We start from the raw sequence: 99,731 nt of genomic DNA, 5'->3' as shown, positions 1-99,731 counted from the left end.
TGGCGCACCCGTTTGTGGCGTCGGTGGTGTGGGTGCAGCCGTTGGGGGATTGGAGGCGTTTGGTAAAGTTCCCAGCGGTTCTAGCACCAGACGGGCTGCTGGCTGCTCTGAAACGGCCTTGGCCGCAGGCACCACCACAGGTGCAGCGCCCTGCCCCACCCATACTTTGGAGCGTGGCCGTACAGGCTCGGGGGCATTGGCAGAAGCCGCTTGCTTAATCTCTTTGGCCCGGCGCTGTGGGTCGGGGCGGGCACGTTCTGGCGCGCGTGTGGCCTCTGGCGATACCGCCACCACGTTCAGTGGTTGGACACCCACAGAAGCATCCCGCACCACCCCTGCAAATGATTCGGGCAGATCGGCCAACAGGGTATAGCTGCGCCGCACTACCCCCGTACATCCCACCGACAGTTGCACCGTTACCACCGGCTCACTGATAGGGGCGTTGGTTTGCACACGGGCCAGCAACGGCTTGCCACGCTGTGCAGGTTGCAATGTCACGGTACTGAGACTGGCTCCCATCCCGGCTTCACCTTGCAACACCTCGGCAGACAAACACAAACGGCCCTCTGCTGCTGCCGCGTCGGCATGAATTTGGAAGCGTATGTCTAGTGGGCGCCCTAAGACCACATTTCCTAAGGCTCCCCCCAAGGACAAGGCACCGGCTCCTGAAGTAAACAGGGCCGCACTAAGGGCTAAAAGGGGGGGGCGCAGTTTCACGGAACTCTCTTGGAATGTGATGGCGATTCTTGCACATCACCGGCCCTCAAAACAATTCGGAGACTGAGCATAGTCAAGGAATGCATATCTCCGTCTCTATCGGAGGCGCCGGTGCTACAGGCTGGGGCATTGTCTAACTTGTACGGACTGCTGCTGGCTATATGCTGCTGGCTTCCCAAGCAAGCATTGCCGAAACAATCCGCCCAGCCATTTTGATGCAATGGTAACGTGGGGTTGACCCCGGCTTGCGGTTCAGGTGGTGGGTGTGCGCTGGGCAGCTATCCATCGGGCGGCCCCCTGTCCCGCATGTACCCCAGTGGACATACTGGCAGTCAGCAGATAGCCCCCGGTGGGGGCCTCCCAGTCCAGCATTTCTCCAGCACAAAATACGCCCGGACATTGGCGCAGCATCAGGTGTTCATCCAGATCCTCTAGGGCTACGCCCCCCGCAGTGCTGATGGCCTCATCGATGGGGCGGGTGGCTACAACGGTGATGGGCAGTGCCTTGATGGCAGTCGCCAGCACCAGCGGCTCATGGACTTGTTCTTTGCCCAACTGCTCGTACAAAATACCCATCTTGATACCTTCCAGCCCCAGTCGACTCTTGAGGTGGCTCGACAGGCTACGTGTGCCGCGCGGGTGGCGCACTTCGGCCAGCACCCGTTCGGGCGTATGGTCGGGCAATAAATCCAGATGGAAGGTAGCACTGCCGTGGGTTTCGATTTCATCGCGCAACAGGGCTGACACAGCATAGACCAGACTGCCCTCCACCCCGGTGGCGGTGGCTACAAACTCGCCCCGGCGCTGAAAATGCCGTCCAGCACTGTCACGAAAATCAAGCGCCACCGATTTGAACGGCTGTCCGGCAAAACGGCTGGAGAAATGCGCTGTCCAGCCGACGGCTGAAGACTGGCCCAGCAACTCACGCAAACACTCACGGCGGGTCTCCTGTCCTAGGGCGGCTTGGTGCAGCACATCAAAACCGCAATTGGCAGGCCGCAGCGGTGCTACGTTGACCCCCTGTGCTTGCAGCCACGGTGCCCAGGCACCATCGGAGCCTAAGCGTGACCAACTGGCACCGCCCAGGGCCAGCACCACCGCGCGGGCTTGTATCTCTAGGTTCCCGGTAGGGGTGTTGAAGCACAAAGCACCGTTGGGGCTCCAACCCATCCAGCGGTGACGCATCTGAAACTGTACCCCCAGGTGGCGCAGCCGTTGCAACCAAGCGCGCAGCAAAGGTGCAGCCTTCATGCTGGACGGGAACACCCGCCCCGAAGATCCGACAAAGGTCTCGACCCCTAGACCCTGCGCCCAAGCGCGCACCTGATCAGCACCGAACTGCTGCAACCACGGTTGCAATTGTGTCTGACGTGGGCCAAAACGGGTCACAAAGTCTGTCGCAGGCTCGGAATGGGTCAGGTTGAGCCCCCCCTTGCCAGCCAACAAGAATTTGCGACCTACCGTGGGCATGGCATCAAACACCTGCACGGCCACACCTTGACGGGCCAAGGTTTCAGCGGCCATGAGGCCCGCAGGGCCAGCGCCCACAATGGCTACGCCATCAAAAAAACAAGGGGATGCGGAGTGGGATAAGTTCATCGAATGGGGTCTGCCGTATGACCTGCTGTATCCTAGGTGGGGCTATCGCAGCCATAGCCAAAAGCAGCCCGGATGGCAGCAGGGAAAAGGGGGGTTTCTGTCACAATGCGCACACTTTATCTTGAGCGCCTCCGATTGAAGGAAAACCCATGGCAAGCGAATTGATCAAACATGTCTCTGACGCCAGCTTTGACGCTGACGTGCTACAGGCCACGACCCCCGTCTTGGTGGACTACTGGGCCGAATGGTGTGGGCCTTGCAAGATGATTGCCCCTGTGCTGGATGAAGTGGCCAGTGCTTACCAAGGCAAGCTCACCGTGGCGAAGATGAATGTCGATGAAAACCGCGAAGTGCCCGCCAAGTTCGGTATCCGTGGCATTCCTACACTGATGCTGTTCAAAGATGGGCAACTGGCTGCCACCAAGGTTGGGGCGATGAGCAAAGCCCAACTCACGGCGTTCATCGACCAGCAATTGGCCTAAGCATTGCTTTGGTGGGGCGGTGCCCCTCCTGCCCCGCTGTGCTGCCATGCTTGCATGCAGCACAGTATGGATATTCCGAGCCTGCCTAGCGTTTTGTAGGACGCCTGCTCTGTTGCTGAACATTTTTTCCTGTCATAATGCCCCACTGATCCCCGGTCTGCACGCATAGGCAGCACCCGGCCCGATCGCCCGGCCCGCACCAACTGCCCGTTGCAGCCTCCCGGCGCCTCGCATTCCCCCAGAGTCAGATTCATACCACTCCGCCACGGAGTCATTCCCATGCACCTTAACGAACTCAAGGCACTGCACGTGTCTGAAGTCCTCAAGCAGGCCGAAGCACTTGAAATCGAAAACGGCGGTCGGATGCGCAAACAGGAATTGATGTTTGCCATCATCAAAAAGCGCGCCAAAGCCGGGGAGCAGGTCTTTGCCGATGGGGTGCTGGAAATATTGCCCGATGGCTTTGGCTTTTTGCGCAGCCCCGACACCAGCTACACCGCCAGCACTGACGATATCTACATTTCACCCAGCCAGGTGCGCCGCTTTAATTTGCACACCGGTGACATGATTGAAGGCGAAGTGCGCACGCCCAAGGATGGCGAACGCTACTTTGCGCTGACCAAGCTCGACAAGGTCAATGGTGGCCCGCCTGAGCAAAACAAGCACAAGGTGATGTTTGAGAACCTCACGCCGCTGTTTCCTAAAGAGCAGATGCGGCTAGAGCGTGACATCAAGAGCGAAGAAAACATCACTGGCCGTATCATCGACATCATCGCACCCATTGGCCGAGGCCAGCGCGCCTTGATTGTGGCGCCACCCAAGAGCGGCAAGACCGTGATGATGCAGCACATTGCCCATGCCATCACAGCCAACAACCCCGATGTGCACTTGATGGTGTTGCTGGTGGATGAGCGCCCCGAAGAAGTGACTGAGATGCAGCGTACAGTCAAGGGCGAGATCATTGCTTCTACTTTTGACGAGCCAGCTGCCCGCCATGTACACGTGGCCGAAATGGTGATTGAACGCGCCAAGCGTTTGGTGGAGTTGAAAAAAGACGTAGTCATCTTGCTCGACTCTATTACCCGTCTGGCCCGTGCTTACAACAACGTGGTGCCCTCGTCGGGCAAGGTGCTGTCGGGCGGTGTCGATGCAGCGGCATTGCAACGGCCTAAGCGTTTCTTTGGTGCAGCGCGCAAGGTAGAAGAGGGCGGCTCGCTCACTATTATTGCCACGGCCTTGGTCGATACGGGCAGCCGCATGGACGAAGTGATTTTTGAAGAATTCAAAGGCACAGGCAACTGCGAAATCCACCTCAACCGCCGCCTGTACGAAAAGCGTGTCTTCCCAGCGATTGAACTCAACAAGAGCGGCACCCGCCGCGAAGAGTTGCTGCTGGCCCCCGAGATTTTGCAAAAGACCCGCATCTTGCGCCAGTTCATGTACAACATGGACGAAATCGAATCGATGGAGCTGATGATCAAGAACATGAAAGCCACCAAGAGCAATGTCGAGTTCTTTGACATGATGCGCCGGGGTGGCTGATTTTTGCATCGGTATGCGATAATCGAGAGCTTTTTCTGCGGAAAGTATGCCAAGTGGTTTGGCACGGCTCCCGCACCAGACACAAAAGGTAAAGATCATGAAAGCAGGCATTCACCCCAACTACCGCGAAGTGCTGTTCTCGGACTTGTCCAACGGCTTCAAGTTCGTGACCCGTTCTTGCGTGAACACCAAGGAAACCGAAACCTTTGAAGGCAAGGAATATCCTTTGTTCAAGCTGGATACTTCCTCTGAATCGCACCCCTTCTACACCGGCACACAAAAGTCGGTGGACAATATGGGCGGTCGCGTGGAGAAGTTCCGCAACCGTTTCGGCAAGACCAGCCTGTCCAAGTAAGACCTGCTTCTTCGCTACCAAGGCAGCCCGGGCAACCGCGCTGCCTTTTTGTTTGTCTTCACCTGTTCTTGAGCGATTGTTTGACCCGTGCGCCGCGTGATCCCACAGACCCCTGCCATCGTTGCCCAAAGCGCCGTGCGCCGATTGCCGCGTCTGGCGCTGTGGTTGTTGTGCTTAGCTTATATCCTGCCTGGTTTTTTGGCGCGCGACCCTTGGCGTGGCAACGACATGGCCGCCTTTGGTTTCATGCGTGCTCTGGCACTGGGCCAAACCGACTGGTGGGCTCCCCAATTGTTGGGAATGGCACCAGAGACCCAAGGTCTGCTGCCTTATTGGCTGGGCGCATGGGCCATGCAAGGGGCGGCGGCAGTGGGGCTGTGGTTGCCTCCCGAACTGGCCGCACGTCTGCCTTTTGTCGCCATGTTGGTGGTGAGCTTAGCGGCAACATGGCATGGTGTTTATTGGTTGGCTACCAGCCGAGGGGCACAGCCAGTGGCCTTTGCCTTTGGTGGTGAAGCACAGCCTACAGACTATGCCCATGCCATTGCAGACGGTGCCTTGTTGGCCCTGTTGGCCTGTTTGGGGTTGGCCCAGCCTGCGCATGAGGTGAGTTCCTATCTAACCCAACTGTGTTGTACGGCCCTGGTGTTTTATGCCCTGGCTGCATCCCCTGCGCCGTTTTGGCGCTCGTCATTGGCACTGGCTGTGGGTTTGATCGGGCTGGTATTGAGTGGGGCACCTGTGCTGGCACTGCTCTACAGTGTGGGTGGCACGGTGCTGTATTGGTGGGAACACCAACACGCTTTGGCCGATACCCGCCCTGCTGGGCACAAGAGCATGGTAGTCATGCTGATGGGGCTGGGGGCGGGCATGCTGGCCCTGCAATTGGACTTGTTGCATTGGCAGGCCATGCTGCCTCCTTTATCTGATGCAGGCAGTTTGGGGCGGTTGCTGTTGTGGTTTACCTGGCCTGCCTGGCCTTTGGCCTTATGGACGGTGTGGCGCTGGCGCAAACAGATTGCCGACCGCCAGCCACACCGCCATTTGCTGCTGCCTTTGTGGTTTGTGTTGGTGGGATTGGGGGCCACATTGACAACACAGCCCTCAGATCGTGCCTTGCTGTTGGCTTTGCCTGCCTTGGCGGCCTTGGCAGCCTTTGCTTTGCCCACTCTTGGGCGCAGCGTGGCTGCGTTGGTAGATTGGTTCACGCTGCTGTTTTTTAGTGTGTCGGCAATTGCGATTTGGGTGATTTGGCTATCAACACAGACGGGCATTCCAGCCAAGCCTGCTGCCAATGTAGCCCGGCTTGCACCGGGTTTTATCCCAGAGTTTTCGCCGCTGGCACTGTTGGTCGCCCTCACAGCCAGTGCCGCTTGGTGTGCCTTGGTGGCTTGGCGGGCTGGACGCCATCGGGCTGCCATTTGGAAAAGTTTGGTATTGCCAGCCGCCGGGGCTACCCTGAGTTGGCTGCTGTTACTGACGCTGTGGTTGCCCATGCTTGACTATGCCCGTAGCGACGCACCACAGACCCGTGCTGTGATGGCTGTATTGGAAGGGCCGCCTGCCTGTGTGTATGCCTATGGCCTCAGTCGCACACAGGTCGCTGCGTTGCAATACCACGGCCAATTGAGCCTGCACTCTTTACCAAGGCAGCGGCCCCAACATACCGATTGTGATTGGCTGGTTGCCAGCCACCACACCCGGTTGCCTGTGAGTTGGGGGGATGTGTGGCAAGAAAAAGCCCGCATAGCCCGACCCACAGAAAAAACCGATTTGCTGGTGGTGTACCAGCGCCGTTGGGCGCAACGCTGATCAGGCCGCCTTGGTGGGTGGGCGCACCCGATTGGCCGGAAAGTGTACGCTGAAGGTGGAGCCCTGACCCAGCGTACTCTGGATATCCAGCCTGGCATCGTGGCGTTGCAGCACATGCTTGACGATAGCCAGCCCCAACCCCGTACCGCCGGTTTCGCGGGAGCGGCTCCGATCCACGCGGTAAAAACGCTCTGTCAGACGCGGGATATGCACGGCATCGATGCCTGGGCCAGTATCACGCACAGCAAACACGGCGCTTCCATCCGCCTGCCAATGCCAACTAACCTCAATGCTGCCGCTGGCAGGGGTATAGCGCACTGCATTGCTGATCAGGTTGGACAATGCACTTTGCAGCTCTGCCTGTACGCCTGCAATCTCCCCCATTCCTTCTGGTGGTGCGGGGAGAGGAAAAATCATGGTGTGTTGGCGTGCTTGGTTGCGGGTGAGCAATTGCGACAAGGCGCACCCTTCGTCTGCACACTGCTCCAACAGATGTTGTACCGAAACCCATTCAGCCATGCCTGGGCGTGGGCTTTCTTCTAGGCGCGACAAGGTCAGCAGACCCTGCACCACACTTTGCATACGGGCTGCTTGTTGCGCCATCAGGCCCAAATAGCGGGTCTGCTCTTCGGTGCTCAGTTGCAAGGTCTGTAAGGTCTCTACAAATCCTGCTAATACCGTCAGCGGGGTGCGGATTTCATGCGACACGTTGGCGACAAAATCGCGGCGCATGGCTTCGGCTTGCTCTAGCGCCGTAATATCGCGCGAGATCATCAGCTTGCGGCCCTTGCCATGTGGATATATCTGTACCGAAAGACGCACAGGCCGGGCAGGTGTGTTGGAGCGGCCCTGCAACACCACATCGTTGCTATAGTCCTTGCGGTTGTAATAGGCAGTGAAGTCGGGGTCTCGCACCAGGTTGCCCAAAGACTGCATCTGATCGCGCTCTACATCAAAGCCGAAATGCGCGCAGGCCGTTTTGTTACACCATTCAATATGGCCCTGCGAATCCAGTAGCACCAGCCCATTGGGCGAGGCTTGCAAGGCGGCAAACACATCTTCTAGGCGTCGTTCGCTTTCTTGCACCTGTTGCTGTTGCACTCGCAGTAGGCGACGCACACGGTCTACAGCCAGTCCCCAGAGCCCGTGCATGCCTTGGGGGGCATGGCCCAGCTCTCCATGGCGAAACCAACGCAGCACCTTGGCACCTCGCCACAAGTCTGTGGCAAACCAGCACCAGCCTGCAAAGGCTCCTCCCACAGCAGCACCCCAGGCACCGGCATACCACCAGCCCAGTAACAAGCCCATGATCTGGCTGAATGAGAAAATGAAGATGCGCCAGGTCATTGCAGTGTGGGGTGTTGGTGGGCGGGAGGGTGGGGGCTGTCCAGGTCAGGCTTGCAACAGCGCCTTGGGCTGAGCGGTCAGGCGGTAGCCCGCACCACGCACGGTCTCGACCATGCTGCCTGCCACCCCCAAAGCCTCGCGCAGGCGCTTGACGTGCACATCGACTGTGCGCTCTTCAATGAACACATGGTCGCCCCACACTTTGTCTAGCAGTTGCGAGCGGCTGTGTACGCGCTCGGGGTGCTTCATCAGGTAGTGCAGCAGCTTGAACTCGGTAGGGCCCACTTTGACAGGCTGGTCTTGGCACGACACCCGGTGCGTCGCGGCGTCCAGTGTCAGAATGCCAATGGTTACGCTGTCGCTGAGTTGCTCGGGTGCGCGCCGGCGCAGCACCGCCCGGATGCGCGCCAGCAGCTCCTGGGTAGAGAAGGGTTTGGTGATGTAGTCATCTGCCCCAGCATCTAGCCCAGCCACTTTATCTGGCTCGTCGCCTCGGGCGGTGAGCATCAGAATGGGGATGGGCTTGGTGCGGCTGTCTGCGCGCCATTTGCGCGCCAGCGTCAGGCCGCTTTGGCCCGGCAGCATCCAGTCCAGCAAAATCACGTCGGGCAGTACGGCATCCAGCTCGCGCTGGGCCGACTCACCATCTTCCGACCAAATTGGCGAAAAGCCGTTGTGGCGCAGGTTGACGGCAATCAGCTCCGCAATGGCTGGCTCGTCCTCCACAATCAGAACACGGGGAAGTTGTTTCATCGCTCATGCCCGGCCTGAAGGTCTATCGGAGTACGCTGGATTCGATTTGCTCCAGCGAGGTGTGGCGCACATCCAGCCCCTTGACCAAATAAATCACCAATTCGGCCATGTTCTTGGAGTGGTCACCAATGCGTTCAATGGCCTTGGCTAAGAACAGTAAGTCGAGGCTGGTAGAGATGGTGCGGGGGTCTTCCATCATGTAGGTGATGAGCTTGCGCACAAAGCCATCAAACTCCTGATCGATCAGGTTGTCTTCTTTCAGAATGTCTACCGCTGCCTTGGTGTCTAGGCGGGCAAAAGCATCCAATGCTTTGCGCAACTGGCCGGAGGCCAGATCGGCTGCTACGCGCAAATCCATCGTGGGCAAGGCACGCGGCACACCACCACGTTGGGTGATGGACTTGACCATGCGCGCCATGCGGCTGGCCTCATCGCCCATACGCTCCAGATTGGCGGTGGCCTTGGACACCGCCATCAGTAAACGCAGATCGCGGGCTGTGGGCTGGCGTCGGGCAATGATGGAGGCGAGTTCGTGGTCAATCTCTACCTCCATGGCGTTGACACGCGCCTCTAGTGCCTCCACCTGATCGACGGCTTCCAAATTGAAATTGGACAAAGCATGAATGGCCTGACGAATCTGGGACTCCACCAAGCCGCCCAGTTCCATGACGCGGGTAGAAACATTGTTCAGTTCGCTGTCGAACTGCGATGAAAGGTGTTTTTCACTCATTGCGTGTCTCCCGGATCAGCCAAAACGGCCGGTGATGTAGTCTTCTGTTTCTTTGCGTTGGGGCTTGAAGAACATGCGCTCGGTCTCACCAAACTCGATCAGGTCGCCCAAGTACATATAGGCGGTGTAGTCGCTGCAGCGGGCGGCTTGCTGCATGTTGTGCGTCACGATCACCACGGTGTAGTCGCTCTTGAGTTCGGCAATCAGCTCTTCGACCTTGGCCGTAGAGATGGGGTCTAGTGCCGAGCAGGGCTCATCGAGCAGCAGCACTTCGGGTTTGATGGCAATGCCTCTGGCAATGCACAAACGCTGTTGTTGACCACCCGACAGGCTAGAGCCGTTTTGGTGCAGTTTGTCTTTCACTTCATTCCACAGCGCCGCCTTGTTCAAGGCCCATTCCACGCGGTCTTCCATTTCGCTGGCGTTGAGGCTTTCAAACAGCTTCACGCCAAAGGCAATGTTGTCAAAAATCGACATCGGAAAGGGGGGTGGCTTCTGGAACACCATACCGACCTTGGCCCGGATCAGTGCCACGTCTTTTTTGCTGGTGAGCAGATTTTCACCATCCAGAATGATCTGGCCTTCGGCACGCTGCTCGGGATACAACTCGAACATGCGGTTAAAGGTGCGCAGCAGTGTGGATTTGCCACAGCCGGAGGGGCCAATAAAAGCGGTGACTTTATTGGCTGGGATGTCCAAGTTGATACCCTTGAGGGCATGGAACTTGCCGTAATAGAAGTTGAGGTCACGCACCGTGATCTTGGCATCGGTCGGTGCAATGGGCGTGACGTGGGCAGAAGAAGTCATGCAACAGTCCTTGTCTTATTTTTGGCGCGTCAGCACGCGCGCCAGGATATTGAGTCCGAGCACCGCCAGCGTAATCAGGAACACACCGGCCCAAGCCAGTTGCTGCCAGTTCTCGTAGGGGCTCATGGCAAACTTGAAGATCGTCACGGGCAGGCTGGCCATCGGTTTGGAAAGATCCGAATTCCAGAACTGGTTGTTCAGCGCCGTAAACAGCAGTGGGGCTGTTTCGCCTGCAATACGCGCTACCCCCAGCAAAACCCCAGTGATCACACCGGCACGGGCGGCCCGCAGCGTCACCATCGTGATGACTTTCCACTTGGGCGTGCCCAAGGCATAGGCTGCCTCACGCAAACCAGCAGGCACCAACAGCAGCATGTTTTCGGTCGTGCGAATCACAACCGGAATGACAATCAATGCCAATGCCAAAATACCAGCATAGGCCGAAAAGCTCTTAAAGCGGGCTACGACCACGGCATACACAAACAGACCGATCACGATACTGGGGGCCGAGAGCAAAATGTCATTCACAAAGCGGGTAGACGTGGCTAACCAGCCCTTGGGGTTGTATTCGGCCAGATAAATCCCCGCCATGATGCCAATGGGGGTGCCCACCAGCGTCGACAGCGCCACCATGACAAACGAGCCATAAATCGCATTGGAAATACCGCCCGCCTCGTTGGGGGGAGGGGTCATCTCCGTGAACAGCGCAACGCTCAGTCCACCCACGCCAAGGCGAATGGTTTCCCACAAAATCCAAATCAGCCAGAACACACCAAACGCCATCGCGCCCAGTGACAGGGTCAAGGCAATTTGGTTGACCCGTTTGCGGCGGTTGTAGCGCGCTTGGCGCATTTGGGTTTGCTGGTCGGCATGGAGCGAAGTGGGTACGGCACTCATGAGCGTGCTCCTTCGTTCTTTTGTAGGCTAGCCAGCAACACCTTAGACAGGGCCAGCACCACAAAAGTGATGAAAAACAGCACCAGACCCAGATAGATCAAGGAAGCTTGGTGCAAACCTTCGCCTGCTTCAGCAAACTCATTGGCCAGCGCCGAAGTAATGCTGTTGGCTGCTTCAAACAGCGACAAAGAATCGAGCTGGTTCATATTGCCAATGACGAAAGTGACCGCCATCGTTTCGCCCAGAGCTCGTCCCAAGCCCAGCATGATGCCGCCCAGCACGCCCGTTTTGGTAAAGGGCAGCACTACTTTCCAGACCACCTCCCAGGTGGTTGAGCCCAGCCCATAGGCTGACTCTTTGAGCAGCGGTGGTGTCACTTCAAACACATCGCGCATCACTGCGGCGATGAATGGAATGACCATGATGGCCAGAATGATGCCTGCCGACAAAATACCAATACCCACTGGTGGGCCAGACACCAAGGCACCCAGATAGGGCACACCACTGAACCACGATTGCAGCGGCTGTTGCACATAGGCAGACAAGATCGGGCCAAAGACCATCAGACCCCACATGCCATAGACGATGGAGGGCACTGCTGCCAGCAATTCAATGGCCGTACCCAGCGGGCGCTTGAGCCAAGCGGGTGAGAGTTCGGTCAGAAACAGGGCAATGCCAAAACTGACGGGCACAGCAATCAGCAAAGCGATGATGGAGGTGGCTACCGTGCCATAAATCATGACCAAACCACCGTACTCGTCTTGCACGGGGTCCCAAACAGTGCTGGTCAGAAAGCCCAGACCATATTTAGAAATCGAAGGCCAGGCACCTGCCACCAGCGAGGCCATGATGCCCAGCAACAGCAGCAGCGTCAGGATGGCGGCACTACGGGCCAGCCAGCCAAACAAGCGATCGGCCAACATACCTGAGATCAAGGGCGTGTGGGGAGGAGTAGGCTTGGGTTGCACGCGTGGCTCGGTATGAACCGACGTGCTCCCGCTGACGGGCATCGTTGTGGACACGTTGAGTAGCCTTGAGGAGAAGTAAAAATGCAATCATGGGGGCGGTGCTGGCGTGGGTAGCGTCAGCACCACCCCAGCGACCATCACTTGTAAGCGATGGCCTTGCCAGAAGCGTCTTTGATGTTGTCGGCCCAAGACTTGGTGACCAGGTCTTTCACTGCGGCTGGCAGAGGGACATAGTCCAGATCGGCTGCTGTTTTGTCGCCGCTCTTGTAGGCCCAGTCAAAGAACTTGAGCGAGGTGGCCGCATCGACTGCCTTGTCGGGGGTCTTGTGCATCAAGATGAAGGTGGGGTTGGTGATGGGCCAAGTGGCCGCGCCGGGCTGGTTGGTCAAAATCAGGTAGAAGCTCTTGGGCCAGACAGCACCTGCCGCTGCGGCTTTGAAGGCATCATCGTCAGGGGTGACAAAATTGCCCGCTGCGTTTTGCATCAGCGTGTAGTTCATTTTGTTTTGCTTGACGTAGGCGTATTCAACATAGCCAATCGAGTTGGGCAGGCGGCCCACAAAAGCAGCAACGCCTTCATTGCCTTTGCCGCCAGCCCCCGTGGGCCAGTTGACAGCGGTACCCTCGCCCACTTTGGCTTTCCACTCGGCGTTTACCTTGGACAGGTAATTGGTGAAAATAAAGGTGGTGCCCGAGCCGTCTGCGCGGCGCACTGGCGAGATCGTGGCATCGGGCAGGGCCAAGCCAGCATTGAGAGCTTGGATGGCGGGGTCATTCCACTTGGTAATTTTGCCCAGGTAGATGTCGCCCAGCACTTGGCCTGACAGTTTGAGTTGTCCGGGGGCAATCCCTTTGACGTTGATAACGGGCACTACGCCGCCAATCACCATCGGAAATTGCGTCAGGCCTTTCTTTTCCAGGTCTTCTTCTTTCAGGGGCATGTCTGAGGCACCAAAGGCCACGGTTTTGGCCTCAATCTGGCGCAAACCCGCCCCCGAGCCTACCGATTGGTAGTTGATTTTGATCCCTGTGGCCTTGTTGTAATCGGCTGCCCATTTGGCATACAGCGGTGCTGGGAACGTAGCGCCCGCGCCAGTGACTTCTTGTTGCGCCATTGCAGCAGAGAATGCACCAGCACCGACAACACCAGCGACCAGCACGCGAATCATGGACAGTTTCATGGGAGAGACCTCTCAGGTTGGAAAGTACAGTTGTTGCCGACTCTAAAAGCCGTTTGTGACAGTGTCGTGACATGATTCACGCTGCCCCACACCCCTGAAATGCCAGAGAAGCCATACAAAAAATACCAAACGCCATTGCCTGTATGACAAGATCGTCACGGTAATGTCATGATTGCTGCATAGTCTTCAGGCATTCGCTCTGTCATCCTTGCCTTGCCACTGTGGTGCAGCATCTGCACATTGCAGCAGACATTGCCTGCAGGGTGTCTGTGTGCAGGTACGATGCTGAGTCACCAGACACCGGCCCACCTGCACAACCCCATGCAAAACGCAACATTGCTCGCTGCTGTAGATCTTGGATCGAACAGCTTTCGCCTGGAAATTGGCCGCTTCGAGCACGGCCACATCCAGCGCGTTGAATACCTGAAAGAGACCGTGCGCCAAGGCAACGGACTGGATGAGGATCGCAACCTGACCCCCGAGGCTATGCAGCGGGGCTGGGATTGTCTGGCCCGCTTTGCCGAGCGGTTGGCCGATTTTCCTCGGGCGCAGGTGCGGGCCGTGGCTACGCAAACTCTGCGCGATGCCCGTAACCGCGAGATCTTTCTGCAACGGGCCATCCAAATCTTGGGCCATCCGATTGATGTGATTTCGGGGCCAGAAGAGGCGCGGCTGATTTATCAAGGCGTCTCGCGCATGTTGCCGCAGTCGGACGAGCGTCGGCTCGTGGTCGATATTGGTGGCCGCTCTACCGAACTGATCTTGGGGCAAGGCTTTACGGCCCACACGGTGGCCTCGTTTCGTGTGGGCAGCGTGGCTTGGTCTAGCCGCTATTTTGACCACGGTAACTTTACACCCCAAGCTTTTCATACCGCTGAGATTGCGGCCAAGGCGGTGCTGGACGAAGCACTGGTTTCTTACCACCCCAGCACTTGGGACGTTGCCTATGGTTCGTCGGGTACGGTGGGGGCGGTGGGCGATATTTTGGCCGCGGCAGGCTATCTGCCTGCGGGTGTGATCAGCCGAGAGGGGCTGGATTGGCTGCAAGAGCGCCTGTTGCGCGCACAAAATGCCGACCGGATACGGCTCGATGGTCTCAAGGATGAGCGCCGAGCGGTGATTGGTGGTGGCCTGAGTGTGCTGCGGGCCTTGTTCGATCTGCTCGATATTCGGCAAATGCAGGTGGCCCAAGGAGCTTTGCGCCAAGGCGCGTTGTACGACCTGATTGACCGTGAGCAACCAGAAACCGATTTGCGCAGTTCTACCGTACGGGCGCTGATGGAGCGTTTTGCTGTGGATATGCCGCAAGCCGAGCGGGTGGAGCGGGTAGCCTGTGGTTTGTTCTGCCAAGCGGCGCCCGATGCCAATGCCCATGCACAGCGCAAGTTAGGTTGGGCCGCTCGCCTGCATGAAATTGGTTGTCGTATCTCCCACAGCTATTCGCATCGGCATGGTGCCTACATTTTGGACAACACCGATGTGGCAGGATTTTCTCAACCCGAGTTGCATCGCTTGGGCTTGTTGGTGCTGGGCCACCGAGGCAAGGTACACAAATTAGAAACTGATTTGGACGATGCGGTTTTTGCCTTGCAGCTGCTTTGTCTGCGTTTGGCGGTGGCCTTGTGCCATGCACGCCGTGAGCCGCAGGTGCAGGGGCTACAACTAGAGGTGCTGGGCAATGGCTTTTTGCTGCAAATACCGCCAGGGTGGGTGGAGCGTTATCCGCAATCGGCACACCTGTTGCACGAGGAAGTCCAAGCCTGGCAAAAGACGCCTTGGACATTAACGCTGGACATGCCGTAAAACCGTGTCAGGGCGCCACTGAGCGCCCACAGCGTTGTGCTGGCTGCTTGTTGTCAGAGCAGTTCGGGTGACTGCACTGTGAGCAGCACCGTTTCGGTTTGCTCCAATTTTTGGCGCTGGCGCAACCACCAGACGGCACCTTTGCGAATGGAGCATTCCCCAGCCTGTATGCCCAACAATTGGGCTGCTACTTGCCCCAACATGGGTTGGTGCCCTACGACCAGTACGGCCCCTTTGGCATCGGGCCAACGGGCTAACTCCAGCAGTTCTTGGGGCGAGCCATCGGGCAGTAGTTCGGCACGTAGCTTGTATTTGCGATCCAACGCACGCACGGTCTGTTCTGTGCGTACCGCAGGGCTGGCCAGCACGCGCAAACCATCGGGCAAGTGCTTGTGCAGCCAAGCGGCCATGCGCATGGCCTGTTTCTCGCCGCGTGGTGTGAGAACGCGCTGCAAGTCGTCTTGCCCATCGACCAAGTCAAAGGCTTCGGCATGGCGCCACAGAATCAAATCCATCATTTCAGGCCTTTGTGTTGGAGGGGTGGGCCAAGGCATAACGGTGCATCAGGGCATCTTGCGCCCCTGTGCTCGTACCCGTGCTGTGCTCAGATTGGTTGGTATTGGCATAGACGCCATCGGGTTGCAGTATCCAGGCATCGCGGTCATCGCACAGATAGGCGACCAGACATTCATCCAGAATGCGCTGGCGCAGCTTGGCATCGGTGACGGGCCAAGCCACCTCCACCCGGCGCATCATGTTGCGGTTCATCCAGTCGGCGCTAGACAGGTACAGGTCTTCTTGCTCACCGGCACGGAAGTAGAACACCCGACTGTGCTCTAAGAAGCGCCCAATGATGGAGCGCACCCTGACGTTGTCGCTCACGCCTGGCACTTGGGCGGGCAAAATGCAGGCACCGCGCACGATCAAGTCGATTTTGGCACCATGCTGACCCGCCCGCAGCAGGGCGCGTACCAGTGCCTCGTCGGTGAGGGAGTTCATTTTGGCCACAATCCGGGCATCTTTGCCCTCGGCTGCAGCGCGCCCCACCTGCTCAATCTTTTCCATCATGCCCCGGTGCAGATGGAACGGTGCCACCATCAGGCGGCTCATTTTGGGCAGACGGTTTTGGCTGGCCAAGTGGTTAAAGACGTTGTCCATGTCCGCCGTGGTGTCTTCATCGGCGGTGAGGTAGCTCAAATCGGTGTAGAGGCGTGCTGTGCGTGGGTTGTAGTTGCCTGTAGACAGGTGACCATAGCGGCGCAATTGGCGCCCTTCGCGGCGGGTAATGAGCAGCAGCTTGGCATGGGTTTTCAGGCCCACCACGCCATAGACCACCTGCGCCCCCACCGACTCTAGTGCCTCGGCCCAATTGATGTTGGCCTCTTCGTCAAAACGGGCCTTCAACTCCACCACTGCCAACACTTCTTTGCCTCGACGCACGGCCTCGCGCAGCAGATCGAGCATTTGGGGGTCGGAGCCTGTGCGGTAAATGGTCTGCTTGATCGCCAGCACCTGTGGGTCATTGACAGCCTCGCGCAGGAAGGCCAGCACGCCATCAAAACTCTCAAACGGTTGGTGGATCAGCACATCGCCTTTGGTGCGCAGCTGGGTCAGGATAGAGCCACCTTGTGGCATCTGGTGTGGCCAGCAGGGTACCGAGCGCGGAAACACCAACTCGGGCATATCTGCCAGATCGACCAGTTGGGCCAAGCGCACCAGATTGACTGGCCCATGCACCCGGTACAGGGCTTCGGTGGGCAGATTGAACTGGGCCAGCAAAAAATCGGCCAAAAATTCTGAACAGCCTGCCGATACCTCTAGCCGCACGGCTTCACCATAATGGCGTTGCTGTAAGCCTTGGCGCAGGGCCGTGCGCAGATTGCGCGCATCCTCTTCATCCACAGCCAAATCGGAGTGGCGTGTGACGCGGAACTGCGAAAACGCCGTGACTTCGCGCTCAGGAAACAAATCGACCAGGTGCGCCCGCACAACGCTGGACAAGCTGACGCATTGCACACCCTTGGCTACGCTGGCGGGCATGCGAATTAGGCGCGGCAGCACGCGTGGGATTTTGACAATCGCAATCTCGTTCTCGCGGCCAAAAGCGTCGCCACCTTTGAGGCGGACAATGAAATTGAGCGATTTGTTGGCTACTTGTGGGAAGGGGTGCGCTGGGTCTAGGCCTATGGGGATCAACAGGGGCCGCACTTCACGCTGGAAATACTCTTGTACCCAACGGCGCTGGGCCGGGTTGCGCTCGCCATGCGGAATGATACGGATGCCGTGGGCGGCCAGTGCAGGCACCAGTTCGTCGTTGTAGAGCGCATATTGGCGCTCTACCAAATCGTGCGCTTTGGCTGCCAGTGCCTTGAAAGAGGCTTGTGTATAAACACCCTTAGTCTCGCCGCTGCGCGCTGCGGCCAAATGGGGGGCTGCACGCACCTCAAAAAATTCGTCTAGATTGGAGGAGACGATGGTCAGGTAACGCACCCGCTCCAGCAGTGGCACATCGGAGCGCACGGCCCAGTCAAATACCCGTTCATTAAAGGCCATGATGCTGTGATCGCGATCCAGCAAGGTGGCAGGTGGCAATGGAGAGGAGTCAACAGCAGAGCTGACAGGATGCGACGCCATCACGACGTGATCCGCAGAAAGAGGGGGCATGGCGCGAATGGGATTCAAAGCTAATTGTGACAGTATTGGCGCAGGATGTGTCAATTTCATGACGTACATCATGACAAGACAGCCTTGGGACGGCAAGCACTTGCCTTGGTTTTCCAATGTTGTATCTGCGCAAAATGCAATCAACCTTGCATAATCCGATGAGGATATTGCATCGTGCTACAACACCTCTCTTTCTCTTGCCTCTCGCCGCTTCATGCGGGGGTGCTGGCTTTTGTGGGCACGGCATGGTGCTGCGGTGCCTTGATTTGGCATTTGGAGCAGCAAGACTTGGCCCAGCAGCGCCACCAGGTGTCAGGGTTGGCCAGTGACCATGCGCGTTCATTGCAGCGTGGTATTGAGTCGGCACTTTCGGCCAACAATGTGCTGGTGGCTTTGGTGCGCCAAGGCCAAGGGGAGGTGCAGGGGTTTGAGGCCATTGGCGGGCAGCTGTTGCCTTTTTACCCAGGCATCGTGGCGATGGGGTTGGCCCCCAACGGTGTGGTGCAAAAAGTGGTGCCCGCCCAAGGCAATGAAGCCCTGTTAGGCTTTGATCAGTTGAATGACCCTGCGCAAGGCGCCGAGGCTGCTTTGGCACGCGACAGTGGTCAGCTCACCTTGGCTGGGCCATTGCCCTTGGTGCAAGGTGGTGTGGGGGTGGTGGGGCGTCACCCGGTTTATTTGAGCGACGAACGGGGACAACGGCATTTTTGGGGCTTTACCCATGTCACGATTCGCATTGCCGATGTATTGGCGGCAGCCAACTTTCCACAGTTGGTAGAGCGGGGCTATCAGTATCGGCTGTCGCGTGTTTTGCCGCATACGGGGCAGACGCAGGAGATCAGCGTTTCCAGCCCTCCGCCGGGTAGTCGGCCTGTAGTGCATGGGCTCTCATTACCCAATGGGCAATGGTCGTTGGCTGTGACACCCACCCAAGGTTGGGGCAGTCCGGTGCGGCTGGTAGGCCGTGGTTTGCTCGGGCTGTTGATGAGTTTGTTGATTGGGCATTTGGTGCGCTTGCTATTGCAACTCAAGGCCCATGAAAGAGACTTAGAGTCGTTGGTGCATGCCCGCACCGCTGAAATCTTTAGCACCCAACAGCAACTCCAAGCCACGGTAGACGCTATTCCAGACATGCTGCTGGAGTTGGATGATCATGGCCGGTTTTTGCAAATCGACCATGCCCATGCCAACGCGCTGGCGCTGCCGGCTGCCAAGTTGTTGGGTCGCTATCTTTGGGAGGTACTACCCGAAGAGAGCAGCAAAACTTTGGTAGCGGCCCTCGAAGAGGCGCGGCAGCAGGGATGCTCTACAGGGCAACAGATTTGTCTGCCCATGCCAGAGCAGGGGCAAAGTTGGTTTGAGTTGTCGGTAGCGCGCAAAGCAGCCACCAGTGACAGTGCCCCTGGCTATGTATTGCTGGCCCGTGATATTACCCAGCAGCGGGCTGCCCTAGAAAAAATTGAGCATCTGGCCCATTTTGACCATCTTACGGGCCTGCCCAATCGGGCACTGTTGGCCCAGCGGGCCGCCCAGATGATTGACCGCCAACGCAGCCACAACGGCAATTTGGCCGTGCTGTTTCTCGATTTAGACCACTTCAAAAATGTCAACGATTCATTAGGGCACCGCATGGGTGATGCTCTGTTGGTCACGCTCGCCCAGCGCCTGCAAACCTTGGCCCGCGAGCAAGACACGGTGTCGCGCCTAGGGGGGGATGAGTTTTTGCTGCTGTTGCCAGATACGGAGGCCGAGGCGGCGGCCCGTATGGCGACCCACTTGCTGCGGGGGTTGTCTGAGCCATGCCAGTTAGAGGGGCATGAGTTGAGCACCACTTTGTCGATTGGGATTTCCATTTTTCCCAAAGACGGAGAGCATTTTGACACCTTGTACCAGCGTGCTGATGCTGCCATGTACCGTGCCAAGCGCAGTGGCCGCAACCGCTACAGTTTTTTCACTGCCGACTTAGAAGCCTCTTCCGCACGGGCTTTGATGCTAGAAAATGCGCTCCACCGGGCATTGGAGCGCCAGCAGTTTGCCTTGCATTACCAAGCCCAAGTGGCGCTACAAACCGGCCAGATCGTTGGTGCCGAGGCGCTGCTGCGTTGGCAGCACCCCGAGTGGGGGCCGATTTCGCCTGCCGAATTTATTCCAATTGCCGAAAACAGCGGCATGATCATAGCCATTGGAGAATGGGTGCTCGCCACGGCGGCCCGAGACGCCAAACGGTGGTTGGATCAGGGCATTGGGCTGCGCACGGTCTCGGTCAACCTGTCGGCGGTGCAGTTTCGCCACCCGCAGTTATTAGAGATGGTGTCGCGCTGCTTAGACGAAGCCCAACTACCAGGCCATCGGCTTGAGCTGGAATTGACAGAAGGTGCTGCCGTAGACGATCCGGCCTCCGCCTTGGACGTGATGACGCAACTGCATGAGCGGGGTGCCCATCTATCGATGGATGACTTTGGTACGGGGTACTCATCGCTCAATCAGCTCAAGCGTTTTCCTTTGGGCAAGCTCAAGATTGACCAGTCTTTTGTCCGAGATGTCCATGAAGACGCCAATGATCGGGCAATCATCAGCGCCATCATCCACATGGCCCAAGCTTTGGGTATGCGCACTACTGCCGAAGGGGTAGAAACCGAGGCACAACGGGCCTTTTTGCTGGAGCAAGGCTGTGATGAGGGGCAGGGTTACCTGTTCAGCCGTCCCTTGCCTGTGGCCGCCTTTGAGGCACTGTTGCACCAACAGCAAAGTTAACAGTCGCTGGTGGTTCGCCCATTGGACAAGTGGGTGACTGCTACACTTTAGCGTGTCACAACCCCACCCCCTGAAAGTCCCACTTTGGAAGCGGTTGCCCGTCTTCGTGAGTGTTGCCTACTGCAAGGGAGAGGTTTCCAACCGAGGTTAGCTTTAGATGAATGAACTACGGTAGCCATCCGATCGGCTGCTACTACCGGCCACATGCCCGCTCTACACGATATCTCCGCCTCTACCCTGCTGCCGCCAGCCACGGATCAGGCATGGCTGCGCACCCTGCGTGAACACCAAGTCTTACTCGACAACGCTGGGATGGGCATTGTGTTTATCCGTGATCGGGTGGTGGTGCGTGCCAATGCCCGTTATGCCGAGATTTTTGGTTACGACTCTCACCAAGAACTGATCGGTCAGGGCAGTGTGGGTTTCTATCCAGACCAGGCGGCTTTTCGCGCCTTAGGGCGTGCAGCCTACCCGGTGATGTCCAGAGGCCGTACCTACCATACAGAGCGACAAATGCGCCGTTGCGATGGCCGTTTGTTTTGGGCGCGCCTGACGGGTACCCTGATCAATCCACAGGACACGACAGAAGGTTCCATCTGGATCATTGACAACATCGACGAGCAGAAAAACATCCAGCTTCGGCTCGATACAGCCCTGCGAGAAAAGCAGGCACTGCTTGACAACGCTTTGATGGGCATGGTGTTTTTGACCCAGCAGCGCCTGACCCATTGCAACCGGCATTTTGAACAGATGCTGGGTTACCACCCCGGTGAACTGGTAGGCACTGGCATTGAGCACTGGTTTTCCCATCCCCAAGATTGGCAGCGGTGGAGTGCCTTGCTGGCGCAAGGGCAGGCCTCGGGGGGGGAGGTGTTGCTGCGCAAAAAAGATGGCACCACCATAGCCTGTGAGGTGCGTGGTCAGCCTGTGAATCCTGCGCAGCCCGATGGTGGCACCGTTTGGATCGTGCTAGACATCACAGAACGCCAGCGCACACAAGCCGAGCTAGCACAGGCCCACGAGGCGCTGGAACAAACAGTGCAGGAGCGCACCCAGCAGTTGCGCGAGACCGTCAACAGCTTGCACCACGAAATCAACGATAGGCGTAAAGACCAAGAACGAATTTACTGGTTGGCCCATTACGACCCGCTGACCAGCTTGCCCAACCGCACCCTGCTGGCCGAGCGTAGCAGCCAAGCCATTGAATTGGCCCGCAAAGAGCAGACGCCTCTGGCCGTTATCTTTCTGGATCTGGATCACTTCAAGCATGTCAACGACTCGCTAGGGCACCGGGTGGGCGATGCGCTGCTGGTTGCCATTGCCCAGCGTTTGCGGGCTGTAGTGCGTGAGCGCGATACAGTGTGCCGTGTGGGTGGAGATGAGTTTATCTTGTTGCTGCCTGGTGCCAATGCGCAGGGTGCCGAGCGTGTGGCCAACAAATTGCTGGAAGCAGCGCGCCAGCCTTACCAAATAGAGCACCATGAGCTGACGATGGCGCCCTCTATGGGCATCGCGCTCTACCCAGATGATGGCACTGACTTTGCCACCCTGAACCAAGCCGCTGATGTGGCCATGTACCGTGCCAAGTTGGACGGTCGCAATACCTACAGTTTTTTCACCCCTGAAATGCGGGCCCAGTCGGTGCGGGCGTTGCAACTGGAAAACGCCCTGCGCCGTGCGCTGGAGCGAGAGCAGTTTACGCTGCACTACCAACCACAAATTTGCATTGCCACTGGCCAGATCACGGGTGTGGAGGCATTGCTGCGCTGGCAGCACCCCGAATTGGGCGCTATTTCTCCCGCCGAATTCATTCCGATTGCCGAAGATTGCGGCCAAATTTTGCCCATCGGAGAATGGGTGTTGCGCGAAGCACTGCGCCAATTGCAGGCATGGCGCAAGATGGGGCTGATGCTCGAGACGATGGCCGTCAACCTGTCGGCGGTGCAGTTTCGCCAGCCCCAGTTTCCCCAACTGGTCACGCGCATTTTGCAAGAAAGTGGCCTGCCTGCCCATGCGCTGGAGCTGGAACTGACCGAAGGCGTAGCGATGGACGATCCGCGCGCCGCTATTGCAACGATGGACGAGCTGCATAGCCACGGGGTACTGCTGTCGATTGATGATTTTGGCACGGGGTATTCGTCCCTGAGCCAACTCAAGCGTTTTCCTGTCTATAAGCTCAAGATTGACCAATCTTTTGTGCGTGACTTGGACGATGATGCCAACGACCGGGCCATTGTCAGTGCCATCATTCGCATGGCCCAGGCATTGGGTATGCAGACCATTGCCGAAGGGGTAGAAACCAGTGGCCAATTGGCATTTTTGCGCGAGCAAGGTTGCACGGAGGCCCAAGGTTATTACTATGGCCGCCCCATGCCGGCTACACAGCTACAGGCATTGTTGGCTGGCGCTACGGGCAGCAGAGCTTGAAGGGGCAGGTGTCTTTACTTTCACACCCGATTGGGAGACGATCAGGCATCTGTCCCACCAACCCATGCAACGCTATGCAGCAGGAGGTTGTTACAAAATCATACACAATCGATGGTGTAATCAGCCTACTGCGGATATGCCCACTCTCTGGTGCTAGAGAGATGGGTCAGACGAGACACTTTCAGGAGAGAGAATAATGGCCACTATACCCATCACTACAGCAGCAACTTCCCCCCAAACCCAGGCCCAAATGGCACGGCGGGAAGCCCAGCAGGCCGAGCAAGATGCCAAAACGCTGCAAACCAAGGCCCAAGAAGCCCAGCGTACGGCCAACATGGAGCAGGCCCGTGCTGACAAAATCAACCAACAGGCCGAACAGGCAGGTCAGCGGTCTGACGTTGCCAACGACAATGCCGCCGCCACTGAAGCCAATGCCCGCCGCAGCAATGCGGCTGCCTCACGCATCAATGTCAATGGCTCTGGACAAATCACAGGCGTTTGGGTAGACACCAAGGCTTAACAGGCATTCACTGCCAGTGAGCCTGTGCAGGCCGCTTTGCTCAGACGCTCGGCACAGCGTCTGGCTACCGCCGCATCAGCGGCCTCCACCATAATGCGCAGCACCGGCTCGGTGCCACTGGGGCGAATCAGGATGCGCCCAGACAGGCCCAGCTCTGCCTCGACGCTCTGCGCTTCCTGTACCAGATGTGTGTTGCAGCGCCAGTCCTGCCCCAACGGCACACGCACATTCAATAGCACTTGCGGAAACAGCGTCAAACCCGTCAGCAATTGCGCCATGCTTTGCTCGCTGCGCACACAGTATTGAAGCACCTGTAAGGCACTGACCAGCCCATCGCCGGTGGTCTGCCGGTCTAGCACCAGCAGATGCCCCGAGCTTTCTCCGCCCAGCACCCAGTGGTGGCGTGCCAGTGTTTCCAGCACATACCGATCCCCCACCTTGGCCCGCTCAAACTGAACGCCCCGCGCACGAAAAGCCAGTTCTACCGCCATATTGGTCATCAGGGTGCCTACCACGCCGGGCACGTCTTCATCACGGCCCATGCGGTCAATTGCCATCAGGTAAAGCAGTTCATCGCCGTTGTAGAGTCTGCCTTGGGCATCGACCATTTGCAGCCGATCGGCATCGCCATCCAGGGCAATACCATAGTCGGCCCGGTTGGCATGTACAGCACGCACTAGGGCATCTGGATGGGTGGCCCCCACCTCATGGTTGATGTTGAGGCCATCAGGGGAACAGCCAATCGCAATGACCTCGGCGCCCAGCTCATGAAAGACCTTGGGAGCGATATGGTAGGCTGCACCGTGGGCCGCATCCACCACGATTTTCAGCCCCTTGAGGGTCAGGTCTTGGGCAAAGGTGCTCTTGCAAAATTCGATGTAGCGCCCGGCCGCATCATCGAGGCGGCGGGTTTTGCCCAAAGAGGCTGAATCCGCCCATACAGGGGATTCTTGTAATGCGGCCTCTACCTCCAACTCCCAAGCGTCCGGCAATTTGCTGCCTTGCGCACTGAAGAATTTGATGCCGTTGTCGGGATAGGGGTTGTGGCTGGCGCTGATCACGACACCCAAACTGGCCCGCTGCGCGCGGGTGAGGTAGGCCACCCCCGGCGTGGGCAGCGGCCCAAGCAGTACCACATCCACTCCAGCCGAATTAAAGCCTGACTCCAGCGCGCTCTCGAGCATATAGCCTGAAATACGGGTGTCTTTGCCAATGAGCACCGTGGGGCGTTCTTCGGTGCGCTTGAGCACTCGGCCCACGGCATGGGCCAATCGGAGAACAAAATCAGGGGTGATGGGATGCTGGCCTACCGTGCCACGAATGCCATCGGTGCCGAAATATTGACGTGTCATGCGATGCTGCCTGGTAAAAAATGCCAACGCAGCCGGACAGGAGGTTCCAAGCAAAAAGCCCTGTTATCGTGGGATAACAGGGCTTTTCTGTAAGTGGTGGGTCCTGAGTGACTCGAACACTCGACCTACGGATTAAGAGTCCGCTGCTCTACCAACTGAGCTAAGAACCCACTTAAAAATTGTGTCGCTTGCTGCGAAGAACTCAATTATGCACTAATTTTTACGATGCCTCATCCAAAGATGGCGAAATTTTTATTTCGCTAGACCATTGCGCCGTGCCAGCTCCAAAAATAGGGCGCTTTGGTCTAAATCAGCCCAGCCATGTTCGGCGGTTTGGGTGTAGAGCTGCTTTAACAGGGCAGTGATCGGAGCCTCAAAGCCCAACTCATCGGCGGTAGCCAAGGCGTTTCGCATATCCTTGAGTTGCACATTGACCCGCCCCCGTGGCGCAAAGTCTTGTTCTACCATGCGCTGACCATGCAATTGGAGGATGCGGCTATCGGCAAAGCCACCGCTGATGGCCTCGCGCACCTTAGCCATGTCGGCGCCCCCTTTGGCAGCCAGCAGCAGCGCCTCGGCCACGGCCCCAATGGTGATGCCGACAATCATCTGGTTGGCGAGCTTGGTCAGTTGCCCCGTGCCATGCGGCCCCACATGGGTGGCCCGCCCCAGTGCAGCAAACACCGGCTGGGCACGGACAAAATCTGCCGCAACTCCACCCACCATGATCGCCAAGGTGCCTGCTTCGGCACCCACAGTGCCGCCAGAGACGGGAGCATCCAAACAAGCGATGCCCTGTGCTTGCAAGCGCAGGGCATGGTCACGCGCCTCACGCGGTTGAATGGATGCCATGTCAATGAACAAGCTGCCTGGGTGCATGGCCGCTGCTGCCCCTTGCTGGAACAACACATCTGCCACCACTGGGCCATTTTCGAGCAGACTGAGCACGATGTCGGCATTGCGCACGGCATCGGCAGCCTTCTCATGCACTATGGCTCCAGCAGTGCTTAGCGGTTCTGCCTTGGCGCGGGTGCGGTTCCAAACCTGCACGCGGTGCCCTGCAGCACATAAACGTTGGGCGATGGGCAAGCCCATCATGCCGATACCCAGCACCGCCAATGAGAGAGAAGATGGCTTGTTCATGACAAAAAATTGCGAAAAACCGGGGGCAGAGGCCAAAAAACAGAGCCAGATTTTACGTACCAGAATGCCAAGGCCGCTATACACGGTCTGGGTTTCTACAATGCCCACATGGCCCCACATTCTTCGCTTCTAGACTCCTCTGCCCCTGACACGGCGGCATTGCTGCGTTGCCTCAACCCCGAGCAACGGGCCGCTGTGACCCTGCCCAACGGCCATGCTTTGGTGCTGGCTGGTGCTGGCTCGGGCAAAACCCGCGTACTCACCACCCGCATTGCTTGGCTATTGCACACGGGGCAAGCCAGCCCCGGTAGCATTTTGGCCGTCACCTTTACCAATAAAGCGGCCAAAGAGATGCTCACCCGCCTTGGAGCCATGCTACCGGTGGCGGTGCGCGGTATGTGGATAGGCACTTTCCACGGCTTGTGCAACCGGTTGTTGCGCATCCATCACCACGCAGCGGGTTTGCCGCAGACTTTTCACATTCTGGACACCCAAGACCAGCTTGCTGCCATCAAGCGGCTGTGTAAGCAGTTTGGTGTGGATGAGGAGCGTTTTCCACCCAAGCAGGTGCAATACTTTATTGCCGGTTGCAAAGAAGAGGGCCGCCGCCCGCGCGATGTGGCTGGCATTGACCCCGACACGCGCAAAAAGGTGGAGCTATACCAGCTTTACGAAGAGCAATGCCAGCGCGAAGGCGTTGTGGATTTTGGCGAACTGATGTTGCGCAGCTATGAATTGCTGCGCGACAACGACCCACTGCGCGCCCACTACCAACGGCGTTTTGCCCATATCTTGGTGGATGAGTTTCAAGACACCAACCGTCTGCAATACCTGTGGCTCAAGCAACTGGCGGGCGACGAGGTAGATGGGCAATTGCACACCCATGCCAGCGTGATTGCCGTGGGCGACGATGACCAAAGCATCTACGCCTTTCGGGGGGCGCGGGTGGGCAATATGCAAGACTTTTTGCGCGAGTTTGATGTGCAGCAGCAGATCAAGTTGGAGCAAAACTACCGCAGCTATAGCAATATTCTGGACGCAGCCAACCAGCTCATCAGCCACAACAGCCGCCGTTTGGGTAAAAACCTGCGCACCGAACAAGGCCCCGGCGAGCCGGTGCGCGTGTATGAAGCGGTGAGTGATTTGGCCGAGGCGCAATGGATGGCCGATGAAATCCGCCAGTTGCTCCAATCTGACCAGCTCCGGCACCAAGAAATTGCCGTGCTTTACCGCAGCAACGCCCAAAGCCGGGTGATTGAGTCGGCGCTGTTCAATGCCCGTATTCCGTACCGTGTTTATGGTGGTTTGCGCTTTTTTGAACGTGCCGAAATCAAACACGCCTTGGCCTATCTGCGCTTGTTAGAAAACCCGCACGACGACACCAGTTTTATGCGTGTCGTCAACTTTCCGCCACGTGGCATTGGTGCGCGCAGTGTCGAGGTTTTGCAAGACAGCGCCCGCAGCAGTGGCTGCTCGTTGCATGACGCGGTATCGTTGGTGCCGGGCAGTGCCGGGGCCAAACTGAATCAGTTTGTTGCGCTGGTGGAGGTACTGAGCGAACAGATGCAAGGTGAGAACCTGCGCACCATCATCGACCAGATGCTGCACGCCAGTGGACTTTTGGCCCACTACCGCGCGGACAAAGACGGTGCTGACCGTGTTGAAAATCTGGAAGAACTGGTCAATGCAGGTGAGAGTTTTGTCACCCTCGAAGGCTTTGGCCGCGATGCGGTGGCGCTGCCGGTGGATGAGCATGGCGTTGCTACCACCACCCTACCCGACTTTGTGGATGGGGATACGGGCGAGACACTCTCGCCCTTGGCGGCCTTTTTAACCCATGCGGCGCTGGAAGCGGGCGACAACCAAGCCCAAGCGGGCCAAGAAGCTGTGCAACTCATGACGGTGCATGCGAGCAAGGGGTTGGAGTTTGACTGCGTCTTTATTGGTGGGTTGGAGGAAGGACTGTTTCCGCACGACCAATCGGTGGGTGAGCGCGATGGCCTCGAAGAAGAGCGCCGCTTGATGTATGTAGCCATTACCCGTGCGCGCCAGCGCCTGTACCTGAGCCACGCGCAAACGCGGATGCTCCACGGCCAGACACGCTACAACGAGAAAAGCCGCTTTTTTCAGGAGTTGCCCGACAGCGCCCTGAAATGGCTGACACCGCAGCGCAGTGGCTTTGGCAGTTTTGCTCCCCGTGCCAGTCAAGGCAGCAGCTATGGTGGTTACAGCGCCTACAGCAAGGGCAGCGCAGGCAGCAAAACCGAGACCTTTGCCAGCCCGCCGGTGCCAGTGCAAAAAGCCACGCCATCGCATGGCTTGCGCGCCGGTACAGCGGTGTTTCACACCAAGTTTGGTGAAGGCAAGGTGTTGGCAATTGAGGGCACGGGGGACGATGCCCGCGCCCATGTTCATTTTGGCCGCCACGGTAGCAAATGGTTGGCGCTGGCGGTGGCCAAGCTCACCATCGTCTCATAAGGCTACATGCTACTTTGCGCCTTCGGTGGCTTGTCGTTGGCGCTGGTATTGGTCATACGAGGTACTGGTGCCCGCCATACAGCGGTTGCGCTGCTGGGCATCGGGCATCTTGTTGCACTCTTGGCGCTGCCACAGCTGGCCTGCGCCATACCATTGTTCTGAGGCGCAGCCGCCCAAGCCGCCCAACACAGTGACCGCCACCAAGGCGAGAGAGCGCCAACGCATCACCGCGCTCCCAGCGTTTGCACCAACTCGGCCATCTGCAACGATGGTGCCGTGCCTTGCTGTACCAGCCCCTCTACCACGCTGTGCTGGTTGGGTGTGGATTGGTTTTGGCTGACTTTCCATTTGCCCTGCATCCGTTGGATGGAAAACTCCACGCCCACGATGCCCGCCAGCAGCTTTTGGGTGAAATCAGCCGGGGCATCGGACACCTGCCACGGCTGCGCTTGTGCTGCCTCGTGCTGCTGGGTGAGTTGCGTGACAATTTCCAGGAGGTCATCGGGGGCGTGTAGGGCTTTGAGCGTGGCATAGACATGCACCACCGCGTAATTCCAAGTAGGAACCACTTTGCCATCTATGGGTTTGCTGGCGTACCACTGGGGCGAAATATAGGTGGACGGGCCTTGAAAAATCAAGAGCAGCTCTTGTGTTGGGGGGCATTGCCATAGTGGGTTGTTTTTCGCCACATGGCCCAGCAGTTGGCCCCATCCATCGGGCGCAGGGCGATGGAACACAGGCAGATGGTCTGCCACCAAACCTGATGGGCTGTTGGCCACCACAGTGGCCAACGGAAACGCCTCTATCAGCTCTAAAAGTAACTCAGGCTGGTCTTGCTGAAAATGAGCTGGGCAGTACATAGTTGCTTCAGGTGGCCAATGCTTGTAAATCTGGGGCAATGCTGCCATAGCTGACCAAATGCACCTCTAGCGCCACGCCTTGAAAACGTTGCAGACTACGGACGATAGCCTGCACGATCCAATCTCGGTGATTACCAAAGGCACCGCCCCCCAGCATGGTGAGGTACACCCTAGGATTTTTGTGTTTGGCCGCATTAAGCACGCCAGCCCATAGCGTAGCCTCATAAGCGGCTTCGAGCACCAAACGGGCAAAAGGCTCCCAGAGGTGAAGATCAGCCCGGCTATAGGCTACCGGCAAGGCAGAACAAAAGGCTTGCGAAACCTGCTGATCTTGCGCCGCACCTTGGGCCGTTACTTCCACATCCCAATGTAGACCAATGCGCAATTGCGCTCGCAAAGCATCGCGCTGTGCTTCATCGGCGTGCAGGAGCAGGGCATGGATCTGTTCCAGTGTAGCTACCGATGGCAGGGCATAGCCGTTGTGCATAGGCATGGTCTGCTCCACCCCTAAGGCTCTGCTCAGGTCTTGCAATGTGTTGATTTGGCAGGTTTTGGTTTGCCCTACCTGATCTTCTAGCGGCACAAAGTAGTTGCGATAGATAGTAGCGGCCCCCGCTGCCATCGCACAGGCTGGGCCTTGGGTGTGATCCGATTGGTAGCGGGTGACCCCCTGTTCTGGCGTGACCCTGTAATCGGTCATTTCCAGCAGATTAAATTGCGATGCCACTTGGATCAGTGCGTGGTTTGTCTCTGGCTGGGTATGCAGTGCGTAGGCATTGGCGATGGTATTGCGTACCACCAACTCCCCTGATACAGCGCCTTGCAGTGGCAGTGCCCGCTCGCGCAGTATTGCCAGTGTCGGGGTTTCCAAATAACCAATGCCAAAGCTGCGTTGGTTGACCAAAGAAATCAGCCGTTGGCCCTGCACCTGTAGCTTACGCTGGACATCGTGGTAGTCAACCTCGGCAAAGCCCGTCAGGGTTTCAAACCAGTTGGAGAGGGGTGGCATGGCATAGCCTTATGGCAGTTCAGTTGGATGGCAACAGCTCCAGCGCCTGTTGGTAGGCTGGCTGGAACATCAGTTCATCCCACGGCAGCGGTGGCGTCAGGGGCAGCAGGGCCATGCGGCGCGCTTCGCTCTCGGCGCTGGGTTGCCAATGGCCTTGGGTTTGCGCTGCACTCAAGCCCTCAAGCAATTCATCAATGGCGGCGCCATCGCCCAAACTTTGGTTGCACAGCAATACCAAGTCACAACCGGCTTGCAAGGCGGCTACGGCGGCATCGGTGTAGCTGACGGTTTGGCCGTCTAGGTGGCGAGCGCCTTCCATGCTCAAGTCGTCGCTAAAAATGGCGCCATCAAAGCCCATTTGCTGGCGCAGAATATCTTGCAGCCAGCGGCTAGAAAACCCAGCGGGGCGGCTGTCCACCTTGGGGTAGATCACATGGGCGGGCATGAGGCTGGTCAAGCTGCTGCGCAACCAAGGGTAGGGGGCCGCATCATCGGCCAAAATTTTCTTCAGGCTGCGTTTATCCACTGGCACTTCGGTATGCGAGTCGGCCTTCACATAACCATGCCCCGGAAAATGCTTGCCACAGTTGGCCATGCCGCCCTGCAATAGGCCGTGCATCAGGCTTTTGGCCAACAGGGTGACGGTGCGTGGGTCGCGGCCAAAGGCGCGGTCGCCAATCACGCCGCTGCTGCCCCAGTCCAAATCCAGCACGGGCGTAAAGCTGAAATCCACGCCACAGGCGCGCAGTTCGCTGGCTAGCACATAGCCTGCTGCGGTGGCGGCGTTGGTGGCTTGCAAGGCACTGCCTGTTAAAAAGCCACTGCGCTTCTTGTTTTTCTTGCTGGCCTTGCGTCCTTTTTTGCCTTTGCTTTTGGCACTGTCACGTTGCCATAACGTGCCCAGTGCCTGCATAGGAGGCAGATGGGTGAACCCATCGCTGCGAAAACGCTGCACGCGGCCACCTTCGTGGTCTACACAGATGAGCAGATCACCACGCACCGCTTTGATAGAAGCGGTCAGTTCCAGCAGTTGTTGGCGGTCGTACCAGTTGCGGGCAAACAAAATGACACCACCAGTGAGTGGATGTGCCAAACGGCGGCGATCGGTGTCGGTCAGTGCAGTGCCAGCCACATCCAAAATCAGGGGGGAATGGGTGTTGGTCATGGGGGAAATGGGGATGAAGAGGGAGGGGAGAGAACTTTTTCTGCCACGCAAAAGCCCACGGCATAGTCTTGCTCGTCGCTGATGCTCAGGTGGATACTAAGCTGGCGCTGTTGCAGCCAAGTGTGTAAGGCACCGTGGGCCAAGATGGCGGGTTGGCCGCTCTCTAGCGTAGTGATTTCGCACGCCTGCCACGACATGGGTAGCACCATGCCCAGCCCGATAGCCTTGCTGAAGGCTTCTTTGGCACAAAAGCGACTGGCCACAAAGCGCACACCGCGCTCAGGCCAGCGGCTGTGGCGCTCTTGCCATAGAGCGCATTCTGTAGGGGTCAGAACTTTGGCAGCAAAGCGAGCCCCATGCTGCGCCAAGCTGGCCTGAATGCGGCGAATGTCGCAAATATCGGTGCCGATGCCGTAAATCATGTGGTGGGGGTGGCGGTGGCCCCGGCCTGAATGCAGTCTAAATAAGCCTGCACCGTGGTGGCATAGCCCAACTCCAATGCATCCGCAATCAGGGCGTGACCAATCGATACTTCTAACAGGCCGGGCACCGTGTGGACAAAGGCGGCAAGGTTGTCTCGGTTCAGATCATGGCCTGCATTGATACCCAAGCCCACATCCAATGCGGCTTGTGCTGCAGCACGGTAGCACTCCAACTGCTGAGCTTGCTGGGCTGTGCCCCAGGCTGCGGCATAGGGTTCAGTGTACAACTCTACCCGGTCGGCCCCCACCGCTTTGGCGGCTGCCATTTGTGCTGGTACAGCATCCATAAACAAACTCACGCGCACGCCCAACGCATGGCATTCGGCAATCAAAGGGCGCAGGCGTTCGGCATCTTGCGCCAAGTTCCAACCGTGGTCGCTGGTGAACTGGCCCTCGCTGTCGGGCACGAAGGTGGCTTGGTGCGGGCGCACCGTGCGGACAAAATCCATCAGGTTGTGAAAGGGGTTGCCCTCGATGTTGTATTCGCGCTCGGGCCAATCTTGCAACAAGGCGGCCAGTTCGGTCACATCGTGGGCGCGGATATGGCGCTCATCTGGGCGTGGATGTACTGTAATGCCCTGTGCCCCAGCTTGTAGGCACAGCAGTGCCGCGCGCGTGACGCTGGGAATGCCCAAATGGCGTGTATTACGCACCAAGGCAACTTTGTTCACATTCACCGAGAGGGCGGTGCGGTGGGTAAAGGCAGAAGCAGTCATAGAGTTTGAAGTTCCATCATTAGCTGGCGTGTGCGCAGCACAGGGGGGCCGCAGTGGTGTTGCAGCAAAATGCGCAACTGCGGTTTTAGTTCTGCCGCCACTGGGGCACAGGCTTGCAGCAGGGCCGACAGCCGCACGCCGGTTCCCTCTAATGCTTGGTTCAGTGGCAGCCATTGAGCGCCGCTCAGGCTGGCACGTTCTGTGGCTGGGGCGGGGCACAGGCCGCTGTCTGGCAGCAGGGCATAGCGGGCTTGGGCTTGCAAGGGGGCTAAAGTCGGGGTGTGGGCATTGAGGGCGGGTAGCAGGCCCAATTCGCGCAGTAGCAACAATTCAAAGGCGCGCAGCACCGGCTCTAAGGCATCGCCATGCTCGCTGGCCAGCACACGCACCACGGCTGCATAGGCATCAAACAAGGCCGGGTGCGGGTCGTGGCGTGCCAGCAGGCGCAACAGCAATTCATTGAGGTAAGTGCCCGCCAACAAGGCATCGCCCATCGGCATGGTGTGCCCGCCTACCCATTCTGCCCCCTTGAGCGGGTGGATGCCACTGCCATCGGTGGTGGGTTTGGCACTTTCCGTCCAGTGCAGGCTCAAGGGCTGCAAGGGCAGCAGCACGGGGCGAAAGTTGGAGCTGGGCTTTTTTGCGCCCCTGGCCACCAAGGCGGTACGCCCGTGGTGGCGGGTAAACACTTCCAGAATCAGGCTGGACTCGCTCCAGTCGTAGCGGTGCAGCACAAAGGCTGGTTCATGGCTCAAGCGGCGCGCAGCGGCCACAGCAAAACAGGCTTATTCGTAGCCAAACGAGCGCACGCGGGCTTCATCGTCGGCCCAGCCCGAGCGCACCTTGACCCACAACTCAACAAACACCTTGGCATCCATGAGCTTTTCTAGCTCTTGGCGTGTTTCGGTGCCAATGCGTTTGAGGCGCTCGCCCTTGTCGCCAATCACCATCGCTTTGTGGCTGTCGCGCTCCACCACAATGGTGGCTGCAATGCGAATCATGCGCTTGTGGACTTTGCTTTTTTCTTCCTCAAACTTGTCAATCACCACAGTGGAGGTATAGGGCAACTCGTCCCCAGTGAAGCGAAACAGCTTTTCGCGCACGGTTTCGGAGGCCAAAAACTTTTCACTGCGGTCGGTTAGCTCATCGGCGGCATACCACCACGGGGCTTCGGGCAGGTATTTTTCGCAGATGCCATACAGGCGCTCAATGTCGCCTTTGTTCTTGGCCGACATGGGCACAAACTCGGCAAACGGGTGGCGCTCTTGCATATCGCGCAGCCACGGGGCAATCTCTGCCCGGCGGTGTACGTTGTCTAGCTTGTTGGCAATGAGCAGTGTGGGAATGCCCGGTTTGAACAAGCTCAGCACCTTGGCATCGGCCAAAGTAAAACTGCCAGCTTCCACCACAAACAAAATTAAATCTACATCACCAATCGCACCCATCACAGTTTTGTTTAGTGATTTGTTCAGGGCTGTGGCGTGGCGGGTTTGGAAGCCGGGGGTATCGACAAAAATAAACTGCGTTGCCCCCTGTGTGCGGATGCCCGTAATGCGGTGGCGCGTGGTTTGTGCCTTGCGCGAGGTGATGCTGATTTTTTGCCCCACCAGCGCATTGAGCAGAGTGGATTTGCCGACGTTGGGTTTGCCCACAATGGCAATCACGCCGCAGCGTTTCCCCTCAATGGCAGGGGCTGTGCCCGGTGCTTGGGCTGCGGCCAGCATGGCCTCTAAATCGGGTTGGGCTGGTGCAGCAGCAGTGGGGGTGGAGTCGTGGGCAGGTTCAGCGTTCATTGTTTCTGGGTTTTCAAGAGGGTCAGCATGGCAGCGGCAGCAGCCTGTTCGGCGGCACGGCGTGAAGCACCACTGCCCCGTTCGGTGAGCTTGAGTTCGGCAACGCAGCATTCAACCTCGAAGGTCTGCCGGTGGGCCGCTCCAGCCGTAGCCACCACAGTGTATTGGGGCAGCTTCATTCTGCGCCCTTGCAGCCATTCTTGCAGCGCCGTTTTGGCATCTTTGGCCGCAGCCTGCATCTGTGGGTTGATTTCTACATTGGCAAACAGGCGGTGTACCAGTGCTTCGGCCACGGCATAACCTGCATCCAGATAGACAGCACCAATCAGCGCCTCTAGGGCATCGGCCAAGATGGAAGGGCGTTGGTGTCCACCTGAGCGGGACTCGCCTTCGCCCAAGCGCAGTATGCTGGGCAGTTGCAGTTGCAGTGCCAACTGGTGCAAAGTGCCTTCGCGCACCAAGTTGGCCCGCACCCGCGACAAATCCCCTTCTGGTTGGTGACGCAGGCGCTGGTAGAGCAAACTAGAGACGGCCAGATTGAGCACCGAATCGCCCAGAAATTCTAGGCGCTCGTTGTGATCGGCACTAAAACTGCGGTGCGTGACAGCTTGTTGCAGCAGAGCTGCATTTGCAAACCGGTGTTGCAGCCGCGATTGCAAGGCCTGCAACCCCTGTGCTGCACTGCTATTACTTGCTTTGGAGGTCAAATCGGTACACCAAATAGGCTGGGCCGGCCAGAGCCACTTCGCGGGCATATTTGACCCGTACCACTACTTTGTCGCCGTTTTTGGTCACATCCAAGTCTGACCCTCGCACAGAGCTGATGTCGTCAATCTGCGCTGCACGGTCAAAGATAGTGCGCACCTCAGGCACGCTACCGCCACTCTTGGCCTTGTCCAAGGCTTTTTGAATCGATTGTGATTCGATAAAAATCGGAATTGACTGACCGCCAATGGCAAAGGCTGCTACAGCCAGCAGGCCCACAATAATGACGCCGATAAAGGACAGACCCCGTTGGCGCGAACGGCTGCTACTGCGATAAAGGTTCATGGCTCCACTCCTTGTGTGTGCATATGGCAGAGGCGTTAATGGAACGACCCAATGCGCTTGAGGTCACCAAAGTTCATCCAGACAAAAAAGGCCCGGCCTACGATGTTGGCGTCAGGCACAAAGCCCCAATAGCGCGAGTCGAGCGAATTATCGCGGTTGTCGCCCATCATGAAGTAGTGCCCTTCTGGCACTTTGCAGACTACGCCCTCAATGCTGTAGCGGCATTGGTCACGGTAGGCAAAATCGCTGGCACCTTGGATAAAGGCAGGCGCTTCAGGGTTGTTCAGCAACCGGTGAGGCTGATCCCCCAGCTTCTCTTCAAATTGCTTGAAGTAGCGCATGGCGCTTGCATCGAAAAAGTCGGGCACGGCGGTGGTGGGCACTTCTTGACCATTCACGGTCAGACGCTTGTTTAAATAGGCCACCTCGTCGCCCGGCACACCCACCACACGTTTGATGTAATCCATGTGGGGTTGGGGTGGGTAACGAAACACCATGACATCGCCACGCTGGGGTGGATTGCCAGCAGTGATTTTTTTGTTGATGACTGGTAAGCGAATGCCGTAGGTAAACTTGTTGACCAGAATCAGATCCCCTACCAAAAGGGTAGGGATCATGGAGCCAGAGGGAATTTTGAACGGCTCGAACAAAAATGAGCGCAGCAGAAACACGGCTGCAATCACCGGAAACAGCCCTGCAGTCCAGTCCAGCCACCAGGGCTGAACCAACGCCTGCTGTTGGGCCTCGTTCACATCCAAGTCTACTTTGGCAATGCCCATGCGATCGAGTTCGGCGCGGCGCTGGGCTGCGGCCTCAACAATGGCCTGGGCTACTCGCTGGCGTCGTGGCAGAAAATAAAAACGCTCGGCCAACCAGTAGCACCCGGTGACCACCGTTGCCAGAAACAGCAACAGGGCGAAATTGCCTTCGATGGCCCCGGTGTACCACGCACCGATGTAGCCGATAAAGGCGGCCAGCACCAGCGAGGTGAAAATTTGCACGGCCTGCATGTCAGTCTTCCACCTGCAAAATAGCCAAGAAGGCTTCTTGTGGCACTTCGACCGAGCCAATTTGCTTCATGCGCTTTTTACCGGCTTTTTGCTTCTCCAGCAGTTTGCGTTTACGGGTGATGTCGCCGCCGTAGCACTTGGCCAACACGTTTTTGCGCAGTGCTTTGATCGTCTCGCGGGCAATGATGTTGGCACCAATAGCAGCCTGGATAGCCACATCAAACATCTGGCGGCTGATGATTTCGCGCATTTTGGCTACCACCGCACGGCCTCGGTATGGGGCTTGCGAGCGGTGGACGATGATGGAGAGGGCATCGACCTTTTCGCCATTGAGCAAAATGTCCACCTTGACCACATCCGAGGCGCGGTACTCTTTGAACTCATAGTCCATCGAGGCATAACCGCGCGAGACCGACTTGAGCTTGTCAAAAAAGTCGAGCACGATCTCGCCCAGCGGCATTTCGTAGGTGAGCATCACTTGGCGGCCGTGGTAGGCCATGTTGATTTGCACGCCGCGTTTTTGGTTGGCCAGCGTCATCACTGGGCCCACGTAGTCTTGCGGCATGTACAAATGCACAGTAACGATAGGCTCACGAATTTCTTGCAGCTTGCCTTGGTCGGGCATCTTGGCTGGGTTTTCCACCATGATGACTTCGCCATCGGGTTTCACCACCTGATAGACCACGCTGGGCGCTGTGGTGATGAGGTCTTGGTCAAATTCGCGTTCTAGGCGCTCTTGCACAATTTCCATGTGCAGCAACCCCAAGAAGCCGCAGCGGAAACCAAAACCCAATGCCTGACTGACTTCAGGCTCGTAGTGCAGCGAGGCATCGTTGAGCTTGAGCTTTTCTAACGCATCGCGCAACTGGTCGTACTCGCTGGCTTCGGTGGGGTACAGGCCCGCAAACACCTGAGGTTGGATCTCTTTAAATCCGGGCAGCGGCTCAGAGGCTGGGCCAGCGTTGTTGGGCAGCTTTTTTTCGAGCGTGATGGTGTCGCCCACCTTGGCAGCCTGCAACTCTTTAATGCCTGCAATGATGTAGCCCACTTCGCCTGCACGCAAGGCGTTGCGCGGTTCGTTGGCTGGGGTGAACACACCCAGGTTGTCGGCGTTATAGACGGCCTCAGAAGCCATCATCTTGATGCGTTCCCCCTTGAGCAGGCGGCCATCGACCACGCGCACCAGCATCACCACGCCCACATAAGGGTCAAACCAGCTGTCGATGATCATGGCGCGCAGCGGTGCATCGGGGTTGCCTTTGGGGGCGGGCACCTTGGCGACGATGGCTTCGAGGATTTCTTCAATGCCCATGCCTGTTTTGGCCGAGCACGGAATGGCATCGGTGGCATCAATGCCAATCACGTCCTCAATTTCGGCCTTGGCGTTGTCGGGGTCTGACTGGGGCAAGTCCATCTTGTTGAGCACTGGCATCACCTCGACGCCCAAATCCAGTGCGGTGTAGCAATTTGCCACGGTTTGTGCCTCTACGCCTTGGCTGGCATCCACCACCAACAAGGCGCCTTCGCACGCTGACAACGAGCGGCTGACTTCGTAGGAGAAGTCGACATGGCCGGGGGTGTCAATCAGGTTCAGGTTGTAGGTGTTGCCATCTTTGGCCTTGTATTGCAGTGCGGCGGTTTGCGCTTTGATGGTGATGCCGCGCTCTTTCTCGATGTCCATCGAGTCAAGCACCTGGGCCTCCATTTGCCGCTCCTCTAGCCCGCCGCAACGCTGGATCAGCCGGTCTGCCAGTGTGGATTTGCCGTGATCGATGTGGGCAATGATGGAAAAATTTCGGATGTGGTTCATGTCAGAGGGTGAGAGAAAAAGGCGCGCGCAAGAAAAAGGGCGCATCGGGTGGTGACGCGCCCTGAACCAACCCTCCTTGACCACTGCGGTGGTGGGTGTTGCATGGGGGCAGTACAGCGCAAGTCCTGGCGGCAAGGCCAGCATGCAGGACAAGCGGCTATTCTACCCAACGGGGGGGCTTGCCCTGCGCTGTGCCCTGCGGCTCTTTGCAGTTCAGCGGCTGGGTCGGATCAAGGCATATTGCGCCCACTCGCCCCTGCGGAACAGCACGTTAATGGGCTTGCTCTTGTCCGCCTTGGTCAGTACGGCTTCCAGTTCTTTGGCGCTGCTGACTTCAGTGTTGGCAATAGCCAAAATCACATCGCCTTCGCGCAGGCCGGCCCGTGCTGCGGCATCGCTGGCCGCATCGACCAAAACGCCACCCTTGAGTTTGAGGTCACGTTTTTGCGCCTCGCTCAGGTCAGACACATGCAAACCCAGCTGTTGCGCACTGGCCAGCCGGGCTTTGTGTCCAGGCTCGGCGTCGGTGGCTTTGCTGCGCACTACTTTGTCTGGTTCTACTTCGGCAATGGTGATGCTCAGGTCGCGGCTGCCACCCCGGCGGAATACGGTAATGGTGCTCTTGCTGCCTGGTTTGGTGCCGCCCACCAAACGGGGTAGATCCGAGACTTTCTCAATCGGCTTACCATTGAACTTGGTGATGATGTCTCCGGCCTCAACCCCCGCTTTTTCGGCGGGCGAGTTGGCCTCTACCCCCGTGACCAAGGCTCCCGGCTGCTTGCCCAGCCCCAGAGACTCTGCCACGTCTTTGGCAACGGGCCCAATTTGGACACCAATGCGCCCGCGTGTGACCTTGCCTGTGGCGCGCAGTTGTTCGCTCACCCGTATGGCCTCGTCAATCGGAATGGCAAAGGCAATGCCCATATAGCCGCCCGAGCGCGAATAGATTTGGCTGTTGATGCCAACCACTTCACCACGCATGTTGATGAGCGGGCCCCCAGAATTGCCGGGGTTGATGGCCACATCGGTTTGGATAAAGGGCAAATAGTCGCCGGTGTCGCGTTGCTTGGCACTGACAATACCCGCAGTGACGGAGTTTTCCAGCCCAAAGGGCGAGCCAATCGCCATCACCCATTCGCCCACTTTGAGGCGGCCACTGTCGCCCACTTTGACGGTGGGCAGGCCGCTGGCCTCAATTTTGAGCACGGCGACATCGGTGCGTTTGTCGGTGCCGATAATTCTGGCCTTGAACTCGCGCTTGTCGGTCAACGTCACCAGCACTTGGTCTGCCCCTTCGACCACATGGGCATTGGTCAGGACGTAGCCATCATTGCTGACAATGAAGCCCGAACCCACGCCCCGCGAGGATTGGCTATCTTCATCTTGCGGACGCTGGGGCCGTTGTGGACGTGGGGCATGGGGCATGGGCAGGCCAAAGCGTTTGAAAAACTCCAGCATGTCCTCATCCATGCCGTTGACGGGCGTGCGCGAGGCTGATTTTTCGGTAGTGCGGATATTGACAACCGCTGGCCCTACCTGATCGACCAAATCGGTAAAGTCAGGCAAGCCACGGGCCACGGCGGCTGGTTGGGCAATAGCCGTGCTGGGCATGACTGTGATGCTGGCTGCTGCCATCACGCAAGCGGCCAGCACAGAGTGTGAAACTGTCCAGTGTGTGTTTTTCATCAAATGCTCCGAGAAACTCCGGCATTCATGCCGACGACGAAAGGAGCGCAGCTGATAGGCTGCACTGGGTTGAAAAAATGGAAAGGGGCTAGCATGCTCCGATGAGTACCAAGGTGTACCGTTACCGCATCAAGTCTTCGAACGGCTTGCTGAACCAGCAGGCGCGGGCAGTGAACTTTGTCTGGAACTTTTGCAACGACACGCAAAAGCACGCCTTGAAGTGGCGCAAGCCTTGGCCCACTGGCTTTGACTTGAACAAGCTCACTACTGGCAGCAGTAAAGAGCTGGGCATCCACTCGGGGACGGTGAATGCGGTGTGTGAGCAATACGCCAAGTCGCGCCAGCAGTTCAAACGCCCCTATCTGCGCTACCGAGGTAAACGTACGCCGGGCTGGGTACCACTCAAGGGTCGGGAGTTGAAGCGCGAGGGCAATGCTTTTCGCTTTGCTGGTAACACCTTCCGCGTCTTTGATTCGCGCCCATTGCCTGAAGGCAAGATAAGAGATGGCACCTGCTTTGCTCAAGACCGGCGCGGCCACTGGTTCCTCAACATCGTGGTGGAACTGCCAGACGCACCCACCCGGCAGCCTGTGCGCGGTGTCGGAATTGACTTGGGCTTGAAAGACTTGGCTACCCTGTCCACGGGCGAGAAAATTGCGCACCCGCGCTACTTGCGCCAATGGGAAGTCAAGCTGGCCTAAGCGCAGCGGGCGCACAAAAAACGGCTTGTTACCAACATCCATGCCAAAATTGCCAATTGCCGCATGGACTTTCTGCACCAAGCCGGCACGGATATCGTGTGCCGCTTTGATTACATCGCTGTGGGCAACGTCAGCAGCGGCAAACTGGCCAAGACCAAGATGGCCAAAAGCGTGTATGACGCATCTTGGCATTCCTTCAAAACGATGCTGGCGTACAAGTCGGTGGCGAATGGCACGTGGTATGAAGAAGTGAATGAAGCGTTTTCTTCCCAAGTCTGTTCGCATTGCGGCGCACTGCCCGATTCGAGGCCGAAAGGTATCGCAGACCTTGGAATAAGGCACTGGGTTTGTTCGGACTGTGGTGGTGAGCATGACCGTGATGTGAATACCGCCAAAAATATCCTGAATAAATCAAGCGCCCGCTCGGGGCATCGAGCGCCTGTAGAGGGAATCGCCGTCCTTTAGGGCGGCGAGAATGTCAACAAGAGCCTTTCGGTTGAAGCAGAAAGGGCCCGGCACGCTGGCGGGGCTGTCTATGCTTCAGAAGGCATTGGCGGTGATTGGTTCCGCAGCTTTAACGCTTGGGCGACTCAAAGTTGGCGTTGCGCAAAAAGCCCGCAGGCAGTTGCAAGGCCGATGCACCATGAAACTGTTGGTGGGCTGCCAGCAACTCATCCAAGCGTGGGTCTCGCAGCATGACGGGCGCAGCCGATGGCTGGTTGGGCCGCTCAGTTTGGGCGACGGTCACAGGGTTTTCTGTGGTGACTGGGGTTGCCACTGGTTTGGCCTGCACCACCTCTTGGGTGGTAGGTGCGGTGCCCACTGCTGCCCATTGCCCTGTGGCTGCACCGGGGTTGCCGCTGCTGCCCCAAGTGCTCCAAGCTAGACTGGCCACAGTCGCTAGCGAGGCCACGCCTGCTACCAACTTCCAACGGAACACGGAGTCGTTGGCTGCGGCTTTGGGTGCCACAGCAGTGGGCAGGGCGATCGTGTTGTGCGCCAAAACTGGCGTGACAGGGGTGCTGTGGGGGGGAGGCTGATGGTCGTTGTGTGTTGGCTCTTGTGCCAAATTTTGGCGCAACCGGGCCATGAAGGCACCACCATCATCGTGGGTTTGGCGGGCCAGCTCGGGCGAGCGCAGCACATCGCCCACCAGTTGGTACAACTGCCAAGTCTCACGCCCTTCGTCGGAGGCGGCAAAGTCCAGAGCTTGCGCCCATTCTTCGTCTGGCAGCTCACCATCGGCCAGTGCCGAGAGCTGTTCTCGCTGAGTTTGCTGTTCCATCATGGTTTTCTCACCTGTCTTGGCCCCAAGTGGGCCACCATTAGCATTGCAATCTGCAACCACTCACCAACGTTTGCCGGTCTGGTTTTGCAGCAAGGGCCGCACGCGCGAAGAGATGGCCTCGCGCGCCCGGAAAATGCGTGAACGCACCGTGCCGATGGGGCAATTCATGGCCAGGGCAATTTCTTCATAGCTCAATCCTTCAATTTCCCGCAACGTAACGGCTTGGCGCAAATCCTCAGGTAAAGCCTCCATTGCGGCATTGACCGCAGAGGCGATCTCTTGGGCTGCCAGCACGGTTTCTGGGGTTTCCTCACTGCTTGGTTCGTGTCCGGGCCGTGAAGTTTCATCACTTTCATCGTTAACGGCCATGGCACTTTCGTAGATCAATGGATCTCGCTTGAGATCCATCAGTGTCTTTTTGGCCGTATTGACAGCAATGCGGTACAGCCAGGTGTAGAACTGCGCCTCGCCACGAAACTGCGGCAAGGCACGGTAAGCCCGGATAAAGGTTTCTTGGGCAATGTCTTCGATCAGGTCGGCATCACGCACCATGCGACCGATCAGGCGCTCAATGCGGCGTTGGTATTTGATGACCAGTAATTCGTAGGCACGCTGGTCGCCCGCCACCGTTCGCTGTACCAGTGCCAAGTCACTGTCGCCCGCAGGCACATCGGCAGAAGAAGAGGCTGTCATGGTGTGGAGGTAGGGTGTAGAGGGGCGGGTGGAGCTGGAGGGGCATGGAGTGCGCGGCGCAGATCAGCCCATTGGGCAGGGGCGTGGCGCTGCTCTAGCCAAAACCAGCAGACTTGGTGTGATGTCTGGGCCTGCCAACGTACCCCAAGGCTGTGTTGCCAATCTAGACAGACATAGGCGCTACCAGGGCCGTGGCGTTGGGTGCAAGAGGCCCAACTCCAATGTTGGCCGTCCCAGTCCAAACGGCCTTGGGGCAACTGCCACCAAAACCGGGCGACCCACAAGACAGACAACAGCCACAGGCCCGCAGCCATAATGGCGATGGCGGTGTTGTGAGCAGGGGCACCCAGACGCCACCAAGCCAGTAAAACGCCCAGTTCCAGCACGCTCACCAGTAGCAAGCCTCCAGCCAACCGGAGGCTGCGGGTGATGGGGTAAGCAACGGCGGGGGCCGATTGGCTCATGCTGAACCTCAGGCCTTGGTGGTGGACAACAGTGCAGGGCTAGCCATTCAGCAGCAGCCCCTAGGGTAGAACTCAGACGCGCCGGAACACCAGCGAGCCGTTGGTGCCACCAAAGCCGAAATTGTTTTTCACGGCAATGTCGAGCTTGGCATCCCGCGCCGTATTGGCACAGTAGTCCAGATCACACTCTGGGTCGGGGGTGTGGAGGTTGATGGTGGGCGGAATCTTTTGTTCGTGCAGAGCCAGCACGGTGAAGATGCTCTCAATGCCACCAGCACCACCCAATAGGTGCCCCGTCATCGACTTGGTGGAGCTGACCACCATCTTGTGGGCATGGTCGCCAAAAGCCGCTTTGATGGCGTTGGTTTCGTTGATGTCACCCAGTGGGGTGGAGGTGCCATGCGCGTTGAGATAGTCAATCTGATCGGCATTGATACCGGCATTGCGCAGTGCTGCCAGCATAGCGCGGCGGGGGCCATCCATGCTGGGGGCCGTCATGTGGCCCGCATCGGCACTCATGCCAAAACCAGACAGCTCGGCATAAATTTTGGCTCCACGGGCTTTAGCGTGTTCGTATTCTTCGAGCACCATGACGCCTGCACCTTCACCCAGCACAAAACCATCACGGTCTTTGTCCCAGGGGCGCGAGGCGCTTTGCGGGTCATCGTTGCGCGTAGACAGGGCGCGCATGGCCGCAAAACCACCCACACCCAGTGGCGAGATGGTCGCTTCAGTGCCGCCGGCCACGACGATGTCGGCATCACCATACTCAATCAGGCGACCAGCCTCGCCAATGCAGTGCAGGCCCGTGGTGCAGGCGGTGACTACGGCCAGATTGGGGCCTTTGAAACCAAACCGCATCGACACATGTCCGGCCACCATGTTGATGATGGAGGCAGGAACGAAGAAGGGGGTGATGCGCCGGGGGCCACGACTGGCCAATTCGGCATGGGTGTTTTCGATCAGCGGCAGGCCGCCTATGCCCGAGCCAATCACGCAAGCAATGCGCGTGGCCAGCTCATCATCCAGCGCATCGCCCGTGGGCAATCCGGCGTCTTGTACCGCCTGGGCTGCGGCAGCAATGCCAAAGTGGATGAAGCTGTCCATAGCGCGCGCATCCTTGGCGCTGATATAGGACTCCAGGTCAAATCCCTTGACCTCACCGGCAATTTTGCAGGCGAAGTTCGATGTGTCGAACTTGGTAATGAGATCAATGCCGGATTTTCCGGCGAGGATGTTGGCCCAGGCATCCTGCACCGTGTTACCCACGGGGCTGATGCAACCCAGGCCGGTCACGACAACGCGACGACGGCTCATGCGTTAAAACCTTGTGCTGATCGAAAGGCGCAAAGCGCCGATTAAGCCTTTTGGTGGCCAGTGGCGTAGTCGATGGCGTTTTGCACCGTCGTGATCTTCTCGGCGTCTTCGTCGGGAATCTCAATGCCGAATTCGTCTTCGAGGGCCATTACCAGCTCGACGGTGTCCAGAGAGTCGGCACCCAGATCGGCCACGAAGGCTTTTTCGTTGGTGACTTGGGACTCTTCAACGCCCAGTTGCTCGGCAATGATTTTTTTGACGCGTGCTTCAATATCGCTCATGGTTTCCCTCGGGGAGGTTGTGAATGAATTCTCGATTCTAGCCGTATCAGGAAGTAAGCCAAAACAGCCTACTGCCATGATGCAACTAGCGTGATCTTCGGGCAATTACATGTACATGCCGCCATTGACATGCAATTCTTGCCCAGTGACGTAGCCCGCCTCATTGGAAGCCAGGTAAGCCACGGCATGGGCGATGTCAGATGGCTTGCCCAAACAACCCAATGGAATTTGCGCCGTTAGGGCTTTTTGCTGTGCTTCGGGCAGGTTGGCCGTCATATCGGTGTCGATAAAGCCGGGGGCCACACAGTTGACGGTGATATTGCGGCTGCCCAGTTCACGTGCCAGAGCACGGGTCATGCCCGCCACGCCTGCTTTGGCGGCAGCGTAGTTGGCTTGGCCGGGGTTACCAGAAGCACCCACTACGCTGGTGATGCTGATGATGCGGCCAAAACGCTGCTTCATCATGGGTTTGATGGCAGCGCGGCTGACGCGGAACACGGCTTTCAGATTGGTGTCGAGCACGGCATCCCAGTCGTCGTCTTTCATGCGCATGGCCAGTTGGTCGCGGGTAATACCGGCGTTGTTGACCAGCACTTGCAAACCACCTTGCTGTTTGACGATGCTATCGATCAGGGCTTCTACCGCCGGGGCATCATTCACATCCAAGGCAGCGCCTCGGCAGCCAGGGTAGGCGGCTAAGGCAGTGCCGATGCGCTCGGCACCATCGGCCGTGGTGGCGGTGCCAATGACTTGGTAGCCGCGTGCGGCCAGTTCTTGGGCGATAGCCGCACCAATGCCGCGCGAAGCGCCAGTGACCAGTGCAACGGGGGCTTTTGTGGTGGATTCGCTCATGCCAGCAGTTCCTTGGTTTGGGTGAGGGTGGTGGGGTCGTAGAGGGCTGCGCCGACCAGTTCGGCATCGATGCGCTTGACCAAACCGGCCAGCACCTTGCCGGGGCCGCATTCAACAATGTGGCTGATGCCACGCGCTTTCAGGGCTTGCACGCATTCGACCCAGCGCACCGGGCCAAAGGCTTGGCGGTACAAAGCGTCACGGATGGCATCGGCGTCTTGTTGCACCGCCACGTCAATGTTGTTGAGGACGGGAATTTGCGGGGCGGCCAACACCGTTTCTGCCAAGGCAACGCGCAGTTTTTCAGCCGCAGGCTTCATCAGGCTGGAGTGGAAGGGGGCCGATACCGGCAGCGGCAGGGCGCGTTTGGCCCCGGCGGCTTTGAGCACTTCGCAGGCTTTTTCTACGGCGGCTTTGCTACCGGCAATCACGGTTTGTGCCGGGTCGTTAAAGTTGACGGCCTCGACCACTTCGGCGCTGTTGCCCAGCGCAGCAGTGGCCTCTGCACAACCGGCTATCACCTTGCTGGCTTCCAGCCCCAAAATGGCCGCCATTGCGCCTGTGCCTACGGGCACGGCCTCTTGCATGGCCGCAGCACGCAAGCGCACCAAGGGAGCCGCTTGCGCCAGTGTAAGCACGCCCGAGGCCACCAAGGCCGAGTATTCGCCCAAAGAGTGCCCTGCCACAGCCGCAGGCAGAGCGCCACCTTCGGCTTGCCAAACGCGCCATGCTGCCACACCAGCCACCAGCATCACTGGCTGGGTGTTGGTGGTCAGGGCCAAGGCTTCTTTGGGGCCTTCGTGGATCAGCTTGGCGACATCTTCACCCAAGGCATCGGAGGCTTCTTGCAGGGTTTGGGCCACCACAGGGTGATCGCTCCACGCATCCAACATGCCCACAGATTGCGAGCCTTGCCCCGGAAAGACAAATGCAAAAGACTTCATGGTTTTTTGTTTTTCTCAAGAAAATCAGAATTTCAGCAGCACTGCGCCCCAAGTAAAGCCACCGCCTACGCCTTCGAGCAGCAGGGTTTGGCCTTTTTGTACCTGACCCGCGCGCACGGCATGGTCTAGCGCCAGCGGAATCGAGGCGGCTGAGGTGTTGCCGTGCTCTTGCACCGTGACCACCACCTTGTCCATGCCCATCTTGAGTTTGCGCGCTGTGCTTTGCATGATGCGGATATTGGCTTGGTGTGGAATCAGCCAATCGATATCGGCTTCGGTCAGGCCCGCTTTGTTCAGGGTGGCACGGGCAGCACCTTCGAGCAAACCCACCGCCAGTTTGAACACTGCTTGGCCGTCCATTGTCAGCAGAGGCAGGCCGGTGACTTGGCCGCCAGAGACATGGCCGGGCACGCACAAAATATCCACATGCTTGCCATCGGCATGGATGTCGGTAGACAAAATGCCCGGCTCATCGGAGGCTTCTAGCACCACTGCTCCGGCGCCATCGCCAAACAGCACGCAGGTGGTGCGGTCTTGGAAGTTGAGCAAGCGGCTGAAAATTTCAGACCCGACCACCAGCGCCCGCGTGGCGGTGCCCGCACGGATCATGGCATCGGCCACCGTCAGGGCATAAATAAAGCCGCTGCACACAGCCTGCACATCAAAGGCAGGGCAGCCGTGCGCGCCCAGTTTGTGTTGCAGGATGCTGGCGGTGGACGGAAACACCATATCGGGCGTGGAGGTGGCCACGATGATCAGGTCGATGTCTTGGGCTTGCAGTCCGGCCGCCTGCAAGGCTTGGCGCGCCGCTTCGAGCCCCAGATCGCTGCTGACGACATCGGCCTCGGCAAAGTGGCGCGCCCGAATGCCGGTGCGCTCAACAATCCATTCATCCGAGGTCTCTACGCCACGGGCAGCCAAATCGGCCACCAAGTCGGCGTTGGTCACGCGGCGCGGGGGCAGATAGCTGCCCGTGCCGATAATGCGGGAGTAGGGTTTCATGGCTGAGACGCTGGCGTGGGTGTGCGTTCGACAGAAGGAGCTACCGGCAGCAAAAAGGGCGCTGCGCTGGCAATACGGTGGCGCACCCGATCCAGCAAGTTGTTGCGGGCCGCATCATACGCCCGGTTCAAGGCCTGCCCAAAGGCCACCTCGTCGGCCGAGCCGTGGCTTTTGAACACCAAGCCGCGCAGGCCCAGCAGGGCTGCACCGTTGTAGCGGCGGTGGTCTAGGCGCTTTTTGAAGGCCGACAACACCGGGTAAGCCATTAAAGCGGCCAACTTGTTCCAAGGGTTGCGGGAGAATTCTTGCTTGAGAAAGCCACTGACCATACTGGCCAGCCCTTCACTCGTTTTGAGGGCCACATTACCAACAAAGCCATCGCACACCACGATATCGGTAGTGCCTTTGAAAATGTCATTGCCCTCGACATTGCCCACAAAATGGATGCTGCCTGCATCACCGGCATGGCGCAGCAATTCACCGGCTTTTTTAATCACTTCGCTGCCTTTGATGGCCTCGGAACCAATGTTGAGCAGCCCAACGCTGGGTTGCTCTTGGCCTTTGAGTACCGTGTCGAGCGCCGAACCCATGATGGCAAATTGCAGCAGGTGCAACTCGGTGCAATCCACATTCGCGCCCAAGTCCAGCACGGTGGTAGAGCCACCCAAAGCATTGGGGATTTGGCCCGCAATGGCAGGGCGGTCAATGCCATCGAGGGTTTTGAGGATGTAGCGGGCAATCGCCATCAGTGCGCCGGTATTGCCTGCCGACACTGCCGCAGCCGCTGTACCTTCTTTGACCTGCTGAATGGCGACGCGCATGGAGGAGTCTTTTTTGCGCCGCAGCGCGATCTCTACCGGGTCTTCCATCGTCACCACTTCACTGACATGGATGGCTTGGGCACGCTCGTGAGTAAAGCTTTGCAAAGCTTCGGGCAAGCCTACCAATAACAGGCGGGCGTCAGGGTGCTCGTCCAAAAACCGGCGGCACGCCGCCAAAGTGACGCGGGGGCCGTGGTCGCCCCCCATGCAATCGACAGCCAGAGTAATCATCGGAACAAGTGTGCAGCTGTATATGCAGCCGGTTCAAGAGAGAAAGCAGCGGGAAAAGCAAAGGCCCGTGCTACAAAAAAAGTAGCCACGGGCCTTTGGAAGTGCGAACGTCTGGATGCGATCAGGCAGCAGATTTGTTCTTCAGCACTTGGCGGCCACGGTAAAAACCGTTGGGGCTGATGTGGTGGCGCAGATGGATTTCGCCGGTGGTGGTTTCGACAGCAATGCCGGGCACATTCAGGGCATTGTGCGAACGGTGCATACCGCGCTTGGAGGGGGATTTTTTGTTCTGTTGGACAGCCATGATGGGCTCCTGGTCTTAAAAAGGGGGTTGGTAAAAACGCGATCAGCCCATTCAAAAGACACGAGGTGGGATTCGCGCGAAGCCTGAGATTATAGCAAACGCTCAATCTTTGGATTTTCCTACCCGCAGGCTGGCCAGCGCGGCAAAGGGATTGGGCTTTTCTGCATTGGCGGCCTCAAAGTCTTCGCTGCTGGAGGCCAGCGTGACCGATTCAGGGCATTCGTCGTGGCGTGGCACTACAGGCAAGGCCATCAGCAACTCATCTTCGATCAGGGTATGCAGGTCAAAGTCGGGGCTGAGGGCCAACAAGTCTTCTTCAAAATCTTCGTCCAGTGCTTCGGCTGTGGCTTCGTCGGGCACAAAGCGAAAGGATCGCTCCACCCACAGTGGCATATCCACTGGCCCTAAGCACCGCTGGCATTGCATTGGAAAGGTGGCTTCTACGCGCAAATGCAGCCAAGGCTGGTGTCCGTTACCACCGTCGGAGCGCATTTCGGCATCGGCTTGCCAATCCACACGCAGGTCGGGGTGCAGTAACCCATGGGCTTCTTCAGCCAAGCGGGGGTATTTGAGCAGGGCTTCGTGTTGGGCCAAGTGCCCGCCTGCCTGTGCAAAAGCCTTGATGTCCAGTTTCTCGGGGTGGAAGGTCTTGGTCATGGAGCGCAGTGTAAGAGAATCGCCGCCATGCAAGCATCTTTTTCCCCACAACGCCCACTGGTGCTGGGTTCCACCTCGCGTTATCGGCGCGAACTGTTGCAACGTTTGCGTTTGCCCTTTGAGGTGGCGGCACCGGATGTAGACGAAACCCCACAACCGGGCGAAGCCCCGCAGGCGCTGGCGTTGCGCTTGGCTTTAGCCAAAGCCCATGCTGTGGCCGCGCAATACCCCGAAGCCGTGGTGATTGGCTCCGATCAAGTGGCCGATTTGGCAGGTCATGCGCTGGGCAAACCGGGCAACCACGAACGCGCCGTCACCCAACTGGGCATGATGAGCGGCCACACCGTGATTTTCCAGACAGCCGTGGCGGTGGTTTGCCATGCCACAGGCTTTGAACAGTTGGAGCTGGCCCCGGTGGAGGTGCGTTTTCGTACCTTGGCCGATGACGAGATTGAACGCTATTTGCGCGCTGAACAGCCTTACGATTGCGCTGGCAGTGCCAAAAGCGAGGGTTTGGGCATCAGCCTGCTAGAGGCCATTGTGAGCGATGATCCCACCGCCCTGATTGGCCTGCCCTTGATTCGCACCTGTCGCCTGTTGCGTGCTGCTGGGCTGGTGTTGCCATGAGTGTGCCTTCTGACGCATCCACCGGGCGCGGCACTTTGTATTTGGTGCCTGCACCGCTGGATTTTGGCTGTGCCAGCCAAACGCCACTGCAAGACAGCTTGCCTGCGGCCACACTGACTGTGGCTGCCCGATTGACGCACTGGGTGTGTGAAAACGCCAAGAGCACCCGTGCCTACCTGAAGCGTGTGGAGGCGCTGTACCCGCTGGCCCAACCGCTGCAAGCACAACAGATCACTGAGCTACCGCGCGAAGCGCACAAAAAAGGCGATCATGGTGGCAAGGGAGGGGCTGTGTTTGATGCCCGGCCCTTGCTGGCCCCGGCGTTGGCCGGGCACGACATAGGGTTGGTGAGTGAAGCCGGTATGCCCGCCGTGGCCGACCCCGGCAGCTCGGTGGTGCGCGCTGCGCACGATATGGGGCTGAATGTGGTGCCGCTGGTGGGGCCAGTATCGCTGTTGCTGGCGCTGGCCGCCAGCGGTTTGAATGGACAGAACTTTGCCTTTGTGGGCTACCTGCCGCAAGAGGCCGCCGAACGCGCACAGCGCATCCGGGCGTTGGAGTCTTTGGCCTTGCAAAGTGGCCAGACGCAACTGTTTATTGAAACCCCCTACCGCAATGCGGCGCTGTTACAAGCCCTGCTCCAAACCTTGCAGCCGCACACCCGATTGGCACTGGCCAGTGGCCTGACCTTGGCACAAGCCCGTATCCAAAGCATGGCGGTGCGCCAATGGCGCCAACAGCCCCACCCTCCTGACAAGCACACCCCAGTGGTGTTTGCATTGGGGCGCTGACGCCGCTCAATCTGGCCTTCAGTGGCTGTGGGCCATGCTGCTGAGCAACACTACCACGCCCATACCCAGCAGCAGCCACACAATCTGCGCTGCGGTCTCGCGGGCGCTCAGGCGTTTTTGCAGCTGTGGAATCAAGTCGGCCAGTGCCACATAAATAAAACTGCTGGAGGCCAACGCCAGAAAATAGGGCAGCCATTCTTGCAACTGTGCCACCAAAAAGTAGCCTACCAACCCGCCAATGGCGGTCACGGCCCCGGCCAGTGATACCTTGACCAGTGCCATGCGGCGGTTGGCACTGCTTTGGCGCAACACCACCAAATCGCCAATATGGTGTGGCACCTCATGGGCCAGCACCGATACGGCGGCAATCAGCCCTAAGCGCAAATCGGCCATAAAGGCCGAAGCAATCAGAACGCCATCGCCAAAGCAATGCACGCTGTCGCCCGTGATCAGCGTCCAGCCGCCCGTGCGCAACCCACCTGTGTGGGTATGGTGGTGGCCGTGGTGGTGATGATGATGGTGGTCGTGCGGGCCTGCGGCGTGTTCGTGTCGGGCGGCACTGTGTGCATGCACGGACTCGTGTGTGGCGGGCACCTCGTGGTTGTGTTCGTGGCCGTGGTGCCACAGTTCGGCCTTGTCTAGCAAAAAGAAGAACACCACCCCGACCAGCAAGACGGTAAACAGATCATGGGCACCGGCTTGGCTCTCAAAGGCCTCTGGCAGCAGGTGCATGAACGAAGTAGCCAACAATGCCCCTGCGGCCAGACTCAGCAGATACTGCGGCCCTAGGCTATCGCTGCGGCCACCAAAATGGGTGCGCAATAACAGTGCTGCAATCCAGACGCTGCCAATGCCTGTGACTAAAGTGGCAATGATGATGGTGAGCAAAACCATAGCGGAAACACTTTCTTTGCAGGGATAAGAACACCCCTGTCAATATCAAAAATAGATGGCTAAGCCAGCAAAAAAGCCGCCCGGCAAATGCTTGGCGGCTTGGGTGCAGAGCGGCTGCCGTAGTAGGGCTACGAACGACAATACCCCCACGGGTTTGGTGCCTGAAACCAGAGATTTTTGATCTTAGCAACCCCGTCAACCCCCTTGGTGGGGCCGGGCATCCAATGCCACCACCCGATTGCGGCCATTCGCCTTGGCTTGATAGAGCTGCGCATCGGCCAGCTTGACGGCCTCGGCGGCCACTGACAGGGCTGTAGGCACTACGGTGATTACTCCAAGGCTAACAGTCACATAGTGGGACACACAGGAGGCCTTGTGGGGGATGGCTTGTTGTTCGATACCAGAGCGTATGCGCTCGGCCAGCACGGTGGCTGCCTGCAATTCTGTTTCGGGCAAGATGATGGCGAGCTCTTCGCCGCCATAGCGAGCGGCCAGATTGGGGGTGCAATGGACAAGGCTGGTGAGCACAGCGGCAATTCGCCGCAGACAATCATCACCGCTGACATGTCCATAGGTGTCGTTGAACAACTTGAAGTAGTCCACATCCAAGATGATCAGCGATAACGGCAGGCCAGAATAGCGTAGACGGGCATACTCGCTCTCGAGCACTTCATCAAAGTGGCGCCGATTGGCCAGCCCCGTCAGGCCGTCAGTGATGCTGAGCAGCGCCATTTTGGTATTGGCCTGTTGGAGTTCTTTGGTGCGTTCTGCTACGCGATGCTCCAGTTGGGCGCGTTCTTGGGCCAGTGCCGTCAAGGCCCGACGCCGATCGCGTGCAATCTGTAGCAACAAGCCGATCAACACGGTCTCGGCGATGAGCAAGGTCACAATGCCAATGATCTGCCAGCGATAACTGTCCCACAACGAGAAGGGCTGGTGAATGATGTGTGCCCCAGCGGGCAAATCTGCGGGGCGTACACCAAATCGCTCCATGACCCGGTAATCAAAAATATCGCGGGTGGGCGTGGTCATGATGACTGGAATGTCATTGACCGATGTGCCGTCCAGCACACGCAATGCCAGGTCGGCGGCGGTTCGGCCCTGCTCTGGGCCGGTGATGATGTGGCCGCCAATCACGCCCTCTTTCAGGTGGAAATCCCAGAAGGTGTAGGCCGGAAAAGGACTGATGGCTGTGATCAGGCGGCCATTTTCTGCGGGCGTCAAGGCCCGGCCAGCGCCTTGGTCGGTTGCTTGACCACTCAAAAACAGCACGGTCTCTTTGGGTAGCCCCGCCAAGCGTTGGCGAATTTGTGCCACCGAGGCGTCTTTCATCACCACCACATCGAAGCGTTCACGCAATTTTGGAAACACCGACTCTTCTGCCACTTCGCCAATGCGTTTGCTGCTGGCCTCGCCCGTAGAGACGATAAAAGCCAGTGTGCGGGTTTGGGGATGGACTTTGAGCGCCATTGCCACTGTATCTTCGATGGCAATTTCTTCGTTGATGCCGGTGATATCGCTGATGTGTTGGATCACATCGGGCCGAAAATTGTTGTAGCCACAAAATACGATGGGCAATTCTGCAAACAGCCGGGTGCGGTGCTGGATTACAAAGTCAAAGGCGGCATTGTCTGAGACGACAATCAGGCTGGGGCGGTAGTTGGTGTATTTGGCCTCCATCGCCTGTGCCAACGGCTCAGTTTGGGCACCATAAGGAAAACGGCGGCTGTCGAGGTATTCGATTGATAACTCGATCTTTTTGCCAGAGACGTTCAAGCGTTCTCTAAAGCCCTCTTCTATGCCATCGCTCCATGAATAGCCCGGATGGTAAGAATTGATAAAAAGAATGTGGGCATCGGCGGCCTCTGCGCTTTGCGCCTGTTGAGCACACAGAATGCACAGCATTGCCAAAACGGCCAGCCAACGCGCCAACCCCAACGCCACAATGCCGCAAAATCGACGCTGGCGCAACGGTGTATCAGTGAACAAATCTTGCATGGGGCACGCTAGCTGGCAGCCGGAATGACCGCAGTCACCCAAGCGCCTAGGTTTGGCAGACATCAGGGAACACGTCAGACCTATATGGCTTGGCCGAAAAGGGGACATCGGTTTAGATTGTGTCCGATTGTCCTGCAAAGACCATTCCACTCCATAGAAAGCTTCACTATGCGCATCCTTCTGACCGGATCGACAGGCTTTATCGGCCAGACCCTGCACGCTGCCCTGACCCAAGCTGGACACACCGTGTATGGCGGCATCTCACCGCGCCAATCCCCCCGCAATGCCTTGCAAGTACCGATGGATTTTGCCCACGACACGGTGCCCACCTTCTGGCTGCCGCGGCTCGAAGGCATAGATGCGGTGGTCAATGCGGTGGGGGTGCTGCGCGACAGCCGTACACGCCCGATTGCAGCGGTACACCGCGACACCCCCGTTGCGCTGTTTGAAGCTTGCGCCCAAGCCGGCGTGCAGCGGGTGGTGCAGATTTCGGCATTGGGCATTGATGGCAGTGCTACGCAATACGCCAGCACCAAGCGCGCGGCAGAAGATCGGTTGTGGGCGTTGGCAGCACAGCACAAGTTGCAACCCACCATTTTGCGCCCCAGCGTGGTGTTTGGCCGGGGTGGCGATAGCAGCGCCCTCTTCATGAATTTGGCTCGGTTGCCAGCAGTGTTGTTGCCGGGGCCGGTGCTGGATGCGCGCGTGCAGCCCGTATCGGTACACGATCTGGCTGCTGCCGTTGTGGCTTTGCTGGGTGCGGCGCCACAAACAGCGGGCATGGTTGAATGTGTTGGCCCCGAATCCTTGACGATGGGACAGTTTATTGCCAGTTTGCGCCAGCAACTGGGCTATGGCCCAGCTTGGGTGTTGCGTATGCCCCCTTGGCTTACCCGTGTGAGCGCCCGTTTGGGGGATGCGGTGCCCGCCTCTCCTTGGTGCAGCGAAACCTTGGCGATGCTGGGCACTGACAATGTGGGCAATCCGGCAGATTTGGCCGATCTGTTGGGCCGCACGGCCACCCATTACCGCCAATTGGTGGCCGCTGCTTGGCGTTGAGGTGGCTGCCCTCAGTGGGCTTGCTCCCAGTTGGGCCCTACACCGATTTCGGCCAGCAAGGGCACGCGCAGGCTGGCGACACCCGCCATCAGGCGGGGTACCTGCTGGCGCAGCCAGTCCACTTCGGTTTCAGGCAGCTCGAACACCAATTCATCGTGTACCTGCATGATCATTTGGATGGCGGGCTTTTGCGCTTCTAGTGCTTTTTGTACTGCCACCATGGCCATTTTGATCAAATCTGCCGCTGTGCCTTGCATGGGCGCATTGATGGCGGCGCGCTCGGCGGCGGCGCGGCGTGGGCCGTTGGGGGAGTTGATTTCGGGCAGCATCAGGCGTCGGCCAAACACGGTTTCTACATAGCCCATTGCCTTGGCTTGGGCTTTGGTGTCGTCCATGTACTGCTTGACGCCGGGGTAACGCTCAAAATACCGCTGAATGTAGTTTTTGGCAGCTGTTTGGTCTATGCCCAAATTGCGGGCCAGCCCAAAGCTGCTCATGCCATAAATCAGGCCGAAGTTAATCACTTTGGCGTAGCGGCGTTGCTCCTGCGTGACTTCATGCACGCTGACGCCAAATACCTCTGCAGCGGTGGCCCGGTGTACATCCAAACCGTGCTGAAAGGCGTGCAGCAGTGCGTGGTCGCCACTCAGGTGCGCCATGATGCGCAGTTCAATCTGGCTGTAGTCGGCACTGGCAATGACGCAGCCGGGGGCCGCAATAAAGGCCTCGCGCACACGCCGCCCTTCGGGGGTGCGGATTGGGATGTTTTGTAGATTGGGCTCATTGCTCGATAAGCGCCCGGTCACGGCCACGGCTTGGGCGTAATGGGTATGCACGCGCCCCGTGCGCGGGTGTGCCATGCCTGCCAGCTTGTCGGTGTAGGTGCCTTTGAGCTTGCTCAAGGAGCGATGCTCCAAAATTTTGGCAGGCAGCGGGTAGTCTAGCGCCAGCTTTTCTAGCACCTCTTCGTCGGTGCTGCGTGCCCCAGTGGCGGTCTTTTTTACCACCGGCATCTCTAGTTTGTCGAAAAAGATCTCGCCCAACTGTTTGGGACTGCTCAGGTTGAATGGTTGCCCAGCCAGCACATACGCTTCTTGTTCCAAGGCCACAATGCGTTCGCCCAGTTGTTGGCTTTGCTGTGCCAACAGCGGTGCATCAATCTGCACGCCGTGGCGTTCCATCTGGAAGAGCACCTCGCTGCTGGCGATTTCTAATTCGTAAATGGTGCGCAGCTTGTCATGGGCGGCCAGCAGTGGCCACAGTGCTTGGTGGACGTCCAGCGTGTGGTCAGCGTCTTCGCAGGCATAAGCGGCGGCTTGGTCCACGGCGACCAGTGCAAACGGAATTTGATGCACGCCCTTGCCGCACAGGTCTTCGTAGCTGATGCCGCTGCGCCCCAAGTGGCGCTCGGCCAAGCTGCTCAGGTTGTGCGGCTTGTGCACCTCCAGCACATAGCTTTGCAGCATGGTGTCGTGTTGGTAGCCACGTACCTCAATGCCGTAGTTGGCCAGCACATGGCGGTCGTATTTGATGTGCTGGCCCAGTTTGGCATGGCGGGCATCTTCCAGCCACGGGCGCAGGCGCTCCAATACGTCGAGCAATGGCAACTGCGTTGGAGCCTCTGGGCCCGTGTGGGCCAACGGTATATAGGCAGCCTCGCCCGGCTGCACGCTCAGGCTGATGCCCACCAGTTCGGCACGCATGGCGTCCAGTGCGGTGGTTTCGGTGTCAAGGGCTACCAGCTCTGCTGCCTGCACTTTGGTCAGCCAACGCTCAAACGTAGCCCAATCCACAATGGTGTCATATACCAAGGTGCGGTGCTCTACTGCCTGTGCCAACTCTGTGGCATTGGGGAGGGCAAACAGATCCCCTTCTGCCCCAGAAGATGGGGTGTTCTGAGTGGGCAGCATGGGAGGGGGATCGGCAAACAGGTCGCCACTCTCACCCCGTGCCCATACTGCCGCCTTGGCCGGTGGTGTGGGCGCAGGGGCTGCTGCCGGTGTCAGCGCCCGCGCCAATCCCTTGAACCCATAGTGCTGGTAAAAATCGTACAAAGCTTGGGTTTGGGGTTCACCCATTGCCAAGGCATTCAGTGCGGGCAGACCGGGCACCCAGTCGCCCAGATCGCAATCGGTTTTGATGGTGACCAACTGGCGGCCTGTGGGCAGCCAGCCCAAGCTGGCGCGCAGGTTCTGCCCCACTACGCCTTTGATCTGGTCGGCTTGTGCAATGAGTGCCTCCAGTGAACCATATTCCTGCAACCATTTGGCAGCCGTCTTTGGCCCCACCTTGGGCACGCCGGGCACATTGTCTATGGTGTCGCCCACCAGGGTCTGAAAATCTACCATCAGCGCCGGGGGCACGCCAAATTCTGCCGTCACACCAGCCACATCGCGGCGCTTGCCGTTCATGGTGTCGATGATGGTGACATGCTGATTGACCAACTGGCTCAGGTCTTTATCACCACTGGAAACAATCACATCTATGCCTTGATGCGCCGCTGTATGGGCCAAGGTGCCAATCACATCATCGGCCTCCACGCCCGGCACAGCCAGCACGTTCCAGCCCAGTTGGCGCACCACTTCGTGGATGGGTGCAATTTGTGCGCGCAAGTCGTCTTGCATCGGGCTGCGTGTGGCCTTGTAGGCAGGATAGATCGCATCACGAAAGGTGGGGCCGGGCGCATCAAAAATGCAGGCGGCATAATCGGCAGGATGTTCGCGGCGCAGCGCCTGCAACATGTTGATCATGCCCCGAATAGCCCCAGTTGCAGGGCTGTGAGGATCGCCCGGCACGGCGCGCAGGTCGGGCATGGCATGGTAGGCACGGTAAAGGTAGCTGGAACCATCCACCAGCACCAAGGTTTTAGGCTTGCTCATAGGGGCGATTGTGCATGGCACAGCCCCGCCTGTGCAGGGGCCGCCTACAATCGCGCCATGCGCGCTGTCACTCACCTTCTGCTGCTGGCCCTGATAGCCAGCCCGGCCTTGGCCCAAACTACCGATTCTCTGGGCCGCAAAGCGGTGTCCAACCCACGCGAGAGCTTGCCAGACGCCGAGTCTAAGGGCAGTCGTCTGGAACAACGCACCGAGCGCATCCATGTGGAAGATGGTGGTAGCCGTGTAGATGAATTGCGCATCGGCGGCCAAACGCAAAGCATCACCGTTCAGCCCAAAGTGGGTGACCTGCCTGCCTACGAAGTGCAGCCCTCTGACGGTGTGCGCAACCGCCCCCGCAATGGTGCCGAAACCAATACCGGCACCCGTGTCTGGAATCTCAAGCAGTTTTGATTTTTGCCCGTGCGTTGCCAAGCCCGTGTGGGTTGGGTTGCGCTGTGGCGTTTTTTTCTAGCCCATTTCCCCTAGTCTGTTGAGCGATGGCCGTATTTACCCAAGTCCCCCTGAAAGATGCGCGTACTCTGGTGCGCCGGTTGCAACTCGGAGAACTGCAAGCCCTGCGTGGCATTGAAGGCGGCATTGAGAACACCAATTACTTTCTCACCACCGACCAGGGCGAGTTTGTGCTCACGCTGTTTGAGCGTCTGACGGCTGAGCAGTTGCCGTTTTACCTGCACCTGATGAAGCATTTGGCCCATGCGGGCATCCCAGTGCCCGACCCACGGGCTGATAAGCATGGTGAGATCTTGCACACCGTCTGTGGCAAGCCCGCTGCACTGGTCAACCGCCTCAGCGGCAAGAGTGAACTGGCACCCCAACCCGTGCATTGTGCTGCTGTGGGCGACATGCTGGCACGAATGCATTTGGCTGGGCGCGACTACGAGCGCCAGCAACCCAATTTGCGTGGTCTACCGTGGTGGAACGAGACCGTGCCCGTGGTGCTGCCTTACCTTGCGCCCGAGCAGGCCGCTCTGTTGCAGTCTGAGCTGTCCTACCAAAACCATGTCGCTGCATCTTCGGCCTATACGGCTTTGCCGCGTGGCCCAGTGCATGCCGATCTGTTCCGTGATAACGTGATGTTCGATGGCGAGGCACTCACGGGCTTTTTTGACTTCTACTTTGCCGGGGTCGACACTTGGATGTTCGATTTGGCGGTGTGCCTGAACGACTGGTGTATTGACCAAAGCACTGGCAGCCATGATGCCGTGCGCGCTGGGGCCATGCTGCGTGCCTATCAGGCGGTGCGGCCCCTCACAGCAGCCGAGCGCGAGCTGCTCAATGCCATGCTGCGGGCAGGAGCTTTGCGTTTCTGGATTTCGCGCCTGTGGGATTTTCACCTGCCGCGTGAAGCCTCCCTGCTCAAGCCCCACGATCCCACCCATTTTGAGCGTGTGTTACGCCAGCGCATTGCCCAGCCCTTGGCGCTCTGATACCCTTTTCGCTTATGAAACTTCGCATCGTCCCTGCCACCACTGGCCTCACCTGGGTCAAGGGGGGGATCAGCGTATTCCGTCGCCAGCCGATGGCCATTGCCGCGTTGTTTTTCATGACGATGGCCTCCATGTCGTTGGCGTCCATCGTGCCCTTGATTGGTCCGGCGCTGGCATTGGGCCTATTGCCTTCGGCCACACTTGCCATGATGGTGGCTGCCGCCGAGGCGATGCAGGGGCGCTTTCCCACACCAGCGGTGCTGCTGGTGGCTTTTCGCACGGGGCGCCAGCATCTGCGCCACATGCTGGTGCTGGGTGGCATGTATGCCGTGGGCTTTTTGTTGGTGATGGCGTTGTCGGCGCTGGTCGATGGCGGCCTGTTTGCACGGGTCTATCTGGGTCATATTCCCATGACGGCAGAGCTGGCCAATAGCGATGATTTTCAACACGCCATGTGGTTAGCCATGCTGCTGTACCTGCCGTTATCGCTGCTGTTTTGGCATGCGCCAGGTTTGGTGCATTGGCATGGGGTACCACCAGTCAAGAGCCTATTTTTTAGCTTGGTGGCCTGTGGCCGCAACATCACAGCCTTTATCTGCTTTGGCTTGGGCTGGCTCGGCGCGTTTGCCCTGGGGGGGGTGTTGATGAGCTTGGTCGGCGCACTGCTGGCGGGGTTGGGCCTGTTTAGCCCCGGAGTGATGGCGGGCCTGATGGTGGCATTGGCCATGATCATGGCGGCCATGTTCTTTAGCTCCATTGTGTTCACGTTCCGTGATTGCTTTGAGCCGCCACAGGCTGCGGATGTCGATTTGCCAGATACCAAGCTCGATAGTACGTTTTAAAGTGCCAACAAAAAAGCCTACTGGTGTGAACCAGTAGGCTTTTGTCACTGACTGCTTAAAGACCGATAGCCCCACCATCGGTGCGCGTGACCACCACGGTGGCCGAGCGGGGGCGCTGGGTGGCTGCGGGGTTGGTCTGGCTGGCAGGCCAATGGCTGTTTAGCTGGCTCAGGCTGCCGTCCTCACCGGGGTGTTGCACATTGAAGAACAGTGTCTTGCCATCGGGGGTGAGGGCTACGCCAGTGATTTCGCAGTCTTTGGGGCCGACCAAAAAGCGGCGTAGATTGTCCGGCGAGGCGTTGGCTCCCTTGCGTGTGGCTGTGCCACCAGCGGCAGTGACCACACCGCCATCACCCACCTGACCGGGCACGGCGGCCAGCATCATGCAGTTGGTGACATCGGTGTATGCACCGTCATCGGTCTGAATCCACAGCAAGCCGCGTGGGTCAAAATACAGGCCGTCGGGGCTGGAGAAATCGTTCACCGCACTCAAGCCCGAGAGGTTGACATCACCCGCCGCATCGGCTTGGGCGGCAAACAGGTAAATATCCCACGCAAACGCCGTGGCTGCACTGCTGCCCCCATTTTCGCGCCAACGGATGATGTGACCGTTGGGGTTGCCCTTGTTGCTCTTGCTGCTGCCATCGTTGTTGGTGTAGCTGTCGCTGTAGTAGCGTGGATTGGCCGCATCGGGTTTGAGTTGGCTGCCAGTGGGGGTGGCGCTGGGGGCCACGCGGTTGCTGTTGTTGGTCAGGGTCATATACACCTCACCATTGCGCGGGTTGATAGCACCCCATTCAGGGCGATCCATCTTTGTGGCACCTACTTTGTCAGCGGCCAAGCGGGCATGAACCACCACATCACCCTGATCGGTAAAGGGGTAGGAGGTGTTGTTGGCATCCAGCCCGTTCTTGCCATAGCTCAATTCCAGCCACTGGCCGCTGCCATCGGCATTGAATTTGGCCACATACAGCGTGCCTTCATCCAAGTATTTGGCACCTATAGCCATGCCACCGTTGACGTCTTGTGGGTTCCACAGGGCTTTAGAGACAAACTTATAGATGTATTCGTTGCGCGCATCGTCGCCCATATAAATCACGATGGGCTGGCCGGCCACGGCAGGTGCGGGCCAAGCACCTTCATGGTTGAACCGACCCAACGCGCTGCGCTTGGCGGGGGTAGACTCGGGGTTAAAGGGGTCAATCTCTACCACCCAGCCAAAGGTGTTGGCTGTGTTGCGGTAGTCGTTTTGGGCGTTGGCCCCAGTGACGGAAGATGTCCAGCGAGCAAACAAATCATCGCTGCCAGCGGTGTCCCACAGGTAGGGGCTTTGGCGGTTTTCTGGCAGGCCGTAACGTTTCAGGGCCACCACTTCTTTGGCGCTGCGCTTGGCATCGTCGCCTGCAGCGCGGCTGACCACATTGAGCCAGTTTTCTTCACAGGTCAGGTAAGTGCCCCAAGGGGTGTAACCATTGGCACAGTTGTTGTTGGTGCCGCGGGTCTGGAGGCCATCGGGTGAAAACTTAGTGCGTACCAAAGCATGGCCTTGTACGGGGCCAGTGAATGCCATGTCGGTAGCCGAGGTGATGCGGCGGTTAAAGCGCGAGCCACGCACCATCGCCATGTCGTTGCCACTGCTGCGCTTGACCTCCACCACACTGACACCGTGGGCATAGATTTCTTTTTCTACTTCGGCAGGCAGGCGGGCAGCCCCCGCAGTCATGCCATTGGGATGTAAGGCGTAGGGGGCGACGACGTATTCGTGGTTCACGGCCAGCAAGCCACGGTCTGAGCGATCGGCATGGAACTTGCCGTCGTCTGACAGGCCAAAGTAATACATGCCATCGTGACCATCGCCAATACGGCGCAGGTAGGAGTCGGCGCTTTCACTGCCATCTCCCTTCCACGATTCTTCACCAAATTGCAGTGGGTCGCCCAGCGCGTGCAAGATGCTGACTTGGTAGCCCTCGGGCACTGTGACCCAGTCATTCTTGTTTTTGGCCACGGCGCTAAAGCCCAGTTGCAGTCCATCAGACGATGCGGCATCGTCGGAGCCACCACCACAGGCGCTCAGGCCCACACTGCCCAGCAAGGCGGCCGCCGTCACGCTCATCCCGCCTTTGAGTGCTTGGCGGCGACTCAGGCGTGCAGCGATCAGCGCGTCCATGTGCAGGTTGCTGGAAGGGTTGACGATTTCGTTGTCATCGTAGGTGCTGGGTACAGTCATGCAAGGCTCCAAAGGGCAATGGAATGCAAAAAGGAGCCATTCTTCAGACGCCGTATGGCAGCCGTATGACAGTCCAGACGGGGCTGTTCTGTCAGCACACACCAAGACCCCGGAGCAAGGCAGACGAGCACCTAGGGCGGCAAGAGACTGTGCATGCCCATGCTTTGCTGCTGGCGAGGGGCTGTGGTCGGTACAGCACCGGGTTGTGTTAGTGGGAGTTGGTTTTTTCTGGCGTCGCAGGCACTGTTGTTGCCGTGCTGGGATGGTCACCAGTGGTCTCTACCTCTTCGCTTTTCCAGCGGCGCAGTACCCGTTGGAAAATCAGGGCATTGGGAATTTGCAGCAAGGTGCCGGGTGCGGCACTGTCTTCCAGTGTGGTGTAGAGCAGATTGATGTCGATGACCCGGCCCTTGGCACCGGGTTTCTCGGCAGTGTCGAGCAGTTCAATGGTGTCGCCTAGACTGAACGGCCCCACAGTAAGAATCAACAGGGCGCAGAATAAATTGGAGAGTACGCTCCAAGCGGCAAAGAAGGCCACGGCGCCCACTGTGGCAAAGCCGGTAAAGGCTGTCCACAATACCGTAGCCGAAACCCCCAGGCGCTCCAGTACCAACAACAGTGCGCTGGACAGAATGGTCCAGCGCAATAGGCCGTTGATGGGCATCATCAGCTTCGGCGGCATTTGGTAGTGGGCGCCTGCCCGATCTACTACCCGCAGCACCAGCCGCTGCAAGGCCCAGGCCGCCAGCAGAATGAGCACAATTTGCCCGCCTGGAATGATGATTTCCAGCCAGTCTTGTACCCATTCGGGCAGTTGTGAGCGCCAGTTACGCCGAATGCTCATGCCACGGGGCCATTCACTCTGGGGTGCGTCAGAGTTCGCGGCGCAGCGCCGGGAACAGGATCACATCGCGGATGCTGGCACTGTCAGTCAGCAGCATCATCAGGCGGTCGATGCCAATACCGCAACCCCCGGCGGGGGGCATGCCGTATTCCAGCGCACGCACAAAGTCGTGGTCGTAATACATGGCCTCATCATCGCCCGCATGCTTGTTGGCCACTTGGCCATGAAAGCGTGCCGCTTGGTCTTCGGCATCATTGAGCTCGCTAAAGCCGTTGCCAAACTCGCGGCCCGTGATGTACAGCTCAAAACGCTCGGTCACTTCGGGGCGCTGGTCGTTGGCACGCGCCAAGGGGCTGATCTCGGTCGGGTGCTCCATGATGAAGGTGGGCTGCCAGAGCTTGTCTTCTACGGTTTCTTCAAAATACAGCACTTGCAAGCTGGCTAAGCTGCGCTGTGACAAGCGGTCTTTGGCTTCGCTCAGGCCCAGCTTTTGCAAGGCAGTGATGAGCCAAGCGGCATCGTCCACATTCTCACCGGCTTCGGTGTGCGCCAAAATGGCCTCGCGAATGGTCAGGCGCTGGAACGGCTGGCTCAGATCCACGCCACGGTCTTGGTACGACAACTCCAACGAGCCAACGGCCTTCATGGCCGCATCGCGCACCAGGGCTTCGGTAAAGTCCATCAAGTCGCGGTAGTTCCAGTAGGCCGCGTAGAACTCCATCATGGTGAACTCAGGGTTGTGGCGTACCGAGATACCCTCGTTGCGGAAGTTGCGGTTGATTTCAAACACCCGCTCAAAGCCACCCACCAATAGGCGCTTGAGGTACAACTCGGGCGCAATGCGCAGGTACATCTCTTGCTCTAGGGCATTGTGGTGCGTGACAAACGGCTTGGCATTGGCCCCACCGGGAATGGGGTGCAGCATGGGGGTTTCTACTTCCAGAAAGTCGTGCTGCACCATAAAGTCGCGGATACCGCTGACGGCCTTGCTGCGTGCAATAAAACGGCGGCGGGCCGATTCGTCGGTCATCAAATCGACATAGCGTTGGCGGTATTTGACTTCTTGGTCGTGAATGCCGTGGAACTTGTCGGGCATGGGACGCAGGCTCTTGGTGAGCAGACGCAGTTGCGTCACCTTGATCGACAACTCACCTGTCTTGGTTTTCATGAGTGTGCCTTCGGCACCCACAATATCGCCTAAGTCCCAGTGCTTGAAGGCCGCATAGAGGTCTTCGCCCAGTGCATCGCGCGTGACATACAACTGCACTCGGCCCCCGGTGCTGCCCAAAGAGCCGTCTTGCACGGTGGCAAAGCTGGCCTTGCCCATTACGCGCTTGAGCATCATGCGCCCAGCCACCGAGACCGTCACGGGTTGTGTTTCCAATGCCTCGGCGCTAGTGCCTGCGTACTCTTGCTGCAAGTGGGCGGCATGGTGGGCTGGCTTGAAGTCGTTTGGAAAGGCCACGCCTGCGCCGTTTTGCACGGATTCGCGCAAGGCGCGCAGTTTTTCGCGGCGCTCGGCCATGAGTTGGTTTTCGTCTTGGGAGGGGGAGGCGTGGAGATGGTCAGACATAAGTGCCGTCAGTGCGGGACGTAAAAAAGGGGCTGTTCACAGCCAAACGGTCGATTTTATGGGGTCAGGCATATACCAGGGGGCGACATAGCTTCAGGAGCCGACAATTCCAGTCTTCTCCAGCACATCACCCACCAATTCCAGTCGCAGCAAGGGGTTGTCCAAGGCCATCAACTGTTGGCGCAATGCCAAGGGCACAGGCAACAGCTCACACCAACGGTTAGCCACCCAGCCACAATCTTGCAATTGGGCCGCAGTGGGCACAGGCAAAGGATGGTTGGGATCGCGTTCGCGCAAAGAGTCGAGCACTTGCGCCAAGGCTTGGGCAATGCCTGCCAAATCGGCCGGGATTGCCACGAGTGGGTCTGCGGGTATTAAAGCCACATCGGCCACCCACAAACCGTGGGGCAGCAGTTGGTGCCCAGTGATATGAAAGCGTTGGCTGCCCTGTGCCTGCAGCTGGATCAGACCAGGTTGGGGTGAGGCCGCCTGCACGATGCGTGCCAGCGTTCCGACGGCATGGAATTGCTCTGGGCCTGCCCCAGCACGGCGCACCTCTTGGCCCTGCTGCAAGGCCACGACACCAAAAGGCGCCCCCGCCAGTTGGCATTTGCGCACCATATCCAAATAGCGCACTTCAAAGACCCGTAGCGCCAACGTACCGCTAGGAAACAACACCACTTGGAGTGGAAACAAGGGCAAAGAATGAAGGGTGAGAGGGGCAGGCATCACGGTGTTGAAAAAAGTTGTCGTTATCATCCTACTTACACCATGCGCTCCAAGATTTGCCACTCACATGCTTTACCAGATTGTTTCTTTCCTGCTTGATGTGGCCGCTGGCCTGCTTTGTGGTGCCTGCCTGCTGCGCCTGTACATGCAATGGCAGCGCATACCTTTTGGTAATCCGGTGGGGCAAATGGTGTTCGCCCTGAGCGATTGGCTGATTTTGCCTTTGCGCAAAGTTATTCCACCATTGGGCCGTATCGATACCGCTAGCTTGTTGGCGGCTGCATTGGTGGAGTTGCTGCAATACCTGCTGCTCTGGCTGTTGCTTGGGGCGGGGGCCGGATTGCTTTGGCTGCCGTGGTTGGCGCTATTTGGTTTGGTGCGTGTGGCACTGACGGGCATGACGGGCCTGATCATCATCCATGCGGTCATGTCTTGGGTGCAGACACGTTCGGTGTTGGCCGACGTGATTGACCGACTGAGCGAGCCGCTGCTGCGGCCCCTGCGTCGCCTGATGCCCTTGGTGGGGGGCGTGGACTTTGCTCCCCTGGTGTTGCTGGTGCTATTGCAAGTAGCGGTAATGGTGTTGGGCTACTTGCAAGCGGGTGTGTTGCGCTGAGTCAGATTCAGGCGACGGCGTCTGCTGGCAACCGCTGCAACATGGCCAGGCTGCTGGCAATGGTGGCACGCAGTTCGCGGCGGTCACAAATCAGGTCTACGGCACCTTTTTCTACCAAAAACTCGGCCCGCTGGAAGCCTTCGGGCAAAGTGACGCGCACAGTCGATTCAATGACACGCGGGCCGGCAAAGCCAATCAGGGCTTTGGGTTCGGCAATCACCAAATCCCCCACAAAGGCAAAACCAGCACTGACACCCCCCATGGTGGGATCGGTGAGCACACTGATATAAGGCAAGCCTTTCTTGGCTAGCCGGGTAAGGGCGGCATTGGTTTTGGCCATCTGCATCAAAGACAGCAGCCCTTCTTGCATTCGTGCCCCACCAGTAGCCGTAAAGCAGATGAACGGCACTTTTTGTTCAATCGCGGTTTCGACGCCGCGCACAAAACGCTCACCCACCACGCTGCCCATCGAGCCGCCCATAAACTCAAACTCAAAGCAGGCGACCACCACATTGATGCTTTGCACAGCGCCGCCAAACACCACCAAGGCATCTGTTTCGCCAGTGCTTTCTAGGGCTTCTTTCAGGCGCTCGGGGTATTTGCGGCTGTCTTTGAACTTGAGCGCATCTACGGGGATGACTTCTTGGCCGATTTCGTAGCGGCCTTCAGGATCTAGAAAGGCATCTAGTCGGGCACGGGCACCAATGCGGTGGTGGTGGCTGCACTGTGGGCAGACCCACTGGTTGTGCTCTAGGTCGTTTTTGTACAGTACGGCATCGCAACTGGGGCATTTGATCCACAGCCCTTCGGGCATCTGGCGGCGCTCAGTAGGGTTGGTGGGTTGGATGCGGGAGGGCAGGAGTTTTTCTAGCCAAGACATGGACTGCTTCCTTTGTTCGGGTCAAGCATCAAGGGCTTTGCGGACACCACGCATAAAGTCGATGATGATAGGCACGACTTTTTCGTAGGGCTGATTTTCTAGCAATTGGATAATGCGCGTGCCAATCACCACGGCATCGGCTACCCGGCCAATGGCTTGGGCGGTAGCAGCATCACGAATGCCAAAGCCGACCCCCACCGGAATCTTCACATGCTCGCGGATGCGGGGTAGCATTTCTTCCACCGCCGAGGTGTCGAGTGCTGCCGAGCCGGTGACGCCCTTGAGTGACACGTAATAGACGTAGCCACTGGCTACCCGTGCCACCTGCGCCATGCGCTCGGGGGTGGAGGTGGGGGCCAACAGGAAGATTAAGTCCATGCCGTTGGCGCGCAATTGGGCAGCAAAGGCTTCGCATTCTTCGGGTGGGTAATCGACAATCAGCACACCATCCACGCCTGCCGCTGCTGCATCACGCACAAAAGCGCCTTCGCCGTGCAGTTGGTCATAGCGTTCTACGGGGTTGGCGTAGCCCATCAACACCACGGGCGTGGTGCGGTTGCGCTTGCGAAAATCGCGCACATGGCCCAGCACTTGCACCATGCCCACGCCCAAAGCCAAGGCTTTTTCGCCCGCTTTTTGAATCACTGGGCCATCGGCCATCGGGTCGGAAAAAGGCACGCCCAGCTCAATGATGTCCGCACCTGCATCTACCATCGCGTGCATTAGCGCGGGGGTGATGTCGGCAAACGGGAAACCTGCCGTAACGTAAGGAATCAGGGCTTTGCGGCCCTTGGCTTGCAATTGTTCAAACGTAGTTTGGATACGGCTCATGGCTTGTTGCTTTCTCCGCCCTTGACGCTCAGGCCGCGCATGGAGGGGCGGTCGTAAAAATCTTCTCCCGACAAATCGGCTACGGTGCCGATGTCTTTATCGCCCCGGCCCGACAGATTGACCAAAATGGATTGGTCTGGGCGCATGGTTTTAGCCAGCTTCATAGCGTAGGCAAAGGCATGGCTAGACTCTAAGGCCGGGATGATGCCTTCGGTGCGGCACAGGTAGTGGAAGGCGGCCAGTGCTTCTTTGTCGGTAATGCCTACATATTCTGCCCGGCCCAGCTCTTGCAGCCACGCATGTTCTGGCCCCACGCCGGGGTAATCTAGCCCGGCGCTGATGCTGTGCGTCTCCATAATCTGGCCGTTGTCGTCTTGCAAAATGAAGGTGCGGTTGCCATGCAACACCCCAGAGCTGCCCTTTTGCAACGAGGCCGAGTGCTTGCCGGTATCTAGCCCCTCACCAGCGGCTTCTACGCCAATCAGGCGGGTTTTTTCGTAAGGAATGTAGGGGTAAAAGATACCCATGGCATTGCTGCCACCGCCCACACAGGCCACCACCACATCGGGCTGCTCGGTGGCCATGTTTTGCTCGGCCAACATGGCGGGCATTTGCGTCAGGCATTCGGTGCCAATCACGCTTTGGAAGTCGCGCACCATCATGGGGTAGGGGTGTGGCCCAGCTACGGTGCCAATAATGTAGAAGGTGTTGTCTACATTGGCTACCCAGTCGCGCATGGCCTCGTTCAGGGCGTCTTTGAGGGTTTTGCTGCCAGACTCTACCGGCACAACGGTAGCGCCCAGCAGCTTCATACGGAACACATTAGGGCTTTGGCGTTTCACATCCTCGGCCCCCATGTAGATGATGCACTCTAGGCCATAGCGGGCGCAAATAGTGGCCGTGGCTACGCCATGTTGTCCGGCCCCCGTCTCGGCAATGATGCGTGGCTTGCCCATGCGCTTGGCCAGCATGGCTTGGCCAATCACGTTGTTGATTTTGTGTGCGCCGGTGTGGTTGAGGTCTTCGCGCTTCAGAAAGATTTGCGCCCCGCCCATCTCGCGGCTGGTGCGGGCGGCGTGGTACACCGGCGAGGGCCGCCCGACAAAGTGGGCCAACTCGTAGTTGAATTCGGCCACAAATTGGGGGTCGTGCTGGTAGCGGGCGTAAGCCTCGCGCAGTTCTTGTGGCGCAAAGGTCAGGGTTTCGCTGGCAAAGCTGCCGCCGTAGCGGCCAAAGTGGCCAGAAGCATCAGGGTACTGGTAGGAAGCCATGAGAGGTATTTGCAAGTTGGGCATCGGCTGCACGCACGGCAGCTACGAAGCGATGGATTTTTGTGGCGTCTTTGACGCCCCGCAGGGGTTTGCCATCGGGGCCGTCTTGTTCAACGCCAGAGCTGACATCAACCGCCAGCGTTTTGCAACGCGGGCGCACCTGCACGATGCCATCGCTCACGTTTGCAGGCGTAAGTCCACCAGACAAGACGAGGTGAGCGTTGACGCTTGGAGGAAGGAGTGACCAATTGAATGCCTGGCCGCCACCGCCGTAGCCATCCACATGGGCGTCGAGCAAAATGGCTTGCGCTGGAGAATAGGAATCTGCGTATTTTACGAGGTCAAATTGTGTGGCCCCTTCGCCCAAGGGGATTCTGGCCGCCCGGACGAACGGGCGGGCACCATGGGCCGTGGCTGCCATGCAGTCTGCCAGCGATTCATCGCCATGAAACTGGGCAGTGGCCCCAGCGATCTGGGCGCAAGCCGCTTGTACCTGTGCTGCGGATTCGTTCACAAACAGCAGCACAGGGCTGACAAATGGGGGCAGGCGCCGCGCCAGTTCTGCCGCACGTTGTACCGTGATGGCGCGTGGGCTGGGGGCATACAGCACGAACCCGATGGCATCCACACCTGCTGCCACCGCAGCATCTACATCCTGCTCGCGGGTCAAACCACAAATCTTGATACGGGTGCGGTGCAGCCCTACGGGGGTGGGGGACAAAGTCATTACAAAATCAGGGAAGCCAGTCAAAGGCGGGGGTGCGTTCTGGCAGCCCCCAGGTCGGGTCGTACACGGGCCCTAGAAAATACAGGCCATCGGGGGCAAAGGTGGGGGCCGCCACTTGGCGCGAACGTGCTTGTAATACCTCACCCATCCAACAGACAGACTGACTGCCACGCCCTATGGCAACCAGGCAACCCATGATGTTGCGGATCATGTGGTGCAAAAAGGCATTGGCCTCAAACTCGAAACGCCAGTAGCAGACGGGGATGTTCATGCCAGTGCTGCCTGCACTGAGCACTTGCTGGGTGATATCGATGCGCTGCATCGTCTTGATCGGCGACAGCGCCTGACAGGCTGCTGCTCGAAATGAGGTGAAGTCATGCTCGCCCAGCAGTTGCGCGGCAGCCGCACGCATGGCATCACCATCTAGCGGTTGGAAGACCCAACCAACGCGCCCGGCCTCAACGCTGGGACGTACTGGGGATTGCAACAGCACATAGGCATAACGCCGGGCTGTGGCGCTGGCACGGGCATGAAAACCATCGGGCACGGCGTGTGCCCATTGCACGGCAATGTCGGAGGGTAAAAACGCATTGGTGCCGCGCACCCAAGAGGCAGCAGGGCGCTGCACGGGGGCATCAAAATGCACCACCTGCATCAGCCCATGCACTCCCGCATCGGTGCGCCCTGCACAAAGGGTATGCACTGGCTCGGTGGCAAAACGGCTCAGAGCAGCCTCTAGCCGGTCTTGTACGGTCTGGCCCGAGGGCTGGCTTTGCCAGCCCTGGTATGCCTGACCGTTATAACTGACCCCCAAGGCCACTCGCATGCCGGGCACGGATCAGGACAGCTCGGCCAACAAACTCTGGGCCTTGGCCTTGAGTGCGCCAGAGGATTCGGCAATGACCTCCTCAATCAGGGTGCGGGCACCATCGCTGTCTCCAATGGCATTGAACTCCTGCGCCAAGGCCAGTTTGGTTTCCAGTGGATCTTCTGATTGGCCTTCGAATGGGCCGTCCTGCTCTAGAGCAGCTACGGCTTCATTGGTGGCTGGTGTAGGCTCTGGGGCCGCAGCGGGTGGTTCTGTTGACAGTCCTCCCAAATCAAAGTCCATCAGGCCCGAATCGGTGGCTGGTGCAGCAGTATCTGGCAGCGGCTCAGATGCCGGGGTTGGCACAGGCGCGTTGGCTTGCTCCGATGGCATGTCCAGAGAGAACTCCAGATCTGTCATGGTGGATGTTGCGGGAGCATCCAGGGTGGGTAACTCCAATGCAGCCGGTGCGGCAGAGCCAGAAGGAGGCACCATCGGCAGATCTGGCACGTCCCAAGACAGCCCCATGTCTTGGGCGGGGGCGGGCTCCGCAGCTGGCGCCGGAGCTGCGGCGGGTGGCGCAGGCGGTGACATCGGGCCAGTATCCAAGATGGGCATGGCCAATTCAGGCATTTCAGTGGCTGAGGCGATGGCCGCAGCAAATCCACCTGGATCGGCGCTGGCATCTTCTGCCGGTGTGTCGTGCAGCTCCAGATCAAGATCAAAATCCAGTTCTGGTGGCAGTTGTCCAGCCGTTGGCGCTGGATCGCTCAAGGTGCTGGCAAAACCAGTGGCCGCAGCACCGGTGGCTGCGGCAGCGGCAACACCCGCCAATGCGGGCTGGCCGCCTGGTTGGTACATAGGATTGCCCGGATCTATTTCGCGCCCCAACTCCACCATGCGGTTCCAGTCTGGGCCCTGACCTTGGGTGAGTTTGTACACATCAGAAGCCGCTGCCTCCAGTGCCTTGCGGTCTTGCCGTTTGGCATAGATTTCACCCAGCTTGGTGTGGATGGCGATACGCTCAGGGGTATGGCGCAGTGCTTCTTTCAGGATCTCTTCGGCCTGCAAATCACGCCCATAGGCCAGATAAACATCGGCCTCTGCTACCGGATCGACATCCCCCCCAGCATCAAGCTGGCTGGGGCTGTAAGACATGGAGGAAGATGCGCCAGTTGTCGATTCAGCCACATTGGCCGTATCTACCTGTTGACCACCACTGGTATTGAAGAACGAGTCAGGCTGTATCCGGCTTTCAAGGAAGGAGCTATCGACCGACTCTTTGGCTTTGCGCCGGCGCATGGCAACATACACGCCATAGCCTGCCAGCAGTGCCAATACACCACCACCTGCCAGCGGCAAGAGAGGGTCTTCAAAGAGGCCACTGATAAAACCAGGCTCTTCTACAGCCGGTGCAGGCGCAGGTGTGGGGGCAGGTGCAGGAGGGGGCGGCGGTGCCTCTGTGGGCGCTGGTGCTGGCGCTGGGGCTGGTGTTTCTGGTGCTGGCGCCGGTGAAGGTGCAGGCTCGGGTGCCGGGGCTGGGCTTGGTGCTGGTGTAGGTGCTGGAGTTGCTGTCGCGGCGGGCGCAGGTGCAGGTGCCAAGGCAGGGGCAGTTACGCTGGCATTGAGTTTGTTCAGGTCTTCAATGTTTTTGGCAATTTCCTGCGCCCGGTTGTTGGCTTCAGTTTTTTGCTTGCTTTGTGCCAGTTTTTCCTCTGCGGCAGCCTTCTGCCCAGTCATAGCGCCTTTGGACAGAGTGAGCTTATCGGGAGCACCACTGGCAGGACGCTTGTCTTCGACACGGGTTTGGACGCTGCCTTTGGCAGAACGGTCTGCGGCCTCGACCTGTGCCGCCGGTGCTGTGACAGCCAGTCGGCGTCGGAATTCGTTGAAATCACGGCTCTGTGCGGCCATGATTTGGCGTGCTTGGGCCACTGGCACGGCCTGGGCTTGTTGCGCATCGGGCACTTCAAGCACTGCACCGGCTTTGAGGCGGTGGACGTTGCCTTGGGCAAAAGCTTCTGGATTGGCACGCAGCAAAGCTACCAGCATTTGGTCTAGCGAGACCCCTGCCCCACGACGGCTCTCGGCAATTCGACCGGCTGTATCGCCCTGCTTGACTTGTACGCTTTGGGCTGGCGCGGGTGTGGGTGCTGGCGCGGCGGCTGGACGAGGCGTTTGTGTTCGTTCTGGGCGTGGTGCGGGCGCAGGGCTTGGCGCTGGCGAGGGGGCCGCAGGTGCGGGCGAGGTTGCGTCTGTGATGGGAGCAACGGGGCTTGGTGCGGGGGCTGCTGGTGGGCTGGCGGGTGTCGCTGCTGTTGGTGCAGGTGTGGCCGGTGCGGGGGGAATTTGCGGTGCGGCGGCCAAGGCGACCGGCGGACGCCGCAGCGCCGGTGGATCAAACAACATGGTGTAGCTGCGCGTGATGCGGCCTGTGCCCCAAGAGGCATCAATCACCAAGTCAACAAATGGATCGTTCACGGGCCGATCGCTGGAGAGTTGCAACACCATGCGGCCATTAGAGCGGCGCTCCAGTTGCACCCGCATTTGTGTAACCACGGGGGAGTATTCCATCCCCTGACTGCGGAAAATTTCCGGGGCGGCAGGACTGACGCGCAGGGTATCGGCTTCAGCGGGGCTGATTTGGGGCAGATCGATCTCGGCGCGCAAGGGCTCGCCCAGAGCAGACTGCACCATGATCGGTCCCAAGGCCAGCGCCGAAGCGTCAGCAGCGTACAGGCCAAGGGTCGCCACGACCGCTCCTGCCAGCGCAGAGTATTTCCAACGATGCATGGTTGCTATCAACTGATAAGAAAAAAGAGGCCCGGTCAAGCGGCCTACAGACAAGAAACCCGGCGCTTGCTCCGGCTTGGAGAAGTATCAAAACACCATAGCAGCAATGCCTTGGACTGACAAGAAAAGCAGCACCTCAGACCCATGCCGATCAATGAATCGCTGCTGCTGGTACCTTAGGGTGTTGTCCCCTGACAACGAGAGTAACCGGGTGTTTCTAAGCGAAACACCCGGTTCTTACCGTGCCAATCAGGCTGCCAACAGGATACGCAGCATGCGGCGCAGGGGTTCGGCAGCGCCCCACAGCAGCTGGTCACCAATCACGAAGGCCGACAGGTACTCTGGCCCCATGTTGAGTTTGCGCACCCGGCCCACGCCCACTTGCAGGCCGCCGGTGATGGAGGCTGGGGTCAGTTCTTTAACGGTGATAGCGCGGTCATTGGGCACCCACTTCACCCAAGGATTTCCGCCTTGGATGATGGTCTCGATCTCGGCCAGTGGCAGGTCTTTTTTCAGCTTGAGCGTCAGGGCCAAGCTGTGGCAGCGCATGGCGCCGATGCGCACGCACAAACCATCGACGGGGATGGTGGCCTCAGTACCCAAGATCTTGTTGACCTCGGCTTGGCCTTTCCATTCTTCTTTGGATTGGCCGTTGGGCAGTTGCACATCAATCCAAGGGATCAGGCCACCGGCCAACGGCGCGCCAAAGAACTCGGTGGGCACATCTTCACGGATGGTTTTGGCGACCTTGCGGTCGATGTCCAAAATGGCGGAGGCGGGGGTTGCCAGCTCGTCGGCCACTGCGGCATGGACTACGCCCATGCCTTTGAGCAGCTCGCGCATGTGGTTGGCACCACCACCCGAGGCGGCTTGGTAGGTCATGGAGCTGACCCATTCCACCAAATCGGCCTTGAACAGACCGCCCAAACCCATCAGCAAGATAGAGTTGGTGCAATTGCCGCCAATCCAGTTCTTGCCGCCTGCGGCCAGCGCCTTCTGGATCACGTTGTCATTGACGGGATCGAGCACGATGACGGCATCTTGCTCCATGCGCAGCGACGAAGCCGCGTCAATCCAGTGGCCTTGCCAGCCGGAGGCGCGCAGCTTGGGAAACACTTCCTTGGTGTAGTCGCCACCTTGGCAGGTGATAACGATGTCGCACTGGGCCAACGCAGCGATGTCATTGGCGTCTTGCAGTGTGCTGTGTGCTTTGGCTTGCGCTGGAGCCTTGCCGCCCGCATTGGATGTAGAGAAGAAGATGGGTTCGATCAGGTCGAAGTCACCCTCGGCCTGCATACGATCCATCAACACCGAGCCGACCATACCGCGCCAGCCGACCAAACCTACCAATTTGCTCATTTCAAGCCCCTTCGATGATAAAAAACGTTACCACACCGTAGGGGCTGATCGGTTGCCCGGCTCGTCTGGCCGGGGAGGGGCGCACGACGATACCGGAGCTGGATCAGCCCTTAATGGTCGTGGTGGTGGTGATGGTTGCGCGCACGGCCCCACCTGCCGTGATGGCAGAGGTGTTGTTCAGCAGGAACGGGCAGGCGGCAAACATAGCTTTTCATTGTAGCGGATGCCAGGCCTGCGTATCAGCCCAGTGCCTTGACGACTGCATCACCCATTTGCACGGTGTTGACCTTGGTGGTGCCCTCACTGTAGATGTCGCCGGTGCGCAGGCCTTGGGCCAGCACGGCTTTGACGGCGTTTTCGATGCGGTCAGCGGCTTCGGGCTGTTGCAGGCTAAAGCGCAGCATCATGGCGGCGCTCAAAATGGTAGCCAGCGGGTTGGCAATGCCTTTGCCGGCGATGTCGGGGGCGCTGCCGTGGCTGGGTTCGTACAAGCCTTGGCCTTTGCTGTTTAAGCTGGCCGAAGGCAACATACCAATCGAGCCTGTCAACATCGAGGCTTCATCCGACAGAATGTCGCCAAACATATTGCCCGTGACCAGCACGTCAAACTTTTTCGGCTCTTTCACCAGTTGCATGGCGGCGTTGTCGACGTACATATGGTCCAACGCGACATCGGGGTACTGTTGGCCCACTTCGGTCATCACGTCCTTCCAGAGTTGGAAGGTTTCGAGCACATTGGCTTTGTCTACGCTGGTGACGCGCTTGCTGCGCTTTTGTGCGGCCTGGAAAGCGACGTGGGCGATACGCTCAATCTCTGGGCGCGAGTAGCGCATGGTGTCAAAGGCTTCTTCGGCACCGGGGAAGTGCCCATCGGTGGCAATGCGGCGGCCACGGGGTTGGCCGAAGTAAATGTCGCCGGTCAGTTCGCGAATGATGAGGATGTCCAGCCCGGCCACCAGTTCGGGCTTGAGGCTGGAGGCGTGGGTCAGCTGCTCGTAGCAAATGGCCGGGCGGAAGTTGGCAAACAGGCCCATCGCCTTGCGCAGGCCCAAAATGGCTTGCTCGGGGCGCAGTGGGCGGTCGAGCCTGTCGTATTTCCAGTCGCCCACGGCACCAAACAGGATGGCATCGGCTTCTTGGGCCAGCTTGAGGGTGGACTCGGGCAGCGGATGGCCTGCTGCTTCATAGGCAGCACCCCCCACAGGGGCGGTTTCCATCTCAAATTTCAAATCCAAGGCGTTGAGCACCTTGACGGCTTCGGCGACGATTTCGGTACCAATGCCGTCACCCGGCAATACTGCAATTTTCATGATTTACTTTTCAGGAGATTGAATATCTGTGGTGGGCGTTTACGCCACCATGGTGTGGGCCAGCCAAGGCTTGACGGCCAGCCGCTCGGCCTCAAACGCTTTGATTTTGTCGGCGTGGCGCAAGGTCAGGCCGATGTCGTCAAAACCGTTGAGCAGGCAGTATTTGCGAAATGGCACCACATCAAAGGGGATTTCTTCGCCTTGTGGGCGTACGATCACTTGGCGCTCCAGATCAATGGTGAGCTGGTAGCCCGCAAAGGCGGCTACTTCATCAAACAACTGCGCCACCGTGGCCTCGGGCAGCACGATGGGCAGCAAGCCGTTTTTGAAGCAGTTGTTAAAGAAGATATCGGCAAAGCTGGGTGCAATGATGGCGCGAAAACCATATTGCTCCAGTGCCCAGGGGGCGTGTTCACGACTAGAGCCGCAGCCAAAGTTTTTGCGGGCCAACAAGATAGAGGCACCTTGGTAGCGTGGCTGGTTGAGCACAAAGTCGGGGTTGGGCTGGCGGCTGGCGGGGTCTTGGCCCGGCTCGCCGTGGTCAAGGTAGCGCCATTCGTCAAACAGGTTGACGCCAAAGCCGGTCTTTTTGATCGACTTGAGGAACTGCTTAGGAATGATGGCGTCGGTATCGACGTTCTCGCGGTCCATCGGAGCCACGATGCCTTGGTGAAGGATAAATTTTTGCATGGGGGGCTTGTTTACTTGGTGGCAGCGCGTTCGATGGCAGAACCAGCTTTCTCAATATCTTGGCCTACACCTTTGACGGTGTTACAGCCGCTCAGCACAAAGGCCAGCGATAGGGTGATGAGTGTGGCGATCTTTTTCACGACAGTGCTCCTAGGGTGCTATCAAGCAAAAGTACGGACATCCACAAAGTGACCATGCACCGCAGCCGCAGCCGCCATAGCAGGGCTGACCAAGTGGGTGCGCCCACCTGCGCCTTGACGGCCTTCAAAGTTGCGGTTGCTGGTCGAGGCACAGCGTTCACCCGGCTCCAGACGGTCGGCATTCATGGCCAAGCACATCGAGCAGCCTGGCTCACGCCATTCAAAACCGGCCGCCTTGAAAATCTCGTGCAGTCCTTCGCGCTCGGCTTGTTCTTTGACCAGCCCGGAGCCGGGCACTACCAGCGCCTGCTTCACGTTCTTGGCTACTTTTTGCCCCAGCTTTTTCACCACGGCAGCGGCTTCGCGCATATCTTCAATACGGCTGTTGGTGCAAGAACCAATGAATACCTTATCGACAAAAATATCGTTGATAGGTTTGCCCGGTTGCAGGTTCATGTATTGCAAGGCGCGTTCGATGGCACCACGCTTGTTGGCGTCTTTTTCTTTGTCGGGGTCGGGCACGGTGGCGTCAACACCCAGCACCATTTCGGGCGAGGTACCCCATGTCACTTGGGGCACGATGTCATCGGCATGGAGCGTGACCACGGTGTCAAACACGGCGTCGGCATCCGAGTGCAGCGTTTTCCAGTACGCCACGGCCTGATCCCACTCCACGCCGGTGGGCGACAGCGGACGGCCCTTGACGTAATCAATCGTTTTGTCGTCCACAGCCACCAAACCAGCGCGCGCACCAGCCTCAATGGCCATGTTGCATACCGTCATGCGGCCTTCCATGCTCATGGTGCGAAAGACAGAGCCCGCAAATTCAATCGTGTAGCCTGTACCGCCTGCCGTGCCAATCTTGCCAATGATGGCTAGCACCACATCTTTGGCCGTCACGCCCTTGGCGAGTTGTCCATCCACCTGCACCAGCATATTTTTGGCTTTTTTGGCCAACAGGGTTTGGGTGGCCATGACGTGCTCGACTTCGCTGGTGCCGATACCGTGCGCCAGCGCGCCAAAAGCGCCGTGTGTGCTGGTGTGGCTGTCACCGCAGACCACCGTCATGCCTGGCAAAGTGGCCCCATTTTCTGGCCCCATGACATGCACAATGCCTTGGCGCTGGTGCATGAACGGGAAAAAGGCGGCTGCGCCGGTTTCGGCGATGTTGGCATTCAGCGTGGTGATTTGTTCTTTGCTGATCGGGTCGGTAATGCCATCGTAGCCCAGTTCCCAACCGGTGGTGGGGGTGTTGTGGTCGGCAGTGGCCACAATGGAGCTGACGCGCCAGACTTTGCGCCCAGCTTGGCGTAAACCCTCAAAAGCCTGTGGGCTGGTGACTTCATGTACCAGATGGCGGTCGATGTAGAGCACGGCAGTGCCGTCTTCTTCGGTATGGACGACGTGCTCGTCCCAGATCTTGTCGTACAGGGTGCGTCCCATGGTGGTCTCTTTGCGTTCAGGGGGAGCGTGATTTTAGGCTGGGCCAACCAGACTCGCCCGATAGCATTGAAAGTGGCACCCAAAGTGCCCGTTTTCAACGGTTCCCGCTACGATGGACGCAGGGGCTGCGGTTCACGCTGGTGTCGGCTCCTTCATTACCGTAAAGGATATAGCTATGCATCTGCACCCGCCTTTTCTTCGCGCATCGCTTGCCGCCTGTCTGCTGGTGGCCTGTATTCAAGGCACCCACGCCCAGACGGTCGCTGAAGGCCCAGACCATGCAACGCAAGTGCTAGGCAATGCTTGGGATATGTCTACGCAGGGAGATGTGTTTCCTCTTTGGTGGACACACAACCTGAGTGCCGCCATTGTTGCCAATGGCACCATGACGGGCACGGCCCGCGATACCGACCCCCACTTCTGGCTACAGTTTCCACCCATTCCGTCGGCCATGCCGGCTGCCAATGGGGTGCCGATTGCTATGGACGCCAATCGCTACACCCATCTGGCGTTCATGATGCGGTTGCCAGACAGCGTGGTGCCCGGCTCGCGCGGTGGTCGTTTGGTATGGCACCACGGTGGCGATACTGTGGCGGCTTTTGATGCAGCCTATGCCGAGTCGCCTTTGTTTCCGGTCTACCCCGGCTGGCATCTGTACCACTTTGATCTGGCAGCTATGCTGCCCAGCACAGGCCAGCCTTGGGGGGGTAACATTCAGGGGCTGCGGATTGATCCCTGCTTGGGCTGCAATGTGGAGTTTCAGATCGATTGGGCGCGTTTGTACCACCACAACGAAGCCAGTGACACCCAGCTGCCTCCCGGAAAAACACATTGGCTGGCTGAAATACAGCCCACTGGCAGTAGCCAGACTTTGAGTACGGCGTTGCCAATCAATAGCCATCCCGGTGCCACAGCCCGTCTGCCCCCAGGGCATTACCGTATTGCGGCTATCACCGATGGCGACTATGCCTTGAGCCAACGGGGCAAGGCTTGGGTCTTTGACAGCAACTCTGACACCCTTTGGGCGAGCAATCATGGCTTGTCGGGGGCCACCACGGGGCGCAGTGGCTTGCAAGCCACCACCAATGATCCAGATCCATTTGTTTTGCTCGATATCGACCAGCAAAGCCCGATTGATACCCAGAAATACCGTTACATCACCGTCGATATGACACTGGATCAGGTTCCTGCACAGGAGTCGGGTTTGTTGGTTTGGTGGGGCGATCAGGCCGGTACGGTCAGCAATCCCAGTGACTTTATTTCGGTACGGGCAGGCCGTGCTACCTACCAGATCGATTTGGGTCGGTCTCCACAATGGACAGGGCTGGTGCGTGCCTTGCGTATTGATCCTCTGAACGGCCCCCATGCTGGGCAAAATATTGGACTGACCTTGCACAGTGTGCGTCTGACACAAGCGGCCGGATTTCAAGAAACCGTTGTGTACAACGATGCTCCGCTGCACATCAACGCCCGTCCTACGGTCGAAATTCTTTCCCCTAGCCCTGAAGATGGGGAAGATTACGCCTTGGTAGAGCAGGGAAAGGCTTGGGCCATGCAATCGGGCCAGGTGCTGCGCCCTGAACTGAGCAATCTCCTGCATTGGGAATACACCACAGGTATTCCTGACCTGCAACCTACCGGCGCTTTTTTTCATGCCACCTCCCGACCTGCGACTGCGGGCCACACAGAGGGTGATCCCCATGTATTTTTGGCATTTCAGGAAAACACCCACCCCATCGATGCCAATACCTACCGTTGGTTGGGTTTTGACCTGTACGTTCCGATGGATGCCACGGCCCAAAGTGAATTGACCAGAGGGGCTGTGATGCGGCTGGCCTGGAAATCCAATGATGCCGACCCCGGTGTCACCACCGATGACATCATCCTGCGACCAGGGCTGCAACGCTACTGGTTTGACATGAACAAGTTGGTGTACGAGCCTGCTACAGCGCGCACTTGGGCAGATGGGGTGCGCTACCTGCGCATTGATCCGTTAGAGTTTCCGGAGTCACGCTCCTTTTACGTGGGAACAGCGCAATTGCGCTCCACGCCTTCTGCACGCTATGTGCTTCCCATCACGGTGCAACTAGACGATGCCGATGGTGATCTGCTCAACATCAGGGTGCTCAGTGGCAGTACCCTTTTGGGGCAAGCGACAGAATTGGCACCTGGGCAAACACACCAAGTGATAGCCAATCTGGCGGCCCTGCCCACAGGGGAGCACCCGATCACGGTGGAAGTATCGGACGCTTGGAGCCGTGTACAACGTACGGCATTGGTGCCCGTTCTGAAACTGGCCGCCAATGCGCCTTTGCCCCCAGCACAGATCAAATCTGCCGATCGCGTCTTTGCTTGGGCACAGCACTTATTTGGCAATACCTTGGGCACAGGCAGTGCCTCTAGCCAAAACCATGCGTGTTTGCAGAACTTTCCGGGCGCCTATGGTCGCAACTACGCCACCAGTGGTATTTGCCTGTTTACTGTTGACGGGCTGGTGCTGTTGACGATGCCAGGGGGGAATCTGGCATTGGCCGGAATGCTCTCACAACTGCTCAACCAAGCAGCCGCTGCCGGTTTTTAGGGGCAAAAAACCGCCTGGCCCAGAAGAGGGCACAGGCGGTTGCATGGCAGTTTGGGCCTGCTGGGTTAGCTAAAAAAGCTCTTGAGCTTGTCTGTCCAGCTTTCGCCACTGGGCGAGTGGCGAGCGCCGCCCTTCTTGAGCGATTCTTCCAGTTCGCGCAGCAATTTGCGTTGGTGCTCGGTCAACTTGACGGGCGTCTCTACCGCGATATGGCAATACAAATCGCCAGGGTAGCTCGAACGCACTCCCTTGATCCCTTTGCCACGCAGTCGGAATTGTTTGCCCGCTTGGGTTCCCTCTGGGATGTCGATGGCAGCCTTGCCAGCCAAGGTGGGCACCTCGATCTCGCCGCCCAGTGCTGCGGTGATAAAGCTCACTGGCACTTGGCAGTGCAAATCGTCACCATCGCGCTCAAAGATATCGTGCTTTTTGAGGCGAATTTCGATGTACAAATCGCCCGGTGGGCCACCATTGGTGCCTGGCTCTCCGTTGCCGGTGCTGCGGATGCGCATGCCATCGTCAATACCGGCAGGAATTTTCACTTCCAGTGTTTTTTGCTTCTTGAGCTTGCCCTGACCGTGGCAGGCTGTGCAGGGGTCGGGAATGATCTTGCCCGTGCCTCGGCAATGGGGGCAGGTCTGTTGTACGCTAAAGAAGCCTTGACGCATCTGCACCGTGCCAGAGCCGCTACAGGTGGAGCAGGTTTTGGGGCTGGTGCCGGGTTTGGCACCACTGCCGTGGCAGGTGTCACAGGCTTCCCACGAAGGAATACGGATTTCGGCGTTTTTGCCCTTGGCCGCCTCTTCCAGGGTGATCTCCATCGCATAGCTCAGGTCACTGCCCCGATAGACTTGGCGCCCACCCGCTCCGCGGCCTGCGCGCCCGCCTTGGTTGAACATATCGCCAAAAATATCGCCAAAGGCTTCGGCAAAACCACCAAACCCCTCGGCCCCAGCGCCACCGTGGCCGCGCATGTTAGGGTCTACGCCCGCATGGCCGTACTGGTCGTAAGCAGCCCGCTTTTGTGCGTCTGAGAGCATCTCGTAGGCCTCTTTGACCTCTTTGAACTTCTCTTCTGCACCCTTGCTGGCCTCACCCTGGTTGCGGTCCGGGTGGTATTTCATCGCCAGCTTGCGATACGCCTTCTTGATTTCTTCATCCGAGGCAGTTTTTGCTACCCCGAGGATTTCATAAAAGTCTCTTTTAGACATGGATAGGTACCCGGTTGGAACAGGAACGCCGCGCCGGACTCCCCGGTACAGGAGCCTGGCGCGGCGGCATGGGTCAGCGCAATCGCTACCTTAGCCCTTCTTAACTTCCTTCACTTCGGCGTCGACCACATTGTCGTCGTCAGCTGGCTTGGCGCTGGAGCCTTGGGGGCCGCCTGCGGCACCTGTGGCACCGGCACCCGCAGCGGCTGCTGCCTGCGCGGCCTGCTCATTGGCATACATCTTTTCGCCCAGTTTTTGGCTGGCGGCCATCAAAGCCGTGGTCTTTTCGTCAATGGCTGCTTTGTCTTCGCCCTTGAGTGCTTCTTCCAGCGCCTTGACTGCCGACTCAATCGCCCCCTTTTCTGCTGCGTCGAGCTTATCGCCAAACTCGGTCAGGCTCTTGTTCACGCTGTGAACGGCCGCCTCACCTTGGTTGCGTGCCTGCACCAGTTCCAGTTTGCGGTGGTCTTCGGCTGCATTGAGTTCGGCATCTTTGACCATCTGTTGGATTTCTTCTTCCGAAATGCCCGAGTTGGCCTTGATGGTGATCTTGTTTTCTTTGCCGGTGGCCTTGTCTTTGGCACCCACATGCAAGATACCGTTGGCATCGATGTCGAACGACACTTCAATTTGCGGCACGCCACGCGCTGCGGGGGGGATGCCTTCCAAATTGAATTCGCCCAGCAGCTTGTTGCCCGAGGCCATTTCGCGCTCACCTTGGAACACCTTGATGGTCACGGCGGGCTGGTTGTCGTCAGCGGTCGAGAATGTTTGCGCAAACTTGGTGGGGATGGTGGTGTTCTTGCTGATCATTTTGGTCATCACGCCACCCAGGGTTTCAATGCCCAAAGACAGCGGAGTCACGTCCAGCAGCAGCACGTCTTTGCGGTCACCCGACAGCACCTGGCCTTGGATGGCAGCGCCTACGGCCACGGCTTCGTCGGGGTTGACGTCTTTGCGTGGTTCGCGGCCAAAGAACTCTTTGACCTTCTCTTGCACCTTGGGCATGCGGCTCATGCCACCGACCAAGATCACGTCATTGATTTCAGAGACGCTGATCCCTGCATCTTTGATGGCGGTGCGGCAAGGTGCAATGGTGCGCTCAATCAGTTCTTCGACCAGTTGCTCCAACTTGGCGCGGGTCAACTTGATGTTCAGGTGCTTGGGGCCAGAGGCATCCGCAGTGATGTAGGGCAGGTTGATGTCGGTGGCCGCCGAGTTGGACAGCTCGATCTTGGCCTTTTCTGCTGCTTCTTTCAGGCGTTGCAGGGCCAGCACGTCTTTGGAGAGGTCAACGCCTTGCTCTCTCTTGAATTCACCGATGATGAAGTCAATGATGCGTTGGTCAAAATCTTCACCGCCCAAGAAGGTGTCGCCGTTGGTAGACAGCACTTCAAATTGCTTTTCGCCATCCACATCGGCAATTTCGATGATGGACACGTCAAAGGTGCCGCCACCCAAGTCATAGACAGCAATTTTGCGGTCGCCCTTTTCGGTTTTGTCCAAACCAAAGGCCAGCGCGGCAGCAGTAGGTTCGTTGATGATGCGCTTGACGTCCAGGCCAGCAATACGGCCAGCGTCTTTGGTGGCTTGGCGCTGGGCATCGTTGAAGTAGGCCGGCACAGTAATCACGGCCTCGGTCACGGTCTCGCCCAGGTAGTCCTCGGCGGTTTTCTTCATCTTGCGCAGCACTTCGGCGCTGATTTGTGGCGGAGCCAGTTTTTGGCCGCGCACTTCTACCCAAGCGTCACCGTTGTCTGCCTTGGTGATGGTGAAGGGCATCAGGTCGATGTCCTTTTGCACTTCTTTCTCGTCAAACTTGCGGCCAATCAGGCGTTTGGCGGCGTAGATCGTGTTTTTGGGGTTAGTGACCGCTTGGCGTTTGGCCGAAGCACCCACCAGAATTTCGCCATCTTCTTGGTAAGCAATGATAGAGGGCGTGGTGCGTGCGCCTTCGCTGTTTTCGATCACCTTGGTGGTGTTGCCATCCATGATGGCAACGCAGCTGTTGGTGGTGCCCAAGTCAATACCGATGATTTTTGCCATGTTTCTCTCTCCGCGATGTAGGTGAAATTATTGAATGCGTCTAACGTGTGGACTGTCTGCGCCGGTTCAAGTCGGGCCAGCCCACTTTTTTATTTGGGTGCTGTGACGGTGACCAGTGCAGGGCGCAGGATACGCTCGGCAATCACATAGCCCTTTTGGAGCACCGCCACCACTGTATTGGACTCTTGTTCTGCAGGCACCACGCTGATGGCTTGGTGGAAGTTGGGGTTGAATTTTTCGCCTGCGGGTGGGTTGATAGCTACTACTTTGTTGCGCTCTAGCGCGGCAGTGAGCTGGCGCAGGGTGGCATCGGAGCCTTCGCGCAACTGTTGGGCTGTGGCGTTGGGCAGGGCCAGTGCAGCGTCCAGACTATCGCAAACGGGCAGCAGGCTTTCGGCAAAGCCTTCAATGCCAAACTTGCGTGCTTTGGCGATTTCCTCTTCCGCACGGCGGCGGGCGTTTTCGGCCTCAGCTTTGGCACGCAGGAACTGGTCGGCCAGATCGGCGCTCTTGGCCTTGAGTTCGGCCAGTTCAGACTGCAAGCGTGCCATTTCGTCAGAGGCATTGGCGGCCATTGCGGCCTCGATCTCTTCAGGAGCGGGGGCCACGGCAGGAGCAGAAGTATTGTTTTCAGACATGTCGGAAACTCTGGTGGAAGAAACTGGTGAAACAGTGTGCGTTGCACATTTGGGGCGCCCCTTGCACATTTCAAGCGCATCACCACATGAGATAAGCAAGAGGAGCAGCCTGCGCAAGAACGTGCAGGAGAGCCTGTCAAGTGTACAGGTGCCGTAGGCTATGGCTATAATCTCGGGTTTTGCCTTGCCACACTGCTACAGGCGCAGCAGGTGGTTCTTATCCAGAAGGAGTATGCATGCGTCATTACGAAATCATTTTGTTGATCCACCCGGATCAAAGCGAGCAGGTTCCTGCCATGCTCGAACGCTACAAGGGCATGATCGTCGCTGGCGGCGGTCAAGTCCACCGCGTTGAAGACTGGGGCCGCCGTCAACTGGCTTACCTGATCAACAAGCTGGCCAAAGCCCACTATCTGTGCGTCAACATCGAAGCCGACCAGGCTGTGATGGCTGAGTTGGAGCACGCCTTCAAGTTCAACGATGCCGTGCTGCGTCACCTCACCGTGCAAAAGAAGAAGGCTGAAACTGGCCCCTCTTCGATGATGAAGACCGTTGAGCGCGAAGAAGCCCGCAAAGCCAGCCAAGCCGAATACGCTGCTGCCGGCGAACGCGCAGAACGCTAAGCACCAGCGCCTGCCACCGGAGTGCAAAACCGCGTTGCCTTGACTGCCTGTATCGCCGAAGCCGAGCCTCTGCGATTCACGCCTGCCGGACTGCCTGCCATTGCCTTGCGTTTGGAGCACAGCTCCCGCCAGCAAGAAGCCGGGCAACCCCGAGAAGTCAAGGCCAGCATCAAGGCCGTAGCCTTTGGCACCTTGGCCGAGCAGTTGGCTCGCCAGCCTGTAGGTAGCCTTTGGCAGTTTGGCGGTTTTTTGGCTACTCCGCGCAATGGCAGGCAGGTCGTGCTGCACGTTCAGGATATTCAACAAAATTAATTTTCAAGAGGTCCGCAATGGCCACGTTCAAGAAATTCAACAAAGACAAGCGCCCCAAGCGCAACACCCAATCGCTGCTGTTCAAGCGCAAGCGTTTCTGCCGCTTCACGGTCACTGGCGTCGAAGAAATCGACTACAAAGACGTGGACACCCTGCGCGACTTTATTGCTGAAAACGGCAAGATCATTCCCGCACGCCTGACCGGCACCCGCGCCATCTATCAGCGCCAGCTCAACACCGCCATCAAGCGCGCCCGCTTCTTGGCCCTGGTGCCCTACAGCGACCAGCACAAGATCTAAGGAGCACAACCCATGCAAATCATCCTGCTCGACAAGGTTGTGAACCTCGGTAACCTCGGTGATCTGGTCAAGGTCAAAGACGGTTACGCCCGCAATTTCCTGATCCCTACAGGCCGCGCCCGCCGCGCCACTGCTGCTGCCAAGGCCGAATTCGAAGCCAAGCGCGCTGAATTGGAAAAAGCTGCCGCTGAAAAGCTGGCCGCTGCCCAAGCCGAAGGCGAAAAGCTGGCTGGCAAGGTGTTCAAGTTGACACAAAAGGCTGGCGTCGATGGCCGTCTGTTTGGTTCCGTGACCAACCACGACATCGCTGATGAGCTGAACAAGCAAGGCTTCAAGGTGCTCAAGTCGCAGATCCGTCTGCCCAACGGCCCTATCAAGACCATTGGTGACAACACAGTCAACGTTGCTCTGCACACCGATGTGGTGGCTGAAGTGACCGTTTCGGTGTACGGCGAAACCGCCTGATAGCGCCCTGCGCTGTCCAGCTAACCGCCTTCGGGCGGTTTTTTGTTGTTTCCGCTGTTTTCACCGCTTATCCACAGGGTTGTCCGATGACATGCGGGCAGCACAAGGCTAGCATCCCCGGCTTGCTCCAAGGAATCCAATGTCTTCTGACCCCTTCATGCCTATGGATGGTGGCTTTGCACCCTACGATGATCGTGAGCTGTCGCAATTGCGGGTGCCCCCCCAATCGATTGAGGCCGAGTCCAGCGTGCTGGGTGGTTTGTTGCTAGACAACAATGCTTGGGATCGGGTGGGTGACTTGTTGATTGACTCGGACTTCTATCGCCATGATCACCAACTGATTTATGCTAGCATCGCCAAGCTCATCAATGGCAACAAGCCCGCCGATGTCATCACGGTATATGAGCAGCTGCAAAGCACTGGCAAAGGTGAAGAAGTGGGGGGGCTGGCCTACCTGAACGCGCTGGCCCAGTATGTACCCAGTGCCAGCAACATCCGCCGCTATGCCGAGATCGTGCGTGAACGCTCCATTTTGCGCAAGCTTGTCACAGCCAGCGACGAGATCGCCACCAATGCCTTCAATCCGAAAGGGCGCCCAGTAGAAAAAATATTGGACGAGGCTGAGCAGAAAATTTTTAACATCGGTGAAGAAGGCTCGCGCATGAAGCAGGGCTTTCAGGCGATGGAGCAGTTGGTGGTCGATCTGCTCGACCGTGTGCAGGAGATGGCCGAGAACCCCAACGATATCACTGGGGTGCCCACCGGTTTTATTGACCTCGATCGCATGACCTCGGGCTTGCAGGCGGGCGATATGGTGGTGTTGGCTGCCCGGCCCTCGATGGGGAAAACGGCTTTTGCCGTGAACATTGCCGAGCATGTTGCTTTGCACGAAAATTTGCCGGTAGCCATTTTTTCGATGGAAATGGGGGCCGCACAGTTGGCAGTGCGGGTGGTGGGCTCTATTGCCAAGGTAGACCAGTCGCGCCTGCGAACGGGCAAGCTCACCTCGGACGAATGGCCGCGCCTGACCGAAGCCATCGAGAGGCTGCGCAATGTGTCACTGCACATTGATGAGACACCGGGGCTGACGCCTTCTGAGCTGCGAGCCAACGCTCGGCGCTTGGCCCGCCAGTGCGGGAAGTTGGGCCTGATTGTGGTGGACTATTTGCAGCTGATGAGTGGCTCGGCAGGTGCTCAGGGTGAAAATCGGGCCACCGAGTTGGGCGAGATTTCGCGTGGTCTGAAAATGCTGGCTAAAGAGCTAGGCTGCCCAGTGATTGCACTGTCGCAGCTCAACCGCAGTGTGGAGACGCGCACAGATAAGCGTCCGATGATGTCTGATTTGCGCGAATCGGGGGCGATTGAGCAGGATGCAGACATCATCATGTTTATCTACCGTGATGACTACTACAACAAGGACAGCAAAGAGCCCAATGTGGCCGAGATCATCATCGGTAAGCAGCGTAATGGCCCTACCGGTACTGTGAAGCTGTATTTTCAAAAATCCCAGACACGCTTTGAAAGTCTAGCCACGGGTTCCAGCGACGATTTTTGAGTGAGGAGCACTGTCATGGCCTCTTTGGACTTTGATTTTGAAGAAGCCGCCTTTCATGGGTTTCACGCGCAGCACCGCCAAGGGATGGAAGCGGCCTTGGCCCAATACCTGGCTACCCTGACAGAGGTGCTGGCCCAGGCAGGGGGAATTGAGGTCTCTAGAATCGAGGGGCGCATCAAAGAGAAAACCGAGTGCGTGCGCAAATTTTCGCGTAAATACCGCACGGCCTTAGAGGAGAGTAACACCCCCTACACCATTGCGGCGTACATCAGCGATCTGATCGGTGTTCGTGTGGTCTGTCTCTACGAAGACGAGATCGAAAAAATAATGCAGGCCGTGCGCCAGCATTTTGAGGTGATGGACGTGACCGACAAAACCGCAGCGGTTGAGGGCACAGAAGGCGCTTTTGGTTACAAAGGCCTGCACTTGGACTTGAAGCCCCGTTGGACGCCGCAGATGGCGCCAGTATTGCATGGCTTGCCGGTGGTGGGTTACCCTTTTGAACTGCAGGTACGCACCATCGTGCAAGATGCCTGGGCTGTGCTAGACCACAAGATCAAATACAAAAAATCGATTCCTAGCCCGCTGAAGCGGCGCATCAATGTGTTGGCGGCGCTGTTTGAGCTTGCTGACCGAGAGTTTCGCCAGATTCGTGATGCAACGGAGGCGCAGTTGTTAGCGGCGCCTGACGAGACGACGATCACCCCAGAACCCCCACTTGAACAGGCGCCAGTGGTCAGCAGCGATTTGAATGCTTTTACCTTCCTGAAAATCGCCAGCCACTTTTTCAATGACTACGCCTTTGAGCCTCGGCGTGTTGACAGCTTTGTTGCTGACATACATGGCTGGTCGCCCGGCATCACGCGCACCCGTTTTAACACGTTGCTGCGTGAGAACATCGGTACCGTGAAGCGGTACAAGCAATATATTGAAGAGCAAAGGGGAGGCCGCAGGCTCAATCCCTATGCGGTGATGCGCCATAGCCTTTATCTCGGCCACAAAGAAATTTTTGCTGCTGCATTAGGGCGATTTGCTTGCGACACTTTTGAGGCGTGGCTGCGGGAGCACAAGCCATGATGGCTGTCGGCTGACGTGGCCCAGAGTGGGTAGCTTTGTTAGCTCAGTGGCAGTGGCTGTGGGTGCTCTAGTTGCACAAAACTGTATTCCAGCCCGTTGGTTGCTTGGTGGCGGCTGCGTTGCACTTCTTGCCAGCCATCTCCCAGCACAGGAGCAAACGCATCGCCCTCAAATGGTTGGTGAATTTCAGTGATGATGGCCGCATGGGCATGGGGTGCCGCTTGTGCGTAAATTTGTGCGCCACCCATCACCCAGGCTACAGGGGCTGCACCGCACAGAGTCACGGCCTCTTGCAGGTTGGCAGCCCGCACAGCACCAGCAGCAGTCCAGTCGGGCTGGCGGGTAATGACAATATTGCTGCGGCCAGGCAATGGGCGAAAGCGTGGGGGCAGTGAATCCCAGGTTTTGCGGCCCATGATGACTGGGCAACCTTGGGTGTGCTGGCGAAAATGTGCCAAGTCTTCTGGCAGGTGCCAAGGCATCTGGCCATTCAAGCCGATAGTGCCGTTGTCGGCGCGGGCATAAATCAGGTGCAGACGCATAGTGTGGGGAGGTAGAGGTCAGACGGCCACGGGCGCCTTGATGGCTGGGTGGTGTTCATAGCCTTGCACTTCAAAGTCTTCGTAGGTGTAATTGAAGAGGGATTCGGGTTTGCGCCGGATGTGCAGTGTGGGGTAGGCCCGTGGGGGGCGTGCCAACTGGGTTTCTACCTGTGCAAAGTGATTGTTGTAGATGTGGCAGTCGCCGCCAGTCCAGATAAAGTCGCCCACTTGCAAGTCGCATTGTTGGGCCAGCATGTGGGTCAGGAGCGCATAGCTGGCAATGTTGAACGGCACACCCAAAAAGATATCGGCACTGCGCTGGTAGAGTTGACAAGAAAGCTTGCCATCTGCCACATAGAACTGGAAAAAGGCATGGCAGGGCATGAGCGCCATCTGCTCCAAATCGGCCACGTTCCAGGCGCTGACAATGATGCGGCGGCTGTCGGGGTTGGTTTTGAGTTGGTTGACGACTTGGGCAATTTGATCGATATGGCCGCCATCGCGGGTGGGCCAGTTGCGCCATTGCACGCCATACACTGGGCCCAAATCACCATCTTCACGCGCCCATTCGTTCCAAATGGTGCAACCGCGCTCTTGCAGCCACTTCACATTGCTGTCGCCGCGCAAAAACCACAGCAACTCCAAAATGATGGATTTGAGGTGAACCTTTTTGGTTGTGACCAGTGGAAAGCCCTCGCCCAAGTCAAAACGCATTTGGTAGCCAAACACACTGCGTGTGCCGGTGCCGGTGCGGTCGCCCTTGCTGACCCCATGTTCATAAACATGGCGCATGAAATCTTCGTATTGGGAGCGGACGGGGCGGCTAGACATGGGGCAAAGCAGAGGGCCAAAGGAGCAGATTGTAGGCTGCTGGGGGGCCGTTCAGAGGCGCAGCATGCGCCCCGGATTCATCAGGTTTTGTGGGTCTAGTGCTTGCTTGATGGCCCGCATCAGGCCTAAGGCCACGGGGGACTGGTATTGCTCCAATTGCTCCACCTTGAGCGCACCGACACCATGCTCGGCAGAGAAAGAACCACCAAACTGTGCCACCGCCTCATAGACGATTTGGTTGATGCGTGCCTCTTGCTCACGCAAGAAAATGGCGGGGTCATCACCTGCGGGGGCTTGCACGTTGTAGTGCAAATTGCCATCGCCTAGGTGCCCAAAGTTGATGATTCGCACGCCAGCAATGGCTTGGCTGAGCAGGGCATCGGTATGGGCTACAAACGCCGGGATGCGTGTGATCGGGATGGCGATATCGTGTTTGATATTGAGCCCTTCTTGTGCTTGGGCCGTGGAAATGCTTTCGCGCACCTGCCAAAACATCTGCGCCTGTGTCTGGTTTTGTGCCACTACGGCATCGTGAACGCAGCCTGCGGCCAAGGCTGCCTCCATCAGGGCTTCGAAACGGTCGCGGGCATGGTCTTCGGATTCGCTGTCGGTGTTTTCTAGCAATACAAACCAAGGGGATGCCATCTCGGCGAGCAGCGGGACACGCAAATGGGGCAGATGGCGTGCTACCAACTCCAGTGCAGAGCGGCCCATCAGCTCTAGCCCGGTCAGGCCCGCGCCCAGGTGTTGGTGTGCCAGTCCTAGCAGGGCCACGGCTTGTTCTATGGTGGGCACAGCGGCCCAGGCTGTGAGTTGTGCGCTAGGCAGGGGAAAGAGCTTCATGGTGGCGGCGGTGATGATGCCCAGTGTGCCCTCACTGCCAATGAACAGGTGGCGCAGGTCGTAGCCGGTGTTGTCTTTGCGCAGGCCGCGCAGGCCGTCCCAGACCTCGCCTTGGGGCGTGACCACTTCTAGCCCCAGACACAACTCACGGGCATTGCCATAGCGTACTACTTGGGTGCCCCCGGCATTGGTGCCAAGATTGCCCCCCACGGTACAACTGCCCTCAGAGGCCAGCGACAGCGGAAACAGCAACCCAGCCTGTTTGGCCGCTTCTTGGGCATGGTGCAAGATGCAACCAGCCTCTAATGTCATGCTCAGGTTGTGTGGGTCGATGGCACGGATGGCATGGAGCCGGGCCAGACTCAACACGATTTCACGCCCCGAGGCATCAGGGGTAGAGCCTAGCGATAAGCTGGTGTTGCCACCTTGCGGCACGATAGGGGTGCCAGTGGCCGCACAGGCGCGCACCACAGCGGCCACTTCGGCGGTATTGGCTGGACGCACCACCGCCAAGGCTTTGCCTTGGGGGCGGCGTTGGCGCCAGTCTTGCTCCCACGCGCCCAGACCTTCTCCGGTCAGCACATGGTGGCTACCCACGGTATGGCGCAAAACATCGAGCAGGTCAGACATGGCAGGAGCAATCGGCGGTTAGGTGGGGGTGGCTGGCGTGCTGGCGCTGCCGTTGGCTGCCAGCTTGGCGTTGCGCAGACGCAGGCGGATATGCACAGTGCAGGCGGTGAACAGCACCAAGCACAACACCACTTCGAGCAGTGCCAACACATTGCCGGGGGGGCGGTCGCTCCAAGCACGCACGGCCCCTTCGGTGACATAAAGCCAAACCATCAGACTCAGCCAGCGGTAGGTGTACATACGGTTTTTTAGCAGCCCAGCCAGCGGCAGGCACAGAGGCAATGCCTTGAGTGCCAGCCAAGAGCCACCAGGACGCACGGGGGCTAAAAACAGTTCCCAAGCCAGGCACAGCGCAATGAGCAGCAATAGGCTGGCCACTGCTATGCGGCGACTATGGTGAACCCCAGCAGCTACGGCTACCAAGGGTGAGGGGGAGTGGGGGGCGGGGTGAGGGGCTTGCATCGCGGAACGGATGATAGCGAGATACCCGGTGCCAAAACTTGGCGTCAGCCAGTGGTCAGTCAGTGGCCTGTAAGTGCAGGCGTCCAAAGTAGATCGAAATCTTTGACAGTCAACCTCAGGAGACAAACCGCATGACTGCACCATCCAACGCCATCCAATCTACCCTGGTCGAAAACCGCGTTTTCCCGCCCTCTGATGCCACAGTGGCCGCAGCGCGTGTTGCAGGCATGGCTGGCTACGAAGCCCTGTGTGCCGAAGCTGAGAACGACTATGAGGGCTTCTGGGCCCGTTTGGCCCGTGAGAATGTGGTCTGGAACAAGCCTTTTACCCAAACGCTTGACCAGTCCGATGCCCCGTTTTTTAAGTGGTTCCAAGACGGCGAGCTGAATGCTTCGGCCAACTGCCTGGATAAACACATTGGTACCCCCACAGAAAACAAAACGGCCATCATTTTTGAGGCCGATGGTGGTGAAGTCACCAAAGTGACCTACAAAGAGCTGCTGGCTAAGGTGAGCCAGTTTGCCAACGTGCTCAAGTCCAAGGGGGTACAAAAGGGCGACCGTGTGGTGCTGTACATGCCCATGACGATTGAAGGCGTGATTGCCATGCAGGCTTGCGCTCGCATTGGTGCAACACACAGCGTGGTGTTTGGTGGCTTCTCTTCCAAGGCGCTGCACGAGCGTATTCAAGATGCGGGTGCGGTGGCGGTGGTAACGGCCAACTACCAAATGCGTGGCGGCAAAGAGTTGCCGCTCAAGTCGATTGTGGATGAAGCCCTGGCGATGGGTGGCTGCGATTCGGCCAAGAGCGTGATTGTGTTCCAGCGTACCCCCACTGCGGTGAACATGGTGGCTGGCCGCGATACCTTCATGCACGAAGAAATGGCAGCCCAATCCACCGAGTGCGCACCCGAGTTTGTTGGTGCCGAGCACCCGCTGTTTGTGCTCTACACCTCGGGTTCTACTGGCAAGCCCAAGGGCGTGCAACACAGCACCGGTGGCTATTTGCTGTGGGCCAAGCTGACGATGGACTGGACTTTCGATCTGAAAGACAGCGACGTTTTCTGGTGTACCGCTGATATCGGCTGGATCACTGGTCACAGCTATGTGGCCTATGGCCCGTTGGCCGCTGGTGCCACACAGATCATCTTTGAAGGCGTGCCCACCTTCCCCAAGGCCGACCGCTTCTGGACGATGATCGAAAAGCACAAGTGCACCATTTTCTACACGGCACCCACTGCTATCCGTTCGCTCATCAAGGCTGCCGACAGCGATGCCAGCGTGCATCCAGACCGCTCCGATCTGTCGAGCCTGCGCATTTTGGGTTCGGTGGGTGAGCCTATCAACCCCGAAGCCTGGATGTGGTACTACAAGAACGTGGGCGGCGAGCGTTGCCCGATTGTCGACACCTTCTGGCAAACCGAAACCGGCGGTCACATGATCACCCCACTGCCGGGCGCTACGCCGCTGGTGCCAGGCTCTTGCACCCTGCCACTGCCAGGTATTACCACCGCCATCGTGGACGAAACCGGCCAAGACGTGCCCAATGGTTCGGGCGGTATTTTGGTGGTGAAGAAGCCTTGGCCTTCGATGATCCGTACTATCTGGGGCGACCCCGAACGCTTCAAGAAGAGCTACTTCCCTGAAGAGCTCAAGGGCTACTACTTGGCCGGTGATGGTGCCGTGCGCAGCGAAGACCGTGGTTACTTCCGCATCACGGGCCGTATTGACGACGTGCTCAACGTCTCTGGCCACCGCATGGGCACGATGGAAATCGAATCGGCTTTGGTGGCTAAGAGCGACATCGTGGCCGAAGCCGCTGTGGTGGGCCGCCCTGACGATCTGACTGGCGAAGCCATCGTGGCCTTTGTGGTGCTCAAAGGCCCCGTGCCCACTGGCGATGATGCCAAGGCCTTGGCCAACGAGCTGCGCAACTGGGTGGGCAAGGAAATCGGCCCTATCGCCAAGCCCAAGGAAATCCGCTTTGGTGAAAACCTGCCCAAGACCCGCTCGGGCAAGATCATGCGCCGTCTGCTGCGTGGTATTGCCAAGGGTGAGACCCTGACCCAAGATACTTCCACACTGGAAAATCCGCATATCTTGGAACAATTGGCCCGCACCAATTGATCAGTGTGTTTGTCGGCACCTTAGGGTGCCGGAAAACGACCAACCCGGCCTGTGTGCCGGGTTTTTTGCGTGAGGGCACAGCGTTTGGGATGTGCCACCATATCGTCCAACCAGGGGCTAGCAGAACTGGGTACAGTGCAGGGCATGAAATTCATCCACGCTGCTGATATTCATCTGGACAGTCCGTTGCGTGGACTGTCTGCTTACCCTGACGCCCCCGCTGAACGTTTGCGCACGGCCACCCGCGATGCTCTGGAGCAGTTGGTCAGCCGGGCTATGGATGAGGCGGTAGATTTCATGGTGATTGCCGGTGATTTGTACGATGGCGATTGGCGCGATTTCAATACCGGGCTGTTTTTGGTGCGCCAAATGGGGCGCTTGCGCCAAGCGGGCATTGATGTGTATTTGTTGTACGGCAACCATGATGCCGACAGCGAAATCACCAAGCGGTTGGAGTTGCCCGATAACGTACATGTTTTCTCTAGCAGTAAGGCCCAGACCTTGCGCATCCCACCGCTACAGGTGGCCTTGCATGGCCGCAGTTTCAAACAGGCAGCCACTACCGAGAATTTGGCTGCCAGCTACCCGCCACCAGTGCCTGGCTGGTTCAATATTGGGGTGCTGCACACGGCGCTGGAAGGCTCCACCTCCCATGCCAGCTATGCGCCTTGCTCGGTGGCTGAACTCGATGCCAAGGGTTACCAGTACTGGGCCTTGGGCCATGTGCACACGCAGTGGGTGCGGCAAGGAGAGCCCACCATTGCATTTCCGGGTAATTTGCAAGGCCGCCATATCCGTGAGACAGGCCCACATGGCGCATTGCTCATCACCGTAGACGCAGGGGATGTGCGCAGTATCGAACCGCTGTGGGTGGATGTGTTGCGCTGGGCGGAGTTGGTGGTGGATGTGAGCGGTTGCAGTGACTGGGCTGGCGCTGTACGTGCGGTGGGCCAATCTTTGCAGGGGCTGCTGGCGCAACAGGTGGGGGAGCGCCCATTAGCGGTGCGGGTGCAGCTCCAAGGTCGTAGCACGGTACATACGGCCTTATTGGCACAGCCAACACAACTGCGCCAAGAGGTATTGGCCCAGGCCATTGCTTTGGATGCCGAGCGGTTGTGGATTGAAAAGGTATGTGTGCAAACCCAGGCACCAGTGCAGGTGCCTGCACACCAAGGTGATGGGCTGGCCGCTTTGGCTACGCTGCATGGCTTGGCACTGGGGGCTTTGGAGGATGCAGATTTTTTGCAGGAGTTGCGCCGTGGTCTGGCGCCACTTTGGGGGCGGTTGCCAGCCGAGGTGCTGGCCGCCAGCCCGGAACTACAAGCTTTGCGCGATGGCCCGATAGAGACACTGTTGGCCGATACCCTGCCCCTGCTGTTGGCGCGGGTAGAGCAGAAAGAGGTTTGAGGAGCAAACCCTATGCGTATTCGCCAGTTGCAACTGATCCGTTATGGAAAATTTACCAACCATGTGCTGGATTTGCCGCCTGCTGCGCAGGACATCCACTTGATTGTTGGCCCCAATGAGGCAGGAAAATCCACCACCCGTGCCGCTTTGGGAGACTGGTTGTTTGGCATTGAAGCACGCACCACGATGGCCTTTTTGCATCCTATGCCTGACTTGCGATTGGGCGGTGTGCTGCAAGCCAATGACCAGCAGCTGGCTTTTGAGCGTACCAAGGGCAACAAAAACACTTTGCGTTCACTGGCTGATGCGCCTTTGCCTGATACGGCTTTGCTGCCCTGGTTGGGCGACATGCAACGCCCGCTGTTTGAGCAGATGTTCTCCTTAGACCATAGTGCCTTGTTGGCTGGTGGTGCAGGCATTTTGTCGGCGGCTGATGATGTTGGGCGGATGTTGTTTCAGTCGGCATCGGGCTTGGAGCAACTGGGGCAGGTACTCAGGGGCTTGGAGGCGGAGGCAGATCAGCTCTGGGCACCACGTAAATCGGACAAGCGGTCGTATTACCAAGCCGAAAATGATCTCAAGGCGGCGCAGGCGCAATTAAAGGTGGCAACGGCCCGGGCTGCGGGCTGGAAAGAGCAGCGCGATGCGTTGATGCGTACAGAGCAGCAGTTGTTGGCTTTGCATGCTGAACGCGATCAGGCCCGTTGCCAGCGCGAGCAGTTGGAGCGTGTGCGCCGCGTAGCGCCTTGGTTGCATCGCTACGATGCTGCTGTACAGGCCCTGCAAGGGCTGGGCGCAGTGCCCGACTTTCCCGAGCAGGCTGCCCAATGGTTGCAGGATGCAGATCGGGGCATGGCCTTGGCCCAAGCCGAGGCCCAGCGTTGTCAGGCTGCGGAGCGGGAGGCCCATCAAGCCTTGGAGGCGTTGCCCACAGATGCGGCTTGTTTGGCATGGGCCGCAGAGATCACCGAGCTGGATGCACGACGAATGCAGTACCGTGCCCACCGCCCCGACATAGAAAAGCGCCAGGCGGAGGTGCACACCTATTGGCTGGGGGTGCAGGCTGATGCCCATGCTTTGGGCTGGGATGCCAGTTCCTTGGCCGCCGTGCGTGAGCGCCTGCCTGCGCCTGCCATGCGGATGGCCTTGACGGCTTTACTGCAAACCCATGAGGTACTACAGCAAAAGTGCCAGTTTGCTCAAATTCAGGTAGAGGCCAAACAGCGCGAATTGGAGCAGGCCCAAGCCGAACAGCAACATCTGACGATCCACAGCGATGGCACTGCGCTGGAGGTGGTTTTGGCCCGCGCCCACCAACTTGGCGACCACACAGGCCAGTGTAAAGCCCTGCAAAGCCAAATCCTGGAGTGCCAAAGTGCTTTGGATGCGGAGTTGCAGGCAATGGGGCCACATACCGTGCCGTTGGACTCGTTGCACGGTATGTTGGCCCCCGATGCAACCGAGGTGCAGGCATTGTTGTTGGCCCAGCGCACCGATCAGGCTGCGCTGGAGGCAGCACAAACCCAGCACCAGATGCAGCAGGCAGAGCTGGAGCGTTTGCAATTGGCGTTGGCACAGTCTGTCTCACGGTGGCAACCCGTGAGCCTGCAGCAGGTACAAGAAGCCCGCCAGTGGCGTGATGCCTGTTGGCAGCAGTGGTACAGCGCGCCTGCGCTGTGTTTGGAACTGGCTCAGATACTGCAATACCAGCGTTTGGTGGCGCAGGCTGATGGTTTGGCCGATGCCCGACTAGAGCATCTTGAGCACCAGACCCAGTATCAGGCCGAGGTGCAGCATATTGAGCGGCTGGCTTTGGAGGTAGAGCAACAAGCCCAACGCGGCCAGCAGATGAGCCAGCGTTTGCAGGAGCGTCAATCGCAATGGCAACAACTGGTGCAGGCTTGCCATTTGCCTGCACAGCTGCCATTGGCCGCTGCCGCTGGTTGGTTGGAGCGGCGCACCCGTGCTTTGGCATTGCAGCAGAACTTGGCCCGTTTGCAGCGCCAATACCAAGACAGCACCCAAGTGGCACAGGAGGTACATGCGGCCTTGTTGGCCCTGTTGTATCCATCGGCAGAGGGTGCCGTATCGGCACCTAAGTCTGCAAAGCACTATCCTGATTTGGCCGAGTGCATGGCCTTGGCCCGTCAGATGCTGGCCGAGACCGAACGATTGCATGGTCAGCGTGAAAGCCTGCGCCAACAAGCCAGCACAGCCCGCCGAGTCTTGCTCGACTTGCAACAGGATTGGGCGGCCGCACAGCAGCAGTGGCAGCACTGGCAATTGCAATGGCAGCAGCAATTGCATCAGGCGGGTTATGGGGGCTATGTCGAGCCGGCCCCATTGCGCACCGCCTTAGAGGTGATGGAGCGCATCAGTGCTGGACTAGACAGGATCGACAGCATCCGTACCGAGCGCATTGAAGCCATGCGCGCCGATCTGGATGCGCTGGCTGTGGCTGCACAGGCGTTGTGCGAGCGCCTGGCACCAGAGTTGCAAGGTCAGGGGGCTGAAGCCCAAGTGCTGGCGCTGCGCCAGCGTTTGGCGCTGGCCCAAGAAACGCAAAGCCAGCGCCAGCGTTGGCAACAGGCATTAGAGCAGGCCCGTGCGGGTGGGGTGCAGGCCCAACACCGCCAAACCGAGTTGCAGGCCAGTTTGGCCGGACTGTATGCCTTGCTCGGGCCATCGGGGGATGCCTGCACGGCAGAAGAACGGCACCGTGTTCTGACCCATGCGATAGCACAGGCCACACAGGCACGCCAGTACCAGCAGGAACTGACCCAGGCCCAAGCGCGCCTGCATGAACAGGGCGATGGTCTGCCCTTGGAGGCCTTGCGGGCCGAGGTAGCCTCACTGGCATCGACCGACATTCTGGCGGCACTTCAGCATTTGCAAGCGCAAGACCAGCAGTGGCAGGCCAGCACCGAGCAGCTCAGTGCCACTGCCCAGCAGTGGCGGAGCCAGTTAGCTGCATTTGATGGCACTGATCGGGCTGCACAGGCCGAGGGTCTGCGCCAAGAGGCCATCACCCGCATGAGCGAAGCAGCGCAGCGTTATGTGCAGGTGTATACCATGGCGCGTTGGTTGCACTGGAGTGTGGCACGGTTTCGTGAGACCCAGCAAGGCCCGATGTTGGCACTGGCCAGCCAGATTTTTGCTGATCTGACGCTGGGCGCCTTTGACCGGCTGGTGGTGGATACCGATGGCCCTGTGCCGCGTCTGTATGGTCATCGCCCACAGGGTACGTTGGTGGGCGTGGAGGGGTTGAGCGAAGGCGCGCGCGATCAACTCTATCTGGCCCTGCGACTGGCCGCACTGGACAGGCAGACACAGCCTGGGCGGGCCATGCCATTTATTGCCGATGACTTGTTCATCAATTTTGATGAGCAGCGCACCAGTGCCGGTTTACAGGCCTTGGGCCAGTTGGCACGCAAAACCCAGGTGATTTTCCTCACCCACCACGAGCATTTGGTGCCGTTGGCCCAACAAGCCTTAGGGATGGATTTGAATGTGTTGCGTTTGCAGCCTTGAAGGCGCTGACACCCGTTCAGCCGCCGATATAGCCCATCTCGATACGGTGTAGTGGATACACCGCTGGCCCCCTGACGGAGGCCGATGGAGTGCGCAGGGCCGAGTAGCGGTCATGGCGGCCCTGCCACAACTGGGCGATGGCCTCATTCAGGGTGGTGTCATCGGCACCACCACGCAGCAGCGCGCGCAAATCATAGCCTTGGCTGGCAAACAAGCAGGTGAACACCTGTCCATCCGCTGCCAGCCGCGCCCGGTTGCATGTATGACAAAAAGCTTGGGTCACACTGCTGATAAGGCCGATTTCTC

Annotated in this window: 89 protein-coding genes, 1 tRNA gene and 1 pseudogene (1 of these 91 only partly in view); 27 read left to right on the top strand and 64 right to left on the bottom strand. The window is 58.4% G+C overall.

All coding sequences use genetic code 11. The features are described from left to right. Both ACYVB2_RS00970 and ACYVB2_RS00965 read right to left on the bottom strand, forming a co-directional pair. On the bottom strand, positions 1 to 717 hold a 717-nt coding region (locus ACYVB2_RS00970), incomplete at its 3' end, for a type IV pilus assembly protein FimV (RefSeq protein ID WP_460534881.1). A 252-nt stretch (positions 718 to 969) separates the two neighbouring features. Next, positions 970 to 2,316 (bottom strand): TIGR03862 family flavoprotein, encoded by a 1,347-nt coding sequence (locus ACYVB2_RS00965; RefSeq protein ID WP_382431422.1) that lies wholly within the window; start codon positions 2,314 to 2,316, stop codon positions 970 to 972. A gap of 149 nt (positions 2,317 to 2,465) precedes the next feature. Between ACYVB2_RS00965 and trxA the strand changes: the two genes are divergently transcribed. The 4 genes from trxA to ACYVB2_RS00945 all read left to right on the top strand — a co-directional run bounded on the left by trxA (position 2,466) and on the right by ACYVB2_RS00945 (position 6,507). Next, positions 2,466 to 2,798, top strand: coding sequence for a thioredoxin TrxA (gene trxA / locus ACYVB2_RS00960; RefSeq protein ID WP_382431424.1), 333 nt, complete (start codon positions 2,466 to 2,468; stop codon positions 2,796 to 2,798). Between the two features lie 279 nt (positions 2,799 to 3,077). After that, complete coding sequence (rho, locus tag ACYVB2_RS00955; protein WP_382431426.1) at positions 3,078 to 4,340, top strand: transcription termination factor Rho; 1,263 nt, start codon at positions 3,078 to 3,080, stop codon at positions 4,338 to 4,340. A gap of 97 nt (positions 4,341 to 4,437) precedes the next feature. Next, positions 4,438 to 4,695, top strand: coding sequence for a type B 50S ribosomal protein L31 (locus ACYVB2_RS00950; RefSeq protein ID WP_382431428.1), 258 nt, complete (start codon positions 4,438 to 4,440; stop codon positions 4,693 to 4,695). Between the two features lie 96 nt (positions 4,696 to 4,791). Further along, a complete protein-coding gene (locus ACYVB2_RS00945; RefSeq protein ID WP_382431771.1) occupies positions 4,792 to 6,507 on the top strand; it encodes a hypothetical protein in 1,716 nt (571 codons plus the stop codon). Here ACYVB2_RS00945 and phoR read toward each other — a convergent pair whose 3' ends face one another. The 7 genes from phoR to pstS all read right to left on the bottom strand — a co-directional run bounded on the left by phoR (position 6,508) and on the right by pstS (position 13,190). Beyond that, complete coding sequence (gene phoR, locus ACYVB2_RS00940; RefSeq protein WP_382431430.1) at positions 6,508 to 7,854, bottom strand: phosphate regulon sensor histidine kinase PhoR; 1,347 nt, start codon at positions 7,852 to 7,854, stop codon at positions 6,508 to 6,510. A gap of 45 nt (positions 7,855 to 7,899) precedes the next feature. Continuing rightward, a complete protein-coding gene (gene phoB / locus ACYVB2_RS00935; protein ID WP_382431432.1) occupies positions 7,900 to 8,607 on the bottom strand; it encodes a phosphate regulon transcriptional regulator PhoB in 708 nt (235 codons plus the stop codon). 22 nt (positions 8,608 to 8,629) lie between these two features. Next, entirely contained in the window at positions 8,630 to 9,337 is a 708-nt protein-coding gene (gene phoU, locus ACYVB2_RS00930) for a phosphate signaling complex protein PhoU (RefSeq protein ID WP_382431434.1), read from the bottom strand. Positions 9,338 to 9,352: 15 nt separating this feature from the next. Then, positions 9,353 to 10,144 carry a phosphate ABC transporter ATP-binding protein PstB gene (gene pstB / locus ACYVB2_RS00925; protein ID WP_382431436.1) on the bottom strand — a complete coding sequence of 264 codons (792 nt, stop codon included), beginning with the start codon at positions 10,142 to 10,144 and terminating at the stop codon, positions 9,353 to 9,355. A gap of 15 nt (positions 10,145 to 10,159) precedes the next feature. After that, positions 10,160 to 11,041 (bottom strand): phosphate ABC transporter permease PstA, encoded by an 882-nt coding sequence (gene pstA, locus ACYVB2_RS00920; RefSeq protein WP_382431438.1) that lies wholly within the window; start codon positions 11,039 to 11,041, stop codon positions 10,160 to 10,162. Beyond that, positions 11,038 to 12,051, bottom strand: coding sequence for a phosphate ABC transporter permease subunit PstC (gene pstC, locus ACYVB2_RS00915; RefSeq protein WP_382431773.1), 1,014 nt, complete (start codon positions 12,049 to 12,051; stop codon positions 11,038 to 11,040). The genes pstA and pstC overlap by 4 nt, the downstream gene beginning before the upstream one ends. Before the next feature lie 95 nt (positions 12,052 to 12,146). Then, complete coding sequence (gene pstS, locus ACYVB2_RS00910; protein ID WP_382431440.1) at positions 12,147 to 13,190, bottom strand: phosphate ABC transporter substrate-binding protein PstS; 1,044 nt, start codon at positions 13,188 to 13,190, stop codon at positions 12,147 to 12,149. Between the two features lie 321 nt (positions 13,191 to 13,511). On the opposite strand from pstS, the gene ACYVB2_RS00905 reads away from it, so the two are divergent. Then, positions 13,512 to 14,993: a Ppx/GppA phosphatase family protein gene (locus tag ACYVB2_RS00905; protein WP_382431442.1), complete on the top strand. Its 1,482-nt coding sequence runs from the start codon at positions 13,512 to 13,514 to the stop codon at positions 14,991 to 14,993. 53 nt (positions 14,994 to 15,046) lie between these two features. On the opposite strand, the gene ACYVB2_RS00900 is transcribed toward ACYVB2_RS00905, so the two are convergent. Together ACYVB2_RS00900 and ppk1 are read right to left on the bottom strand one after the other, a co-directional pair. Then, positions 15,047 to 15,511 carry a SixA phosphatase family protein gene (locus ACYVB2_RS00900; RefSeq protein WP_382431444.1) on the bottom strand — a complete coding sequence of 155 codons (465 nt, stop codon included), beginning with the start codon at positions 15,509 to 15,511 and terminating at the stop codon, positions 15,047 to 15,049. Between the two features lies 1 nt (position 15,512). Next, complete coding sequence (gene ppk1, locus ACYVB2_RS00895; protein WP_460534870.1) at positions 15,513 to 17,627, bottom strand: polyphosphate kinase 1; 2,115 nt, start codon at positions 17,625 to 17,627, stop codon at positions 15,513 to 15,515. Positions 17,628 to 17,831: 204 nt separating this feature from the next. Between ppk1 and ACYVB2_RS00890 the strand changes: the two genes are divergently transcribed. From ACYVB2_RS00890 to ACYVB2_RS00880, 3 genes are all read left to right on the top strand, one after another. Beyond that, positions 17,832 to 20,411, top strand: a complete 2,580-nt coding sequence (locus ACYVB2_RS00890) for a bifunctional diguanylate cyclase/phosphodiesterase (RefSeq protein ID WP_382431448.1) — start codon at positions 17,832 to 17,834, stop codon at positions 20,409 to 20,411. Positions 20,412 to 20,615: 204 nt separating this feature from the next. Continuing rightward, the gene (locus ACYVB2_RS00885; RefSeq protein ID WP_382431450.1) at positions 20,616 to 22,838 is read left to right on the top strand and encodes a sensor domain-containing protein; all 2,223 of its coding nucleotides are present in this window, start codon (positions 20,616 to 20,618) and stop codon (positions 22,836 to 22,838) included. Positions 22,839 to 23,034: 196 nt separating this feature from the next. After that, the gene (locus ACYVB2_RS00880) at positions 23,035 to 23,358 is read left to right on the top strand and encodes a hypothetical protein (protein WP_382431452.1); all 324 of its coding nucleotides are present in this window, start codon (positions 23,035 to 23,037) and stop codon (positions 23,356 to 23,358) included. Here the strand turns inward: ACYVB2_RS00880 and glmM are convergent. The 3 genes from glmM to ACYVB2_RS00865 all read right to left on the bottom strand — a co-directional run bounded on the left by glmM (position 23,355) and on the right by ACYVB2_RS00865 (position 25,853). Beyond that, complete coding sequence (glmM, locus tag ACYVB2_RS00875; protein ID WP_382431454.1) at positions 23,355 to 24,710, bottom strand: phosphoglucosamine mutase; 1,356 nt, start codon at positions 24,708 to 24,710, stop codon at positions 23,355 to 23,357. The two genes, ACYVB2_RS00880 and glmM, sit on opposite strands and share 4 nt — an antisense overlap. A gap of 94 nt (positions 24,711 to 24,804) precedes the next feature. Next, positions 24,805 to 24,880, bottom strand: a tRNA-Lys gene (locus tag ACYVB2_RS00870). A gap of 82 nt (positions 24,881 to 24,962) precedes the next feature. Beyond that, positions 24,963 to 25,853, bottom strand: coding sequence for an NAD(P)-dependent oxidoreductase (locus tag ACYVB2_RS00865; protein WP_382431456.1), 891 nt, complete (start codon positions 25,851 to 25,853; stop codon positions 24,963 to 24,965). Positions 25,854 to 25,961: 108 nt separating this feature from the next. Here ACYVB2_RS00865 and ACYVB2_RS00860 point away from each other — a divergent pair, with 108 nt between their 5' ends. Next, the gene (locus ACYVB2_RS00860; RefSeq protein ID WP_382431458.1) at positions 25,962 to 28,331 is read left to right on the top strand and encodes a UvrD-helicase domain-containing protein; all 2,370 of its coding nucleotides are present in this window, start codon (positions 25,962 to 25,964) and stop codon (positions 28,329 to 28,331) included. 9 nt (positions 28,332 to 28,340) lie between these two features. Here ACYVB2_RS00860 and ACYVB2_RS00855 read toward each other — a convergent pair whose 3' ends face one another. The 13 genes from ACYVB2_RS00855 to ACYVB2_RS00795 form a co-directional block, all read right to left on the bottom strand. Next, a complete protein-coding gene (locus ACYVB2_RS00855; RefSeq protein WP_382431460.1) occupies positions 28,341 to 28,556 on the bottom strand; it encodes a hypothetical protein in 216 nt (71 codons plus the stop codon). Continuing rightward, positions 28,556 to 29,191, bottom strand: coding sequence for an FMN-binding negative transcriptional regulator (locus tag ACYVB2_RS00850; protein WP_382431462.1), 636 nt, complete (start codon positions 29,189 to 29,191; stop codon positions 28,556 to 28,558). Before ACYVB2_RS00850 ends, ACYVB2_RS00855 begins: the two co-directional genes overlap by 1 nt. Before the next feature lie 7 nt (positions 29,192 to 29,198). Beyond that, positions 29,199 to 30,200: a hypothetical protein gene (locus ACYVB2_RS00845; protein WP_382431464.1), complete on the bottom strand. Its 1,002-nt coding sequence runs from the start codon at positions 30,198 to 30,200 to the stop codon at positions 29,199 to 29,201. A 19-nt stretch (positions 30,201 to 30,219) separates the two neighbouring features. After that, the gene (nagZ, locus tag ACYVB2_RS00840) at positions 30,220 to 31,365 is read right to left on the bottom strand and encodes a beta-N-acetylhexosaminidase (RefSeq protein WP_382431466.1); all 1,146 of its coding nucleotides are present in this window, start codon (positions 31,363 to 31,365) and stop codon (positions 30,220 to 30,222) included. Further along, positions 31,362 to 31,787 carry a holo-ACP synthase gene (acpS, locus tag ACYVB2_RS00835; RefSeq protein ID WP_382431468.1) on the bottom strand — a complete coding sequence of 142 codons (426 nt, stop codon included), beginning with the start codon at positions 31,785 to 31,787 and terminating at the stop codon, positions 31,362 to 31,364. The genes nagZ and acpS overlap by 4 nt, the downstream gene beginning before the upstream one ends. Then, positions 31,784 to 32,563: a pyridoxine 5'-phosphate synthase gene (locus ACYVB2_RS00830; protein WP_382431470.1), complete on the bottom strand. Its 780-nt coding sequence runs from the start codon at positions 32,561 to 32,563 to the stop codon at positions 31,784 to 31,786. The genes acpS and ACYVB2_RS00830 overlap by 4 nt, the downstream gene beginning before the upstream one ends. Beyond that, positions 32,560 to 33,336 (bottom strand): DNA repair protein RecO, encoded by a 777-nt coding sequence (gene recO, locus ACYVB2_RS00825; RefSeq protein ID WP_382431472.1) that lies wholly within the window; start codon positions 33,334 to 33,336, stop codon positions 32,560 to 32,562. The genes ACYVB2_RS00830 and recO overlap by 4 nt, the downstream gene beginning before the upstream one ends. A gap of 12 nt (positions 33,337 to 33,348) precedes the next feature. Next, positions 33,349 to 34,356, bottom strand: coding sequence for a GTPase Era (gene era, locus ACYVB2_RS00820; protein ID WP_382431474.1), 1,008 nt, complete (start codon positions 34,354 to 34,356; stop codon positions 33,349 to 33,351). Next, on the bottom strand, positions 34,353 to 35,024 hold the full coding sequence (rnc, locus tag ACYVB2_RS00815) for a ribonuclease III (protein WP_382431775.1): 672 nt from the start codon (positions 35,022 to 35,024) through the stop codon (positions 34,353 to 34,355). Before rnc ends, era begins: the two co-directional genes overlap by 4 nt. Before the next feature lie 19 nt (positions 35,025 to 35,043). Beyond that, entirely contained in the window at positions 35,044 to 35,406 is a 363-nt protein-coding gene (locus ACYVB2_RS00810; RefSeq protein WP_382431476.1) for a DUF4845 domain-containing protein, read from the bottom strand. 35 nt (positions 35,407 to 35,441) lie between these two features. Next, positions 35,442 to 36,416, bottom strand: coding sequence for a signal peptidase I (lepB, locus tag ACYVB2_RS00805; RefSeq protein ID WP_382431478.1), 975 nt, complete (start codon positions 36,414 to 36,416; stop codon positions 35,442 to 35,444). A 1-nt stretch (position 36,417) separates the two neighbouring features. Beyond that, positions 36,418 to 38,226, bottom strand: coding sequence for a translation elongation factor 4 (lepA, locus tag ACYVB2_RS00800; protein ID WP_382431480.1), 1,809 nt, complete (start codon positions 38,224 to 38,226; stop codon positions 36,418 to 36,420). A gap of 213 nt (positions 38,227 to 38,439) precedes the next feature. Beyond that, positions 38,440 to 39,837 (bottom strand): DegQ family serine endoprotease, encoded by a 1,398-nt coding sequence (locus ACYVB2_RS00795; RefSeq protein WP_382431777.1) that lies wholly within the window; start codon positions 39,835 to 39,837, stop codon positions 38,440 to 38,442. Positions 39,838 to 40,013: 176 nt separating this feature from the next. Here ACYVB2_RS00795 and ACYVB2_RS00790 point away from each other — a divergent pair. Continuing rightward, a pseudogene (locus tag ACYVB2_RS00790) lies at positions 40,014 to 41,078 on the top strand (RNA-guided endonuclease InsQ/TnpB family protein). A gap of 109 nt (positions 41,079 to 41,187) precedes the next feature. Here the strand turns inward: ACYVB2_RS00790 and ACYVB2_RS00785 are convergent. The 11 genes from ACYVB2_RS00785 to ACYVB2_RS00735 all read right to left on the bottom strand — a co-directional run bounded on the left by ACYVB2_RS00785 (position 41,188) and on the right by ACYVB2_RS00735 (position 49,467). Continuing rightward, positions 41,188 to 41,901: a sigma-E factor negative regulatory protein gene (locus ACYVB2_RS00785; RefSeq protein ID WP_382431482.1), complete on the bottom strand. Its 714-nt coding sequence runs from the start codon at positions 41,899 to 41,901 to the stop codon at positions 41,188 to 41,190. A 60-nt stretch (positions 41,902 to 41,961) separates the two neighbouring features. After that, a complete protein-coding gene (gene rpoE / locus ACYVB2_RS00780) occupies positions 41,962 to 42,594 on the bottom strand; it encodes an RNA polymerase sigma factor RpoE (RefSeq protein WP_382431484.1) in 633 nt (210 codons plus the stop codon). Further along, positions 42,591 to 43,058: a hypothetical protein gene (locus ACYVB2_RS00775; RefSeq protein ID WP_382431486.1), complete on the bottom strand. Its 468-nt coding sequence runs from the start codon at positions 43,056 to 43,058 to the stop codon at positions 42,591 to 42,593. The genes rpoE and ACYVB2_RS00775 overlap by 4 nt, the downstream gene beginning before the upstream one ends. Before the next feature lie 72 nt (positions 43,059 to 43,130). Then, complete coding sequence (fabF, locus tag ACYVB2_RS00770) at positions 43,131 to 44,375, bottom strand: beta-ketoacyl-ACP synthase II (protein ID WP_382431488.1); 1,245 nt, start codon at positions 44,373 to 44,375, stop codon at positions 43,131 to 43,133. Between the two features lie 41 nt (positions 44,376 to 44,416). After that, positions 44,417 to 44,656 carry an acyl carrier protein gene (acpP, locus tag ACYVB2_RS00765; protein WP_300075708.1) on the bottom strand — a complete coding sequence of 80 codons (240 nt, stop codon included), beginning with the start codon at positions 44,654 to 44,656 and terminating at the stop codon, positions 44,417 to 44,419. A gap of 105 nt (positions 44,657 to 44,761) precedes the next feature. Continuing rightward, the gene (gene fabG / locus ACYVB2_RS00760; protein WP_382431491.1) at positions 44,762 to 45,508 is read right to left on the bottom strand and encodes a 3-oxoacyl-ACP reductase FabG; all 747 of its coding nucleotides are present in this window, start codon (positions 45,506 to 45,508) and stop codon (positions 44,762 to 44,764) included. Beyond that, entirely contained in the window at positions 45,505 to 46,452 is a 948-nt protein-coding gene (fabD, locus tag ACYVB2_RS00755; RefSeq protein ID WP_382431493.1) for an ACP S-malonyltransferase, read from the bottom strand. The genes fabG and fabD overlap by 4 nt, the downstream gene beginning before the upstream one ends. A 24-nt stretch (positions 46,453 to 46,476) precedes the next feature. Then, complete coding sequence (locus ACYVB2_RS00750; RefSeq protein ID WP_382431495.1) at positions 46,477 to 47,454, bottom strand: beta-ketoacyl-ACP synthase III; 978 nt, start codon at positions 47,452 to 47,454, stop codon at positions 46,477 to 46,479. After that, positions 47,451 to 48,506, bottom strand: a complete 1,056-nt coding sequence (gene plsX / locus ACYVB2_RS00745; RefSeq protein WP_382431497.1) for a phosphate acyltransferase PlsX — start codon at positions 48,504 to 48,506, stop codon at positions 47,451 to 47,453. The genes ACYVB2_RS00750 and plsX overlap by 4 nt, the downstream gene beginning before the upstream one ends. A gap of 121 nt (positions 48,507 to 48,627) precedes the next feature. Then, entirely contained in the window at positions 48,628 to 48,810 is a 183-nt protein-coding gene (gene rpmF, locus ACYVB2_RS00740; RefSeq protein WP_382431499.1) for a 50S ribosomal protein L32, read from the bottom strand. A gap of 102 nt (positions 48,811 to 48,912) precedes the next feature. Beyond that, positions 48,913 to 49,467, bottom strand: a complete 555-nt coding sequence (locus ACYVB2_RS00735; protein ID WP_382431501.1) for a YceD family protein — start codon at positions 49,465 to 49,467, stop codon at positions 48,913 to 48,915. 27 nt (positions 49,468 to 49,494) lie between these two features. Here ACYVB2_RS00735 and ACYVB2_RS00730 point away from each other — a divergent pair, with 27 nt between their 5' ends. Both ACYVB2_RS00730 and ACYVB2_RS00725 read left to right on the top strand, forming a co-directional pair. Next, entirely contained in the window at positions 49,495 to 50,094 is a 600-nt protein-coding gene (locus tag ACYVB2_RS00730) for a Maf family nucleotide pyrophosphatase (protein ID WP_382431503.1), read from the top strand. Then, complete coding sequence (locus ACYVB2_RS00725) at positions 50,091 to 50,885, top strand: SAM-dependent methyltransferase (RefSeq protein ID WP_382431505.1); 795 nt, start codon at positions 50,091 to 50,093, stop codon at positions 50,883 to 50,885. The genes ACYVB2_RS00730 and ACYVB2_RS00725 overlap by 4 nt, the downstream gene beginning before the upstream one ends. 18 nt (positions 50,886 to 50,903) lie before the next feature. Here ACYVB2_RS00725 and ACYVB2_RS00720 read toward each other — a convergent pair whose 3' ends face one another. Beyond that, positions 50,904 to 51,779, bottom strand: coding sequence for a ZIP family metal transporter (locus tag ACYVB2_RS00720; RefSeq protein WP_382431507.1), 876 nt, complete (start codon positions 51,777 to 51,779; stop codon positions 50,904 to 50,906). Positions 51,780 to 51,974: 195 nt separating this feature from the next. Then, positions 51,975 to 53,777: a diguanylate cyclase gene (locus ACYVB2_RS00715; RefSeq protein WP_382431509.1), complete on the bottom strand. Its 1,803-nt coding sequence runs from the start codon at positions 53,775 to 53,777 to the stop codon at positions 51,975 to 51,977. Positions 53,778 to 53,945: 168 nt separating this feature from the next. On the opposite strand from ACYVB2_RS00715, the gene ACYVB2_RS00710 reads away from it, so the two are divergent. Continuing rightward, positions 53,946 to 54,836: an NAD-dependent epimerase/dehydratase family protein gene (locus tag ACYVB2_RS00710; RefSeq protein ID WP_382431511.1), complete on the top strand. Its 891-nt coding sequence runs from the start codon at positions 53,946 to 53,948 to the stop codon at positions 54,834 to 54,836. 11 nt (positions 54,837 to 54,847) lie between these two features. Here the strand turns inward: ACYVB2_RS00710 and polA are convergent, their stop codons facing one another. After that, complete coding sequence (polA, locus tag ACYVB2_RS00705; RefSeq protein WP_382431513.1) at positions 54,848 to 57,715, bottom strand: DNA polymerase I; 2,868 nt, start codon at positions 57,713 to 57,715, stop codon at positions 54,848 to 54,850. A gap of 57 nt (positions 57,716 to 57,772) precedes the next feature. Between polA and ACYVB2_RS00700 the strand changes: the two genes are divergently transcribed. The 3 genes from ACYVB2_RS00700 (at position 57,773) to ACYVB2_RS00690 (ending at position 60,005) form a co-directional block, all read left to right on the top strand. Next, positions 57,773 to 58,126 (top strand): hypothetical protein, encoded by a 354-nt coding sequence (locus ACYVB2_RS00700; RefSeq protein WP_382431515.1) that lies wholly within the window; start codon positions 57,773 to 57,775, stop codon positions 58,124 to 58,126. Positions 58,127 to 58,212: 86 nt separating this feature from the next. Continuing rightward, entirely contained in the window at positions 58,213 to 59,163 is a 951-nt protein-coding gene (locus tag ACYVB2_RS00695; RefSeq protein WP_382431517.1) for a homoserine kinase, read from the top strand. 14 nt (positions 59,164 to 59,177) lie between these two features. Continuing rightward, positions 59,178 to 60,005 (top strand): BPSS1780 family membrane protein, encoded by an 828-nt coding sequence (locus ACYVB2_RS00690; protein WP_382431519.1) that lies wholly within the window; start codon positions 59,178 to 59,180, stop codon positions 60,003 to 60,005. Between the two features lie 55 nt (positions 60,006 to 60,060). Here the strand turns inward: ACYVB2_RS00690 and ACYVB2_RS00685 are convergent, their stop codons facing one another. The 4 genes from ACYVB2_RS00685 to ACYVB2_RS00670 all read right to left on the bottom strand — a co-directional run bounded on the left by ACYVB2_RS00685 (position 60,061) and on the right by ACYVB2_RS00670 (position 65,378). Further along, on the bottom strand, positions 60,061 to 62,232 hold the full coding sequence (locus ACYVB2_RS00685; protein ID WP_382431521.1) for a PhoX family protein: 2,172 nt from the start codon (positions 62,230 to 62,232) through the stop codon (positions 60,061 to 60,063). A gap of 208 nt (positions 62,233 to 62,440) precedes the next feature. Continuing rightward, positions 62,441 to 63,076, bottom strand: a complete 636-nt coding sequence (locus ACYVB2_RS00680; protein WP_460534841.1) for a mechanosensitive ion channel family protein — start codon at positions 63,074 to 63,076, stop codon at positions 62,441 to 62,443. A gap of 28 nt (positions 63,077 to 63,104) precedes the next feature. Then, positions 63,105 to 64,649: a lysine--tRNA ligase gene (gene lysS, locus ACYVB2_RS00675; RefSeq protein ID WP_382431523.1), complete on the bottom strand. Its 1,545-nt coding sequence runs from the start codon at positions 64,647 to 64,649 to the stop codon at positions 63,105 to 63,107. A 93-nt stretch (positions 64,650 to 64,742) separates the two neighbouring features. Beyond that, on the bottom strand, positions 64,743 to 65,378 hold the full coding sequence (locus ACYVB2_RS00670; RefSeq protein ID WP_382431525.1) for an LON peptidase substrate-binding domain-containing protein: 636 nt from the start codon (positions 65,376 to 65,378) through the stop codon (positions 64,743 to 64,745). A gap of 67 nt (positions 65,379 to 65,445) precedes the next feature. Between ACYVB2_RS00670 and ACYVB2_RS00665 the strand changes: the two genes are divergently transcribed. Next, positions 65,446 to 65,994, top strand: coding sequence for a YggT family protein (locus ACYVB2_RS00665; protein WP_382431527.1), 549 nt, complete (start codon positions 65,446 to 65,448; stop codon positions 65,992 to 65,994). A gap of 7 nt (positions 65,995 to 66,001) precedes the next feature. On the opposite strand, the gene accD is transcribed toward ACYVB2_RS00665, so the two are convergent. The 11 genes from accD to leuC all read right to left on the bottom strand — a co-directional run bounded on the left by accD (position 66,002) and on the right by leuC (position 78,246). Next, positions 66,002 to 66,874 carry an acetyl-CoA carboxylase, carboxyltransferase subunit beta gene (gene accD, locus ACYVB2_RS00660; RefSeq protein ID WP_382431529.1) on the bottom strand — a complete coding sequence of 291 codons (873 nt, stop codon included), beginning with the start codon at positions 66,872 to 66,874 and terminating at the stop codon, positions 66,002 to 66,004. A gap of 21 nt (positions 66,875 to 66,895) precedes the next feature. Continuing rightward, the gene (gene trpA / locus ACYVB2_RS00655; protein WP_382431531.1) at positions 66,896 to 67,705 is read right to left on the bottom strand and encodes a tryptophan synthase subunit alpha; all 810 of its coding nucleotides are present in this window, start codon (positions 67,703 to 67,705) and stop codon (positions 66,896 to 66,898) included. Then, positions 67,702 to 68,976, bottom strand: a complete 1,275-nt coding sequence (trpB, locus tag ACYVB2_RS00650) for a tryptophan synthase subunit beta (protein ID WP_460534836.1) — start codon at positions 68,974 to 68,976, stop codon at positions 67,702 to 67,704. The genes trpA and trpB overlap by 4 nt, the downstream gene beginning before the upstream one ends. After that, positions 68,954 to 69,703 (bottom strand): phosphoribosylanthranilate isomerase, encoded by a 750-nt coding sequence (locus tag ACYVB2_RS00645; protein ID WP_382431535.1) that lies wholly within the window; start codon positions 69,701 to 69,703, stop codon positions 68,954 to 68,956. Before ACYVB2_RS00645 ends, trpB begins: the two co-directional genes overlap by 23 nt. Before the next feature lie 7 nt (positions 69,704 to 69,710). Continuing rightward, positions 69,711 to 70,529 (bottom strand): tRNA pseudouridine(38-40) synthase TruA, encoded by an 819-nt coding sequence (gene truA, locus ACYVB2_RS00640; protein ID WP_382431779.1) that lies wholly within the window; start codon positions 70,527 to 70,529, stop codon positions 69,711 to 69,713. A 12-nt stretch (positions 70,530 to 70,541) separates the two neighbouring features. Further along, positions 70,542 to 73,304: a FimV/HubP family polar landmark protein gene (locus ACYVB2_RS00635; RefSeq protein ID WP_382431537.1), complete on the bottom strand. Its 2,763-nt coding sequence runs from the start codon at positions 73,302 to 73,304 to the stop codon at positions 70,542 to 70,544. Positions 73,305 to 73,553: 249 nt separating this feature from the next. Continuing rightward, a complete protein-coding gene (gene asd / locus ACYVB2_RS00630; RefSeq protein ID WP_382431539.1) occupies positions 73,554 to 74,663 on the bottom strand; it encodes an aspartate-semialdehyde dehydrogenase in 1,110 nt (369 codons plus the stop codon). A gap of 239 nt (positions 74,664 to 74,902) precedes the next feature. Beyond that, positions 74,903 to 75,973 carry a 3-isopropylmalate dehydrogenase gene (gene leuB / locus ACYVB2_RS00625; RefSeq protein WP_382431541.1) on the bottom strand — a complete coding sequence of 357 codons (1,071 nt, stop codon included), beginning with the start codon at positions 75,971 to 75,973 and terminating at the stop codon, positions 74,903 to 74,905. 39 nt (positions 75,974 to 76,012) lie between these two features. Beyond that, on the bottom strand, positions 76,013 to 76,663 hold the full coding sequence (leuD, locus tag ACYVB2_RS00620; RefSeq protein ID WP_382431543.1) for a 3-isopropylmalate dehydratase small subunit: 651 nt from the start codon (positions 76,661 to 76,663) through the stop codon (positions 76,013 to 76,015). Positions 76,664 to 76,674: 11 nt separating this feature from the next. Beyond that, positions 76,675 to 76,803 carry an entericidin A/B family lipoprotein gene (locus ACYVB2_RS00615; protein WP_382431545.1) on the bottom strand — a complete coding sequence of 43 codons (129 nt, stop codon included), beginning with the start codon at positions 76,801 to 76,803 and terminating at the stop codon, positions 76,675 to 76,677. Positions 76,804 to 76,824: 21 nt separating this feature from the next. After that, a complete protein-coding gene (gene leuC / locus ACYVB2_RS00610) occupies positions 76,825 to 78,246 on the bottom strand; it encodes a 3-isopropylmalate dehydratase large subunit (protein WP_382431547.1) in 1,422 nt (473 codons plus the stop codon). A 175-nt stretch (positions 78,247 to 78,421) separates the two neighbouring features. Between leuC and ACYVB2_RS00605 the strand changes: the two genes are divergently transcribed. After that, a complete protein-coding gene (locus tag ACYVB2_RS00605; RefSeq protein WP_460534829.1) occupies positions 78,422 to 80,827 on the top strand; it encodes a hypothetical protein in 2,406 nt (801 codons plus the stop codon). Positions 80,828 to 80,892: 65 nt separating this feature from the next. Here the strand turns inward: ACYVB2_RS00605 and dnaJ are convergent, their stop codons facing one another. The 3 genes from dnaJ to grpE all read right to left on the bottom strand — a co-directional run bounded on the left by dnaJ (position 80,893) and on the right by grpE (position 84,722). After that, positions 80,893 to 82,038, bottom strand: coding sequence for a molecular chaperone DnaJ (dnaJ, locus tag ACYVB2_RS00600; protein WP_382431553.1), 1,146 nt, complete (start codon positions 82,036 to 82,038; stop codon positions 80,893 to 80,895). Positions 82,039 to 82,128: 90 nt separating this feature from the next. Further along, entirely contained in the window at positions 82,129 to 84,084 is a 1,956-nt protein-coding gene (gene dnaK, locus ACYVB2_RS00595) for a molecular chaperone DnaK (RefSeq protein WP_382431555.1), read from the bottom strand. Between the two features lie 89 nt (positions 84,085 to 84,173). Further along, a complete protein-coding gene (grpE, locus tag ACYVB2_RS00590) occupies positions 84,174 to 84,722 on the bottom strand; it encodes a nucleotide exchange factor GrpE (protein ID WP_382431557.1) in 549 nt (182 codons plus the stop codon). 236 nt (positions 84,723 to 84,958) lie between these two features. On the opposite strand from grpE, the gene rpsF reads away from it, so the two are divergent. From rpsF to ACYVB2_RS00560, 6 genes are all read left to right on the top strand, one after another. Beyond that, positions 84,959 to 85,345, top strand: a complete 387-nt coding sequence (gene rpsF, locus ACYVB2_RS00585) for a 30S ribosomal protein S6 (protein WP_382431559.1) — start codon at positions 84,959 to 84,961, stop codon at positions 85,343 to 85,345. Positions 85,346 to 85,366: 21 nt separating this feature from the next. Continuing rightward, positions 85,367 to 85,657 carry a primosomal replication protein N gene (gene priB, locus ACYVB2_RS00580; RefSeq protein WP_382431561.1) on the top strand — a complete coding sequence of 97 codons (291 nt, stop codon included), beginning with the start codon at positions 85,367 to 85,369 and terminating at the stop codon, positions 85,655 to 85,657. A 17-nt stretch (positions 85,658 to 85,674) separates the two neighbouring features. After that, positions 85,675 to 85,956, top strand: a complete 282-nt coding sequence (gene rpsR / locus ACYVB2_RS00575; RefSeq protein WP_044397946.1) for a 30S ribosomal protein S18 — start codon at positions 85,675 to 85,677, stop codon at positions 85,954 to 85,956. 12 nt (positions 85,957 to 85,968) lie between these two features. Further along, positions 85,969 to 86,421, top strand: coding sequence for a 50S ribosomal protein L9 (rplI, locus tag ACYVB2_RS00570; RefSeq protein ID WP_091453998.1), 453 nt, complete (start codon positions 85,969 to 85,971; stop codon positions 86,419 to 86,421). Between the two features lie 139 nt (positions 86,422 to 86,560). Next, positions 86,561 to 87,976, top strand: a complete 1,416-nt coding sequence (gene dnaB, locus ACYVB2_RS00565) for a replicative DNA helicase (protein ID WP_382431564.1) — start codon at positions 86,561 to 86,563, stop codon at positions 87,974 to 87,976. Between the two features lie 15 nt (positions 87,977 to 87,991). Continuing rightward, positions 87,992 to 89,053 (top strand): GTP pyrophosphokinase, encoded by a 1,062-nt coding sequence (locus ACYVB2_RS00560; RefSeq protein ID WP_382431566.1) that lies wholly within the window; start codon positions 87,992 to 87,994, stop codon positions 89,051 to 89,053. Between the two features lie 38 nt (positions 89,054 to 89,091). Here ACYVB2_RS00560 and ACYVB2_RS00555 read toward each other — a convergent pair whose 3' ends face one another. Genes ACYVB2_RS00555 through ACYVB2_RS00540 form a run of 4 tightly spaced genes read right to left on the bottom strand, consistent with a single transcriptional unit; the run spans position 89,092 to position 92,361 of the window. Continuing rightward, complete coding sequence (locus ACYVB2_RS00555) at positions 89,092 to 89,595, bottom strand: dihydrofolate reductase (RefSeq protein WP_382431568.1); 504 nt, start codon at positions 89,593 to 89,595, stop codon at positions 89,092 to 89,094. Between the two features lie 18 nt (positions 89,596 to 89,613). After that, positions 89,614 to 90,426 (bottom strand): thymidylate synthase, encoded by an 813-nt coding sequence (locus ACYVB2_RS00550; RefSeq protein WP_382431570.1) that lies wholly within the window; start codon positions 90,424 to 90,426, stop codon positions 89,614 to 89,616. 51 nt (positions 90,427 to 90,477) lie between these two features. Then, positions 90,478 to 91,899 carry an FAD-binding oxidoreductase gene (locus tag ACYVB2_RS00545; RefSeq protein WP_382431572.1) on the bottom strand — a complete coding sequence of 474 codons (1,422 nt, stop codon included), beginning with the start codon at positions 91,897 to 91,899 and terminating at the stop codon, positions 90,478 to 90,480. An 18-nt stretch (positions 91,900 to 91,917) separates the two neighbouring features. Further along, the gene (locus ACYVB2_RS00540) at positions 91,918 to 92,361 is read right to left on the bottom strand and encodes a DUF2069 domain-containing protein (protein WP_382431574.1); all 444 of its coding nucleotides are present in this window, start codon (positions 92,359 to 92,361) and stop codon (positions 91,918 to 91,920) included. Positions 92,362 to 92,492: 131 nt separating this feature from the next. Here ACYVB2_RS00540 and acs point away from each other — a divergent pair, with 131 nt between their 5' ends. The 3 genes from acs (at position 92,493) to ACYVB2_RS00525 (ending at position 99,425) form a co-directional block, all read left to right on the top strand. Then, a complete protein-coding gene (gene acs / locus ACYVB2_RS00535; RefSeq protein WP_382431576.1) occupies positions 92,493 to 94,487 on the top strand; it encodes an acetate--CoA ligase in 1,995 nt (664 codons plus the stop codon). Positions 94,488 to 94,631: 144 nt separating this feature from the next. Next, positions 94,632 to 95,894 carry a metallophosphoesterase family protein gene (locus ACYVB2_RS00530; RefSeq protein ID WP_382431578.1) on the top strand — a complete coding sequence of 421 codons (1,263 nt, stop codon included), beginning with the start codon at positions 94,632 to 94,634 and terminating at the stop codon, positions 95,892 to 95,894. Between the two features lie 12 nt (positions 95,895 to 95,906). Then, positions 95,907 to 99,425 carry an ATP-binding protein gene (locus tag ACYVB2_RS00525; protein WP_382431580.1) on the top strand — a complete coding sequence of 1,173 codons (3,519 nt, stop codon included), beginning with the start codon at positions 95,907 to 95,909 and terminating at the stop codon, positions 99,423 to 99,425. Positions 99,426 to 99,441: 16 nt separating this feature from the next. On the opposite strand, the gene moaA is transcribed toward ACYVB2_RS00525, so the two are convergent. Beyond that, positions 99,442 to 99,731: the 3' end of a GTP 3',8-cyclase MoaA gene (gene moaA, locus ACYVB2_RS00520; protein ID WP_382431582.1), read on the bottom strand. The gene runs 787 nt beyond the window's last position; the window shows 290 of its 1,077 coding nt (coding positions 788–1,077); its start codon lies off the right edge, out of view; it ends in the stop codon at positions 99,442 to 99,444.

It is taken from the genome of Giesbergeria giesbergeri (assembly GCF_054779375.1).
This window is presented reverse-complemented; position numbering and strand designations above follow the sequence as displayed.

Bases quoted from the DNA above. Each gene is read 5' to 3' on its own strand.
- acpP (WP_300075708.1), bottom strand. From the start codon at position 44,656: ATGAGCGATATTGAAGCACGCGTCAAAAAAATCATTGCCGAGCAACTG.
- trpB (WP_460534836.1), bottom strand. From the start codon at position 68,976: ATGGCTTCCTACCAGTACCCTGATGCTTCTGGCCACTTTGGCCGCTAC.
- ACYVB2_RS00695 (WP_382431517.1), top strand. From the start codon at position 58,213: ATGGCCGTATTTACCCAAGTCCCCCTGAAAGATGCGCGTACTCTGGTG.
- ACYVB2_RS00905 (WP_382431442.1), top strand. From the start codon at position 13,512: ATGCAAAACGCAACATTGCTCGCTGCTGTAGATCTTGGATCGAACAGC.
- ACYVB2_RS00710 (WP_382431511.1), top strand. From the start codon at position 53,946: ATGCGCATCCTTCTGACCGGATCGACAGGCTTTATCGGCCAGACCCTG.
- rplI (WP_091453998.1), top strand. From the start codon at position 85,969: ATGCAAATCATCCTGCTCGACAAGGTTGTGAACCTCGGTAACCTCGGT.
- ACYVB2_RS00785 (WP_382431482.1), bottom strand. From the start codon at position 41,901: ATGATGGAACAGCAAACTCAGCGAGAACAGCTCTCGGCACTGGCCGAT.
- pstC (WP_382431773.1), bottom strand. From the start codon at position 12,051: ATGCCCGTCAGCGGGAGCACGTCGGTTCATACCGAGCCACGCGTGCAA.
- leuB (WP_382431541.1), bottom strand. From the start codon at position 75,973: ATGAAAATTGCAGTATTGCCGGGTGACGGCATTGGTACCGAAATCGTC.
- ACYVB2_RS00965 (WP_382431422.1), bottom strand. From the start codon at position 2,316: ATGAACTTATCCCACTCCGCATCCCCTTGTTTTTTTGATGGCGTAGCC.
- ACYVB2_RS00560 (WP_382431566.1), top strand. From the start codon at position 87,992: ATGGCCTCTTTGGACTTTGATTTTGAAGAAGCCGCCTTTCATGGGTTT.
- plsX (WP_382431497.1), bottom strand. From the start codon at position 48,506: ATGATTACTCTGGCTGTCGATTGCATGGGGGGCGACCACGGCCCCCGC.
- ACYVB2_RS00700 (WP_382431515.1), top strand. From the start codon at position 57,773: ATGCGCGCTGTCACTCACCTTCTGCTGCTGGCCCTGATAGCCAGCCCG.
- dnaK (WP_382431555.1), bottom strand. From the start codon at position 84,084: ATGGCAAAAATCATCGGTATTGACTTGGGCACCACCAACAGCTGCGTT.
- era (WP_382431474.1), bottom strand. From the start codon at position 34,356: ATGAACGCTGAACCTGCCCACGACTCCACCCCCACTGCTGCTGCACCA.
- ACYVB2_RS00720 (WP_382431507.1), bottom strand. From the start codon at position 51,779: ATGGTTTTGCTCACCATCATCATTGCCACTTTAGTCACAGGCATTGGC.
- rpsR (WP_044397946.1), top strand. From the start codon at position 85,675: ATGGCCACGTTCAAGAAATTCAACAAAGACAAGCGCCCCAAGCGCAAC.
- ACYVB2_RS00860 (WP_382431458.1), top strand. From the start codon at position 25,962: ATGGCCCCACATTCTTCGCTTCTAGACTCCTCTGCCCCTGACACGGCG.
- ACYVB2_RS00795 (WP_382431777.1), bottom strand. From the start codon at position 39,837: ATGCCCAGCACGGCTATTGCCCAACCAGCCGCCGTGGCCCGTGGCTTG.
- ACYVB2_RS00730 (WP_382431503.1), top strand. From the start codon at position 49,495: ATGCAAGCATCTTTTTCCCCACAACGCCCACTGGTGCTGGGTTCCACC.
- rho (WP_382431426.1), top strand. From the start codon at position 3,078: ATGCACCTTAACGAACTCAAGGCACTGCACGTGTCTGAAGTCCTCAAG.
- dnaB (WP_382431564.1), top strand. From the start codon at position 86,561: ATGTCTTCTGACCCCTTCATGCCTATGGATGGTGGCTTTGCACCCTAC.
- ACYVB2_RS00865 (WP_382431456.1), bottom strand. From the start codon at position 25,853: ATGAACAAGCCATCTTCTCTCTCATTGGCGGTGCTGGGTATCGGCATG.
- lysS (WP_382431523.1), bottom strand. From the start codon at position 64,649: ATGTCTGACCATCTCCACGCCTCCCCCTCCCAAGACGAAAACCAACTC.
- phoU (WP_382431434.1), bottom strand. From the start codon at position 9,337: ATGAGTGAAAAACACCTTTCATCGCAGTTCGACAGCGAACTGAACAAT.
- fabG (WP_382431491.1), bottom strand. From the start codon at position 45,508: ATGAGCGAATCCACCACAAAAGCCCCCGTTGCACTGGTCACTGGCGCT.
- rpsF (WP_382431559.1), top strand. From the start codon at position 84,959: ATGCGTCATTACGAAATCATTTTGTTGATCCACCCGGATCAAAGCGAG.
- nagZ (WP_382431466.1), bottom strand. From the start codon at position 31,365: ATGACCAACACCCATTCCCCCCTGATTTTGGATGTGGCTGGCACTGCA.
- ACYVB2_RS00750 (WP_382431495.1), bottom strand. From the start codon at position 47,454: ATGAAACCCTACTCCCGCATTATCGGCACGGGCAGCTATCTGCCCCCG.
- fabD (WP_382431493.1), bottom strand. From the start codon at position 46,452: ATGAAGTCTTTTGCATTTGTCTTTCCGGGGCAAGGCTCGCAATCTGTG.
- ACYVB2_RS00555 (WP_382431568.1), bottom strand. From the start codon at position 89,595: ATGCGTCTGCACCTGATTTATGCCCGCGCCGACAACGGCACTATCGGC.
- ACYVB2_RS00845 (WP_382431464.1), bottom strand. From the start codon at position 30,200: ATGCCACCCCTCTCCAACTGGTTTGAAACCCTGACGGGCTTTGCCGAG.
- pstB (WP_382431436.1), bottom strand. From the start codon at position 10,144: ATGACTTCTTCTGCCCACGTCACGCCCATTGCACCGACCGATGCCAAG.
- lepA (WP_382431480.1), bottom strand. From the start codon at position 38,226: ATGAACCACATCCGAAATTTTTCCATCATTGCCCACATCGATCACGGC.
- ACYVB2_RS00715 (WP_382431509.1), bottom strand. From the start codon at position 53,777: ATGCAAGATTTGTTCACTGATACACCGTTGCGCCAGCGTCGATTTTGC.
- ACYVB2_RS00950 (WP_382431428.1), top strand. From the start codon at position 4,438: ATGAAAGCAGGCATTCACCCCAACTACCGCGAAGTGCTGTTCTCGGAC.
- ACYVB2_RS00635 (WP_382431537.1), bottom strand. From the start codon at position 73,304: ATGCATCGTTGGAAATACTCTGCGCTGGCAGGAGCGGTCGTGGCGACC.
- leuC (WP_382431547.1), bottom strand. From the start codon at position 78,246: ATGGGACGCACCCTGTACGACAAGATCTGGGACGAGCACGTCGTCCAT.
- ACYVB2_RS00735 (WP_382431501.1), bottom strand. From the start codon at position 49,467: ATGACCAAGACCTTCCACCCCGAGAAACTGGACATCAAGGCTTTTGCA.
- ACYVB2_RS00690 (WP_382431519.1), top strand. From the start codon at position 59,178: ATGAAACTTCGCATCGTCCCTGCCACCACTGGCCTCACCTGGGTCAAG.
- phoB (WP_382431432.1), bottom strand. From the start codon at position 8,607: ATGAAACAACTTCCCCGTGTTCTGATTGTGGAGGACGAGCCAGCCATT.
- ACYVB2_RS00830 (WP_382431470.1), bottom strand. From the start codon at position 32,563: ATGACTGCTTCTGCCTTTACCCACCGCACCGCCCTCTCGGTGAATGTG.
- lepB (WP_382431478.1), bottom strand. From the start codon at position 36,416: ATGCAGGCCGTGCAAATTTTCACCTCGCTGGTGCTGGCCGCCTTTATC.
- ACYVB2_RS00670 (WP_382431525.1), bottom strand. From the start codon at position 65,378: ATGCCTGCCCCTCTCACCCTTCATTCTTTGCCCTTGTTTCCACTCCAA.
- ppk1 (WP_460534870.1), bottom strand. From the start codon at position 17,627: ATGGCGTCGCATCCTGTCAGCTCTGCTGTTGACTCCTCTCCATTGCCA.
- ACYVB2_RS00880 (WP_382431452.1), top strand. From the start codon at position 23,035: ATGGCCACTATACCCATCACTACAGCAGCAACTTCCCCCCAAACCCAG.
- pstA (WP_382431438.1), bottom strand. From the start codon at position 11,041: ATGAGTGCCGTACCCACTTCGCTCCATGCCGACCAGCAAACCCAAATG.
- ACYVB2_RS00680 (WP_460534841.1), bottom strand. From the start codon at position 63,076: ATGAGCATTCGGCGTAACTGGCGCTCACAACTGCCCGAATGGGTACAA.
- ACYVB2_RS00900 (WP_382431444.1), bottom strand. From the start codon at position 15,511: ATGATGGATTTGATTCTGTGGCGCCATGCCGAAGCCTTTGACTTGGTC.
- grpE (WP_382431557.1), bottom strand. From the start codon at position 84,722: ATGTCTGAAAACAATACTTCTGCTCCTGCCGTGGCCCCCGCTCCTGAA.
- ACYVB2_RS00645 (WP_382431535.1), bottom strand. From the start codon at position 69,703: ATGACTTTGTCCCCCACCCCCGTAGGGCTGCACCGCACCCGTATCAAG.
- ACYVB2_RS00665 (WP_382431527.1), top strand. From the start codon at position 65,446: ATGCTTTACCAGATTGTTTCTTTCCTGCTTGATGTGGCCGCTGGCCTG.
- dnaJ (WP_382431553.1), bottom strand. From the start codon at position 82,038: ATGTCTAAAAGAGACTTTTATGAAATCCTCGGGGTAGCAAAAACTGCC.
- ACYVB2_RS00850 (WP_382431462.1), bottom strand. From the start codon at position 29,191: ATGTACTGCCCAGCTCATTTTCAGCAAGACCAGCCTGAGTTACTTTTA.
- ACYVB2_RS00775 (WP_382431486.1), bottom strand. From the start codon at position 43,058: ATGAGCCAATCGGCCCCCGCCGTTGCTTACCCCATCACCCGCAGCCTC.
- ACYVB2_RS00540 (WP_382431574.1), bottom strand. From the start codon at position 92,361: ATGCAAGCCCCTCACCCCGCCCCCCACTCCCCCTCACCCTTGGTAGCC.
- accD (WP_382431529.1), bottom strand. From the start codon at position 66,874: ATGTCTTGGCTAGAAAAACTCCTGCCCTCCCGCATCCAACCCACCAAC.
- truA (WP_382431779.1), bottom strand. From the start codon at position 70,529: ATGCGAGTGGCCTTGGGGGTCAGTTATAACGGTCAGGCATACCAGGGC.
- phoR (WP_382431430.1), bottom strand. From the start codon at position 7,854: ATGACCTGGCGCATCTTCATTTTCTCATTCAGCCAGATCATGGGCTTG.
- acs (WP_382431576.1), top strand. From the start codon at position 92,493: ATGACTGCACCATCCAACGCCATCCAATCTACCCTGGTCGAAAACCGC.
- ACYVB2_RS00885 (WP_382431450.1), top strand. From the start codon at position 20,616: ATGCCCGCTCTACACGATATCTCCGCCTCTACCCTGCTGCCGCCAGCC.
- polA (WP_382431513.1), bottom strand. From the start codon at position 57,715: ATGAGCAAGCCTAAAACCTTGGTGCTGGTGGATGGTTCCAGCTACCTT.
- ACYVB2_RS00550 (WP_382431570.1), bottom strand. From the start codon at position 90,426: ATGTCTAGCCGCCCCGTCCGCTCCCAATACGAAGATTTCATGCGCCAT.
- pstS (WP_382431440.1), bottom strand. From the start codon at position 13,190: ATGAAACTGTCCATGATTCGCGTGCTGGTCGCTGGTGTTGTCGGTGCT.
- rpoE (WP_382431484.1), bottom strand. From the start codon at position 42,594: ATGACAGCCTCTTCTTCTGCCGATGTGCCTGCGGGCGACAGTGACTTG.
- ACYVB2_RS00855 (WP_382431460.1), bottom strand. From the start codon at position 28,556: ATGCGTTGGCGCTCTCTCGCCTTGGTGGCGGTCACTGTGTTGGGCGGC.
- trpA (WP_382431531.1), bottom strand. From the start codon at position 67,705: ATGAGCCGTATCCAAACTACGTTTGAACAATTGCAAGCCAAGGGCCGC.
- ACYVB2_RS00525 (WP_382431580.1), top strand. From the start codon at position 95,907: ATGCGTATTCGCCAGTTGCAACTGATCCGTTATGGAAAATTTACCAAC.
- ACYVB2_RS00605 (WP_460534829.1), top strand. From the start codon at position 78,422: ATGCATCTGCACCCGCCTTTTCTTCGCGCATCGCTTGCCGCCTGTCTG.
- trxA (WP_382431424.1), top strand. From the start codon at position 2,466: ATGGCAAGCGAATTGATCAAACATGTCTCTGACGCCAGCTTTGACGCT.
- ACYVB2_RS00545 (WP_382431572.1), bottom strand. From the start codon at position 91,899: ATGTCTGACCTGCTCGATGTTTTGCGCCATACCGTGGGTAGCCACCAT.
- fabF (WP_382431488.1), bottom strand. From the start codon at position 44,375: ATGAGCCGTCGTCGCGTTGTCGTGACCGGCCTGGGTTGCATCAGCCCC.
- leuD (WP_382431543.1), bottom strand. From the start codon at position 76,663: ATGCAAAAATTTATCCTTCACCAAGGCATCGTGGCTCCGATGGACCGC.
- glmM (WP_382431454.1), bottom strand. From the start codon at position 24,710: ATGACACGTCAATATTTCGGCACCGATGGCATTCGTGGCACGGTAGGC.
- rpmF (WP_382431499.1), bottom strand. From the start codon at position 48,810: ATGGCTGTCCAACAGAACAAAAAATCCCCCTCCAAGCGCGGTATGCAC.
- ACYVB2_RS00810 (WP_382431476.1), bottom strand. From the start codon at position 35,406: ATGAACCTTTATCGCAGTAGCAGCCGTTCGCGCCAACGGGGTCTGTCC.
- ACYVB2_RS00530 (WP_382431578.1), top strand. From the start codon at position 94,632: ATGAAATTCATCCACGCTGCTGATATTCATCTGGACAGTCCGTTGCGT.
- ACYVB2_RS00685 (WP_382431521.1), bottom strand. From the start codon at position 62,232: ATGACTGTACCCAGCACCTACGATGACAACGAAATCGTCAACCCTTCC.
- asd (WP_382431539.1), bottom strand. From the start codon at position 74,663: ATGAGCAAATTGGTAGGTTTGGTCGGCTGGCGCGGTATGGTCGGCTCG.
- ACYVB2_RS00725 (WP_382431505.1), top strand. From the start codon at position 50,091: ATGAGTGTGCCTTCTGACGCATCCACCGGGCGCGGCACTTTGTATTTG.
- acpS (WP_382431468.1), bottom strand. From the start codon at position 31,787: ATGATTTACGGCATCGGCACCGATATTTGCGACATTCGCCGCATTCAG.